The sequence below is a fragment of the Pseudomonas gingeri genome (genome assembly GCF_013386165.1).
Taxonomy (GTDB): Bacteria; Pseudomonadota; Gammaproteobacteria; order Pseudomonadales; family Pseudomonadaceae; genus Aquipseudomonas; species Aquipseudomonas gingeri_C.
Window position 1 is genome coordinate 230,687 of the sequence record NZ_JACAOS010000003.1, and the last position, 115,343, is coordinate 346,029.

The following is a 115,343-nucleotide window of genomic DNA, read 5'->3' on the forward strand; positions in this document are numbered from 1 at the left end:
ACCAAGTGAAGATCACCAGGATCGCCGACACGGTAGAAACAATGGTGAATGCCGTCATGACTTCCGGAACGATGAACAGCAATAGCACACCGATCAGCATCAACAGCGTGGTGAACGCTAAGCTCAGCAGCGGCACGCTGTTGCCCGACAAGTGCTTGAAAACCCCCGGTGCATTGTTCTGACCGGCCAGCCCGAACAGCATGCGGCTGGAGGAGAACACGCCGCTGTTGGCGGAGGAGGCCGCCGATGTCAGCACCACAAAGTTCACGATGCCGGCTGCGGCGGGAAAACCTGCGACCAGAAACAGTTCAACGAACGGGCTCTTGGTAGGCGACACCTGCTGCCAGGAAGTCACTGCGATGATGCACGCCAGGGCCAGCACATAAAACAGGATGATTCTCAGCGGAATCGAGTTGATGGCCTTGGGCAGAGTCTTCTCGGGAGAACGGGTTTCGGCAGCGGCGGTGCCGATCAGTTCGGTGCCTGCAAACGAGAAAATTGCCATTTGAAATCCGGCGAAAAATCCGAATAGACCATTGGGGAAGGCTGCCTGTTTATCCAGTAGGTGGTTAAGCGATGCAGTGACGCCGTTGGGCGACACAAATGAACTGGCAATAAGCACTATGCTGGCGCCAATCAAGGTGAGCACGGCAATGATCTTGATGATCGCGAACCAGAACTCCACTTCACCGAAAAGCTTGACTGTCAGCACGTTCAAAGCGAACAGCGTCAGCAGCATGCCGATGGCCGGAATCCAGGCCGGCACATGAGGGAACCAATACTGAAAGAATCCGCCAACGACCACGGCGTCGCCCACCACCGCGACGCACCAGCTCAGCCAATACGACCAGCCGAGAAAAAACGCCGCTCGCGGGCCGAGGTAGGCACCCGCAAAATCAGCGAAGCTTTTGAAGTTCAGGTTGGACAGTAACAACTCGCCCATGGCGCGCATGACGAAGTAGACGAACAGGCCGATGATCATGTAGACGAGGATGATCGACGTTCCGGAGAGGGCGATGATCTTCCCTGAACCCATGAATAGGCCTGTGCCAATGGCGCCACCCATGGCCATTAACTGGATATGACGATTACTGAGCATGCGCTGCAGCGCCGGCTGTTCAGACGGCGAGGAAGGAGTCGATTTCATTACAAAACCTCTTGATTTTATGTTTTTGAGTTTTGGCAGAAAGGCAGGTATCAAACGTTCTTGTTAGTGATGTAACGGCTACTGACGGCGGTAGTTCGCTGGTGACAGAGTGTCTTTTGCGCAAATTAAGGTGCGTGGTTCGTTAGCACCTTGCTCAGGGAGCCTCTGTCAGCTGACTGTGCGCAGGCGCGAGGGAACGACTGCTTGCTGATGATCAAGCAGTTCGTAGAGATTTTTGATATTGGCGGGAGTGGGCACCAGATGGATGCGCTCACCAATTCCGTGCTGGCGCGCCAAGTCATGCACATAGCGCAGTGAAGAAAAGTCTTCGAGGGCGAAGCCTACTGAGTCGAAGACGGTCACTTGTGCATCGTTTTCGCGACCTAGCTGTGCGCCCTGAGCAACCTGGAAAAATTCGACGACTGGCGAGTCCGCGTCCAGTTGTTGAATATCGCCTTCGATTCGGGTTTGGGGTTCAAACTCGACAACGACCCGAGCATTGCGCAGGATGTCGGCGTGCAGTTCGGTTTTCCCCGGGCAGTCTCCGCCTACGGCATTGATATGCATGCCGGGCTCGATCATCTCCGGCGTCAAAATCGTCGCGCACGACTTGTCAGCGGTCACCGTAGTGACGATGTGCGCACCCTTGACCGCTTCCTGAACCGAATTTGCTAGAAGCACTCGAATGCCCGGGAATGCGGCGAGGTTCTGCTTCAACTTCAGCGAAGCGTTCCGGTCGATGTCGAAAATGCGGATTTCGTTGATCCCAAGCATCTCGTGAAATGCCAGGACCTGGAATTCGCTCTGGGCCCCGTTGCCGATGATTGCCATCGAACTGGCACCCGGGCGAGCGAGGAACTGCGCCACCAGAGCGGAGGTGGACGCGGTGCGTACGGCCGTGGTCAAGGTCAGTTCGCTGAGCAAGCTCGGATAGCCGCTGTGGACATCGGCCAGGAGACCGAAAGCCATGACCGTCAGCAAGTTGCTCTGACCGTTGTCCGGGTGACCATTCACATACTTGAAGGAGTATTGTTGGCCATCATCGGTCGGCATCAACTCGATCACACCGTTGGGAGAGTGATTGGCAGTGCGGGGCGTCTTGTCGAACTCCGCCCAGCGTAAATAGTCAGCCTTGATATAAGTGGCCATTTCGCGGATTGCTTTGCGGATTCCCACCGTGGCGTACAGGCGTGCGGCATGATCGACATCTATAAAAAGAGTCATTTTTTGTTCTCCGATTCAATAGTTGAAACGCTGCGGGGCAGGGGTGACTCAGGCGCGCTTGCTTTCGTAGCCATGCAGCACATTGACTGCGTTGATCCCGATCTCATCGACCATGTAGCCACCTTCCATGACGAACAGGGTGGAGCAGCCGACGCTCGCGATCAGCTCACCGATGCCGATGAAGTCTTCACTTTCCAGCAGGAAGTGGCTGATGGGGTCGTCCTTGAACGTATCGACGCCCAGTGAAATAACCAGCACTTGAGGGGCGAACTGTTGGAGCTTCTTGCAGGCGTGCAGCAGGGCGTTGCGGTAACTTTCCCAGGTGGTGTTTTTCGGCATTGGGTAGTTCAGGTTGTACCCTTCGCCATGGCCGGCGCCGACCTCGTGGCTGAAGCCGGAGTAGTACGGATAGGACACCGAAGGTTCGCCGTGCAGCGAGACAAACATAACGTCACTGCGCTTGTAGAAAATGTTCTGCGTGCCGTTGCCGTGATGGAAGTCGACGTCCAGTACCGCTACACGTTTGGCTCCCTGGGTAATGGCCTGCTGTGCAGCGATAGCGGCATTGTTTAGGTAGCAATAACCGCCCATGTACTCGCGCGCCGCGTGATGTCCCGGCGGACGGCACAGGGCAAAGGCACTGTCGTGGCCTTCATCAATCAGCGCCAATCCGGTCAGCGCGATATCGGCGCTGGTTTTTACTGCTTCCCAAGTGGTGGCAGTAATGGGAGAGCCTGCGTCCATGGCATAGAAACCGATCTTGCCGTCGATAAAGCTCGGGACTTGTTGGTTGGCCAGGTCGCGTACAGGCCATACCAGTGGCAAGGCATCATGGGTGCGGCCGGTTGCGCACCACTCAGACCAGGCGTTTTCCAGAAAGGTTACGTAGCGATCGCTGTGTGCGTTGATATAGCACGACCTGTCGAACGCCCGCGGTTCGATGATCTGGCCTAGCCCTACCTGTTTAACCCGAGCATGAACGGTATCGGCCCGACTGGGTTGCTCGAAAGAAGGCTTGAGTACGCCGTCTTTCAATTCGGTGCCATGGTGCAAGCGGTGGGAATCACTGAAAACTGTAAACATCGTGCGCATCCGTTGGTGAACCAGTACAAATATTCTGTTCTGGTTCTGATGCGACTTCTTTGCTTTGTTTTCAGTTTTTGTTAGGTTTGCAGGACGAATTTACCCAAGAATGACACCATGCAGAAAAAAACATCCAAACGTGTCAGTCTTGACGACACCGACCTAGCCATTCTCGCCTTGCTGCAGGAGGATGCGAGTATTTCCAACGCCGAGCTCAGTGAGCGCCTGTCGTTAAGCCTCACCCCCTGTTGGCGGCGTCGTAAGAGAATGGAGGAGGCGGGCGTGATAAAAGGCTACCAGGCCAACCTTGATCGACGGATGCTGGGGCTGGATATCATGGCGTTCGTACATATCCGTTTCTCCACCCACGCCGATCACGCCCCCGACGCCTTCGAGGCGGTGATCATGCAGCTACCTGAAGTGCTGTCGTGCCACAAGATCACCGGGGATGCTGATTACGTGCTGCAAGTGTTGGCAGAGGATCTTGATAGCTACAGTGATTTTGTCGAGCATGTGCTGAGGCGCCAGATGGGTATTGCATCAATCCAGTCCAGTTTGTCGTTACGCGAGATCAAGACCAGTAGCCGTATAGCGATACCCACATCGTGCAGGGATTGAATGTGGCTATATTGTAAGTACTTAGGAAGCAGTTAAGCGCTGTGTTTTTTCAAAGCCACTGGCTCACTCTCTCAAATTACTGGCACGCCGATCACTTCGTTTCATGGGCGATTTGGCCTCCGATAGACGGTTCGCCTCGCAACTGCCGGGCTTAGGTTCCACCCACGCCGCGACAGTAGACCGGATACTTGTGCTTTCGAATGTCTGCTGATAGCCGTCGGTTGTGAGTTGACCGGTGAGTGGGGGAGGTTGAGGCGCCTTTTTGGCGGTGATTCATCTACTGCTGATCCTGCACAATTGACACTGCCAGCTTGATGATCGTTCGTCCGATTGGCAACGGGTAGAATCCAGTAGTTTGGCTTGGAGTCACTCCTTTTTTGCTCTTGATACACTCTGAAAACAAGTCCAGAGTTGAGTCTTTTCCTGTTTCGGCAAAAAAAGAAAACCCTTGGATTTCAATGGGTCGGACGCTAGATGCGAGTCTCGTTTCCCGCTCCAAATACACAAAAACGCCACCCTATAGGGGTGGCGTTTTTGTTTGTGTGCGTTTTTTAGCGCTGGTCATCCGGACGTCAGCAGGAGCTTATTTCGCTCGGCACCTATCCAGAGTCCACGGAGATGACCGATTTTAAAGGCAGCCTTGAAGAAGCATCGCTTCTCGCACGCATGACACGTGTAGTGCAATAGCCGCGCCTTCCCACCGCTCCACCCTGCCCAGTCGGACCCCATGACCCCTTCAGATATCGCAATAACCCTGGTGTTGATTTCCGCCTTCATGCACGCCACCTGGAACGCCGTGGTCCGGGCCGGCAGCAGCCGCTTCCTGACCCTGGCCATGGTGGACGCCGTGGCCTTGCTGATCAGCCTCGCGGCGCTGCCGCTGGTGAACGTACCGCCTCCGCAAGTCTGGGCCTACCTGGCGATTTCCGTGGTGCTGAACACCGCCTACCGGCTGTTCCTGATCAAGGCCTACGAGACCGGCGACTTCGGCCAGGTCTATCCGGTCATGCGTGGTGTGCCCCCGGTGATGGTCGCGGTGTTTTCCTGGTGCATGTTCCATGAAGAGCTTTCAACCGGCGCGCTGCTGGGAGTGATGCTGATCTCTGCCGGCATCATCAGCCTGACCTTCGTCCGCCATATGACCGCGGCGATGTTCAAGCCGATGCTGATGGCCATCTGTGCGGGGGTGTTCATTGCGCTGTATACGTTGGTCGACGCCCAGGGTGTCAGGGCCAGTGAGACCGCCTTGCAATACATCATCTACCTGGGCGTGTTCCAGAGCATACCTGTCCTGCTGCTGGCACTCATCAGCAACCGCACGCAGTTTGTCCGGGTGGTTCGCAGCAACTGGCGCCTGGGTACGCTGGGCGGTTTTTTCTATCTGACAGCCTATGGCCTGGTGCTCTTCGCCTTCTCCCTGGACGCCGTGGCCAAGATTTCGGCGCTGCGCGAGAGCAGTGTTATTATCGGCGCCATCATTGCCGCACTGTTCTTCCACGAACGGTTCGGCTGGCGGCGAATGCTCTCGGCATTTGTCATTTTCAGCGGGATTGTCCTGATCAAGACGAGTGCCTGATGGCCCAGCGCCCACCTCCCACGACCATGTTGCAAGCCTTTGTCCATGCGGGAAAAACGGGGAGTTTTGCACGGGCTGCTGCAGAGTTGAATTTCACCGCCAGTGCCGTCAGCCATCAGATCAGCGGGCTGGAAGAATGGTGGGGGGTGCAGCTGTTCGAACGCCACTCACGGGGCGTCAAGCTGACCGCCGCCGGCCAGGCGCTGCTGCCCATTGCGCAGAACTTCTTCACCGACCTCGAAACGACGCTCAATCGTCTCAATCCCGGCAAACCGGCCCCGTTGCAGTTGTACTGCACCTCGTCGCTGGGCGCCGCCTGGTTGAGCCCGCGTCTGTATGCCAGTCATGACGACCGGCGTCTCAATCTGGATGTGGTGCTGACCAACGCCGAGCTGTCGGACGCCAATCTCAACAGCAGTCCCTACGATGTGGCGATCGTGATCGGCCAGGGGCATTTTCCCGGTAATCATGTCCAGCGGCTGATGGGCGATGCTGTGTTTCCCGTCTGCTCGCCACGGTTCCTGCAGACCCATGGTCCGATTCAACGGGACGAAATCAGCAGCTATCCCTTGATCTATCGGGTGGACGATGCGTTTTGTCCGGGATGGGAGGACTGGTTTGCCTGGCAAGGCCTGACTCCGCCTCCCTATCACCCTGGGCCACGTTTTCCCGATTCGAACATGACCATCGGCCTGGCGGCCAAGGGCGTCGGCATTGCCCTGGCACGCACCTCGCTGGTCCAGGACAAATTGCGCGACGCCACCCTGGTACTGTTGGGTGGCCCGGCCATGCCCTCACCTTCGGCCTATTATGTGGTGTGCCGTAGTGGGCGGGAACAGGAGCCGGACATTGCCAGGTTGATCGACTGGCTGCAGAGCCAGGCCGCCGCATTCCAACTGGAGTTGTGCGCCGAATTTCCCGAACTACCTGCCGCTACTGTCGGCTAGACAGGCACGGCGCTGTCCAGGAAACCGGACGAATTGATCGCAAAGGAGCTGATGGCGATGCGCAACGCATGACGTCCCGACGTGATCATGCGCGATTCTTCCATTCTCGACTTCCTGGACCTCCATGACACCTGACAGGAGGGCGATTTGGGGCCGCGATCATCTGAGAAATCGAATCTTTTCTGCTGGAACTAAACATACCCGTTTGCCTATCCCTTATCTTAAGGGGGGAACGGTGTCCTGTCTTTCATGGGGCTCGTTCATCTCTGGTGAAAGGAATGCTCAGTGAGCGCGGATACTGCAGGGTTTCGACATCAGTTTTGCGCTCATAGAAAAGATCCTTCATTGGACATTTCCAGCCCCTCTACACTGGATGTGTCTGGCTGGAGGAGAACGGTATGGAAAGCCGTGCACGCGTTGTCCTGATCGTGTCCTTAACCTTGGCGTTGGCCGGTTGTTTTGAGCGCACTGTTTCCGGCAGCTATGTTGCCAAGGGACCGTCAGATGCCGAGTTACTGCAGTTGACTCAAACGTCGGACGGAAAAATCGTGGGTAGCCTGCAGCACGTCGGTCTCAAAGCCGGCGGCGTCATAGACGCTGCAACGGTCAATGTGATTGGCGCAGTGGCCGATAATAATCTGACCCTTACGATTTTTCCGGTCGGTCAGACCACAGGGCAAAATGTCAGCGGATCACTCATCGACTCAGGTCTAGAACTCAATGGGGTTACGAGTACTGGGATGACGACCCTTGATCGGTTTGAGCGTGGGAATGTCGCTGATTTCAACACCGAAGTAGAGCGGTTGCAGAAAGCCAGTCAGTCGATCAAATTTCAGAAGGTGAGGGCGGATCAGTTGACCACTACAGATGCCAACTGACACGGTAGAAATTGAAAAGTCACTCGTTGAGCTGGAAACCTTGATAGGACGTTGAGCGTCTGGATTTAAAAAGTAAATACACCTCGTTGTAAGGTATGGACGACCGCTGTACTGAAACCATCAACTGACTTATGCGGTTACGGCAAGCAGCGCTACGAGGTGCTGTAAATACGTCGTAGCGACCTATTCGATCTGTATGTTCAAGGTAGTCCCCATAAGAGGGCTCTACTTCAAGCGAGAGGGCTATAGGAACACCGACGTTGTCGGCGGCCCACCTTCTTCTGGTCTATCCCTGGAATTGCTGGGGTTACCGTAAGCGTTGTAGTGGGCGCACTGGGTGGTGTAGGTGGCGCCGTCACGGGCGACAACATGCTCCTGGATATCTGCGGCCCAGATTTTTTGATCGAAGACCTGGCCCAGTTCATAGAGTCGTTCCTCGCCCACTGCAAATTCGCGCGGCTGCCATTTAAAGGTCTCGTAGCTGTTATCTGGGCGCGTGATCTTGACAGGGCGTCCTGCAAGCCAGGCCTTGTTACAATAATGACCTAACCAGATCGTTACGCTGGTTTCTCCGGTCCGTCGCGCCGCACGCTCAGCCAGCCTTCGGCAATACCTTGGTGGCCATAATCGAGGTTGGCCCTGGCGCCGTTGATGTCGCTCGGTGCCAGGCTATTCCAGTCTTTCCCGGTGGTGCTGATCCAGTGCCATTCGCCACTGGCTACCCGCGGCAGGACCATCGAGGCGGGGGCTGCAGAGTCGCCGCCGGTCAGCACCGGCAGGCAATCGAAGGTCACATCGAGTGAGGCGAGTGTGCTTGCGTAGTGCTTGGGCGGAATGTCGATGGTCTTCGCCGGCAGGATGCCGCAACTGGCGTGCACGCTGCCGCGCGGATCGAGGAGCAGGATCAGGTCCTGCGTCCGGCCATCGGCGGTGACGCTCAGAGGATCGTCCGTTTCACGATCGTCGCCGGACACGGCGGGACGGTAGAGAGCCTTGAAATCCCGATAGCCCGCAGCCTGCAGCGGATTGATCCAGTAGCCCAGTAGCGTGTCGTCCAGCTTGTTCAGGGCACCCAGTCGGACCGGGAAGCGAACCTTGCTCAAGCCTCCCTCGTCGATCCCGTCCGGATTCGTCAGGGATTTCGTCAGGGTGCTCCAGTCCTGGTTTCCCACAGGTGGACCGAGCAGTTCCAGGGCCAGGCTGGCACGGGCCAGAACCAGCGGCTGTCCGCTCAGTACCACGTGCTCGGCGGTTTCAGCGAACTGGTCCGGCAGGCAGTAACGCAGGGCGAAGTCGACGGGCCCCAGGAAACGCTCAAGAACTCCCTTGTCGGTGTTGTTGTACAGGGCCTGGGCAAAGTGCAAGAAGTCCGCGGGCTGGCCGCCGAATACCTCCTCCAGGGGCGTGCCATAGGCAAACCCACCCAGCGGCGCGCAACTCCAGTGCACCTTGTCCTCCACCAAGGCCAGTTTGCCCAGTGGCCGGCCGTTGGCGGCGTGCAGCACCAGCGAGCGCTCAAGGTGATTGGGGATGACCCAGCCCAGCACCGGACCGCTGTCGAGGCTATCGGCACTTTCCCGAGTGAGGTCGCTGGCGGAGCGCCAGCGGAACTGTAGACGTGCAGGTTGGGCTAGGCGGGGAGGGAGCAGGGCGCTGTCGTCCTGGTGCAAGCCGGGTGGGGGCTGCAGCCCCTTGGCGACCTGCACGGCGGGCATCGAGTAATCCTTGAAGCGACCGAACACATCTACCAAACGCAAACGGTGGATACGCAGCAGTTCCGCGCGCAGCGGGGTGTAACTGGCGTCGGTCATGGGGGTGAAGCGGGTTTGCCCGCCGACAGCGCCGCGCACTGTGTCGATTAGTTGGGTCTGGGCGAGGTCTGCCAGTGGATCGTCCACCGTCAGTTGCAGGGCGGCGCGCTGCATGAGCAGAGCGTCGTTGAGGCCGGTGAGGTTTTGCGCGAGCAAGGGCAGGTTCTCGATGCTTTTCAGCAAGTCGCGCAGCGGCTGGTTATCGCCACCGCGCTGCTTTGCATAACGCTCGATTTCCCGAGTGAGACCCAAGGTGGCGTCGGCGGCCAGCAGGCTGCTGCCCTGGAGAACGCGTTTCGCTCCTAAGGTGCTGCCGGAACACTCCAGGTCGAAGGCATCGAAACCGAAGCGGAAATGCTTCTGGATGAAATCCACCGGATAGCCGGCGGGCGGCTTGTCACCGCCCAGGGCGCAGAGTTCGATTTCGTAGTGCAGCAGGAAGGGCAGCCAGGGTGTGCTCCAGGCCTGGCAGTAGCCTGTCCCTGGCTTCAGTCCCTGATACTCGATGGTTGCAGGCGTGGAGTGAGCGGGCAGCAGGGGGAGGACCTCCTTATCCAGCAGTGGCTGCAGGTTCTGGCTGAGAATGAGCGCCTCCGTCACCAGTGCTTTCAGCACGGGCGTCACCGGCAACTGCGCGGGCAGTTGCAGCAATGAAAGGTCGTCACTGTTCCGGCTGAAAGGGCCTTCTGAGCCAATGCCTGCGATGCTGAAACTGCGAATCTGTCGAGCCAGACGGCATTCGTTGGCATTGCCTTTGATGCGATCCGGTGCATGCCGGTCCGGTGGCACGACATCCTTGCCAGCGAGCAGCAATATGGGCTCGGTTGGCTGGTAGAAACGCGGTGCGCCGGTGGTTTCGCGCAGCGTGAAGGCATCGCCGAGCTTCTCCAGCAGTTGTTGCTCCCGTTGCTTGATGTCCGAGCGCTGCACGTCCAGCTTGGACATCAGCTGGCTGATGTCGGCACTGCGCGTGAGCAACCACTGGCGCATGTCCTCCAGGCCAAGCTGCTGGCCAGGCGTCACTTGTGTCGGGTCATGCAGCAGGATCTGGTACTTCTGCCAGTCCAGAAACAGTTGTGCCTGCAATGCCCGGCGCTTGCGATCATCCTCGTTCTGCGTGCCCTGCAGGTCGTTCAGTCGAGCCAGCTGCCGCGCCTGGTCGGCCGGCAGTTCCGGCGTGTCGCTACCCAGGCGCTGGTCTTTCCGTTCGACACTCCATGAGTTTCCGCCGGAAAAGGTGGCAAAGCCGGCGTCATGCACCAGTTGCTCGAATTCACGTCCGGAACCTGTGTCACTGTCCGCATCGGACAGCCAGCCGAACTGCAGGGCGTTGAACAGGGCCTCGGCCTTGTCGGCGTCCGGCCCCCTGGCCAGTAGTGCCGACAGCGCCTCGCGCGAGGTGCCGGCGATGGTCACGTTCAAGGCCTGTGGGGTCGTATCGAGGTAGCGAGCGCTGGCCTGCCAGGCGAGGTTCTCCAGCAGGCCGGCGCAAATCAGTCGTCCTGGCTGGCTGCCCACCGGGGCCTGCCAGTCGGCGAAGCGCTCGGCTGTTGCCTGGTGCAGCGGATCTTCGCTCGCCTGGGAATACCACCCACTGACCTGATAGCTGATCAGCACGGGGTCCACTTGCTTCTCAAGGTCGGCCAGGTCATCGTGGAAACCGAACACCGAAACGCAATTGGGGTAAAAGGCGGCAAAGGACGGCTCGCCATAGCCGAGCGCGGTGAACGGGCGTGGCGCGCGCTGGATTCCGTCAGTATCAAGGGCCTCCTGCCAGGTCTCTGCGGAGAACACCTGGCCGATCCAGGCCACCTGTGGCTGCTTCTGCTCGTTCTCGAAGAGGATGGTTGGGGCATCGGAGTTGCCGGTGTCGCTGAGGCGGTCGCTTTCCACTACCCAGCTCTTCAGGAGTACCGTGTCGCTGTCCTGGCGCAGCATCCGGGTCACCAGCCAGCGATCGGGCACCGGGGGAAACTCCAGGCCCTGGGCCTTGCTCCCGCCACGGGTCAGTTGTCGCGGCAGGCTCCAGTGCAGATGGATACCGGCCTTCAACGGCTGACCATCGGCAAAGGGTGAACTGCCGCCGAGCACGGTCTGGCTGATGTAGGGTGCTGGCTTGCCCTTGGGGGGCAAGCGCGAGAAGTCAGCCATGGCCGGCAGCGCCAGGGCACCGGCGTCGATATCCCCCTGGCCCACGGCCAGCGCGGCGATATCGAGGTTGGCGATCAGGATGTCATCGCTCATGGCAGACTCCAGGTGAAGTCCACGGCATCGGCGCCTTCCACCATCTGCAGGGCGAAGCCGGCTGCATCGAGGGGAGTGTGAAGCGTATCGCCCATGCTGGCGGCCAGACGCGCCAACGGTATGACCCGGCGTGCGTTGCTGCGCCTGGTGACCACGGTGTTCAGTTCGGTGGGTATGCCTGGATCGTTGCCGAGCGTGCGCAGGGCTTTGTCGAAGCCCCCGTTTGCGGCGTCGCGCACACCGAAATGACTGGCCTCGGCCGGCAGCGTGAAGCGCACTCGGGTCAGTCGATCATTGAACAGGCACAGCATCAGGCCTGGCGCCAGCAGCTCCATGCGTACGATGGACAGCGCCGCGGTGTCGGCGAAGCCCTGGACCTCCAGGCCCGGCCAGGCATTCAGCAGGTTCGTGCGCAACACAAAGCCACTCAGCGTGCCTGTGGTTGCCACGGGCCGGCATTGGGCGTCAGGCACCGCTTCAGCGTGCAGTGCCTGGCGCATTTCGCAGCTTTGCACCGCGCCCTCGGCAGCGGTGCGCAGCGCGAGGCAGGCTTGCTGCGCGGCGAGCGAATCGACGGTAGTACTACCGATGCTGAACGCCCCGTCAAGCAGGGCGGCGAGCCAGCCCTTGTCGACCTGGAAAAAGCGCAGGGATTCGTCCGGCAGCATGGCCATGTCCGGTACCAGGTAGTTGAACGGTACGCCCTTGAGCATCTGCAACTCGCTTAACCAGTCGCGGATCAGTCTGGCGTCGGTATCATTGCTGTCCCAGGTGGCAACCGGTGGTGCGACGGGGGTCGCCTTCAGTCCCTTCAGTGCCCGCATCGGGCGCAGGGTGAACTCATTGTCGGCCGCCTCGCTCAGCAATGACGATGGGCGGGGGGGGATCGGCGCCTCCTGCAGGCGTTGCTCCATCACCGTCAGGGTAACCCGTGTGCCGAATTGTCGTGCCATGCTCAGTTTTTCCCCGTGTTGATGGATTCACCCAGGTCATCGACGGCCTGCTTGAGCAGGTCGAGCAAGACCCGTTCGACACGGCTTGCGGTGGCTTGCCCTGGCGCGGCGTTCGAGGGCAGGTCTGCCAGTGCCGCATCCAGATCATTGTTTTCCCAGGACTGCAGTTGTTGCTGAGTGTGGCCAAGCTTCCAGCGGTACAGGGTGCTGGCGAAACTGCTGTTCTGCAGGGCCAGCAACCGTCCGAGCTGCCAGGCGGAGCTGTAGCTGACATCGAACATGCCGCTGGCCGGGTCGTAGCGCAGCAGTTCGTCGGCATGGCTTGCCCAGACTTTCGGCAGGCCCGTGGTGCTGACAGGCAACAGCGGGCCGCGGTACCAGGACACGCTGTGTTCGCCGTTGCGCAGTGCGTGGTTCATCGCACTGTAGCCAAGCCCGAAGGCATTCTCGACCCGCTTGTCGCCGTCACTATCCTCTGCGTTGTCCTTGTCCCAGGGCATGCGCAGCGCGGCCGGCTCAAGGGCGCCGAACAGCTGGGCAAAGCCCTGCTGGCCGTCGCGGCAATTAAAGGTCCAACTGGTCAGGCTCACCAGGCGGACGGTGCGCGTGCCGGCCGGCAACGCCTTGGACGGCTCGCCCTCGTCCCCTGGCAAGTAGGGGGCGAAATTCTCCAGCGACACCAGGTGTGCTACCGAGGAGTGCCCGGGGGCAGGCAGGCGATTGCCCACCACCACCGCGTAATCGAGTGGCGGCAGGCTGCCGTCGAGGCTGGCCTTGGCCTGCGGGTCGACGCGACGCACATGGGCGTTCCAGCGCAAATCATTGAGCGATGGGGCGATGGCGTTGAACAGGTCGATGTCCACATCGATCACCGTGACCGGGTCTGTGTCCTGTTCTCCGGGTTCCGTGTTGCGTGCGGGAAAGAAGAGCGTATCGCTGCCGAGCAGATTGGCCAGGGTCAGTGACTGTGCGGGCGGTGGTGGATCGCTTTCATCGAACAGCATTACGGCCAGCCAGCTTGGCGGTGCCTCGCCCGTCGCGGCCGGTTCGACGAAGGGCGAGCGCTGCCAGGGCAAGGTGGCGGCGTTCAGCACAACGTGGGGCAACTGCCGGGAAAAATCGCCGCGGGCGCCATTGCGTGGTGATTGGCTGTTGAGCAATGCCGGGTCAAGACGATAGCGTTCTCCCAGGACCACGAAGTCCTGGACTGACTTGAAGGTGTCCTGATTCGCGCCGCCGATTTCCACGGTCTGGCTGGCACTGATGCGGTATTCGCCGCTGGCCAGCGGTGGCAACAGGTAGGGGATGAGGGTCAGGGACGGGTTGTCCGGATCTTGGGTATTCAGCTCCATGCTGGCGGATTCCTTGGAAGACCGCCGGCGGCGGTGCAGTCGAAGCGGGGGATACTTTGTTTCATACAGCCCCCAGCGAGCACAGGTGCGGCGCCGCGCGGAAAAGGGCGGGCGCGTTGCTGGTAGTCTTGCTCAGGTCGAGGGTGGCGGCAGTGGCCTGCTGCTGTCGCTTCAGGGCGGCAAGGATGTCGTTGCGCGTGGTGCTCGACGGCTGGCTGCCTAGGGACTCGCTTAGCTGTTCCAGGGTGTTGTCTGGCTTGTAGGGCGCGTTGGCGGGTTTGCTGTTCGAGCACTCGACTGCGAACGTTATCGGCGTTGGCGCCTGGAGGTGGCCGAGCGGGACGCTCAGGCTACCTGGCGCGGCACGCGGCGCGGGGCACAGATCGAGGCCGATCAGGACGTCGGCCAGCATCGCCGAACCCTGCAGGGTGGCGCCGCCATTGCCCCACAGACCGGCCGGTACACTGCTCCGCAGCGCCTGGCTGTTCCAGCTGCCGCCATCCTTTTTATCGATGCGCTGGATGCTCAGGTACAACGTACTGGTCAGTGACCCCTGTGGTTTTTCCATGGGGGCTACGCCCAGTTGGCGATTCCAGTCGCCTGGTGCCGGCAACAGTGAACTGTTCACATGGGTCACCGGCACCGGGTTGCTCAGCACCAGTCGCAGATTGGCGGGGTCGACTTTCCACAGCGGCTGGCCTTTTCGCTCGATGGTACCCAGCAGCCCACTCGGGGCACTGATACCGATCAGCGGACTCTGCGTGGGGGGCGGCTGGTCGGGTTTGAGAGCGGTCGGGGCCGGAAGGAACGACTCACGAAACTCCTGCCAATCGATGGGTCTATCGCTGGGTCGCTTCTGGTCGCCGAAGTCGATGGTGAAGGACACCACTGACAGGTCGACCAGCGCCAGGCCGCCGAACTCCGGGCCCCACAGGTCGAGATTGGCGTTGACCCGAGCATTGAGGGTATAGGAGCTCAGCCACAGATCGACTTTGACCGAGACCCCGATGCTGACCGTGGCGCTGATTCGGTAGGCGAATGGCTTGAAGCGGATCAGGAAGTGGGTCTGTACTTGAAACCAGGCCTGTACGCCACTGCTCTGCCAGGTGGCATCGAGCAGGCCGCCGGCCATGATCACCGAGGGCGTCAAGGCGAAGTACAACTCGCCCTTGATCGTCAGCTTGTCCGAGACCCGCCAGTTCAGGCCCAGGCGCGGGACTTGCGGGTAGTGCGTCGGCACCTTGAACTGTGGGTGGTAGCCGCCCAGGGTGACGACGAAGTCACCGGCAAAGGGGCTATTGCCGAACCACAGGTAGAAGGCGAAGCCACCGGTCAGCCGTGCATCGCGACTGAATACCCAGGAAGTCGACGACAGCTGCGCATGCACCGCCAGCAAACCTTCCTCCAGTTGCAGACAGGCCTTTAACAGCAGCTCGGCGTGCACCACCGTCACCGCCGGTTTCGTCGACGTGGAGGGAGGCAGGCTCAGGGTGCTCTGACCGAGCAGTGCGACTTCGCTGCGGGTCCCGAAGGACAGGGTCAGCAAGGCAAAGCTTTCGATCATCTTGAACGAGCTGAAGCGTACGCCGGCGGCGAACCAGTCCTGATCGGCCGCTGGTTCAATGTACGTGCTGAGGCTGTCCTTTGCCTGCTGCTCGGTGTACGTGCCCATCGCTGCCTGGATCAGCGGGAACTGTCCAATTTTGTCCACCTCGGGCAGGCGCAGCGCGCGGTTGAAACCGACCCCGGCGGCCAGGCCGGTAACGAAGAAGCACGGTGGGCCGCCCAGCGGCACGTTGATGAAGGTGAACGCGGTGAAGGACGGTCGCCCGTCGACCTCGGTATAACTGCCCAGTGCCATGGCGCCAAAGCGTCCGGAGCTGACCGTCAGTTGGCCATCGTAGGTCGGCTGCTCTTGGGAACCGAGGCGAGCCAGGGCGCCGCCGATTGTCAGCGCCGCGCTGCGGTACTGCACGGCCAGCCCGGCCAGATCGAATGTCGGCGTCCTGACGTCACCCAGCAGTGGGATATCCGCTTGCAGTCCGCTGAGCATGATGCTCAGCCCACGGGTGTCGAGGCCGGCATCGAGCAACACGGCAACGCTACCCTGGTCGGTCATGCTGAAGCCGATGCGCTGCAAACGCAGCGGCCCAAGGGCGCGCTGGACCTTGATCCAGGCGACCTTGTCGGCGCTCGGTTGTTCTTCATCTTCCGGCAGTGGCGATGCGGCCTCTTCTGGCGCAACTGGCTTGACTGGCGCCGCTGGCACGGCTGGCGCAACGGGCTTGGCCGGCTCTGCCGCTTGTGGCACTCTCGTTTGGCCGCCGAAGCGTACCATCAGGGTCTTGCTCGGCTCGCTGCCTATCTTCAGGTCCACCGCCAGGGACAGGCCACCGTCGAACGATTGCCCGGCCAACTCGGTCAGCGGGCTGTCTGTGGGGATAGGCGGCAGGACCTTGCTCGCCGCGATCAGGCGCACGCGCTCGATACCGAAGTGGTCGCTGTCCTCGGGTACCAGCCTGCCCGCCAGGGGAATCCTGTCCAGGCCCAGGTCCAGCTTGAGGGCCAGGTCCATGGCATACAGGTATCCCCATGGATCGTTCTTCGATCGGCGCCCGGCTATCAGCAATGCCTTGCTGATGTGGTTGCCGTTCGGCTCCTGCTCAGTGCCCAACTGCGCCGAGAACTCAAGGGCGAAAGACAGCGCATCGGATTGCCTCTGGAGCGTGAAGCGGGCGCCGCACAGGCGCAGTTGCAGGCCGCCTGGCAACTCGCCGATCTGTGGCAGGTGCAAGGCGCGCAACAGGTCATTCAGCGCGGGCGGACTGTCGGAGTTGGACCAGCCGCCGGTGATGCTCTTGGTGTCACTGGCCAGGTCGAGGCCGATATCGAATTCGTTGTGCTCATCGATGCGAAAGCCGCCCGCCAGCGCACCGGTTAACCCCTGCAGGTCACGCTGCATGCGCATTTCCAAGCGATGGAAAGCGAGGAAACGTTCATGGCCGATGTTGAACAGCCAGTCACCTGCGATGCTCAGTTCGGCGCCGTACAAGGACTCCGTGGTCTTGGCCCAGAACTCCAGGCGCTCGATGGTCATCTCTCCCGAAATCTCGTGCTGGAAGACCTCACTCACGAAGGTCGTCAGCGAGGGTGCCGGTCTGGCCGGATCAAGGCCTCCACTGAGGATCTTGCCCGGCAGGTGCCCCTTGATCAGCAAGGGCAGCCCGCCCAGGGTGAACACGCCCTGCAGAGCGAAGGACAGGATGCTGTCCCGGTCCGGTGGCCGCAGGGTACTGAAGCGCAGTTGCACATCGCTGAGGTTGATCAACCCAGGGCAAATATCCCATCCCTTGTCGCCAAGGGCATGCAGCGACAGGTAGGCATGGCTCACGCTGCGGCTTTCTCGGTTGAAACCACACCAGGTTTCGTTGCGCCGCAGCAGGGCGGAGCCGTTTCGGTACGGCGCCGGCAGGTTGTTTGCAACCAGCGGAGCATTTTCACCCAGGGGGTTCGCCAGTGCAGGGCCTCCCAGCCCCATGGAGATGGCGACTTTCAGGGTGGGTTGTCGCAGCAGCGTCAAAAGGGTGTCTACACCGATCAGGTCGCTGGCGTCGCTGTCCCAGCCGAACAGGCTGGCGCCCGGGCCGGCGACGAGGCGCTTGCCATCCACCGCAGGCACCTCGTCAGCGGGACACACCTCGCTGACCTGTTGCAACCAACTGAGCGGAGCGCTGATGTTGCCGCTGGCAACCAGCAGGCTGCGGCAGGCGAGGGTGGCGAGAATCGGATAGGAAGCGTCCGGAAAGGCATCGATGAACTGCCAGTTCACCGGCAGGTTGATGCCCAGCAGTACCTGGCACCCCGGGCCATCTGGCTGCACACGCAGAAACACCGAGGGCTTTTTCACGCCCAGCAGCGTCTGCTCGGCGTATCCGCGCAGGACGCAGGCCTGAGCACTTTCGACCCAGCCCTGCTTGCTGTGCAGCGTGAACTGCACAGGCAGGCCGAGCGCCTTGAAGACCGCGTCGCAGGGCGTACCCGGAAGCTTTGCGGTGTCCAAAACGCCCGATCGTTGCGCTTCAGGAAATCCTTGTCGCAGATGTGCGAGCAGCTCTTTTGCGTCCATTGCGTATGCCGCCAGTGTTCCGAAGGCTGGTTGTTGCGAGCAGAGGGGTCGCCAACATCAGGTCAAGGGTTCTACGGGGTGTTTTTGGGCTTGAACTTGTGGCCCTTAGGATCGTATTCACCTTCGGCAACCAGTACCTCGAGGTTCTTGACCACCTCGTCGACTCCGGCGGCATGGATCAGCGACTTGGGTGGCTTGACCGCCACGTAGAGCTGACCACTATCCCCGATGGCAACCTGCAGCAGTTTGTCGATGCTTGTCTCGTCGACAGTGTCCTCGCCTGTCTTGAGCTTGAACTGGTCGACCCCGAACAAGAAAGGGCTCTCGGCTGACGGGGCGCTGCCGGGGAGATCCAAGTTGACGTTGTAATTGTCCGAACCGAGGGTCAAGCGGAGGTTGATCGATACCTTCATTACGCACTCCTTGTGAGGTTGATGTCGGATGGCCAGTATGCTTAATTTCCTGTTCTGGTGAAAGGGCGATATCGGATACCTACCCAGAGGGCCCAGTAAGAGCGGGCAACCGTAGCCGTATCAGTAGACGGCAGCCCAGCAGTGTAGAACTCCGTAAGGAGAGCGATATGATCCGGTTAGCCGAGGCAAGTGATGAGTCCAACATCAGGAGTTGCGCTGAACAGGCCTACAGTCGTTATGTGCCGGTGATTGGGCGCAAGCCAGCCCCGACGCCGATTTCAGCACGCAGATAGCGGCAGGAGTGGTCTATGTGGCGACGGACGATCAAGCCAGCTTTCAGGGCTTTATTGTGTTCTATGCCAAAGAGGGGTATTTCCTGTTGGAGAACGTGGCCGTCCTGCCTAATGCAGCAGGACGTGGTGTTGGGAAGGCACTGATCAGCTTTTGTGAAGATGCTGCCCGACAGTACGGCGTGAACGCTGTCCATCTCTACACTAATAAAAAGATGACAGATAACCTCTCGATCTATCCCCGGCTCGGTTATCAGATCAATCAGCCCTTGCTCGTTGAGCCTGAGGTGCAATCGCTTGAGCATCTGGCTGAACGTGCCTCGATTTCGCCAATCTCTGAACCGCTGGTAAACGGTTGACCAAGGCCCAAAGCGCTCGGGCATATCACGCCATGCAGCTCCTGAGCACATCACCCACAATTTGCCATCGGAGGCTCCTGCCTTTTGATGGTCGCGGACTTTACTGGATCCTGGCTTTCGTGCGGCTTGAATGGGTTTCGAAGGTTTTCGTACGAAGCCTAGCGTTCTGAAAGCCTGCCGTGATCGCGGTGCCAGGCTAGCGTATCGCGAAGGGTCTGCTCGACAGGGCGAAACCGCAAGCCAAGCGCCTGTTCGCTCTTGTGCGGGTTGAAATGAGTGCGTCCGGCTTCGCGCACCATCAAGCGCACCGTCGCCATGCTCAACAGAACGGGGCGGCCGGTCAGGCGCGCATAGAGCTCCTGGACATAGGCCAATGCGTATAGCAGTGGCAACGGCAATGTGCGTTTTGGCGTCTCGACGCCCGCTATCTGGCCCAACAACGCAACCAACTCACCCATTGCCATGTGTCGACCTGCCGCCAGGTAGCGCTCGCCACTGCGTCCGTGCTGGGCGGCGGCGATCTGTGCCAGGGCCACATCGCGGGCATCGACAACGGAGAAACTGCCGGGAACCAGGCCGGGCAGTTTGTTGTGCAGGACATCAATGAGCAGTTGGCCCGAGGAAGTCGGACCAAGATCGCCAGGGCCCCACATCCAGCCCGGTAGCACCATGCAGGCCTGCATGTCGGGATGTGCTTCGAGGAACGACAACACGACACGGTCGGCGCGGATTTTACTGCGATAGTAATCATCCGCGTCGGCTTCGGCCCGCAGGCAAGTCTCGTCGATGGGTGAGCCAGGTGCTCCGTTGAGCACGGCTATCGAGGACGTCTGGATAAAGCGCCGGATACCGGCTTTGTACGCCAGATCGAGCAAGTGCCGCGTACCTTCCACGTTGATCCGTTCGAGCGCCTCCCAGTGGCTGCCGCCCTTGTAGTTATCCCGAAAGAACGCTGCGGTGTGAAATACCGTATCGCAGCCTAGCAGCGCCGGGGCGAATGCGTCGACATCGCCCATGTCACCGACGATCAATTCCACGCCTTGAAGATTCTTGAACTGCTGTTCACCTTTGCGTCTTGAGCGGACCAGGGCTTTGACCGCGCAGCCATGGGCGAGCAGTTCACGCACGAGGTTATTGCCCAACAGGCCGGTGGCGCCCGTAACGAATGTCGTGTGCATGGGGTCATGCCTCGCGCGCGTCAATTTTAAACGTGAATTCGGTGGAGTCATGCAGGGGGAAGCCTTCGCAAACCATGCGGCGGTTGAAGGCTTTGGTGGCGGGCTTTGCAGAGTCATGAGGGGCGGTGGCCATACACTTCATTCCATTGGTTTTCGAGGACTGCCAATATGGCTTTTTCATTCATCACGAAAAACGGCGATTGCCGCATAATGGCTTTGCAAATTTGCAAAGTGGTGGGCAGAAGATATGGCGTCGCAAGCAAACTGGGATGATCTTCGCCTGTTACTGGCGATCTCGCGGCGCGGCAGTTTCCTGCAGGCCGGCCAATTGCTGGGCATTGCGGCGTCGACGGTTTCCCGACGGATCAGCCAGCTTGAAGGCGCACTCGGCGAGCCACTCGTTGAGCGCGGTGTTGAAGGCTGTTGGCTGACCGCACGCGGCCATTCCCTGGTTGAAGTGGCCCTGGCCGCAGAAGAGGGCTTGCGGCGTCAGGCCGCTGCCGCTGGGGCAACCCTGGAAACAGAGCTTTCGGGCAGTGTCCTGGTCAGTGCGGGGGAGGGGTTCTCGTCTTGCGTGCTGGAGGCTGCCCATCGCTTTACCTCCCTTCATCCACGTTGCTCGGTGGAGTTGCTGGTGACTGCCGACTTTCACAAGATCGCCCGCGGAGTGGCGGATATCGCGATCCGTACCGTTCACTTGGGCGAGCCATCGCTGGTTTATCGACCCATGGGCAAGCTGACCTATGGTGTCTTCGCCGACGCGGCTTATCTGCGGCGCTTCCCAAACGTGGTACCGGCGACGGTGTCCACTATCGCGTTGCTTGCGCCGCAGGACATGTTGCCGCAAATGCGCGCCGCCAAGGCTGCGGGCCTCAAGCGTGCGCCGATCAGCGTGAACTCGTTCGTGGCACAGCTAGAGGCCGTGAGGCGAGGGATGGGCGCTGCCGTGCTGCCTCGGCTACTGGCGAAGGACCTGATAGCGCTGTTTCCGGAGATCCCCCTGCCGGAGATGGAGGTCTATCTGGTGACCCGGCCGCAAGCATTGAAACAGGCCCATATACGAGGTTTTTTCGACCTCCTGGAGCAGGTGCTACGCGACGCTCTTTCTGTGGAGAGTCCGACGCCGCCGGCCTGTGCGCGGGTTGATGCAGAACGGCGAACCTCTAGATCGTCATTGCTGCGCTGATTGTCTACAAGAGGACGGATACCTAGGTGTCGGTCAGTTTTCAATCAGCGCTAGGTGTTCAGTCTCGGAGAGTCATGGTCTAGTCGCGTTGAAGGTATTCGTGAACTGGTGATTGCTCTTACGCCATTCATGGTGTGCCAGACGCGTTGAACTGTTTCGCCTCCAACATGAGGCGACAGGGCTGAGGAGAGCTCCTTGTCAGATCGTTTCTACCCAGTATCACGGGGCAGTTGCAAGTATGGGTTGTTGAGTGGCAGCTCTGGTAGCACATCGTTAGGCTCCGTACGAAAACGGCCAGCCGCCACCGGCAACGCTTGCGAGGATGGACATGAGCGTCTTCAAGCAACGGCTGGGCATAGGCAATGTCGCTGGCCTGTCCGCCCGATAGCTTGAAGCACAGCGGTACTCCATTGGCATCGCAGAGCATGTGAATTTTCGTCGTAAGACCACCGCGACTTGGACCTGGCGCGTGTTCTTCTGGCTCTTCAAGCCCCCTTTTTTTCCGGCGCCTGAAGAGGCTCGGGTTGCCTTTACGGCTGAGGAATCGATCATCCAGGTGTCCAGATCAATCAGCCCTTGTTCGTTGAGCCTGAGGTGCAATCGCTTGAGCATCTGGCTGAACGTGCCTCGATTTCGCCAATCTCTGAATCGCTGGTAAACCGGGGCGTACGTTCCGCTGCGCTGCGCCAGCGCCGGCAGCCAGGGCGTGGTGCTCAAGGCCGCCGACGAGCCGGCGGTAAATCTGGCGATCAAGCAATTAGCTGCCGCCGGTATTCCGGTAGTCACGCTGGTCACTGACCTTCCGCACAGCGAGCGTATCGGCTATGACGGCATGGACAACCGCACGGCCGGGCAGACCGCCAAGTACCTGCTATCGCGGTGGCTGGCGCCACAGCCGCAGGACGTTGCCGTAGGCATCGGTAGCGAGCTGTTTCGCGGTGAAGAAGAGCGGGAGATGGGCTTTCGCATTTGGCTGCGCAGCCGTGCCGCGCATTTTCGAGTGCTGGACATCAGCGGTGGCTACGGGGTTTACGAGCGCACTTTCGAGCGTGTGGTCGAGGCGCTGAAACAGCACCCCGACCTCAGGGCGGTCTACAGCGTGGGCGGGGGCACCGGGCGATTGTTGATGCGTTCGCCGCACTGGATCGACCGCTTGAGGTGTTTATCGGCCACGACCTGGACGAGGAAAACCGGCAACTACTGGCCGAGGAGAAAATCGCCGCGATCATCGACCACAACTTGCAGATCGATGCTCGCCACGTGTTCCTGTATATCCTGCAATCTCATCGCCAGTGGAAGGACGGGCCGATAGCGTCGTCACAGCTGCAGATCGTCACGCCGTTCAATCTGCCTTACTGACTCATCCGTTTTAGGCTGGACGAACGCCTTCGTACGCATCTTGCAGCAACTGCCGGATAGCCTTTGCTTCTATCGGCCGTGGGTTCCAGTAGGGGTTGGACAAGGCGATATCTGTCGCGCGATCGAGGTCGGCCTCGGTCAAGCCCAGGTCCTTCAGCCGGGTCGGTGCACCCAGTGAACTGGACAGGTCGAACAGAGCTGCCGCCGGGCTGCAATCCTCAACGCTCAACGCCCGACAAATACGCGACAAGGCCGGTGCGGCAGACTGATTGTAGGCAATAGCGTGCGGCAGTACGATGGTATGGGTTTGTGCATGGGGTAGGTTGAAACTGCCGCCCAGGGTGTGGCAAAGCTTGTGATGCAACGCCATGCCGACGTTGCCGAGCACGGTACCGCAGAGCCAGGCGCCATACAGGCAGTCATCGCGGGCGTCGAGATCGCTTGGGTTTTGACGGATGGTTTTCATGCCGGCGGCGAGTGCTCGAATGCCTTCCTCGGCCATCAGCGACATCACCGGATTGCCGTCCTGGGCATACAAGCCTTCGGCGGCGTGGGCAATGGCGTTCATGCCGCTGGTGATGGACATATCGACTGGCAGGCTGACGGTAAGCTCCGAGTCGTAGATCACGGTTTTGGGCTGTACGCGCGGATCTTTACCGGTGCGCTTGAGGCCGTTTTCGGTCAGGCCGAATACTGGCGTCATCTCAGAACCGGCATAGGTGGTCGGGATTGCCAGGATAGGCAACCCGGAATCCATCGCAATGGCCTTGCCGAGACCTGTGGTTGAGCCGCCGCCAATCGCCACGGCGCAATCGGCACCCAGCTTGCGCGCGAGTTCGCGGGCTTCACGGGCGGTTTCGATGGGCACGTGCATGACGGCTTTGTCGAAAATATCCGCTGCACGGTTGCCGAGCAGTTGGGCAATATTTTCGGCTTGGGCGCGTTGTTCTGGCGTGCAGAGGACGAGTGCACGCTTGGCGCCCAGTCGATCGATTTCCGCTTCCAACTGTTGCAGCGAACCTTGGCCGAAGATGACACGCGACGGTTGGCCATTGTAAATAAAAGGGGATGTGGACATATGTCTATTCTCCGCAAACAGGCAGGGATGATGAACGAGTGGCGATAGGGGTCGGTTGATAGGCAAACAATTGCCAATTCGTTCCTGTCCGCAGCCAGACATTTAACGTTCGGTTTTCGATTGTTTTAGCCACGCCATGAGAAGTGATATCGGCGACCATTTCGCCGAAAACCATGGCGGTGTCTCCTGATTGATAAACCTTATGAACAATGTGTTGAATGCGGTGATAGATAGAAAGTCTATCACGCAAGTTTTTCATGAAGCTGTCGCGGTTATCCACTTTGCCGCTGGAGTGGACGTAACTGAGTTCGGGATGAAGCAGACGCTGAATGTTCTCCAGGTCATTACTTTGCATCGCTTGATAACGTTGTTCTTCCAGCGCTGAAATCAACGCCGTGATGGACGGCTCGTTGCTCATGGGGGCCTCGAGATTGGAATTGGCCAGGTAATCGACAACTACGCCTTCGCCAGGAGGAAATCGAAGTCCAGGGTATAGAACGGATCGCGGCTGACAGTCCCGTCCGGCGTCTCGCCGGGAGGTTGTTGAGCCCAGTGGGTGATCAGTGACGAGCGCACGCCGAACACAGCGTCGGAATCCAGGTAGGGATCACCTTCGCGGAAAACCTGAGTGACTAACCGTTTGTATCCGGGGGCACTGATCACGAACTCCAGATGCGCCGGGCGCCAGGCGTGGCGATTGAGTGCGGTGAGCATCATGCCGACAGGACCGTCATGGGGTACGCGGTGGTTTTGCGGCACGACGGTGGAAAAAAAGTATCGGCCGAGTTGGTCGGCTTGTAGCAAGGCACGCTCGGTGTTCAAGTCGCCACCTGCCTGGCTGACCTGAAGGTTAGCGGACGGCACCGGATTGCCTTTGGCGTCGCGAATGGTGCCATGCATGTACCCTTTGGCGCCGAGGAGCCCGGCACTGATGTCGGCACCCAGGTCATACACCGTGGCGTTGTGAATCTGTGGCACGTCGAAGGCTGTTGCCTCAGTGCAACCCGACGGCTTCCTGTCATTCTGAGCCAGCACCAGGGTCGACAGCCCCAACGTATGTGACAGGAGCACAAACTCCTGGCGATCGGACGAGCAGGCTTTGCCCACTTGTTCGAGAAAATAAATGCCGCTTCGCCACTCTTCTTCCGTCAGTTTGATATCGCGAGCGAAGGCATGAAGATGTTGTACGAGGCTGGTCATTACCTCGCACAAGCGCGCATCAGCGGTGCTGCTATTACGCGCCAATACGGCTTGTGTAATGGTCGCTTCGTCCAGATTTCGCATCTTGACTCCTTGGTTTTCTAAAGCCCGAAGCACGCTTGCGATTGGCGAGATACGTCTTGGGCCGCTCTTTTCAGGTCATAGCGCTGCACGTTATAGTTCCGCACAGCGTTGAAAAAGGCCGCCTGCGAAATTCTTTATTTCATATATGAAAAAATAAAAACGGAGCAATGAATGGATCGGCTGACCGAACTGGAGCTTTTCGTAACGACGGCTGAAGTCGGCACCCTGACCAAGGCGGCGGAAATACTCGGGCTGTCGAATGCCGCTGCAAGCCGGCACTTGGTTGCGTTGGAGCAGCGACTGAATGTCAGATTGATTGACCGCAACACGCGGCGTTTGGCCCTGACCAACTCCGGTCATCAATTTTATGCGAGTTGCAAGAGCCTGCTCGGTGAGTTGAAGGAAGCCGAGGCCTCGCTCAGCGAATCGTTGGTGCAGCCGGTCGGCACCTTGACGATTACCTCTTCAATTTCGTTTTGCATGCTGCATATCGCACCGCTGATCCCGGCGTTTCGCAAGAAGTACCCGCATATCACGGTCAAAGTGCTGGGTGAAAACCGTTATTACGACATTATCGACAGCGAAATCGATCTGGCGATCAGGACCAAGGAATACGAACCCGATTCCAACATCACCATTCGCCGTCTCGCCGAAACACGTCGGGTGCTGGCCGCTTCACCCGGTTACCTGCAGCGCAAGGGCACGCCGAAGACCATCGACGATCTGGCCAATCACGATCTGTTGATTTACAGCCACGCCAACCAGCCCCGGGTCATGCGCTTTACCAAAGGTGACGAAGAACGCGTGCTCAAGGTCGACCCTATCCTGGAAACCAACGACGGCCAGATTGTCCGCGCAGCGGCCTTGGCCCATGGTGGCATCCTGGTGCAGCCGAAGTACATCATCAATGCCGACCTGGTGGCGGGACGTCTGATCCCAGTGCTGGATGATTGGGACTTGCCGCGCCTGACCATCAACATGGCCTTTCAAAGCCGTCGCTACATGCCGACCAAACTGCGCGTATTCATCGACTTTCTGCTCGCGGACTTTGCCGAGCACGAGTACGAACGCTACTGGACGCGCTAACGCAGTTTCTCGCTGGACAGAATACACATTTATTTTTTGTCAGCTTTTGCCTGGTGGTTCCCAATTTTTCAAATGCCGCCAATGAACCCTTCGCCGGGGATTCACGCTGGATGACCGGGGACTGGGATGGCGTACGCAGTGACTGGCTGGATCAGGTGTTGATATCGAACTGGGTTACACCGGGGAAATGGCCGTCAATCTGCGCGGCGGTTATGACAAGGGTCATACGGCTCGCTGGACCGAGCAATTTGCACTGGGCTTCAAGGCCGACCGGCAAAAAATCCTCGGTTGGGAAAATTCTCAATTCCAGTTCACCGTCACAGAGCGTGACGGGCGCAACCTGACCAACGATCAGCACCTCAACCCCTCACTGGTGATCAGTTCAAACAGCACTCGAGTCGTCACGGTTACCGGTTTGTCGCCCAGCAGCAATTGACCGCTCGAGACGGCGACAGCCAGCGCGGACTTTCGGTGTTCGCCAACTTCACTGCACACGACAAGGCCACCAGCCGGGTCGATCATTTCATACAGGCAGGCATCGTTTACGAGGGGCCAGTTCTGGCCCGGAAATGCCCCGCCACGATCAATGGACATGAACCGGGGCGGGGCTGATTGCAGTTTTCCACTAGCCGGAAAACACATTTGCCATAGAGGCATTTTTTTTCCGTTTCAATGGCAGTAGTCTCAATTCCACTGAGCGTACAAATAATTTCAATAAGGTTGACCTCATGCCCAGCAATCAAAATGCCTCCAGTGCTTCGTCAAAGATTCTTTGGCGTATCGCAGCCATCACCACCATGGGATCGCTGGGATTTGGTTACGACACCGGAGTCATCTCCGGGGCGCTGCCGTTCATGACGCTTGATGTTAGTCAGGGTGGCCTTGGCTTGACGCCCATGACGGAAGGGCTGGTGGCTTCCTCGCTGATATTTGGTGGTGCTTTCGGAGCACTGTTCGCCGGTCAATTATCCGACCGCTATGGCCGGCTCGGTGTACTCAAGGCCCTGGCCATTTTGTTTGCACTGGGTGCGCTGGGTACCGCCGTAGCGCCGGATATCTGGACCATGGTCATCACCCGTTTCATTCTGGGGATTGCCGTTGGCGGTGCGTCATCCACTGTTCCGGTGCTGATCGCCGAGTTGGCAGCGCCCAAACACCGCGGTCGGTTGGTGTGTCAGAGCGAGTTGATGATCGTCTCTGGACAGTGCCTGGCCTATATCACCAGCGCCGGCCTGGCGCACCTGTTCGACAGTCCGTTCATCTGGCGCTACATGCTCGCGATTGCGCTGGTCCCTGCGGTGTTGCTGTACGTTGGAATGCATTTTGTGCCGACCTCGCCCCGTTGGCTGGTCAGCAAAGGTCGTATCGCCGAAGCCAAGACCACCTTGGCCGGCATCCGTGATACCCAGCGCGAGGCGGACCGCGAACTGAAGGAAATCATTGCCCAGTGCAACGTCGAACGGCACCACAGCGGCGTGCTCGGCAAGCTCAACGAACCCTGGTTGCTCAAGCTGTTGGCCATTGGTATCGGCCTGGGTTTTGTTATTCAGTTCACCGGCGTGAATGCGTTCATGTACTACACGCCGATGATTCTCAAAGAGACTGGCATGGGCACTAATGCCGCGCTGATCGCCACCATCGGCAATGGCGTGGTTTCGGTGATCGCCACCTTGATCGGCATGTGGGTGATCAACCGCATGGATCGTCGCTCGATGCTACTGCTGGGGCTGACCGTCGTGGTACTGGCGCAAATCTTCCTTGGTGTCGTGCTCAACTTCATGCCGCATTCGCTCGTGCAAAGTTACCTGGCACTGTCCGGCGTGCTGGTGTTTCTGTTCTTCATGCAAATGTGCATCGGCCCGGTGTATTGGCTGTTGATGTCGGAGCTGTTTCCGACCCACGCCCGGGGCTTGATGAATGGTATTTCAGTGAGCGTATTCTGGATCTTCAATGCCATCGTCGCCTTCGTCTTCCCGGTCCTGCTGAGTGTGATGGGCGGCATGACCTTCTTCCTGTTCGCCGTGGTGAACATCGGCTCGATCATCTTCTGCACCCTGTGGTTGCCAGAGACCAAGGGCCTGACTCTGGAAGAGATCGAACAGCAGATGAAACAGCGCTTCAGCGGGCGCAGAAAATGGCCTGTTGCCGACGTCAAAGCGTATTGAGAACTGCCATTGCGCAGGCCGGCGTCCCCCCTTAAAAGCCGGCCGACCTTCAAGAATAACGATCAAGGATTTCCAATCATGACCGCTCACCTGGACACCAACATCGCCATTGGCGGCCTTTTCGAAGAGGAACACTCCGCCGAAATCGTCAATGCCCGAATCTCTGCCGATGCCAACCCGCGCCTGGCCGAAGTGATGGCGGTACTGACTCGGCATTTGCATGCAGCCATCAAGGAAATCGAGCCGACTCACGATGAGTGGTTCAAGGCCATCGAGTTCCTGACTCGGACCGGGCAGATGTGCACCGACTGGCGTCAGGAATACATCCTGCTGTCGGACGTGCTGGGTGCGACCATGTTGGTCGACGCGATCAACCATCGCCGGCCAAAGGGCGCCACGCCCAATACCATTCTTGGCCCGTTCTATGTGGCCAATGCGCCGCACTACGAAAACGGCGCGAACATCTGCCTGGACGGCAAGGGTGAACCGACCCTCGTCAGCGGTCGGGTGCTGGATACGGCCGGTCGGCCTATTGCCGGTGCGACCCTGGATATCTGGCAGACCAACGACGATGGCTTCTACGACGTGCAGCAGAAAGGTGTGCAACCTGACTACAACCTGCGCGGGCTGTTCACCACCGATGCCGATGGCTACTACGCGTTCCGCACCGTCAAGCCGCGCCATTACCCGATCCCGGCCGACGGTCCCGTAGGCAAGCTGTTGGGTGATCTGGGCCGGCACCCGAACCGCGCAGCGCACCTGCATTTCATCGTCACCGCCAACGGTTACGACCAGGTGATCACGCACATCTTCACGCCTGACTGCCAGTACTTGCACGAAGACACCGTGTTTGGCGTGAAGAAAGAATTGATTGCCGAGTTCACCACTCAAAGCGATCCGGCAGTCGCCGAACGTTACGACTTGCCCGTGCCGTTCCTGGCGGTCAATTGGGATTTTGTTCTGACCCCGCTCTGACTAACCGACAACTGTCTTCGACCGTTCTCAAACCACTCATAAGTGATCGTCATGCCCACTAAAAATATCGAACTCCTTGCTGCCTATTGGACCCTCGCTGGCGATACCTACCCAGGCGCTCCCAGCGAAATCAGCCCGTTCTCCCTGCAGGATCGAGCGCAAGTTGCCTCGAAAGCCGGTTGGCGCGGGATGGGCTTCGTCCATGCCGACCTGATGCATAACGTCGATAAGCTGGGCATTGCGACAGTGCGCGACATTCTCCAGGGCAACGGCATCAAACACGTGGAAGTCGAGTTCCTGACCGACTGGCACCTGGACGGAGAGCGCCGCGTAGCGTCGGACAAAATGCGCGACGAGCTGCTGGAAATTGCCGGCGAACTGGGCGCACGCAGCCTCAAGGTCGCCGGCGGCCTGTTCGAAGACGGGCCACCGGATGTGCCGCGCATGCGCGAAAACTTTGCCCTGTTATGCGATCGGGCTCAACCCTTCGGTGTCAACGTGGTGATCGAGTTCCTGCCGTTTTCCAGCGTCTGCACCATCGACCGCGCCATTGCGGTGACCGAGAACGTGCGCCCTAACGGCGGCCTTTTGGTGGACACCTGGCACGTTGCACGTGGCGGCATGAGCTTCGATGAAATCGCCAAGATCCCGCTTGAATTGATCAAGTCCATCGAGCTGGACGACGCCAACCAGGCCATCGTCGAAACGCTGTTCAACGACTCGACGCACCACCGCAAACTCTGCGGCGAAGGTGCGTTGGATGTGCCGGCGTTTATCCAGCAGGTGGTCAATGTCGGCTATCGCGGGCCTTGGGGTGTCGAACTGATTTCCGCCGAGTTGCGCAAGCTGCCCCTGGAAGTGGCGGCGAAGAGAGCCTTTGACACCACCCTCGCGCAATTCGAAGGCATCCAGTTCCCGAACTGATGCGCCAAAGCACGCTGACGTTTCACTCGTCTACAACATCGAACAATAGCGTTTCAAGGAGATAACAAATGGTAGGTATCGCAGTTCTCGGCGCCGGTCGTATCGGCAAGATCCACGCAGCCAACGTGGCAGCAAGCAAGTTTGCCAAGCTGGTCGTCGTGGCTGATCCGTTCGGCGATGCCGCTCAGAGTCTGGCCGACGCCTTCGGTGCCGACGCCATGCTCGACTGCGAAGCGGCGATCGATCGTGACGATGTACAGGCCATCGTCATCGGCACCCCGACCCACACCCATATCAGCCTGATGCTGCGTGCCGTGCGCCAGGGCAAAGCGGTGCTGTGCGAAAAACCGATCGACCTTGACATGGCCAAGAGCCTGGCTGCGGTAGAGGAAGTGGAGCGCCTGAATGGACGGGTCATGCTGGCATTCAACCGCCGCTTTGAGTCCACGTTCGCTGAAATGCGTGCGGCCATCGATGCCGGCGATATCGGCGAAGTGCGCCAGGTGATCATCAGTAGCCGCGATCCTGGCCTGGCGCCTGAAGACTACATCCAGCATTCGGGCGGTATCTTCCGCGACATGACCATCCACGACCTGGACATCGGTCGCTGGTTGCTGGGCGAGGAGCCGGTTGAGCTGAGCGCCATCGGCAGCCGCCTGATCGATCCGCAGATGATGGAAAAGTACGATGACTACGACACCGCCATGGTGCAAATGCAGACGGCGTCGGGCAAACAGTGCCATATCAACAACTGCCGCCAGGCGGTCTATGGCTACGACCAGCGCATCGAAGTGTTCGGCTCCAAAGGCATGCTGCAGATGGATAACCTTCGTCCGACGACAATCCGTCGCTGGAACCAGGACGTCACCGACGCGCGTGAGCCGCTGCTGAACTTCTTCCTTGAGCGTTATCAGCAAGCCTACAAAGCCGAACTCGATGCCTACATCGAAGCGCTGGTGAAGGGCACGCCGATGCCAACCACCGTGCAGGATGGCCTCAAGGCGCTGCAACTCGCCGATGCCGCAGTCGAATCGGTCAAGACCGGGCGTGCGGTCAGGCTCTGAGCTTGAATGTTCATTGGTTATCTCGGACAAGAACACCTGGAGAACATCATGTCTTACAAGCTTGAGAGTGGCGCCACTATTGGTGTGGCCTGCCTGGGGATTACCCATCCACACACGTCGGGCCGCGTCAAAGCCTTCAAGCGCATACCCGGGATGCAGTTCCTTGGCGCCTACGACGATAGTCCTTTGCTAGAGCCGTTCTGCGATGCGCTGGACTTGCAGGCACGCAGCAAGGAAGAAATCCTCGCCGACCCAAATGTGCATGTGGTGCTGGTGCACCCCAAGAGCTACCTGATGGCCGACTGGGCCATTGAAGCGCTGGAGGCCGGGAAGGCTGTGCTCTGCGAAAAACCGGCGGGTCGCGGCACCATCGACACCACCCGCATCGTTGACGCGGTCGAGCGCACCGGCGGGTTGTTCCAGGTTGGCTACTGCTGGCGTTACGCGCCGTCGGTGGAGAAAATGCAGCAGGTTCTGCAGAGCGGTGAAATCGGCAAAGTGCTGCAGGTTCGCGCGCATGCTGGCTGCTCTCACGACGAGGCCGACACCAATCACATGAAACAGCCGGGCGACCGTGGCGGCGCCTTTTATGTGATCGGCTGCCACACCATCGACCGTTTGCTGTTGCATTTCGGCATGCCCAAATCGGTCAATGCGCGGATTACCAAGTTCGCCGGGCAGATGAGCGATTCGGCGCGCGAGGACGCAGTGGGCGCGGTGCTCAACTACGATGATAAGTTGATCACCATCGATTTCATGTCCTGGGACCCGATGCCCTGGACCGAGAGTTGGGACATTACCGCCTACGGTACTCACGGGGTGATGCATTCCACGCCGATGCCGGCGTCGTACAAGCTTTACCACGATGGCAAGAACGGCCATCAGCAAGGCTGGACGCACTGGAACGAGAACAGCTTTCCGGAGATCTGGGCGGTGCGCAAAACCGTTTACTCCCCGGAAATCGCCGAGATCGGTAACCCGGTGTATTTCGATCGCGAAGCCGCTGCCTTCGTCCAGTCGTTGCGCACTGGTAGGCCTTCGACGGTGCCGGCCAGCCAGGCGCATAACATCAACGTGATACTCGAAGCGCTGTTCGAATCCGCTGAGTTGAATGGCCAGGAAGTCATCCTGGCTCAATAGCGGCATGTAGTCCCGTAGGCGAAATGACCCCGCCGGCTCTGTAAAAAGAGCCGGAAGGGAAGTTGCATCCCCGAGAAATGCCAACAACAAAAAGAAGAGGACACCATGCACAAGATCATCAAGGTTGCCGCGGCAGTATTGTTAGGCCTGGCCGTCAGTGCCTGCTCGAAGAATGAAACCAGCGCCAAGGGCACGATTGGCATTGCCATGCCCTCGAAAACCGAAGCGCGATGGGTTTCAGACGGTAGCAATATCGTGGATTCGTTGAAGAAACTCGGTTACGACACCGACTTGCAATACGCCCAGTACGAAGCGCCGACCCAGCTGTCGCAAATCGAAAACATGATGGTCAAGGGCATCAAGGGCCTGATTGTTGCACCGATCGACGGCACGACCATGGTCGATGTGCTCAAGCAGGCCAAGGAGAAAGGCATCAAGGTCATTTCCTATGATCGCTTGATCCGCAACACCAAAGACTTCGACTACTACGTCACCTTCGACAACTATCGCACCGGCGTGCTGCAGGGGCAGTCCATCGTTGACAAGTTGCAGCTCAAGCAGGGCAAAGGCCCGTTCAACTTGGAAATCTTCGCCGGTTCCACGGACGACAACAACGCCCATGTGGTGTACGCGGGAGTGATGTCGCAGCTCAAGCCTTTCATCGACAGTGGCAAGTTGGTGATTCGTAGCGGCCAGCAAGATCTGGACAAAGTGGCCACGCCCAACTGGGACGGCGCCCAGGCCCAGGCGCGCATGGACAACCTGCTTAGCGCTTTCTATGGCACCGCCCACCTGGACGCGGTACTGGCCATGAACGATCAGATCGCCAATGGCGTGGTGTCCTCATTGAGGGGGGTGGGCTATGGCACGGGTAAGCAAGCGATGCCGATCGTGACCGGCCAGGATGCCGAGATTTCCAGCATCAAGTCGATCATTCGCGGCGACCAGTCCTCGACCATCTTCAAGGACACCCGCGCCCTCGCCGAAGCCGCCGCGAAGATGATGGACGCGACCTTGAGTGGCAAGACCGTCGTGGTCAATGACTCTACGTCCTACGATAACGGCTCGATGATCGTGCCGACCCAGTTGCTGACGCCACAACTGGTCGATGGCAATAACTGGCAGAAAGTCCTCGTCGATGACACCAAGTTCTACACGCTTGAGCAGTTGCGCTAAGGCAGTCCGCGATTGGTGCGTGCTGGCAGGAGAGAGAAAATGACAAAAACGATTCTCGACATGCGTGATATCCAGAAATGCTTCGGCCCGGTGAAGGCACTTAGCCGGGTCAACCTCAAGGTCGGCGATGGCGAAATCCATGCGATCTGCGGTGAAAATGGCGCTGGTAAATCAACCCTGATGAAGATTCTCAGTGGTGTCTATCCACATGGCAGCTTTACCGGCGAAATTATCTTCGATGGTGCGCCACGAACGTTCCAGGGGTTGCGCGACAGTGAGGCGCTGGGCATCTGCATCATTCACCAGGAATTGGCTTTGGTGCCGATGTTGTCGATCACCGAGAATCTGTTCCTCGGTAACGAGATCGCGCGTCATGGCGTGATCGACTGGGATGAAGCGCACCTGCGGGCCCGTGAGTTACTCGCGCGGGTCGGTCTCGATGCGCGGCCGCAGACCTTAGTGGGCAACCTCGGCATCGGTCAGCAGCAGATGGTGGAAATCGCCAAGGCGCTGGCCAAGGACGTGCGCCTACTCATTCTTGACGAGCCGACCGCGAGCCTCAACGAAAAAGACAGCGACACCTTGCTCAAGCTGATGCTCGAGCTCAAAAGCCGTGGCATCACCTCGATCATCATCTCGCACAAGCTCAATGAAATTGGGCGGGTGGCGGACGAGATCACGGTGATCCGTGATGGCAGTACCGTCGATGTCATTGACTGTCGTGCCGAGTCTATCGATGAAGGCCGGGTGATCCGCTCGATGGTCGGCCGCGAACTCTCGGACCGTTATCCGAAGCGTGTTCCCGCCATTGGCGAAACCCTGTTCGAGATTGAAAGTTGGTCGGTCGGTGATCCGGAGCACCCCGGACGCGATCGTATCCGTAACATCAATTTCCACGTACGTCGGGGTGAGGTGGTGGGCATTGCCGGGTTGATGGGCGCTGGCCGTACCGAGTTCGCCATGAGTGTGTTTGGCCGCTCTTATGGCTCGAACATCCGTGGCAAGGCGCGTCTGGAGGGGCGAGACGTGGACCTTGGCACCGTGCGCAAGGCCATCGATCACGGTTTGGCCTACGCCACCGAAGATCGCAAGGGCGCCGGCCTGGTACTGGGTGAGAGCATCACTCGCAACACCAGCATGGCCAACCTGACCTCCGTGTCCAAACGCTGGGTGATGAACGAGCTGGCCGAGACGGCGGTGGCAGTTGATTTCAAGACGCGTCTGCGCATTCGCAGCCCGGACGTTTTGCAGACGGTGGACAAGCTCTCGGGGGGGAACCAGCAGAAGGTCGTGTTGGGTAAGTGGCTGTTTTCCGATCCCAAGATCTTAATCCTGGACGAGCCCACTCGTGGCATCGATGTCGGGGCCAAGTACGAGATTTATGCAGTGGTCAATCAGGTGGTCAGTGAGGGCAGGGGCGTCGTGATGATTTCCTCGGAAATGCCTGAGTTGCTGGGTACCTGTGACCGAATCTATGTGATGAACGAAGGGCGCTTTGTCGGCGAGTTTCTGATCGCAGAGGCATCGCAGGAAAAAATCATGCACGCAATCATGAAAAATGAGGTGATCCAGTGAGCGAAGTCAGCGTACCTCTCACATCCAAACCAACGGCGCTCACGTCATTCAAGCGCGGCGCGCGCGAATACGGATTGCTGGCATCGTTGATCGTCATCATGGTGTTCTTCCAGGTGGCCACCGGCGGGGCGCTGATGCAGCCGCTCAACCTGACCAACCTGTTGTTGCAGAACAGCTACATCGTCGTCATGGCGTTGGGCATGCTGATGGTGATCGTCTGCGGCCACATCGACCTCTCGGTCGGTTCGGTGGTCGGCGTGATCGGCGCGCTGGCCGCGGTGCTGATGGTCCAGTATCGATTGGATTTTTTCACCGTCACGGTGATCTGCCTGGCAGCGGGTGCGCTGATTGGTGCCGCGCAAGGGTACTGGGTGGCGGTCTGGGGCATGCCGTCGTTCATTGTCACCCTGGCCGGCATGCTGGTTTTTCGCGGAGCAACTATCGCGATTTCACAAGGACAGTCGATCGGTCCGTTTCCGCCGGCTTTCACGGCGATCAGTTCTGGCTTCATTCCCGATTTTTTTGCCAATGAAAACCTGCGAATCACCTCCTTGTTGCTGGGTATCGCCGTCGCGGCGACGTTCTGGGTAGTCGAGTATCGCAGTCGCAAACGCACACTCAAGAGCGGCGGCAGCGTCGCGCCAATCGCGCTGTTCGCGCTGAAGAATGGCCTGATCACGGCGCTCATTGTGTACTTTTGCTACCTGCTCTCAACTTACCGCGGCATACCTACTGTGCTCGTCATCATGAGCGTGTTGATTGGTGTGTATACCTTCATCATGAATCGCACCGTGATTGGCCGTTGGATCTATGCGGTGGGCGGCAACCTCAAGGCTGCCAGTCTGTCCGGAATAAACACCTCACGGGTGACCTTCTTTGCGTTCGTCAACATGGGCGTACTGGCCGCCGTTGCCGGTCTGATTTTTGTTGCCCGTCTGAACAGCGCGACGCCACGCGGAGGCACCGGCTTCGAGCTGGACGTCATCGCAGCCGTATTTATCGGCGGAGCCTCGGCCTCCGGAGGGGTAGGCAAAGTGGTGGGCGTGGTAATCGGCGCTTTCATCATGGGTGTGTTGAACAACGGCATGTCGATCATGGGCATCGGTATCGACTACCAACAGATGATCAAGGGCGCTGTGTTGCTGGCAGCGGTATTCGTGGATGTATATCAGAAAAGCAAAGGTTGATATGGCAGGCATAACTGACACCGCAGGGAGACAGCGATGATCAAGCACATTGTTATGTGGAACCTGGAAGGTGAGACGCCTGAAGAAAACAGGCAAGCCTGTCTGTTTCTCAAGGAGCGTTTCGAAGGGCTTGCCGGGTTGATACCCGGACTTTTGAAGATCGAGGTCGGTGTCGATATAAGTCGTATCGATTATGCCTGCGATGTAGTGCTTTACACCGAATTTGCTTCAGCTGAAGCCTTGGAGGCATATACCACACATCCCGAGCATTTGAGGGTGAGGAGTGAGCTGGGGGACTCCCGGATTGCCCGTTATCAGGTAGATTATTTCATGTAAATATCAAGCTGGCACCGCATCAGTTCGATGGAGTCATGGCTAGATCATCTATATCTATCTTGCGCTCCCCCAGCGACTCATGTGTATTCACAGTGTCTTGAGACGCTGGTGGGCGTTTGGCGGATCTACCAGGGAATCCTGCATTTGGCTGTGGATTCAACCCGTCTTGCTGGCCTGCAGCGCATGGTCCAGGCCGACGATGATCAACTTGAGGCCAAAGTCGAATTCGTCATTGATTGAAATATTCGACAAGTGCGGGGCGATCTTCACGGTCGCTGGGTACTTGCTCGACTCTAGCTGTTGAAAGAACCCCCTCAGCTCGGCACTTGCGTTGTGCGAATGTTGCCCTGCGGGGTTCAGTTGGCCGGCGAATCCAATCACATAATGAGCCATGGTCGTGTAGGCAGACGCGGCCAATGGCGGTGTAAATCCTGCCTTCAAGAACATCGCCAACACACGCTCGCGAAGCTCTAGTCCATTCGGGCCCAGCGGAATCTGCGTGGCCAGCAGCGGGACGATGTTCGGATGCGCATTCAACTTCTGGTAAAACCGACTCATGCTCAGTACGCAGGCGTCTTGCCAGCCCAAGTCGGCGGCGTCCTGTTCATCGTTCAGCAGCCCGCCCAGAAACCTGTCCGCCGCGTAAGCAAATATCTCGTCCTTGCTCTGGAAATGCCGATAAAGCGTCGCTGTGCCTGACCCCAGGCTGTCCGCAAGCATTCGCATGTTGAAAGCCTGAAAACCAACCGACTCTACGATTTCCAATGCCGTGGCGATGATCCTGTCAAACGAGATGGACGGGCGTCCGCGCGCGCCAGTTTTTTGCTCGCGCACAGGTTGATTGAGCCACCACTGAGGGCTGCCAGGTGGTAGTGGATTCTGATCGTATGTATTCATCTGCTGATCATGCTGTTTGGTTGACCGGACTTATAAACCGTTTAGCCGTTAGGTGTCGAATCGCTCGCCGGTCGGAAGAGGGGAGTTGACAGGCTTATCTTTATTATGGATACACTGTATCCGTAAATTAAAAGCGCTGCAGCCGTTGCAGGTTCCGCCCTTCCTTTGCCAGTCCGTGTCGAGGTCCGTAATGCCAGATGAACATTCTTTGCAGGATGCCCAGTCCCGATTCATCGTCGTCGGCGGTACTCAGGTCCACTACAAGCGCGAGGGCAAAGGCCCCGTGATTGTCCTCTTGCACGGAAGTGGCTCTTCATTGCAGAGCTTCGACAAATTGGTGCTGGCATTACGGCAAAATTTTGAAGTGGTACGGCTGGACCTACCGGGTTGCGGATTAAGTGGTGCGATGCCCGGCAATGATTACCGGATTGATGCCTACGTGCGTTTCCTCAATAATTTTGTACAGCGCCTTGTCCTAAGCAGATTCCAACTCGGTGGGAATTCGTTGGGTGGAAATATTGCCTGGAACTTTGCGCTGGACCATCGCGATAAAGTCCAGCGGCTGATCTTGATGAACGCGACCGGTTACCCGGAAAAGTCATTACCTGCTGCATTTCATCTGGCACGTAATCCCATCGGTCGATTTTTGTTACGCCGCTTTTTATCCCGGCGTTCCACTGCGATGAACCTACGCAAGTTGGTGGGGACGCGCACTGTATTGGATGAGGCGGTGATTGATCGGACTTATCAGATGATGAGTATTCCCGCCAATCGCGAAGCGTTCATTCACTTTGCCAATACCGATCAGCGCGATCGTTCCGGCGAAATTCGCAACATAAGAGCACCAACGTTGGTGCTGCGTGGTGAACAGGTTGATGGTCAATATTTCGCCCGTGATATTACGGGAAGCCAGGAAATTGTTCTGGCGGGGGTTGGACGTCTGCTACCTGAAGAAGCGCCTGATGAGATCGCAGCTTCAATAAAAAACATACTGGGTGCTATATGAAACTCAAGCCTCTGTCCTACTTTATTGCCAAGGGTGAAACCGGAAAGCTGGTCGCTCAGGCCCGTAATCGTTTGCAGGGAGACTTCGTTCAGTTATCACGCGGTGTTACGCACTACCAGCTGGCCGGTCCCGCGAATGGTGAAGTGGTGCTTTTGGTGCCGGGCCTTACGATCCCTCTTTTTTATTGGGACAGGTTCGTAACCCGCCTGCACGAGCAAGGCTTTCGAACGCTGGCGTACAGTGCTTACGGACGCGGCTATTCAGACCGTGTACAGGATGCCTATGGCGTTGGGTTATTCGTGCAGCAGTCACAGGAACTGGTCAGCGCACTTGGCCTGGCCGCCGTTGACCATGTCATCGCAACGTCGATGGGCGCTCTCATTGCCATGGCGCTGTTGGCTGAACATGGGCTCAAACCGAAAACGCTGACGTTGGTCGGGCCCGCTGGGCTCACGCGCAAAAAAGCCCTCGCAGCCCGGGTGGCAAATATTCCGGTAATAGCTGAACGATTCGGCAAACACCTGGCTCGCCAATCGATACTTTCCCATATACACCATAACGTAAACACCGAAGCGGATGCTCAATATCTCAAGGCTATGGTCAGTGACGCGCTGGGCTATGAAGGAACGATGTATTCATTGCTTTCGACCTTGCGCAACTTTACGTTGATCGGGCAGCAAGCACTCTTTCGTGATATGGGTGAGCTTGCAATTCCTACGCTCTTGGTGTGGGGCGCGGACGACAACATAACGCCGGTTGTTCACATGCAGGAAGCCAAGGTCTTGCTCAAGCCTATGAATGCTGCTGTTGTCCGTGAATGCGGGCATATGGCGCCGCTTGAACGTCCCGATGAGCTGTCTCAACTGTTTATACAATTTTTGGCGCAAGTCAGATTGTCCAGTCATGTTTTATAAAATTCAAGCGCAACTGCCTGGATGTTGTGTGTCTTTTGGGGTTGTTAATTATTGGACGTTATTATCATGAGCGTAATTCAGCACGTTAACAGCGCCGTGACCGATGTGCTTATTGTCGGTGCGGGTCCCACCGGTCTTACATTGGCCTGCGAACTGGCGCGTCGCGGGATAAGCAGCAGAATCATCGAAAAATCACCCACGCCATTTAATGGCTCTCGTGGTAAGGGTATCCAGCCCCGCTCGCTGGAAGTGTTCAATGACCTGGGCGTGGCGGACGCGGTTCTGCAAGCGGGAGCAAAATACCCGCTGATGAAGCTGCACTTGCCCCTCATCGGTATTGAGTGGGCAATGATCAAGTACCGCAAGCAAACCCCCGATGTGCCATTTCCCAACACCTGCCTGATCCCACAATGGCGCACCGAAGAGATCCTGCGTAACCGGCTGTTGGAGCTTGGCGGGGAGGTTGAATGGGCGACAGAAGCCCTTGGCATTACTCAGGACGCTGGTGGCGTTGCAGTGCCCGTGCTTTGCAACGGGATAAACAGCACGATTCGCGCGCGCTATGTGGTGGGAGCGGATGGTGGCCGCAGCTTTGTGCGCAAACAACTGGGCGTGCAGTTTATCGGCACCACGTCCCAGGAAGGCCGGATGATTGTGGGCGATGTGCAGGTCGAAGGGCTGGGTAGAAACAACTGGCATGTATGGCCGTCGTTGCGTAATGGCATCGTAGGTTTGTGCCCGTTGCCCCATACCCATCTGTTCCAGATCATGCTCAGGGTCAACCCGTCGGAGCTGGAACCCGAATTGTCCGAGCGCTCGATTCAGGAACGCTGGCTAGCCATCACCGGCAACAAGGACATTCGCATCCACAGCCCGGTGTGGCTGTCGCTGTTCCGACCGAATGTGCGCCTGGTCGAAAAGTACCGCGTGGGACGCGCCTTGCTGGCGGGCGATGCAGCACATGTGCATACCCCGGCTGGCGCACAAGGCCTGAACACCGGCGTGCAGGATGCTTATAACCTGGGATGGAAGTTGGCCTTGGTTCTGCAGGGGGCGACCGATTCGCTGCTCGATACTTATCAGGAAGAACGCATGCCCGTGGCGGCAGCGGTGCTGGAAATCTCCAGCGAGCTGTTTGGCTCCGTGAGCAAAGTGCGCATCCCCAAGCTCACCCGTGGCGACGTGGAGCGGCAACTGCAAATCAACTACCGCGAAAGCTCCTTGAGTCAGGGCTGTGGGGCAGAGCGAACGCCCCTGCTTGCTGCGGGCGATCGAGCGCCCGATGCACCTTGCTCCAACCGCCGGTTGGGCACGCGCACGTTATTCGATGCGTTCAAAGGCACTCACTTCACGGTGCTGGCATTTGGTGAGAAGGCTATTGAGGCTGCCCGAAAAATTACCGCTATCGAGGGCTTGGTGAAGGTGGTCGCCATCCGCCCGTGGCATGTTGCCAATGATGAGGCTGATGACCTGGCCGACGACCAACTGCATGCACGCATGGCGTACGGCATCAACACCACGGAAAACGTCGCCGTGCTGGTGCGTCCTGATGGTTACATCGCGAGGATTTGCACCTACGACTGGAAGTCCGGTATCGAGCGCTACTTTTCCGATATTGGCTGTTCGACGCTAACACAGTTGTCGCAGAGCGATTCCGGGCGGCCACTTGCTGACCGTGCGACTACCGACGCTTAAGGAATTGACCGTGAACAAACCAGCGGCGGTTGTTCAGTCTCGGAGAGTCATGGTGCATCCTTAACCCTCGAACAAGAGGATGCTTTATGGAAGGACGTCTTCATGGCTCAGCCCGAACAACGCCGCGAATTCGAGCCGAGCTCCAAGCGTCCCAAAGGTGACCATCCAGATACGCGGCTGGTCGACATCTGGAACACTTCCGCGATACAGCAAGGCCGAACAGCGTTTGCACCGTGCGACTTACCTGATGCCACCGAGAGGTTCTGATACACGGTGTCGCATTGCTTGCAGGCAATCAGGTTCGCGAACGCCTTCATGGTCTGTCCGAGGCACGTGTTATTTGAACTGTGCGACGAGTGCCTCTGCGCCTTTATCAATTCCCGTTTGTGCGGCACTCAGTGATCCTCGCGTGGCACCGATGTTCAACGAGTTCGGGTATTGCTTGGTCACGTAAGCGTTAAGCAGACGGTTGGTGGCCGCGTCGTAAATTTCGACAGAAAAGAACACCGAGCCGGTAAACGTGCCTTCTTTTCCACGAATTGACTGCACGATGTTGTAGGGGCCTCCCGCCAGATCGAATCGAGTGAACGTACCGAGAAAGGGCGTTGTGGTTTGTGCTCCGGTCAACGTCAGTTTTACCCGCAAGGTATTGGGAGTCGAGATTCGCGTCAGCTTGAAGCGCTCTTTCAAGCGCTCGCTGAATTGACTGTGCATGTAGCGGGCAAGGGTTTGTCGGTCGGCTTGGGTCAGGTCGCCGAATTGATTATCTGGCGCTTGGTAGACCGTTACCGGCTCGAGAATAACCGCCGAGTAGTGGTTCCAGTCGACGTTGGCCTTATAGCTATAGGGCACTCGGCCAGAGTCATCCTCGGTGTTGGGTGCCAGGCGCGCCGAAGAGTCGATGCCTGAATACAAGGACGGCGGTGTTCCGGCACATCCGGCCATGGTTAGGGTGACAGTCAGCATTACCAGTCGAGGTGCCTTGAATATTTTGTACATGTGAGAGCCCTGCTTAAAGAAGCGTGATCAAGGGGGATGGCGCTGTTTTGGCGTTAATGGGTACCTGGTGCGGCCGAGCCTTTCCTTGTCTTTAAAGGGGCAGGGCAGTACATTGGCTCTTTGGTTAAACTGAACCGGTCGGTACGGTTTACAGTCTTGCGCAGCGAGCAAATGGCTGTCAAGCAAAACTGTACATGCTGGTTCGCTTATGGGTGGGGTTGGAATGAAAGTAAGGACGGAAGCGCGCCGCGAAGCGATCATTGAGGCTGCGGCGCATCTGTTTCAAGAGGTGGGCTACGAACGGGCGTCGATGAATGAACTGACCCGGCGATTGGGCGGTTCCAAAGCAACGCTGTATGGCTATTTCCCTTCCAAGGAAGCGTTGTTTGTCGAGGTCGTTCGTTCCGTTGCCACTGTGCATTTATCTGAGGCTGTGGGGCTGTTGTCTGCGCATGGCGAAGAAGAACTCACCTTTGAGCAGAAGCTCACGTGTTTCGGCGAACGCATGCTATTTGTGTTGACCAATGAGAGCAGTGCATTGGCGGTGTACCGGATGGTCATGGCCGAGGCTGGACGTTCGAATATAGGCATGCTGTTCTACGAGGCAGGGCCAAGCGACTGTATTGAAGTCTTGTCGACCTGGATGGGTGAAGCCATGAGTCGTGGTGAGCTGGGCCAGGCTGCCCCTCAGGTCAGGGCAGCACAGTTCCTCGCATTGTTGACGGCGGAGGTACAAGTTCGACTGTATCAACCGGCCTCGGAACCACTTGAGGTTGAGCAGATACGGGCGTTGGTCCTCCGAGCGGTAGGGATGTTCATGGGAGGGGCGGCTTCCCACTGACCGATTGGTCGTTATGGCATTCACTTGGCCCCTTTGCCTCGCCTGGCGTGGCGGTATTCGTTTGCGTCAATGCCACTGAGCGAGCAAGCGTAGGTGCTGCTCTTGCGCAACCTCCTGGATGACGGGTGATAAACGCAACTCGGTACCTGGCAGGTACTGGGCCAGGCGTGCCCGGTCACCCGGTTGCAGCAGGCTATAGCCTTCGAGCGAATGGTCGAACAGCTTTGCGGTGGTGCGGCCGATCAGGTTCCAGCCGCCGGGGGAGGTTTGGGGGTACGCGGCGGTCTGGCGTTCGGCGATGCCGACGCTGCCGGCCGCCACGCGTTTGCGCGGGGTGTTCAGGCGCGGGCTGGCGAGGATTTCTTCCACCAGGCCCATGAACGCGAAACCCGGGACGAATACCTGGTATTCATGACCGCTGTGGCGTTCGATGACGTCGTTGATGGACAGCCCGCTGCGTTGGGCCAACTGCCGCAGTTCCGGTCCGACGCTGGGGTCGTACCAGGTGGGCAGGCTGTAGCTGCGACCACTGCCGCTGCCGTCACTGGCAGTCAGGTTTTCGCCGCGGGCCAGGGTCACGGTCTTGCGCATGGTGCTGGGTGTGGGAGGCGTGGAAGCCGCAGGCGATGTTGGCACAATCGATAAAGGACATGATGTCGGCATCGCAGCCGTTGGTCCAGGCCCCGACGCTTTCCCCGATATCGCAGTTCAGTAATGGCATGTTCATGGTCGGCGACTCCTGCTTTGGCTGTGCAGCCAGGTTGCGAAACACCCGGGACGGACAGGAGTCCCGGGTGTCAATGTGGCCTTCCTTTACTTTTCCCACTCGGCCTTGGGAATCAAGAGTCCGTGATTGCCGTTGTAGGCGGCGCGCTGAGGTTGTTTCCAGCCCTCAAGCAGTGCGTCGTCCAGGCGGTAGACTTCAACGCCCAGCGGACGGCAGACCTTGAGCGGGTCTTCGGCATCCGGCCCCCACATCGGCAGCGACAGGTCGCCGCCCGGGCAGGTGGAGAGGGCGCACAGCAGATCGATTTCGGCAAAGAACTCCAGGTAGTCGCCCTGTTTGGCCGGGCAGGCTTTCATGAAGTACATGTCGTCGTGATTGAGGCCGGTACATTGGAAGATGTTCAGCACGTCGTGCACATCGAACTCGGTCAGGCCGTGGGGCAGCACCGCGCGGGTCAGGTTGGAGTGGCAGTGGTGGTGAAAGTCTTCGCCGGTGAGCATCTTGTTCACGTAAGGGTCGCAGCGTGTGCCCAGCAAGTCGTGCAGACGGCCGCCGTGTTCGTCGATGCCGTAGCCGGCCAGGCTGTCGTCGGTGATCGTGACCATCGGCCGCAGAAAGGGCAGGTTCGACCACAGGCGGTCGTACGTGGTGACGTGGGCGCCTTGCAACTGGCGAGTGCGCGCCGCCCACATGCGTTCGCGGGGATCGTCGGCGCTCCAGACATTGAAATCGCCGACTTGTGGGCCGACCGGTGTGGTTACGCGGAACACATGGCCCGCCGGCACTTTCCAGGCATGGCCGGTGCGGATCGGGATTTCAAATTTCTCGATCAGGGTGCGGCCATCCCGGGACTCGCGCACGCGATCATAGAAGGCTTTGTCGACCTGCAATGCGGCACCTTTGCTGACTTGATAGGCCGCTGGATAGTCCTTGTACATGGTGGGTCCTCTTTTCAGGGTTTTGAGATGCTGCTCAGAATGTCCAGCAGCACCGACTCGGAGTCGTTGAGGTAGCTGCTCAGGGCTTCCTCGGCTTCTTTCTTGCGGCCGTCACCGAGCAGGTCGTGGATATGCCGGTCGCGTTCGAGCCAGGGTTTCTGGAAGGTTTCCTCGCTGGGAGCGTTGGAAAACACCAGGCGCATCTGGGCTGCGATGTGGGTGAAAAACTCGTCCAGCAGCGGGCTGCGCAACAGGCCGACGATATGTTGGTGGAACCTCAGGCTGTGGGTGCCGAAGGCTTGCCAGTTCTCGCGGTCCTGAGCCAGTTGCGCGGCCTCTATGGCTTCGAGCATCAGGTCGGACTGGTATTCACGCAGGGGCTTGCTGGCCGCGATGGCTTGCAACTCCAGGGTGCGCCGCACCTTGAATATGTCGCGCACTTCATCAACACCCAGGCGGCGCACGATCACGCCTTTATTGCGCACATAGCTGGTCAGTCCCTCGCGGCCCAGATGGTGCAAGGCTTCACGCACGGTATTGCGCGAGGCGTTGTAGGCGTTGACCAGTTCGCTCTCCACCAGCGGCATGCCCGGCAGCAGCCGGCCGCCAATGATGTCTTCGCGCAGTTCGATGGCAACCTGGTCGGCCAGCGACAGGCTGGGCTCCTTGGCTTGATTCACTTCGGGGCTCCTTTGGCTCACGCCAGTTGTACGTCTTTGAGGAATTTGGTCATGCGTTCGCTGCGTTGCTCGAGCATTTCGCGGGGTGCGGCGTTCTGGATGATCTCGCCGCCTTCCATGAAGACCACGCGATCAGAAAGCTTGAACGCGAAGCTCATTTCATGGGTAACGATCACCATGGTCATACCTTCGCGGGCCAGTTCCTCGATCACCGCCAGCACGTCGCCGACCAGTTCCGGATCGAGGGCTGAGGTGGGCTCGTCGAACAGCATCACCGAGGGGCGCATGGCCAGGGCGCGGGCAATTGCCACTCGCTGCTGTTGGCCGCCGGACAGTTGATGCGGATATTTTCCGGCGTGCTCGAGCATACCGACCTTGCGCAACAGGGCCAGGCTCAAGAGGCGCAGTTCTTCGCCGCCACCCTGGGCATGGTAGACCGGCGCCAGCATCACGTTTTCAAGGGCGGTTTTGTGGGGGAACAGGTTGAAACCCTGGAACACCATGCCGACGTGGACGATGCCCTGCATATGAACCTTGTGACCCAGCGAGCCTTCCGGCTCTCGAGTGCCACGCAGGAACGGCTGGCCTTGTAGGGTGATCTCGCCATGGTCCAGGCTTTCGAGGCCGTTCATGGTGCGAATCAGTGTGGTCTTGCCCGAGCCCGACGGGCCGATGATCGATACCACCTCGCCCCAGCGCACATTCAGTTCGACGCCTTTGAGTACCTCCAACTCGCCATAAGACTTGCGAACGGCTCTGGCCTGCAAGGCGAACTCGCCGGGTTCGGCCCGGTCAGCCGTACGGCCAGTGGCGACTTGGCCCAATTCGGCGGGCGCGATTTTCTTGGGCTGGCGACGGGTTACGTCCAGGTGGTTTTCCAGTACGCGCAACAGGCGGCTGAACACCGTCACAATGAGTACGTAATAGAACGCCACGGCAAGCATGGTCTCCATCACCAGGAAATTCTGGGTGTAGAGCTGCTGGCCGACCAGCAGGATTTCCGAGAGCGAGATCACCGACACCAACGAGGTCAGCTTGACGATGGTGATGTATTCGTTGGCCAGCGTCGGGAGGGCGACCCGCAGGGCCTGGGGCACCACGATCAAGCGCTGCACGCCGCGATAGCCGATGCCAAGGGCCTTGCCCGCTTCCAGCTGACCCTTGACGACCGCCAGCAGACCGCCGCGATGGATCTCGGCAATATAGGCGGCTTCACTCAGTACCAGTGCGATCAAGCCTGCGGAGTAGGGATTGGACAGCACCATGCTGGTGGAAGGAAACACTTGGGGCAGGTTGTAGACGAAGATCAGCAATACCAGCAATGGCAGGCTGCGGAAGAACCAGATATAGAGGCCGGCGGTATCCCGTAGCCAGCGGCGTTCCGACTGCCGGGCCAGGGCCAGGAAAAAGCCGAAGACTATGCCCAGAATCCAGGTTTCCAGGCTCAGTTCGACCACGGTGGCCACGGCTCGCCAGAAGTCGCCGTTCCATAACAGGCCCAGGGTGTAGTGCCAATCGAATTGCATAAACTTGCTCCGCGTTACTGTGATTTCTGCCGCATGCGACAGAAATCGATGGATCCGCTACGGGGTGCGTTCGGCCCAGGGCCTGCGCGGTGTCTCAGTTGCCAAGGGCCGCACTGATCTCATCGGCACTCGGTTCTGCCAGGTTGTAGCGAGCGAGCAGTTTGCCGTAGCTGCCGTTCTGTTTGATCTGACTCAGGGCGCCGGTCAGTTCCTTGAGCAGCGCCGGGTTGTCTTTGCGCACGGCCAGGCCGACCACCACCGGATAGATCAGCTCGTTGGAGCTGATCACGGTTTTGCCTTGCAGTTTTTCTACGGTGATCTTGGCGACCGCGGCGTCTTCCATCTGCACGTCGACCGCCTGGGCCAGCAGGGCTTGGGCTGCTTCCGGGGAAGTCGGGAACTCACGGGACTGGATCGCCGGTTTGCCCGAGGCGATGCAGTATTCAGCAGAGACCTTGTTGAGCTTTGGCACCCAGGACGCGCCTTTGATCGAGCCGACGCGCTTGCCGCACAGATCTTCCGGGCGTTGGGGTTTGAAGTCGCCACCGCTGAGTACCATCAGCGAGGAACCGGTCTTCAGGTAGCTGAGGAAATCCACCTGCTTGGCGCGCTCGGGGGTGACATATAGCGCCGAGGCCACGACGTCGAAGCGCTGGGCGTTGACGCCCAATATCAGGTTGGCGAAACGCGTGTCGAGAAAGCGTGGCTCCAGCCCCAGTTGTTTGCCCATCAACTGCATGAACTCGGGGTCGAAGCCTGCGGGCTGTTTTTGTTCCAGGTAGGTGTAAGGCGGGTACGTCAGGTCGGAGCCTATCGATAACTCTCCCTGTTTGAGGGTGCCCTTGATCTCGGCAGCGGACACTAGCGGCGCCACACAAGCCAGGGTGATCACTAATCCAAGGTTGCGCACGGTTTTCTTGCCCGTCAGACCTTTTTGCATGTTCGTATCCTCGGTTGCTCAATACAGGGAGGGTGATGATTGTTCAACAATCATGTATTTGTAGTTAATCATTTATCATGCCATTTTCGTTGTTTTTGGCTTTTTGATGATTTTTTAGATGGGCGAGTGTGTTTTATTGTTCGGGCGCACACCAAGTCGGTGCGATTCGTTACCGAGCGCTACGTTTTGGAGCAAGGAGGATGGTTTTTTGCGGACAGAGGGCTGGAGTTGTTACCGAGGGGGATCTACTGGTCCCTTTGAATCGACCGAGCTGCCGGACACAGGTATAACCCGTGTCCAGTCAGCGCATCAGTACCAGCCTTGCTATGGCGGTTTTCTCAGAGTTGTACCCGACGGAGCCTGCCGCTCAACGGTACGACGTTGTTGTCTGCCGTGGGCAGCGGCCGGCCCGATAATCCCATGCCTTCGCTCACCAGTACCGCCTCCTGCAACAGGCACAGGTTGGAAGGGGTATCCAGGCCGCGAGCGAGTACGGTGACTTCCGCTGTTTGCAGGTTGCAGCTCAGCAGTCGACCCGTGAATCGGGTAAAGCCGCCATGCAGGGGTTCGCCATTCCAGTCTGGCGGTAAAGGTTGCTGCAAGCGGTCGCAGAGCTCCAGGACCAGCACGTTCCCCTTCGGACACAGCGCCAGCCCGGTGGGCAGTTGCAGGCCGCGGATCAGGATCTCGATTTGCCCGTTGGCCGGCCAGACCCGAATCACCAGGCCAGCCTTGTCGGCAAAGTCGATGCCTTTGCGGGCCGGGTCGCGATGTAGCTCTCCAGAGAACAGGCTGATCAGCACGGCGTCTGTCGCCGGCTCGTACACCAGGGTCACGGGAACGGCTTCCTGGCCCTGATCCAGTTCCGGTAATTGGGCCAGCACGCGTTCGTCCTGGCCGGTGCTGAACTCCACCAATTGATTCGTATCGGGCTTGACCGCCAGCCAACTGCGGCGGGTCGGGTGATAACACAGCGCATTGAGATTGCCACGGCTGTGAAACACCGGCTCGGGCGGGTTGAATTGCAGGTCCAGCAGTTTGGAGCCCTCGACATAATCGGTCTGGCTGACCAGGCAGCGCCCGCCACCGCAGGCGATGTCCGACAGCCCCATGATTTCATCACGCAGCATGCGGGCCTGCATATTCATGGCGCGAAATCCTTGCGCCAATGTTTCACGGGGCAGGTAGGCTCCCGGGTTGTGCGGGTCCGCTCGCAGTCGACTGATACGGCCGCTGAAGGGCTGGTCCGGCAGGCCCGAACCGGCTTCGGCCAGCAGGACGCTGCCATCGGCTTGCACACAAAGCCCGCGAGGGTTCAACAGGCCTTCGGCGATGATGGTGCTCGGGCGCAGGGTTTCGCTAGGGCGTGCCGGGATATGCATGGGAATGGGCATAGGGTCTCTCTCCATGGACAAAAGGGGGGACGGCTACTGCGGCGGTTGCCACGGTTCACCCGTGAGATAGGCCCTGAGCAGCGCCCGCTGGCAGGGAGACATTGAACGCACGACGGGCATGAACAACGTGGTGCCTTTGTAGGCATCCGAGGTTCGGGCGAGGATGGGATTCTTCGCGGCCATGATTGCGTCAGGCTGATTCAATGGGATGTAACGAGACATGGCGGGGAAGGCCAGATAGTGAAAGCGCAGGACGTTCGGATACATCAGCGGCCAGGTGATGGTGGTCCCTGCGGGGATGCCGAAGTCGGTCTGTGCGTATTTGCGAAAACTGGTGAAATAGCTGCCGCTTGCAAGGCCGTTGACGGTGTAGGCCAGGGCGACAAAACCCGCCTGGGTGGCACTGCCGGGTTTGAGGGTGACCGGGAAGCTGATGGCGAGCTGGCCGGTGCTGACGGTCAACGCGGCTGGGAACTCGAGGAAGTCCCAGTTTTGCGGTTGGTCGTATACCCCGGGAGCGCTTGCCTGCAGGTCGATTTCGGTGGCACTGGGGACCGGGCCGCCCAGGTACCTGACCTGCAGGGTGATCGACAGGCCATCAGGGTAGTCCTCCAGATAAACGTTGCGCTGATCGGCATAGACCCGATAGGTCGATTCGGTTGCCAGCAGCTTGGTGCCGGCGACCCTGTTGGGCGCGCTAATGGCCAGGGGGGCGGTCTGCACCGCTTGCTGCTGGCTGGCATTGAGTGACAGGTCGACGATGCCGCCATACACGTAGTAGTTGAACAATGGGCTGCTGGTCGGGTCGAGGGTGGTCAGGGTGGTCGTGCCCGCAGCAATGGTGACGGGGCCGTAATTCGCGTTGGGCCCGATGGGACTGGTGATGTCGTCCCTGACGGCCCGGAAGGTTTGTTTCGGGATGACGTTCACCATGTCGATGCTCAGGATGCCGCTGTCGCCCAGGTTGGCATAACCGGTGCTGTTCGTGCTTTGGTTGACCAACTGCCGGCCCGGCAGGCAGTTCAACGGTTCATCCGCGAAGGCCGGTGCCAGTGTGCCGATGACCCGGCCGATGCTCGGATTGGGGGTGTCTCTGCCTGCGGCATAATCGGCGTTCAGTTGGTCGGTGGTCATCGTGGGACACATTTCGAACATGACAAAGCGCAGGACGATCCCCGTTGCCCCCGGCGCCTGGATGATCGACTGCAGGCCATGGCTGTTCCGATTCCAGCTGACGATGCTGCTCAGGGGAAAGGTCAGTTGAAAGGTGCCACTTAAACGGAATGAGCCCGGTGCATCCATCTCTGGTGGCTCGAGCACGCGCTTTTTGACATCCAGGCTGCTACAGACCGTGTCGGCACGGATCAGCAGTTGGATGTTGTCGTTGCCGCCAATTTGCAGACCACCGACGAATATCTGGGTGGTGTTGATGGCGCTGGGGTCCAGGTCCACCATCATCGGGCCGGAAAAGGGCCCCTGTCCGGTGACCGGGTCCACGGAACCCAGCAGGTAGACCGGCTGGCCCACTTGATCGCCGGTGGTACTGATGCTGCCCGGATTGCCCTGGGAGCTGATCAAGGCGCTCTGCATGTCGACGACATGCTGCCCGTAGTGATTCCAGCCGCCGGCGGTGTATTTTTCACCGGTTGGGGCGTTGATCATGTTGTTCAACTGATTGTCGCTGTAAGACTGGGCGCCCGGCGCCAGGGTCGAGGTGGTCAGGTCGAAGATTGGCCAGTCTGGATTGCCGTCGTAAGGGATGGTGGGTGAGTTGTTCGGCAAGCTGACGTCCGTGCGGATGCCACCCCAGAAGTTCAGTCGTGGTCCATTGAGAATGCTCATGATCTATTTCTCGTCCTTGGTGGTCTTGCCGACAGGTGCATTGGCGAATTTGAACAGGTAGGAGAAGTCAGACTTGTAGGGGCTCTTGACCGGTGTCGCCATCGAGTGGCAATTCATGCAACTGCTGTTGGGCTGGATATAGCTTTCCATGGTCACGTTGGCCGAGAGCGCCGGTGTTGGCTGGCCCAGTGGATTGCCGGGGTTGTCGGGTATCAGCGGGCGTTGTGTGGTGATGAGCTGGTAGTACTTCAACACGCTTGCTTGCAGGCCCGGATCGCTACGGTATTGGCTGTTGACGCCGTTGGTGATCTCGGCAATCGGGGTGACCCGGCTCAGCGGGTTGGGGGTCTGGAACGTGGTGCCGGGTTTGGGGACGCAAACAAGATGTGCATCCTGGGTCTGCCAGTCGCAGGGCGACTGGTTGAGGGCGGCGGCAGGGGCGCTGGGGTTGAAGTAGGAATAGGCTGTGTCGGATGTCGGCTGACCGTTCACCGGCACCTTTGGCGGAACGTTGTCGACCTGTTCGAACGTTGACCAGATCCACTGCGGATAACCCTTCGCCTTGGTGATGATGTGCAGGCCCACCAGGCCCAGGTACGCCTCGCTGACACCGATGCGCTGGCCCTGGTCGTCGAACTTGGCCACGCGCGCGAGCAGGGTCAGGTAGTGGCTGGCGTTGTCAGTGGCCGTGAGGATGCGCCAGCTCGATTTGACCTCGATGACCCCATAAGGGAAGTTGATGTTGTTGGCTTTGGACACGACATCAGCGTTATAGAAACGGTTGGCGACGATGTAGTTGTAGGAGATCTCGTTGGCCGAAATGTCGTAGTAGGTCGGGTTACCGGCCTGGTCGATCAGCCAGCCGCCGACGGCTTGGTCGACGGCATTCACCTGGGTGCTGTTCTTCAACGCGGCGATGTTGATGATACCCAGGCTTTTGGCAGCCTGCGGCGTATTCCAGGGGCCTGGGTCGGCCCCTTTCGGCAGAAAGATTTCCTCTACGGTCTTATAGGTCTGCCAGACGGTATAGCCGGGATCCCCAGGCTGTTTGCCGCAGTCCGGATTACCTCGTTGCCCGTCCTGTGCGGGCCAGTTCAAGGCAATGAACATCTGCCAGCTGTATTGATCGAATAGGTCCTGGCTGGCCGTGGCGGCCGGCGCGCTGCCGGGAGGCTGACAATTCAGGTGGGTAGCCTGCGTCGACGGCATGGCCTGTTCCCGGGCCAGTACCGGCAGACTGGCCAGGCCCAGTAACATCACGGAGAGACAGAGCGTGGTTTTCATGGCGATCCTTCGTCATTGTTCAGGGTTTGCGCTGCATGAGTTTGTTCCACTGCGCCTTTTGGCCGTTGCTCTGTGACGTCGGTGGTTCGAACAATTGGCAGGGCGGCGGATTCGTTGGGCACATGGCGGCTACCTGTGCCCAGGTTTGGGCCGGGTTCGGTTTTTCGATACGGAAGTCGGTGTAGTTCTGGCTGACGATGGGCGCATTGGCAACGCTGGTGTCACCGGAGAAAAAGAACGATTGGGGGTGTCGGTAGGGCGGTTGTCCCGACGGCTTTTTGTAAAAGGCATAGCCGAACAGGATCGGACCTTGCGGTGACTCGAGGTCCAGTGCATAGGCCTGCACACTGGCATCGAGGTTTTTACTGCGTTCGGGGCTGTAGGGCAGATGCTCGATGAAATCTTGCCGTGGTGGATGATTCATCGGTGAAAACATGCAGCAGGCCGGCATGTCCTTTGGACGGTCTTGCGGATACGTCAGGAAGTACGCCTTGTTGCCAAGGGACACGAAGGAGCAGCTGTAGTTGTTGTTCTTGATCGGGAAGATCGGCAGGCAGTACTTCTCGTAGTGCTCCATCATGGCGCCGAAGCCGTCACCATCCGGTGGAATATAGGTGGTGTCGTAGTAGCTGGTCCCTCGGGAGACGGTGTAGTCCGCCGGCGTGAGGGTCGCGGGTGGATTGCTGTAGGGCGGCGGGTTTTTTTCGTAGTTGTGCATCACCCGGTACATGGTCCAGTTGCTGATCCAGAACGCCGGAAAGAACGGATCGGAAGGCTCGCCCGGTGTGCGTTTGGCAATGCAGTTGCCGTTCTGCTCATTGCAGCCCTGGGTGTTGTGCACGCCCATGGTGAAGTAGACGGCGCCGCTGTCCTCCTCGGCGAAAAGGGCTGGGCTGAGCAGCAGGATCAGCAGTAGCAGTCGGCTCAAGATGCTGGCTTTCATAGGGCACTCCTGTGAAGTGCCGGGTGACAGGCTCGTCACCCGGTGGTCCTGCTTGAAGCGGTGTTGTTTTAGTCCTGCTGGTAGTCGCTCATGCTGAGCGGGATGGGGGGGTAATTGCGTTTCACCAGGGCCTGCGCCCAGAGCTCCAGTACCGCGCGCCGGCTTTGTGGCATATCCCGGGTAATGGGCATCGCCAGGGTGCTTTCTTCCTGATACTCCTTGCTGATCAGCACGATGAGTTGGTCGACGGCGCCCTCTATGCGCGTCAGCGAATTGAGTGGCATGTATTTGCTCATGATCGGGTACAGGTAATAAAACGGCTGCAGGATCCGTGGGTAGATAAAGGTCTCCCAGATCAGCACGCTGGCCTCTGGGCTCTCATAAATGCGGTTCCACTCATCGACAAAATCCTGCTGCATATGCGGCTCCAGCGGCAGGACGCGCAGCGGCGCGAGGAAGTCGGTATAGGCTGTCGCGAGCTTGAAACTGAAGGGGACGACGGGTAGCTGCTCATCTTCCTGCACGAAGAATCGCAAGGTCGGGAAGCCCGGAGCCTGTGCCTTGACGGTCAGTCGAGCGATGCCATTGGCGTCGGTCTGAATCTGTGTCAGGCAGTACTGTACGGTGCTGCGCTGGGGATTCTGCAGATTGCCTTCCATCAGGACAGGGTTGTCGAACGCCAGGCAGGGGCTCAGGGCAACCGAGCCGGGTGTGGGCAGGTATTGCAGATAGCTCACGGGTACCTCGTCATCAGAGGGCTCTGCATCCCGAGTCGCTGTGAGCCGACGCCCGGTGCCCTCGGTCACTTGGTGGGGGATCGCAGGCGCATCGCTGAATTGCGGCAGCTCGGCGGTGTTTTGGCTGCGATTGAGCGGATGGTCTTTGAACAACGTAAAGTCGGCCGGGTTGCTGAACGCCAGGTAGTAATCGGTCGTGCACATCATGTAGGCGTTGCCATACTCCGCGACCCAGAGCACGGTGTCGGCCGGTGCGGGCAGACCGTCGTATTGCACCATGATCTGCAGCGTCTTGCTCTCGCCGACGTCGATGAAGCTTGCGCTCTCGACCACTTCGGCGGTCCACATCTGCTGGGTCGCGGCTGGCACGGCGGGTGTTCCCACCCATTGCAGCTCCAAGGATCCGCTTTGCAGTTTTTTCTGCGCGTCGGCGCTGAGTGGCAGGTCAAGGATGCCGGAGCGCTTGTCGAAAGCCGCCTGTTGATAGTCTTCAAAACCAAAACTGGCCAGCGGACTGAACTGCCCGTCCTGGCGTATCCCCAGCTGGTAGTTGCCTGCGTCATATTTTTCTGCGACCGGGATGGGGGCGTCCTTGTCGAGCGGATAGCACGGAAAGGTGTTGGTGAGGTCCAGCGATAAGGTCTCGCCATGGGCCTGTGCCGAGAGGACACCCAATGTCATGCTGGTGTCTGGGGCACCCGGTTTTTGTAGTGTCACCTTCTCGCTGGGGACCAGACGCCTGCCTGCCGGTGCGGTGGGGAACTCGTCTTCAAACCATAGGCCCAGGGTGCCTACGGTACGACTGTAAGCGGGGTTGAAGAAGATGCTGGCGACGTTGTCCAGGCCTTTCTGATACATCTCTTGCACAGTGGCCAGGGCCGACGGGGTGGTGGAGCGGGTGTTGACGTAGGGGTAGTCGTTGAACACACCGTTTCTGTCGTAGCAGGTCAGGTAAGTGGAGAAGCGGAACATCAGACCCTTGGCTTTTTGTTCCTCCATCTGTTCCTGGAGGTTGTTCAGCAGGGCCGAATTGCTGATCGCCCATGTCAGGTTTTCTTTCGGGAAGCAGGTTTGCCAAGTGGTCGTCACATAGATCAGGCCACCGAGGTTGGCCCAGTTGAAGTTCAGGAAACGATCGAGCATCCGGTGTTGACGCTTGAGCGTCAGGCCGCATTGATCGTTGCCCAGCACCAGTTTGTCGAAGTACAACGCGGTGAACGTGTTCTGCCAGGGGCTGACATCGACAAAGCGCGCCGGGGTGGGGCTGTTGCTGCCAAAGGGATTGCCGAGCAGGTTGAAGCTCTGGTTGATCAGCGCATCCTGATCAACGTACCCACCGTTCGGAAGTTCGCCGCCGATGATGACCGACTTGGTCTGGTTGTAGTTGACGGTGCCACAGGCGTTGTCACCGAACAGGTTCCATTCCCCGGGGATCATTATCGGCGGATTCTGTGCGACGTTGCCTGGCACCTGCGTCACATAGTCAGGCGCCTCGTGTAACACCCGAGGGGCGATAGCCCAGGGCATCAGCGTGCTGGCGGCGTTCTCTGGCGTGATGTTGTAATACTTGAGAAACCGCCAGTTCATCTGCATTTTTACCGCATCGTAGAGCGGGTACATATCGTTGTTGTTGCCCGTGGGCGGGTTCCAGAACATATGGCCGTTGAGGTAGATGCGAGGGAAATTCAATACGCTCATGTCATGCTCCTTAGCGTTGCCACTGGGCGCGCTTCAGCGACCAGACAAAGTCCAGTTTGTTGTAACCGGTAAAATCGGATGCCGGCAGCGGGGCAGTGGGGTAAACAATGCCGCCCTGTTCTTTCAGTGCGAAATTGAAATAGCCGTTCTTTTTTGAATACGCGGCCGTACCGTGGCAGGCGAAACAGGAGGACTGGCTCTGAAAGGCTGACTCCAGCTGGGAGTTGGCGAGCAGGGTCGGCGTTGTCTTGGATTGGGTGCCGATGAGTTCGTACTGCGCCAGCGCCGGGTATTTGGCCTGGAAGTCGGTATTGACCGGTTGCGCAGCGGGTGTCGGTCCGGTGCTGTTGGTCATCGGGGTGGGCGGGATCGCATTGGTCACGGTGTACTTGTGGTTGTTACGATTTTCGAAGGTGGTCCAGACCCAGTCGGGGTTCAGCTTGTTGATGACGTGCAAACCGCTCAGCGCGGCATAGCCGACCTGGTATTGAGTGCCCTGCTGGTAGTAGGCCTGGGCGATGTAGTAGCCATCACTTGCCAATTGCTGCTGGTATTTCGGGTTGTCGCCGATCCACAGCCAGGCGGCTTTCAACTCCCAGGCGCTGGAGGGAAATGCCAGGTCGCTGGTCAGGGCGGCCTGGCCGTTCATGTTGTAGACCTTCTTCTGCACGATGTAATTGAACGTGTCTTGGCCCATCAACAATTGGAACCGCACCGGCTGGCCTTTTTGTGCATCCGGCACTGCACCACCCATCTCCAGGATCAGACCGTCCACCTGTTGCGTGGCGTTCAGGTTGTGGAACGTGCGAGTGACGTCCATGCCCTGGGCTTTGGCTGCTTTGAGCACGTCGGCTGGAAGCGGGGCGCTCTGGCCGTAGGGCAGGGGGGCGCCGCCGTTGCTCAGGTAAACCTGGTCCGAGGGTTTCAGGGTTTCCCAAACCCGATCGGGGCTTGTCGCGGCGGCAGGCTGGTTCAGGCAGGCGAACCAGTTCCAGCTCAGGGTTTCGGGACTCTGGGTAAATTCGGTCCGGGTCTTGTCGATGTTTCCGCCAAACTGCAGGAAATTGTTGCAGTCGAAGGTGTTGGTGTTATCAGCCTGAGCCAATCCGGCCAGTGCACTGAGAACGGTTATAGAGATGGCTCGCCGCATGGAAGCTCCTTGGCATTGGCCTGGTCGCTGTGTGGGTGCCCGAGGAAATGCTCCAGGAGCAGTTGTTTCACCGCCGTGGCCGCAAGAAGCTGTGGCAACGGCAGATCACAATTGGTGATGAGTAGCGGGCCGCTCTGCTGACTCGCAGGCAGGCGGCCATGACTGCCACGGACCAGTCCGGTGTCCAGCGGGATCAGGTCCATGTAGTAGCGAAAGCCGAGCTTTTTCTGCAGCAGGCGGCGCGCCACTTTCAATTTGGGGAAACGAATGGCCGGATCGATGAACAGCTCCAGCGGGTCGTAGCCGGGCTTGCGATGGATGTCCACGGTGCGGGCAAAGTCGGGGGCTTTGCGATCGTCAAACCAGTAGTAGTAATCGAACCAGTGACCCGCTGCTGCCACGGTCACCAGCTCGCCGCTGCGCGAATGATCCAGCTGCCAGGCCCGCTGTTCGGCTTTATCCAGCACCTGCTCGATGCCGGGTTGACGCTGCAGCAACGCCTTGACGCGGGGTATGTCTTGCGCCTGCTTCACGTAGATGTGCGCGATCTGATGATCGGCAACGGCAAAGGCCGCGCTGGCACCGCAGTCGAGCAGTTCCCAGGACAGTGACTGGCGCACCTGCAGCAGCCCTTCGGAGCGCAACAGGCGATTGAGGGAGATCGATTGCTGCACCGGCTCGATACCGTATTCGGACAGCAGCATCACCGCCGCGCCTTGTTCCTCGGCAAAGGCCAGCAGACGCCCCACCTCACTGTCGATAGCCCGCACCTCGTCGGCAATCGACGGATGATCGGGGCCCAGGCGTTGCAGGCTGTAGTCGAGATGGGGCAGGTAGATCAACTGCAGGTCGGGTCGATCGAGCTGGAACTCGGCGATGGCGCAATCGACGATCCAGCGGCTCGACGCGATACCCGCTGCCGGCCCCCAGAAACTAGGAAAAGGAAAGGTGCCAATCTGCTGTTCGATACGCTCGTGCAACGATGCCGGTGCTGAATACAGGCCGAACATTTTGCGGCCATCGGCTGGATAGTGAGGGCGAGGAGTGATGGCGGCATCCACGTCCGCATACATGTTGTACCACCAGAACAACTGGCTGCAGCGAAAGCCGGGGAGCTGGCGCTTGAGCGTCTGCCAGACTTTTTCACCCTGGATCAGTGCGTTGGGTTGCAGCCAGAAACGCACTTCGGCCTGATCGCGAAAATACCAGCCATTGCCCACGATACCGTGCTCCGACGGCGGCAGGCCGGTGAGGATCGAGGCCTGCACCGTAGAGGTGACGGCCGGGAACACCGGTTGCAGGCTGGCCATTTTTGCCGTTTTCAACAGGGCATTGATGTGGGGCGTCGCCGCACCCAGCAGCGTCGGCGTGAGCCCTACCACGTTGATCAGAAACAGCGGTTGGCGTGAGTGATCAGAGGGCATCGGCGTACGTCTCCCGTGCTTGGGGGTGTAGCAATTGCCGCTGCCGCAGTTGCTCTTCGACCCAACGCAGTTCCGCAGCGATTCCCTGGAGTTGGGCGTGCTCGGAAGTGGGCCGCAGTTGGGCGGGCAAGACGCCCCAACTGTAGGTCTCCACTTCCAGCACGGGACGAAAATCCCCATGCTCCGCCAGAAAGTCGAAGGTCTGCGCCAGGGCGATCTGACTGCCGCTGAGTTCGGGCAGCAGCAAATGTTCGCTGAACAGCGGAATGTGGAAGTGAATCCTCAGCTCGAGGTACTGCCCTTGGCTCCTTGCGCACTCGGCGAGGGCGGCGGGAAGGTCTGCCCAGGCCCGCAGCCGGTCCTGCGCATCGCGGGCTTTTACTTGATGCAGGTAGGTGGTTTCGGCAAAGTTGCTCAAGGTCTTGAGGACGTGTCCGCGTCGGTTGTCGTCTTGAGGGGGGAGGCGACAAATCAAGGCGTTGGACAATTGGATCTTGCCGACGGGTACCCGCGCCTGGCGCAGTCTGTCCAGCGACTGATAGCAGTCTTCGAACATCACGGCCTGGTGGCAGACATCGAAGCACAGCGCCAGATGTTCATGGTGCGGGTCGGTGGCTTGCCAGTGCTGGAAAAAGGCGATGGCCTGGTCGGTATTTTCCAGCACGCAGTCCGGCTCCATTTCCAGGCAGAGCACGATCTTCTTGCCGGTTTCCTCGTGCAGCCTGGCCAGGGACCGGGTCAGTTGACGCAACTGTCGCTCAGCGCCGTGCTGCAGCGCCGTACTCCAATGCGCGGCGTAGCCCAGCGGTACGCTGGAAATCACCGCCTGGGCACAGTCCGGCGGCAGTGCGTCCGCCAGCAGTTGCGCCAGTTGCAGGCTGTATTCAAGACGCTGCGGATCGGCCCAGTGAGGGCGATAGACCTCGGCTTTGACGGCGCCCCCATGGAACTGGCCGTAGGGGAAACCGTTGAGCGAGGTCAGGCGCAAGCCACTGCGTTGCAAGCACTCGAGAAACGCCTGGCGTGCCGTTGGCTGCTGTAATTGCGCTGCCGCCTTGGCGCTGATCCACAATCCGCTGTCCTGTTCGCTGAGCCCACGCAACTGGCGCACACCCTGGAAATGCGCCTCGATCGAGGCGCACAAACCGGCCAACTCCGGGGTAGGGTGCACGTTGCTGCAATAGCCGATCTGGCTGGGCGTCCATTCCCTGACCTGGCTCATTTGACCACCGGTTCCTGGCCGCGCAGGGCGGAGTTCTCCTGCCATTGTCGACGTTGATCGATGGGCAGCGGAGTGCTGACCTGCGTCTTGTCCAATTGCCCGCTCTGGGCAAAGAAATCCACGGGGTTGTGGAAGAGCACTTGTTCGACCTGCACTTCACTGAAGCCGGCTGCCAGCATCGCCTGGCCGGTTTTCGGCACCTTGAGCGGGTCGCTGATGCCCCAGTCGGCGGCGCTGTTGACCACCATCTTTTCGGTGCCGTACTGCTGGAGCAGAGCCACCATGCGCTGTTCCGACATTTTGGTATTGGGGTAGATGGAGTGGCCACGCCAGCAGTCGCTGTCCAACACCAACGGTAGCGTCAGTTCGTTGAGGTGGTCGATGATCACCAGATGTTCGGCAACCCCCACTTCACGAATCACCGCCAGAGTGCGTTTGGTGCCGCCGATTTTGTCGCGGTGCGGAGTGTGTACCAGCACCGGCAAATTGAATTGCCTGGCCAGCTCCAGCTGAGCGGCGAGAAAGCGATCCTCCTCGGGCGTGATGTCGTCATAGCCGATTTCGCCGATCGCCACGACGCCGTCTTTCACCAGATAGCGCGGCAGAATTTCCAGCACCTCATTGGCCACTGACAAATCATTGGCCTCCTTGGGGTTGAGGCCGATGGTGCAGAAGTGATGGATGCCGAACATGCTGGCGCGAAAGCGTTCCCAGCCCAGCAGGGTGTCGAAGTAGTCGACGAAGCTGCCGACACTGGTCCTGGCCTGGCCCTGCCAGAAGGCTGGTTCGATCACTCCGGTAATGCCGGCGGCGGCCATGTTCTGGTAGTCATCGGTGGTGCGGCTGACCATATGAATATGCGGGTCGAAGTATTTGAGCATGGTGAATCCTCGTCAAAGGAAGGGAGCCGTTGAGCATCAGGTCGGTGAGGGGCTGGTGTGTATGGGCAGGTGCGCACGCCATTCCGGCGGCAGGCGTTGCTGCTGATCCAGGCTGACCAGGCGCTGCTGTTGCGCCGGGCTGAGCAGATTGAAGGCGATCACCAGGGGTAACCCGGCGGACACCGTTCGTTCGGCCGCGAGCTGTTCGCCCAGCAGGTCGAGGGCCAGTTGGTTGAGCGTGACGCTGAGCCGTGGTGTCAGGCCGATCAGGCGTCGTATATCGAGGCCCATGCCCAGTGTCTTCAGCACCAGTTGGTGGAAAGCCTGTTCTGGATAGTGTTGAGACGGGTAAGGAGTGTCGAGGGCGAGGGCGGCAAACACTTGGCTGTTACTGGTACGCCCGGCTTGCAACGCCAGCGCAACGCAGAGGCCGTGGCTATCGAGCCAGTCCAGGGCTTTCAAGGTGGCGATCTTTTCCTGATCGTCGCCCCAGAGAAACAGCTGGCGTAGCAACGGCAGCTGCCCGGCGCTGGGCTGTTTCTCCACTACCTGAGCCAGCAGCAGCGCCCGCGCCAGCTGGATCTTGCTCCAGCCGGCGCAGCTGAACGGTGCATGCTCTTTGAGGCTGCGCTTGCATTGGCTGCTCAAGAGCGCCGCGGTATTGGCGTCCGGGTGCTGGGCAAGCCGCTCCTGTGCCTGTCGCCACCACTGCAGCTCGGCATTATCGAGTTGTTGGGTCATGGCCTGGCGTTGTTCGGCAAGGCAATCGTGGCGCATTTCGAGGGCCGTCGATGGCGGCGCAGTGACGTCCATTTTCATGTGGGTTTGATCCAGCGCTGAAAGTGTGGGAGCAGGAAAAACACCAGAACACACAACAGGCTGCCCAAGGGCTGATTGGCCACGGCCATCACCAGGGCATCGAATAAGGGCAGGGCTGCCAGGCCGGCACCGATGAAGGCCCGGACCTGCCGTTGCCGCGGGTTGGCCAGGTTGTGCCAGTAGTGCCAGCCCAGCCAACCCAGCCAGAGCAGCAGCACCGGCCAAAACCAGAGGCTGTTGGAATAGATCGCCAGGGCCAGCGGGCTCAGCATCAGGATCAAGGGGAGGCGGTTGAGCAATTGGTTACGGTGTTCCTGGCGGGCCAGGTAGGTCAGGCCGCTGATGTAGACGCCCAGTAAAATGGCGCAGAGCCAGATCGGCTCCGCAGGTACCGCCAGGCTGGCCGCCGCCGTCAGGTAGAGCGCCGAGCGGCAGGCGCCCATCAACCAGACGCTGTGAGCGTATTTCTTGTGCAGCAGGTTGTAGCCGAGGATGCAGCCCACCAGCAGGATGACGCTGCCCAGCAGCCAATGCGGCTGATCGATCAACCTGCTCAGGCCCAGCGCCGAGGCCGCGGCCAGTATCAGTAGCAGCACAGTGGCGAGGCGCACTTGTTGTCGGCTGACCAAGCCCAGGGTGATAGGCCGCGGGTTATCGTGTTGTTGGTCCCAATCGGCATCCAGCAGATCGTTCAACAACATGCCGGCCAGGTACAGCAACGACAGTGTGGCCAACAGCAGGATCCACACCAGCGACGACGGCGGCGCCAGGGCCCCGGCGCTGCTGGCCAGCAGGGCGGCGGCCAGGGTGTTGGTCCACACCGTGGGCAGGTTGGAGACTCGGCCCAGGGTCATCCAGGTTTTCAGGCTCTGAGGGGTCTGGCTCATTGCGCGAAGCCCTCGTTCAGGGTGAGTGCCGGAACGCTGCGGGTGGACAGCCGCTGCAGCGCCTGCTCCATCCGCGTGTCATCGATTTCATGCAGGTCTACCGACTCGCCGATCCGGCTGAGCATGGGGATGGAGAGTTGCCCGCCCAAGTGCTGGCGGAACTCCTCCAGCCCGAGCAACACCTGCGAGCGCCCTTGTGCATCTTTCAAGGTCAGTTCCGCCGGGCACAGGTTGAAGCCGAGTTTCAGCAGCAGGCACAGAACTCGCTCAGTGTCCGTATCACTCAACAGCCCCAGGGCATTGGCATAGAGGCCATCCAGGGCCATACCCACCGCTACGGCTTCACCATGGCGCAGTCGGTGATGACTGAGATTTTCCAGTTTGTGCGCGGCCCAGTGCCCGTAATCCAGTGGCCGTCCGTTACCGCGTTCGAAAGGGTCGCCGGCACCGGTGATGTGCGCCAGATGCAATTCGGCGCAGCGGCGAATGGCATAGCGGCTGGCCGGGTGATCGAAACGGGCGAGGGCGTCGGCCTGTTGCTCCATCCATTGAAAGAATGCCCGGTCCTTGATCAACGCCACCTTGACCGCCTCGGCCAACCCGGCGATTTGGTCTCTACGGGTCAGGCTGGTCAGCAGTTGGAAGTCATTGATCACCGCAGTGGCGGGGTAGAAGGCCCCCAGCAGGTTCTTTTGGCCGAACGCATTGATGCCGTTTTTTACACCGATACCCGCGTCGTTCTGGGCCAGTACCGTGCTCGGAACGCGGATCAGGCGAATGCCGCGGTGGAAGGTGGCGCAGGCGTAGCCCACCGAATCCAGCAAAGCCCCGCCTCCCAGGGCCAGGACATAGCAATGCCGGTCCAGTTGATGGTGCAGCATGTCGGTGTACAACTGCTGCAACACCTGTGAGTCTTTGCTCAGTTCACCGGCCGGAACCGCAATGGGCGCAGCCTGCAAATGCAGATCCGTAGCATGGGCGGCAAAGTAGGTAGTGATCTGTTCCAACAAGTGTGGGGCACATTGCAACAGTTGTTCATCGGCGAACACCAGCACAGTCACCGGACCTCTTTGTTGGGTGGTGAGCTGACGGTGCAGGCAAGGATTCAGCGGATCGAACAGGTGATCGGTAAACACCACCGGGTAGTCGTAGCTGACCTCGAAACGCCCGTGTAGCGGTTGCTCCGTGCCGTGCCTGCGCAAGGTCTTGAACAGGATGTTGCCGGCGATAAACAACCCGGGCAGCACCATGCTGGCGAGGATGGTCACCAGCAGCGCATTCTCCTCGACGAGGAAGGTGCCGATGGCGCTATAGGCCAGTGCCAGGCCGGCATTGGCCAGAGTCGTGACCAGTACGAAGGCGCGCAGCGGATAACGTTGCATGCCGGCGGCCACCACCGAGGTTTCTGCCAATACCGGCACGCCGCGCAGGCAGATCAACGACAGCGTGCTCAGCCGATACGCCAGCAGCCCCGGCTGACGCTGATGCAGGCCGAGGCGGCCCGACAGCAGGCGCAAATAACCGGCCCCCAGCGCATAACCCAATCCGGCCCCCAGGCACAGGCCGATGAAAATCACCAGGTAACCGCCGAGACTGCCAAGCATGGCCACGGCCAGCAGCGCTACCAGGCTTGAAGGCACCGGCAGCACCACGTCCAGCGTCAGCAGGGCGATCAGTAGCAATGCGAGATTGAGTGTCTGGGTAGGCGTCGAAGGCAGGTACAGGTTGAGATGAATCAGGACGTCCTGGATCTGTTGTTCGAACAACAGAAAACTGGCGACCACCAGGCCTGAGAAGCAAAATAATGACAGCCAAAAATGTTCGGCTGGCCCTCTTGGCGAGAACGCACGATACCACCGGCTGCGTTTCATCAAGCATCCCTCTTGATTGTGATGACAGAGTTCCGTTTCAGTAATTAAAGGCAGCGTTTTATGTGTTTTAGAGGAATGACTCTCCCGCCAGCAGGGCTGGTTTTATACGCGGCTGATGAGGTTTGCAGAGATAGTCATGAACTTAGACGGTTGTGGTTTTTTTGCAAGCCGTGCGGGCTGGCAGCGTTTGAATAAGCGGCTGTGACGCAGCGTTACAGTCGTTGGGGTGGGTGTTTTTATTGACGTCATGTTTAATGATTACAGTGGGTTGGATGGTTTTTGTGAGACGTCGGCTTCACCCTGGAGTGAGTGATATTCAATGATTTGGCGGCAATTATAAGTAGCAGGTTAATGGTGAGGTGGCTATGTGATATCGGTATTTGTTATTTGGGTTATTGCTGTTGGCTATAAGCAGTTTGATAGTTGACTAAAATACTCGGCAATCTTGTGTCTGAGTTGAATAAAGATTGAATGAGCAATTAAGTAAAAGGGCGCAGCTGTTCGATCTGGCAATGGCCCGGAGGGCGGTCGCAGGTAAACCCTGTGGGCGCAAGCGTCTGGATTACCGTGCCACCGACCGATCCAAACGTTAGGAATTATCCGATGCATGATGGGAATAAGGCCTACATCGGTAGCGATACGGTTCAGTACAATGGCCCGGTCCGGCGAGCGACCTGGTACCGCAGCGGTATATCGCCGGATCAAACCGATGCCCCACACGAACAGCGTTCATGCAGAGACAGCGCTCATCCGGAGACTGTGCTTTTACAGAGATTTTGCTCAAACAGATATTGCACTCAGGGCCCGACTCACTCGTCCCCCTAATTCACCAAAGCCCACTTATCCAACTCCCAACATTCGATTTGTCGGGGCGGCCCGGCCTTGTCCAGAACATCGTCAGACAACAATAATTACCGAGGTTTATTCATATGGTTCAACTCGATTTCTACGGCACACTGGTAGCCGCTTCCCTGGTACTTTTGCTGGGGCGCGCACTTTGCACCCGGGTGGGTTTCCTGCGCACCTACAACATTCCCGAGCCTGTTGCCGGTGGCCTGGTGGTCGCCCTGGTCCTGCTGGCCCTGCGGGTATTCGCCGATTTCAAGGTGGGCTTCGACACCTCCCTGCAAACCCCGCTGATGCTGGCTTTCTTCGCAACCATTGGTCTGAACGCCGACTTCGCCAGCCTGAAGAAAGGCGGGCGAGTGCTGTGCATTTTCCTGCTGGTGGTCCTCGGGCTGCTGGTGGTGCAGAACGGCCTGGGTGTGTCCCTGGCCGCCGCGCTGGGTCTTGACCCGCTGATGGGGCTGCTGGCCGGTTCCATCACCCTGTCGGGCGGTCACGGTACTGGCGCGGCCTGGAGCTCGGTATTCAGCGATCAGTATGGCGTGGCCTCGGCTTCCGAACTGGCCATGGCCTCGGCGACCTTCGGCCTGGTGCTCGGTGGCCTGATCGGCGGGCCTGTGGCCAAACTGCTGCTCAAGCGCGTCAATACCCCAGGGTTGAGCGGCGACGTACCGAACATCCCAAAGGGCTTCGAGCAGCCGAACCAGGAGCGCATGATCACCCCGGGTTCGTTTATCGAGACCCTGGCGCTGATCGCCATCAGCCTGCTGGGCGGCACCTTCCTGGGTGACCTGATCAAAGGCACCGCGTTCGAATTGCCGACCTTTGTCTGCGTGCTGTTTGTTGGTGTGTTGTTGCGTAACGGCCTGTCGGCCCTGGGCTGGCACAAGGTGTTCGAGCATGAGGTGTCGGTGCTGGGTAATGTCAGCCTGTCACTGTTCCTGGCGATTGCCCTGATGTCGCTCAAGTTGTGGGACCTGGCGGCCCTGGCGCTGCCGATCTTTATTCTGCTGACGGCCCAGGCGGTGCTGATGGCGCTGTTCGCGATCTTCGTCACCTTCCGGGTGATGGGGCGTAACTATGACGCCGTGGTGCTGGCCACCGGACATTGTGGTTTCGGCTTGGGGGCGACACCGACGGCGATTGCCAATATGCAGGCGGTGACCCAGCGTTTCGGCCCGTCGCAGATCGCCTTCCTGGTGGTGCCGATGGTGGGCGCGTTCTTTATCGATATCGCCAATGCCATCGTCATCAAGCTGTACCTGGCGCTGCCGTTCCTCGGCGGTGTGGCCGGATGACCGGGACAGGGTGGGCGTCCTCGCGAAAAAGGCGAGAACCCGATGCTTGTATGAGGGAAGGGTCATAAATGACCGGGTTTGAGTGTTACTGATCGTTATCGTGGGACCCAAGCCCCCCGGACTCTATTCCTCGTTGGACGAGGCAAACACTTCGACAATCTCCTCGATGACCGCCCGTACCCGCGCGGTATGCCGCAGGTCGGCATGGGTCACCAGCCAGATATCGTAGGGCTGCGGTCGCGTGCGTTCCGGCCACAGCCTGACCAGCCCATCCCGCTTGCCCTGGTGCACGGGAATCTCGCCGACGCCGATCCCCGCGGCAATGGAGCGACGCACCAGCAGGCTGGAACTCAGGGCCGCGACTATCCGTCCCCGCGTCAGGGGCTCGCAGACCAGCGTCAGTTCCTTGTGGCTCTGCAGATACGGCTGATAGACCACCAGGTCATGCCCTTCGAACGCGCTGCCTGGCTCCGGGATGCCGTGGCGATCCACATACGCCTGGGAGGCGAACAGGCCCAGCGGCCAGCGGGCGATGCGCCGGGCAATCAGGTCGGGGTTGTCCGGCCGGGTGTTGCGCACGGCGATATCGGCTTCGCGTTTGGCCAGGCTGATGATCTGCGTCGACGCGTCCAGTTGCACCCGCACGTCGGGGTGCTTTTCATGCAGGCGCGCCATGGCCGGGATGAGGAAGTCGATGGCCAGGGAGTCCGTGGTGCTGACCCGCACGGTACCGGTCAGGCGATCGTCCAGGCCCTGGATCCGCCGCTCCAGCTCCAGCGCCGACAGCTCCATCTTCTCCACGGCCTGCAACGCCGCTTCGCCGACCGCCGTCAGTGCGTAACCTTCGGACGTACGCAGGAACAGCGTCGCGCTCAGGGATTTTTCCAGCGCCGTGATCCGTCGGCCGACCGTGGCCTGGTCAACCCCCAGCACCCGGGCCGCCCCGCGTAGCGTCGATTCGCGACAGACCGCCAGAAAGACCCGCGCATCATCCCAGTTCATAGCTTCTCCGGCTGATGCATATTCGCATCACAGTAACGTAAATTCGCTGCATTATTGCATCAACAATCCTGGTTATGCTGGGCACCAGCGAAACTCTCCGGACATTTCCCATGCACAGCACAACGCCTTCCCTCGATACCCGACACAGCGCGGTCTGGCTGCCGATCTTCGCCGGTCTCTGCGCCAGCCTGGTCAGTATCGGCCTGGCGCGCTTTGCCTACACGCCACTGATTCCGGCGCTGATCCAGGCCCACTGGTTTGCCGCCAGCGAGGTGGTCTATATCAGCTCGGCCAACCTGGTGGGCTACCTGCTCGGTGCACTGTTGGGCCGACCGCTGGCACGCCGCCTGTCCAACACGGGTGTCCTGCGCCTGATGATGCTGGTGGTCACCCTGTCGTTCTTTGCCTGTGGTCTGCCCTTGTCGCTGGCCTGGTTTTTCGGCTGGCGCCTGCTGTCGGGGATTGCCGGCGGCGCGATCATGGTACTGGTGGCCGCCACCGTGCTGCCCCATGTCCCGGCAGCGCGCCGGGGCCTGGCCAGCGGCGCGATCTTCCTCGGCCTGGGCCTGGGCATCGCCGGCTCGGGCAGCGTAGTGCCGCCGCTGCTGAGCCTGGGCCTGCAACAAACCTGGTTCGGCCTGGGCATCCTGGCCCTGGTGCTGACTGCCGCCAGCTGGTTCGCCTGGCCGGCCGCCGTGGTCCATGACCGCGCCGCGCCCCAGGAGCAAGGCCCGTCGCCGTCGCTGGGCGCAGACGTCTACCTGCTGTTTGCCCAATACGCCTTGATGGCCGCCGGCTTGGTCCCGGCCATGGTGTTCCTGGTGGACTACGTGGCACGTGGGCTCGGTGCCGGGTCGCAGGCCGGGGCGCTGATCTGGGTCCTGTATGGCCTCGGGGCGATTGCCGGACCTGTGACTTATGGCTTCCTGGCCGACCGGTTCGGGGCACGGATGGGCTTTCGCCTGGTGCTGGTGGTGCAGGCGATTGCCCTCGGGTTGTTGTCGATCAGCCACTCGTTCCTGGCCCTGGCCGTGCTGGCGGTGATCATCGGTTCGTTCCCGCCGGGCATCGTGCCCCTGGCCCTGGCGCGGGTTCATGAGCTGGTGCCCGACCATCACCTGCAACAAGTGACCTGGAGCCGCGCCACGGTATCGTTTGCTACCTTTCAAGCGATCACCGGCTTTGCCTACTCAGCTCTGTTCAACGCCAGCGGTGGTCATTACGCGCTGCTGTTCGTGATTGCCAGCGGCGCCCTCGTCACTGCACTGCTGCTTGAGCAAGGCCTGCGACTGCTCAAGCCTCGCGGCGCATCGCGCAGCGTACTGAATTGAATTCGATCATTTATCCACCTTTACACGAGGTACCTGAAATGCAACTGCCCCACGAGATGACCCAGATTGAAATCACCCAGCCCGGCGCTCCCGAAGTGCTGCAACCGCGCCAGGTCCCGATGCCGGTGGCCGGCGCCGGTGAAATTCTGATCCGCGTGCACGCCGCCGGGATCAATCGCCCCGACGCGCTCCAGCGCGCCGGCCTCTACCCGATGAAACCGGGCATGAACCCGATCCCCGGTCTGGAAGTGGCCGGTGAAGTGGTGGCCGTCGGTGCCGGCGTCGGGCGTTTTGATGTCGGCGACAAGGTCTGTGCCCTGACCAATGGTGGTGGCTACGCCCAGTACTGCGTGGTCCCCGCCAGCCAGGCCCTGCCGATTCCCGAAGGCATGGATTGGGTCGAGGCCGCAGCGATCCCGGAAACCTTCTTCACCGTCTGGGCCAACCTGTTCGGCCTCGGCGGCGCCGCCAAGGGCCAGCGGGTGCTGATCCATGGCGGGACCAGCGGTATCGGCACCACCGCCCTGATGCTTTGCCGCGAGTTGGGCATCGAGGCTTTCGCCACCGCTGGCAGCGAGGACAAGTGCGCGGTGATCCGCCAACTGGGTGCCGAAGCGATCAATTACCGCGAGCAGGATTTTGTCCAGGTCATCCAGGAGAAAACCGCCGGCCAGGGCGTGAACGTCATCCTCGACATCATGGGCGGCTCGTACCTCGATGCCAATATCAAGGCCCTGGCGATGGAGGGGCGGCTGGTGATGCTCGGTTTCCTCGGCGGTACCCACGGCAAGGACATCGACCTGATGGCGATCATGGCCAAACGCGCCATCATCACCGGTTCGCTGCTGCGCTCGCGCACCCGTGAAGAAAAAGCCGCGATTGCCCAGGAGCTGCATGAACATGTCTGGCCATTGCTCTCGGCCGGCCGCTGCACGCCGATGATCGACCAGGTCTTTCCCTTCACCGAAGCGGCGCAGGCGCATGCCCGAATGGAGGCTGGGGAGCATGTTGGCAAGATTGTGTTGAAGGTGGAGTGACTCATCAGGACGCACACGCTTTGTATAGGTGTCCGTCCCTATCGTCGAACGCCAACTTTGCATACAAACCGATGGGCAGGATCGCAGTGCCGAATTATCGGCGCTCCGTACGTCGGTAATCACCGACCGGGATCACAAGGCTCAATGGTGGGGGCGCAAAGGCGCTCATTCCGGGTGGCGGCGATGGCAAGGGGGGCGGAGAGGGCAGCGACGGTGGGGAGGGTAGCTGTGGCAAGGACGGCGGGGATGGCAGTGACGCTGGGGATGGAAGCGAAGGCAAGGACGGCAGCGACGGCAGCGACGGCAAGGACCGGTGGGTTGGCGCTGGCGGCAGGGACTTTGGCAGCCCACCTGCGAAGGGCTTGAGCTTGTTGACGAGAGACTCGACCTTCTCGGTAATCGTCGCTGTAACTGCCTTTTTCGCTTCACCCGCGAGTGCTTCGCTGACGGCGCGGATGATCTCGGGCGGCGTGGCTCCGTTTGTGGTCGCGCCGATATCAGTCAGATGCAATGCAGGCAAGGGCACCGAAAACGGGCCGCCGGGCAGGGGAATATCCAGTGAGACCGAGCCGCCCATGACGATGAGGTCACGGATGATTATTTTGCGCAGGCTGCTACTGGCCTGCACGGCGGCCGGGGTGGTGGAATAGGCCTTGGCGGTGTCCTTGATGGTCTGCAGGTTGCTCGTGGCGGTGGGGCTTTTCGCCTGGTAAGTGATCTGCGGTGCAATGACCGTGGCGTTGTCGACAATAATCGGACCGCTACCCAGAAGTGAGCTGCTTTCCACCTGCAGGGCGATACGCGCCACCGCCACGGCGTAGGGCGAAGAGAACCCTCTGGGGTTGCCCACAGTAAGCCCGTCAATCGTGGCTACGCCGCTGAAGAGTGAAAAGTCGACGCTACCCACGAGCACCTGGGTTTGGGTGGCAAGGGTCCCTTCGGTCTGAATGGCGGATTTGATGGTGGGGCCGAACTGGGTGAGCAGGCACCCATAGGCAATAGCGGCGATGGCCAGCAGGGTGGCCAGAACCAACCCAAGTGTTTTTGGCACGGTGTGTGTTACTCCAAAAATGGCGCGTCAGGCGCCGGCAGCTGGCGCGGCTTGAAATACGCGGTATGTAGCGTCGGAGTGAAAGCCTATGCGGGTCCTGGGGGCGAGTCGTCAGCGAAAGGTCGGTCTTCGGTCGGGACGCTATTGTGCTGGGGGTGGGTGCGATCGTGAGGCGCGGCGGAGTGAGTCACTCGGGCTGGAGGGGCCTTGCCTCATGGGCTCGATTCGTCGTCATAGGCAGGGATTTGAGAAAGGTGGACAGGGTGAGTCCGAAGTTATTGCGCTGTCCAGGCTCGGATCTATGCACGGGGCCTGAGACGTCCGTCGTCCCCAGCTGTCCGGTGTTCCAGCCAATCAGGGTAGAGCTGCGCAAAACGCGGCTGGAGCCAATCGAGAAACGCCGCCACCTGCGGCGCCAAGTGCGCGCGGCTGGGGTAGAGCACCGTGACAGGGCGAGGTGCTGGGCGAAACGGTTGTAGAATTTCCACCAGGGCACCGCTGGCCAGGTAGCGGGCCACTGCAATCCCCGGTGCTTGAAGGATGCCGAAACCCGCGACACCGCATTGGACATAGGCGTTGGATTCGCTGACGGCGACTGCGCTTTGGCTGATGTAGGGGCTGTCCTGGCCATCCACCGAGAAGTGCCACGGCAGTGTCCGGTGAGTGTGGCCAGAGAGAAAGTTGACGCCCCGGTGAGCCTCCAGATCCTCCAGCGTGTCGGGCTCGCCATGCTGGTTGAGGTACTTCGGCGCCGCGCAGGTCACCATTTTCGCCATCCCGACCGGACGGGCGACCAGGGTCGAGTCCGGTAGATCACCGATGCGCAGCGCGCAATCTATCCCTTCGCCCACCAGGTCAACCGTTCGGTCGGTCACCCCCAATATGAGGTCGATTGCAGGGAAGTGCGTGGTGAAGGCTTTCAGGCTTTCCATGAATTCAACCTGGGCAAACGCTGTCGGAATGTCGATGCGCAGCCGCCCTCCCAACGTAACGCCTGAGCGTTCGAACATGGCGGTCGCGGTGGAAATGCTCCCGAGGATGTCCACGACCCGCGCGTAAAAACGCTCACCTTCGGCGGTCAAGGTCACTTTTCGCGTGGTGCGTTGAAACAGGCGCACACCCAGCGAAGCCTCCAGTTCCTGGATGGCGCGGGTGACCTGTGGGCGACCGATCTGCAAGGACTCAGCGGCCTTGGTAAAACTCCCCAGTTCGGCGAGCCTGGCGAATACGCGCATCGATTGCAGCAACTCCATGGCAAAACCCCTCAGTCTGTATGAGCCCGGTTCTACCTTATACGGGCGGAGCAATTGTTGCTTTTAAAAAGAACAATCTTGTCATTTGTTACGTATTTATCCGACTTTCCCAAAGCCCAACAATGACCTCAGAACACAACCGTCACCGGTCGTGCTATCTCTGACTACGTTTTGGAGCATCACAATGAAGGCTTGGCTACTGAAAGATTTTGGACTCGATAACCTGGAACAGGGCGAAGTGCCCACCCCTGATCCCAAGGCGGGTGAGCTGCTGGTGAAGGTCGGTGCGGTCTCCCTCAACTTTCGTGACAAGGCCATTGTCGATGGCATTTACGAGCCTCACCAGGTGCCCCGACCGCTTATTCCCGTCAGTGACGCGGCCGGCACCGTTGTTGCGGTAGGCGACGGCGTAACCCGTTTCAAGGTGGGCGATCGGGTCAACTCGCACCTGTATTCGCGTTGGCTGGACGGTGAGCCAGGGCCGCACGAGCCCGATTACTGCTTCGGTTCACCACTGCCCGGTGGGTTGGCCGAATACATGATCATCCACGAGGACAGTGCGGTGCGGGCACCCGACAACCTGTCCGATGAAGAGGCGGCCACCTTACCGATTGCCGCGCTCACGGCCTGGTATTCGTTGGTCGACTTCGGACAGCTCCAGCCAGGGCAAACAGTGCTGGTACAAGGCACTGGCGGGGTGTCGATCTTCGCTGTGCAGATCGCGACGGCCCTCGGTGCGAAGGTGATCGCCACTTCCAGCAGCGACCGGAATCTGCGAGCCGTGAAAAGCCTGGGGGCCGTGGCGGGGATCAACTACCGAAGCGTACCGGCCTGGGAGAATGAGGTGCTCAAGCTCACCGATGGCAAAGGTGTCGATCTGTTGCTCGACGTGGCAGGCGGCAGTGGTATCAACCAGTCGATTGCGGCGACCAAGGCCGCCGGGCGTATTGCGCAGATCGGCTTTTTGACCGGTCAGACCGTTCAACTCGACCTGATGCCGCTTATTTTCCGTCAGACGACCCTTCGCGGTATCGCGGTCGCCCCACGTTCTTCGTTTGACCGCATGAACGTCTTCCTCAACGAGCATCGGATTCGACCGGTGATCGATCATGTCTATCCGTTCGAGCAGGCGCGCGAGGCTTACCAACACCTTGCCAGGGGGGCGTTTGGCAAGGTGGTGATCAGGATTGCCTGAGGGTTGCTAGGGGGTTCAGTAACGATAGGTCGCCTGGACCGCCAATTCCTGGGCACTGTTGTTGTACTCGGCATCGTAGCCAGGCTGCAGGCTGGAAGTGCTCGACTGCTGGACCGCCACTTTGGAGTCCCACAGGTAACCGTAGGCAAGGTCTATCGTCAGGTCGGCACTGGGGGAGTAAGCCGCTCCCAGGGTGAGGGCTTTACGATTGCCGGCCGGAATGCGAACGCTGCGGTCGGCATTGCTGATCGGCGTGGGGTCATAGGCGTAGCCCGTGCGCAGGAGCCACTGGGGGCTGAGTTGATAAGACAGCCCCACCGCGCCGGACCAGGTGTCATGCCAGTTCAGTTGCTCGCCGGTCTGTTCCAGGCCGGCGCTCTGGCCGGCGGCGGACACATTGCTGTTGATGGCCTCGAATTTCTCGAGTCGACTCCATCGGGTCCAGACCGTGCCCAGGTAACCGGTCCAGCGGCTATTGAAATGGTGGGTGAATGAGGTGTCCAGCGACTCCGGTGTGTCGAGCTGAATCCTCGCGTCATATTTCCCGTCGAGGGCGAGTTGCGTCGGCGAGTCGGACACTTCGGTATGCCCTTTGAGTTGATAGCTGACCTTGGAGTGATAGGTTGCCCCCCAACGGGTCGTATCGCTCAAATCAACCAGGACACCGATGTTATAACCCAGGGCTGTATCGGCTCCGTTAATGGTGACGAGTGTGTCCTTGCCATTGTTCAGCGCGCCGGTGGCCAGGTAGTTCTGAAGTTTGGCATCGAAGCGATTTATTGTAGGACCGCCACCTATGGATAAATAATCATTGACCTTGTAGGCAACGGTGGGCTGCAGGGTAATTGCCTGAGTCTTGCTATAGGAACCACGGTAACGGCCCTGGAAAGTGCTCTCGTAATCATTGACCAGTCCGAACGGAACATACAGGCCCAGGCCCACCGAAAGACGTTCGTCCAAGGGCGTGGACATATAGGCGAACGGGACGGCGGTGAGGGGGATCGAGTTGCCCTTGTCGGTTCCGTCCGCGCTGCTCTGGGCATCGCTGATATCGTCTTTGGGGGAAATGACGGCAATCCCTCCGGACACTTCGCTGCGTTTCAACTGGGTGAGTCCCGCAGGGTTTCCATAGATCGTGCTCGCATCCAGTGCCGAGGATGACCGTCCTGCATAGGCGGTTCCCGAACTGCTGACACTTTGTTCATTGAGTGCGATGCCATTGGCACCCGCGGTCGTCGAGACGCCGAGCAGGGCGACAGAGCATGTCAGGTAGATCCAGGATGGTTTTTTTTGTTGCAGCAAAACACAGGGCATCGCTTGGCTGTTCAGCTTCATTGTCCACCTCATTATTATTGTTGTTGTCGCTTGCGCGCAGGCAGCCGTCGGCCTGACTGCGCACTGCTTAGTGCCAGTTGGAAGTTATTGCCGTTATTGGATTGGCCGTTGTGTCGCAGTGTCAGGGAACATTTGCCATGGCCAGTGGCACCGGGGACTTACTCGACCCAATCGATTTGAAAGCTGTAATGCCCCAGGGCCGGTGCCAGTGTTTCCCGATGAGCACCGGCCTCGATACGGGCGACAAGCCCTCGGCGAGGGTCTTGCACAACGTCTAGCGCAATGTCCGTGAGTTCCAGGTATTCGATTTCCCGTTGTACAACCCGGGCGATTTCTCTTTGCTGCAAGGCCGGTTTGAATATCTTGCCTACGGCAGTCAGTGGGAGTGCTTCGAGTATTTCGATGCGCTTGGGAACGGCGGCACGCTCGCTGATGTGGAGGTCGGCGTACTCCTGTAGCGCTTCGGTGTCGCAGATGCACCCTGGTTTCAGTTGAACGTAGGCGACTGGCACCTCACCCGAGTAGGCGTCGGGGCAGCCGATTGCGGCGGCCAAGGCCACGGCGGGGTGGGCTTGCAGCGCCTCTTCGATCTGCTTGGGATCGATGTTGTGGCCGCCGCGTATGATCAGTTCCTTCTTGCGTCCGGTCAGCCAGAAGTATCCCTGCTCATCCTGGCGCCCCAGGTCACCGGTATTCAGCCAGGGCTGGCCGTCAATATCGATCCACAGCCCCTGGTTATGGCTTTCATCCAGGTAACCATCGAACAGATTCGGTCCTCTGATCACGATCAGGCCGACTTCATCTGTATCGGCATCGCGTTGGTAATGCCCGGCATCGTCGAGCAGGATGGCGCGCATTTCCTGGTAGGCGATTCGTATCCCGATGGAACCGATACGGCGCTCGCCGAGAGGAGGATTGACCGAGGAAACGCAGGCGCCTTCGGTCAGGCCGTAGCCTTCGAGGATCTTGACGCCGGTCCGGCGTTCGAAGTCTTGAAAGAGCTCAACCGGCAGGGGGGCGGCGCCACACAACGCGTAGCTGAGGCTGGACAGATTGCGGCCCAGCAACTCGGTTTGCAGAAGCGCTGCATAGACGGTGGGCACGCCGGAAAAGAAGTTGATACCGAAGTGCTCGACCATCTCCCAGAAGCGGGCGATCACCCCTTCGCCACGATACCCTTGCGGTGTTCCCAGGATCACATGATCGCCTTGGGTCCAAGGCATCAACCCGGTGACCAGTTGTCCATTGACATGGAACAGTGGCAGGCCGCAAAAGATCACCTGGCCACTGCTGGATTGCTGCAAGTGAGCGGTCATGGCCCAGGCATTGAAGACCTCCGAACCATGGGTGCGTACCGCGATTTTCGGCAGTCCGGTGGTACCGCCGGTGCAGAAGTAGGAGGAGTGCTCCTCGGCGCGGATCTGTCGGAAGCTCTTCAGGTCTCTGCCTGGCTGGGCATTCATGAGCGCTCTCAACTCATGGATCGGGACGCCGTTGTGCTGTGCCCGTGCCTGTTGTGCCAGGGCCCCGAGGGCGCTACACAGTGGTTCGCTGACATAGGGCTCCATACTGGCCCAGACCACATGCTTGACCAGGGGAAGCTGATCCAGTTGCGAGGCCAGCTTGGGCCAGAGGTCACTGCCCGGTGTGGGGGCGAGGGTCACCACCACCGACGCCTTGGCGGTGTGCAGCAAGCTGGCCATCTGCTTGGCTTCCAACTGCGGATTAATCGCCATGACGATGCCCGCCGCCTCACCGCCCCAAATGGTGAAGTGGGTCTCCGGCAGGTTGGGCAGGATAAAGGCAATCACCTCTCCTGGCACGATGCCCAGATCGTGGAAGGCATTCGCCGCACGGGTGATGCTCGCGAAGAGCTGGGAATAGTTCCATTCAAAGGGGCAGGTGAAGTCGCGGGCTTCGGGGAAGAAGCTCAGCGCGGGTCTCCAGGCATGCTGTTTGGCTGCTCGCCGCAAGGCCTCATAGGTGCTCGGTGCCAGGTAGCGCTCTGACAGTGGGGTACGCTCCAGGTTTTGGATATCGCTCAGGGTCTGTACGGTCATCAGGCTTCTCCCACTACCCGGTTGCGTTGCACGCCCAGGTCGACAACACCATCGGCACTGCGAATGCGCGCCTCGACCACGTCGCCTGGCTTGAGGTACTGCGAACGGTTCTCCTGGGCCTTGAGGAACAGCTTCCACTTGACAGCTTCCGGCATCAGCGCGGCGATGCGCTGCTTGGCCGGGGAGGGGACCGTCAGGGCGCAGCCGGCCGGTGTGCCGGTGGCGATCAGGTCGCCGATGTCGAGGTCCTGCACGCCGGAAAGTTCGCTCAGGGTTTCGGCCGGACCGTAGACCAGGTTGGCGGTGCTGTCGTTCTGGCGCACCTGGTCGTTGACCGTCAGGCGCAATTGCAGGGCCTTCAGGTAGTGCATGTCCTGGGGGCCCAGCAGGCAGAGGTAGGGGCCGACCGGGCCGAAGGTGCGAAAGCTCTTGCCCTTGTAGAACTGCATCTGGGGAATCTGGATATCACGAGCCGAGTAGTCGTTGACGATAACGACACCGGCAATGAACTCGTGCAGGTTGTCGTCGGTCACCGTGACCGCTGCGCTGATCGGGCGTTTCATCACCAGGCCCAATTCGATCTCGTAGTCCAGGAAGCGCACGTTACGTGGCTTGATCAGGTCGCTGTCCGCCGCCACCAGGCAACTGGTCGCCTTGGTGAAGATCATGTTGAATTTCTTCGCGTCCGGGTCCATGCCCGACTCGATCATGTGCTGGCGATAGTTGGCGCCCTGGCAGACGAACTGCTGGTTGCGGGTCAGCGGAGACAGCAGCTTGACTTCGTCCTCGGTCAACTCGGTGCCTTTCAGTTGTGCGAGATCTTCAATGTTGTTCTGACGGATAAAGTCGCCGGTGCTGGTAAAGGTTCCAGGAATCACCGTGATGGACCCCGGGCGTCTGACACCCCAGTGGACGGCGTTTTGATATTCGAAGCGGGCAATATGAACAACGGACATTGAAGGTACTCCTGGAGCGTCGTTCGCCCCGTTTTTGTTGGTCTTGGGGGCGGGCTTATCCAAACAGGCGCATAAGCGTCATCAGCTTGCGAACTGTCAGGTCCGGACTGCGCCGTAGATTGCGAATCAGTGCGCGCAGGTTGCTCAGACTCATCCTGGGCTGGGTGAAACTCTTGGGCATGCGCTGGCCCCATTGCGCCATGGCATCCGGGCCGACCGGGTGAACGCCGATGGCTTGGGAGGCGGTGAAGAGGTCACCGTCGCAGTAGTGCTCATGCTTGTCACCCCAGGGGTCTTGCCAGTAATCGAAGATCTGGCTACCCAGAATGTGCCGGCCGATTCCCCACGCATGTTTCCAGCCTCGCTCCTGCAGGACGCGTTGCCCCATGCCCACCGCATCGGCATCGACAACCTCGTAGGCGCTGTGGCTGTAGGTCGCCATAAAGCCCTGGGCAATGGCGAGGCTGTGGTGGTCTGTGGGCGTTTCGCCACGATCCAGGCGCATGAAGGTGACGATGGGCGAGCCGTCTTCAAGAACCTGTACATCGCTGGGAATGAAGCCGAAGTGCTGGGTGTACCAGGCGCAGGTCGCCTGGTAGTCGGCGACCTCGACGACCACGTGGCCAAGCTTCAGCACTTCCGGTGGCGCTACGGGCGGGCGTTGGGGGTGGTTGATCCGCGGCTGCTGCTCCGCCAGATTGAGTGCCAGGGCGGTGCGGTGCGGCAGAGGTATGCTTGGGGCCTGTCCGTAGATGGCTTCGACCAGGAATCCTGAGGGATCGATCAGCCTGACCTGCTTTCCGCCACCCGGATGCCCGATTTCCTCGATGCAGGAGGCGCCCTCGACTCGGGTCAGTCGCTCAAGGTCATCCAGGCTGCAGACTTCCAGACCGAAACCGAGAAAGCGCGCCTTGGTTCCGCGATGGGCACGGTAGCAGTAGGGCGTGGCTTCGGCTGCGCGGAGATAGAGCGTACTGGCATTGATATGGCTGATGAGCAGGCCGAAGTCGGCCAGGAAATGGGCCGTCGCATCGAGGTCAGGCCGCTCGAAGATCAGGTGGGTGAGGCGTCGAGCCTTGACCGTCGGGTTGGGATGCCGAGCAGGTTGCGGCGTCTTCAGTTGAGGTAGCGCAGTGATGCTATTCATTATTTTTATTCTCCGAACTTTCTTCGGGCAAAACCTGCCCCAACCCCTGGGTAACAGGGGAGAAAACCAGATAGCAGTGTTAGGGATCAGTCGATCGTGGAGAGCTCGGGCAGTTCCTGGGCTGCCAGTTCCCTTGCCTCCTGTGCAGGTACCCCGAGCGCCCGAAGTATGAATTCCGCGGCGTCGGTACCGGCCTCGCGCCAGGTCCGATGTCCTTCGAGCACCAGGAACATCGATCCCAGAGCCGCACCTGAAATCAGTGTGATCAAAGAGATCAACTGGTCTTGCCGGAAGGCGTAGCGTCCGATGGCAAGGCCATCGAGCAGATCCTTCGTCGCCTGGCTGGCAAACATCTCGCGCAGTGCGGCGTTGTTTATGGCGAATCGGTGGATGAAGGTGCCCCATTGCGGCTCTTCATGGGCTCGTCGAATGAAGAAACGGACACCATTGGAGAGGCGATGGGCAGGGTCGGTGATGGATTCGAAACTCTTCTTGACCCGTTCGTGCATTTCAGCGCTGAGACGGGCGGCCACTGTTTCGAACAACTGGTCCATGTCTTGAACGTTGTTGTTGTAGATCGTTCCGCGTGCCACACCGGCCTCATTGGCAAGGTCTCTGATGCTGACATCAATGGCGCCGTGCTTGGCAAAAAGGCGAAGTGCAGCTTGGTGGATGCGGCGCTGCACCGGATTCATGAGTTCCACGCGTTAGCTCCAGGGTTAACATTAGGAGAGATTAGACACCTGTGTTCATTTTTGGTCAATGATGTTTTGAACAGTCGTGTTCATTTTTGGCTTTTTCGAGAGTGATCCTGTGCCGACAACGCGCCGGTCAGGTTTCATCAGGAAAGTGCTGGAGGCGGGGCAAGGGGTCGGGTTCAGGCTTGGGAAGGGGTAGGCAGCGCCAGGCCAGCGATTCTCCTGGCTTTGGCAGGAGTTACACCCAGAGCCCTGAGGATCATCTCGGCGACATGCACGTCGTGCTCCTCTGCTGCGCGCCCTTCGACCACCGCGCGCATTGCTCCGGTGGTGCAGGACACCACGATGTCCAGCGCGATCCCTTCGTCCTGAAACGCGAAAGAGCCCTCACCGAGCCCCGCACGCAAGTCGTCCAGTACATGGGCGGTCAAGCGCGAGCGGATGGCATGGTCGAAGTGGATGATGCGCAGCAGTGCACTGGCCCACGGATGATCCTGGGCGGCTCGGAGTATGAACATGCGCACGCCGATCGACAGTCGCTGGGCGCCACTTTTCACCTCCATGCTCAGGACGGAAATGACATCGGAAAAATCCGCTGCCATGGTGATTCCCGCCGCCTCGAACACTTCGTCGCGTGTACGGAAGTAGTTGTAGATGGTACCGGTGGACACTTCGGCCTCCGAGGCGACGTCAAGCAGGGTTATCTCCCCCGGCTCCTTGCGCGCGAGAAGCCGCAAGGCGGCGTCCACGAGCCCGCGTCGGGTACGTTCACGCTTCTTGTGACCTCGTGTGAGAGGTTGGGGCGTGGCGGCTTCAGCAGGAAAGTCGGGGGAGGGCATGCTCAGGCTCGTAGTCGAAGAGGTTCGTCGATGTTAATGGAAGTGTGAGCTGCCGTGGAGCCGTCCTTTATCAATCCTGTGCAGGTCTGGAGCAGCTTGCCCGCCTGGTTGGCGGGTTCGTGGTGCATGACGATGCGGTCGGGACGAACCACGGCGAGTGTGCCCTTGGCGGCCAGCGACAGGAGGCCATGGTTCAGGTCCTCTACAAAGGCACAACCGATGCGCGCGCGCTGGCCATGGGGCGTGATTTGCAGGAAGCTGCCGCCCACGGCTTTCCAAGCATCGATTTGAGTGGCGTCCAGCAGCGACAGCGGGTCAACACCGAATCCGACCAGCGTGAGATGGTCTCCAAGAGCATCGTCGCTCCGTTGGATCTGCTGCTGGGCGTTACGAACCCAGACCTGAGGGAATAATCCCCCGCGAATCAGCTTGTCGCGACGGCAATGAGGCACGAACAGGCCTTGCTTGAAAATATTCTTCGGTTTCATGTCCAGTTCCTCGAAGTATTTCCTGGTCATCGAGGTCAATGAAAGCGTACGCATCAGGCCATGTACGAAAAAGGCCGCCAGCATATTCTTGGGCATCACCAGGCGTCCCATGAGCTTGGCCATGTCGATCATCGCCTTGGCGTGGGGGCGACGTTCCCGGTCATAGGAGTCCAGTACCGAAGCCGACGCATGGCCGCGCAGGACCCAGGCGAGTTTCCAGGCCAGGTTGGCCGCATCGCGAAGCCCGGCGACCAGGCCCTGCCCGGCGAAAGGTGGGGTTATATGGGCGGCATCTCCCGCCAGGAAGATACGGCCCTTGCTGAAGCGTTCGCAGCAGCGTGCATGGAATCGATAGACCGCCTTGCGTTCGACATTCAGCTCCTTCGGGTCGACCCAGGGCGCGATCAAACGGGCGATGTTTTGCGCGCTTTCCATTTCCTCCCGGGCCTCACCCGGCTTGAGCATGAACTCCCAGCGCTCCCTTCCACCGGGGGCCGGCATATGCGGCGTGGGGCGCTTGGGGTCGCAGAGGAACTCGACGTGATCGATGGCTACCCCTTGGCGATTATTGGTATCCACGATCAACCAATCCTCGGCAAAGGTGCGTCCTTTGAAATCCTGGCCGATCAGGGTCCTGACCTTTGAGCTGGCACCATCCGCACCCACCAGGTACCGAGCCAGGATGCTGTGGGTCCGACCCTCCTGGTCCCTTACCGTCGCCACGACGCAATCGGGCTGCTCGGTCACGTGTTCGAGCTCCAGGCCACCGATGCTGGTCACCGACTCGAACCGGGATACCTGGGCGCGCATGGCATATTCGAGATCGGGTTGATAGAAGGTCACCAGTTTGGGATGGCCATCGATGCACCCGGTGGTATTGGCCCGGCCGAATTGGCCGAGGATCGGGGAGCGCATCCGCACTTCGGGGATCACGATCTTCTCGAAGGCGTCTTCGGCCAATCCGGCCAGTTGCAGGATGCGCAGCGCCTCGTTGTCCAGGGCAATGGCACGCGGCATCAACAGGACCTCATGGCTCTTGTCCAGAGCCAATGTCCTGATGCCATAACGGCCCAGCAGCGCTGCGAGCGTAGCGCCTACCGGACCGTAGCCGATGATCAGCACATCAACGCTGGCCGGTAGCGGTTCGGGTGCATTCTTGTTGTTCATATCGAGCCCTTGTTGTGATTGGAGTTGTGGGCGGCAAAGTCCCATCGTCAGGCAGGGTCAGGCTATGGGAAAATGAGAGATCTTTCAATATTGATTGATTCGTTATTTATTTTTCTGAAATCATTCTCATGCCAAGATAGGTGTGTACGAGCGCCGGGGGACCTCAGGATGGGGGCGGCACCCAGCGCATGGCGCCTGGCATGCCTCCTGGCGCAGTACTATTCTTTTTACTCAGGTCATTCAGGAATCAAGCGTGGCGCGTGCGCAGTCCCATCCGAATCCAGTCCAGATCCGCTTCGCCGAATTCGAACTTGACGAGGCCAACGCGCGCTTGTTGCGCAACGCCGAAGCAGTGGCGCTGGCACCGACACCTTTCACGCTGCTGTGCGTACTCGCGCGGCAGCCGGGTACGTTGCTGAGCAAGGATGTCTTGCTTGACGCGGTGTGGGGCCATCGGTTCGTCAGCGACTCAGTGCTGAAGACCGCGATCAGCGACCTGCGCACCGTGTTGGGCGACGATCCGCGCGCGCCGCGTTTCATCGAGACCGTATCGCGCCGTGGTTATCGCTTCATCGCCACGCCAGCCCCCGCGCCAGCGACGCCACCGGCATCGACCATGGCGCCGACGAGTGGTGTGCGCCCTTTACTCACCTTCATTGGTCGTGGCGATGCCCTTTCAAGTCTGCAGCGGTCCTGGGGGCGTGCTTGTGACGGCCAGCGCGCGCTGGTCTGGCTCGCCGGCGAACCGGGGATCGGCAAGACCACATTGATTGAACATTTCGTCGCCGGTCTCGACGGTGTTATCTGTGCCCGTGGACATTGCATGGAGCACTACGGCACCGGCGAGCCTTACCTGCCGGTGCTGGAGGCGTTGGCCGAACTGTGCCGCAGCGATCCGGCGCTGCCGGAGTTGCTACGGGCCGTGGCGCCGACCTGGCTGCTGCAGTTGCCGTGGCTGAGCAGCGCGCAGGAGCGTGACGCGCTGCGCCGCGAGCTGGCCGGCGTCGGCCCGGAGCGCATGCTGCGCGAGATGGGCGAGCTGCTGGACCGCTACACCGAGCAGCGACCGTTATTACTGGTGACCGAAGACCTGCACTGGAGCGACCGGGCGACCGTCCAGCTCATCGATTATGTTGCCCGGCGGCGTGGCCGCGCGCGACTGATGTGGCTGGCGAGCTTCCGTCTCGCCGAGGTCGTGGCCCTCGATCACCCGCTCAACTCGTTGCGCCACGAGCTGCGTCGGCAGCGATTGTGCGAGGAACTGGTGCTCGATGCGTTCTCGGAGACCGAGGTCGCCGACTATGTCGCGCTGTGTTCGCCCTCGCTCGCGAGCGACGATGCCTTTGTGCGCGCCCTGCACGAGCGTACCGACGGCGTCCCATTGTTCGTGTCGTCGATCATCAGCGAAGTAATGGATCGAACGGACGACGAGGCCACCATCGAAGCGCGCCTGGCGGAGATGGCGGTTCCCGAGAATCTGGCGGCCATCATCGACCACTACATCGTCAAGCTTGAGCCGCAGCAACGCTCTCTGCTCGCGGCGGCGGCGGTGTGCGGTGCGGAGTTCAGGGTGGAGACGCTTTCGCTGGCCCTCGGGCACGACCTTGTTCGCGTCAGCGAGGTGTGCGAGGCACTGGTACGCGAGCAGGTCTGGCTCAGGCCGGCGCGGGTTGCCGGTGATGACGAGATGGAGGATCTGCCCTATGCCTTCCGACATGCGTTGTTCCGCCAGGTGCTTTACAGCCGCACGCCGCGTTCGCTGCGTATCCAGTTGCATGGCCAGGTAGGTGTCGCCCTCGAAGGTGAACGTCTGGCCGGTACACCTGTTGCGGCGGCGGAGCTGGCGATGCATTTCGAACGGGCCCGGCAGCCGATGATCGCGCTGCACTATTTCGCCGAGGCGGCGCAAGCTGCGCTGCTGCACTTCAGTCCGGCTTTGTGCATCGGCCTCGCTGAACGGGCGTTGGCCCTGCTGCCTCAGGCCGGGCAAGGTACGGAGCGGGATGCGCTGGAGATCACCTTGTGCACTTTGCAAGGGGTCTCGGCGCTCCAGACACTGGGTGTCGGCGATGCCACCAAGACGGCATTCGAACGCGCCTATGCGCTGCTGGTGCAGACGCCCGGGCATCCCCTGCGCGGACGTCTTCTGCACGGGTTTGGTTTCGTGCTGGGGCTGCGCGGCGACTATGCGCAGGCACTGGCGGTGGCGCAAAGCGCCGAAGCTCTCTCCTGTGAGGTCAATGATCCGCAGCTCATGCTGGCGGCGTGCAACGTGCAGGCCGAGGTGCACCACCTCCAGGGCCACACGCAGGTGACTCGTGCTTGGCTCGAACGTGGCCTTGGGATCGCCGAGGCGCTGGACATCGGGACGAACGAGATCTTCGCCGCCGACCCCCAGGTCACGTTGCGCGGGATGTTGGCCATCGAGCTGGTACGTTCCGGCCTGGTCGAGCAGGGCAGGGCTCACTTGCAACGGGCGCGGGTCCGTGCGCAGCAGCTTCGCCAGCCGATGACCCTGCTGGTTGCCACCTGGCAGGAGGCATTGCTTGAAGTGCGCATGGGCAACCCTGGCGGCCTGGTCGCGCTGGCCGACGAGATGCAGGCGCTGGTCGATGAGCACTCGCTCGCATTGGGCCGCACGGCCTGCCGCTGGTGGCATGGCTGGGCTGATGCGCACAAGGGCGCGCCGCGCGACGGTTATCGGCGCATTCGCGAAGCCTACGACGAACACATCGGACTGGGCATGCGCTCCGGTGCCAGCGAGGTGCTTGGCTATGCGGCCGAAGCCTTGCTGTTGGCGGGTGATTACGCGGGTGCACAGGTCCAGTTGCAGGAGGCACTTGGGGTCGCGCGTGAACTGGGCGAACGCGTCTACCTGTCGCAGTTGTTCCTGCTGGAGGCGGCTATTGCGCGGGAGATGGACAAGCCCGAGGCCAGCACCGCCGCCGTGCGACGTGCGGTGCAGGAGGCGCGTTCCCAGGAAGCCCCTTGGCTGGAGCTCCTGGCGCTCGTCGAGCTGTGTGAAGGGCATGATGCCCTGCCCGAGGAGCGCCAGGCCTTGGCAAGTCTGGTGACCGGGCTGCCCGAAATGGAGGGCTCCGAGCCGGTGAAACGGGCGCTGCTACTTTGTCCTTGACGCAGCCACCAGGTCGACGTCGACCGTTGTTGCCTGGGTAACGTCGGTCGGCTGGCGGCGCAGCTTGAACCACGCGGCATACAGCGCCGGGACAAAGAAGATCGTCAGCAGCGTCGCCACGGTAAGGCCGCCCATGATCGCGATGGCCATCGGTCCCCAGAACACACTGCGGGTAAGCGGGATCATCGCCAGCACCGTGGCCAGCGCCGTCAGCATCACCGGCCGGCTCCGATTGATGGCCGCTTCCAGTACCGCACTCCAGGGATCGCGTCCTTCGGCGATTTCGACCTGTATCTGGTCGATCAGGATCACCGAGTTGCGCATGATCATGCCGCCGAGGGCGATGATGCCCAGGATCGCCACGAAGCCCAGCGGTGCCTGGAACACCAGCAGCGCCGGCACCACGCCGATCAGGCCCAGCGGCGCGGTCAGCACCACCATCCACATGCGCGAGAAGTTCTGCAGTTGCAGCATCAACAGCAGCAGGATGGCGATCAGCATCAACGGGGCCACCGCCAGCAACGCGTGGTTGGCCTTGTCGCTTTCCTCCACCGCGCCGCCGATGTCGATGCGGTAGCCCGACGGCAGCTTCGCCTCGATACCCTTGAGCAACGGCACGATCTCCTGGGTGACCGAGACCCCTTGTTCGCCGTCCTTCACGTCGGCGCGCACGGTAATCGCCATGTCGCGGTTGCGGCGCCACAACACCGGCTCTTCCAGTTCATCGCTGACCTGCGCCACCTGCGACAGCGGCACCACCGTGCCCTGGCGGGTGTAGAGGTTGAGGTTTTTCAGGGTATCGATGTTCAGGCGCTCTTCGGGTACGGCCCGGGCGACGATATCGATCAGGTCCTCATGCTCGCGCAGTTGCGACAGGGTCGCACCGTTCATCACGGTCTGGGTCGCCAGCGACACGTCGGATGGCGTGAGGCCCAGGGCATTGGCCTTGTCCTGATCGAGCTTCACCTTCAAGGTGCGCACCGGATCGTTCCAGTCGAGCTGGACGTCGCGGACTTTCGGGTTGGACGCAACCTGTGCCTCCACATCGCGGGCGATCTGGCGGACCTTCTGGGTGTCGGGGCCGACAATACGGAACTGCACCGGGTAGCCGACGGGTGGCCCCAACTCCAACCGGGTCACGCGCACCCAGGCCTGTGGGAACTGTTGGTCGACCTCGGCCATCAGCCTTGTAAGCACACGTTCGCGGGCCTCCAGGTCCTTGGTCATCACGACCAGCTGGGCATAGCCCGGGTTCGGCAACTCGGGGTTGAGCGAGAGATAGAAGCGTGGTGCGCCGGCGCCGGTGTAGGCGGTGTAGAAACGCACGTCCTCATCCTTCGCCAGGAGCTGTTCCATGCGCTTGACCTGCTCGGTCGTCGCGGCGAACGATGCCCCTTCCTTGACGCGCATCTCGACGATCAGTTCGGGGCGCGAGCTGTTGGGGAAGAACTGCTGTGGTACCAGCTTCATGCCGACCAGCGCCAGGGCCAGGGCGCCAAAGGTGGTGCCGATGACCACCCAGCGGCGCGCGACGGCCGTGTCAATCAGGCGGCGCAGCCCACGGTAGAACCTGGTGTCATGGGGATTGGCGGCATGGGCGTGGTGAGCGAGGTCCTTGGGCAGCAACTTGGTCGCGAGGAATGGCGTGAAAATCCCCGAGCAAAGCCACGAGAACAGCACCGCCGCGCCGACAATCCAGAAGATGCCGCCAGCGTACTCGCCGGTGGTGGACTTCGAGAAGCCAATCGGCATGAAGCCTGCGGCGGTGATCAGCGCGCCGGTCAGGCGCGGCATGGCAGTGGCCGAGTAGGAGAAGGCCGCAGCCTGGGCCCGGTCCCAGCCGGCTTCCATTTTAGACACCATCATCTCGATGGCGATGATCGCGTCATCCACCAGCAGGCCCAGGGCGATGATCAGCGAGCCGAGCGAGATACGCTCGAGATTCCAGCCCATGGCCAGCATCACCAGCACCACGCCGCCCAGCACCAGCGGCACCGAGGTCGCGACCACCAGGCCAGCGCGCCAGCCCAGGCTGACAAAACTGACCACGATCACAATGATCAGGGCTTCGGCCAGGGCGTGGACGAAGTCGTGGATCGCATCCTTCACGGTGGTGGGCTGGTCGGCCACGCGCTCCAGCTCCACACCGTACGGCAGTTCGGATTGGATCTTGGCCACCGCCTGATCCATCGCCTCACCGAGTTGCACGATGTTGCCGTCGCTGGTCATCGTGATGCCGAGCATCAGTACCGGCTGGCCGTTGTGGCGTACGGTGTAGCTCGGCGGCTCCTCGAATCCGCGCGTGACCGTGGCGATGTCGCCGAGTTTGATCTGGCGATTACCGGCGGTGATGGGCATGTTGCGGATGTCATCGATATTGGCGAACTGACCGCTCACACGCACCATGACACGGTCGCCGTGAGTGTCGACCTGACCGGCCGGCAGCATGGCGTTCTGGCTCTTGAGGCTCTCGGCGATGGCCAATGGAGTGATGCCCAGCGCGGCCAGGCGCTCGTTCGAGAACTCGACGTAGACGCGCTTGGCCTGTTTGCCGATGACATCGACTTTCTTGACCATCGGCACCTTGAGCATCTGGCGCTTGATGTCCTCGGCCGCATCGGACAGGTCGGCGTGACCGACGCCGTCACCCTTGATCGCGTACATCAGGCCGTAGACATCGCCGTATTCGTCGTTGACGATCGGGCCGGTCACCCCGTCGGGCATTTCCAGGCGCAGGTCGTTGAGTTTCTTGCGCGCCTGGTACCAGGCTTCGCTCTGGTCGGCCTTGGAAGTCCCCCCGCGCAGGGTGAGGGTCATGCCGCCATAGCCCTGCCGGGCAAAGGTGACCACTTTCTCGAAGTGGTCGATCTGCTCGAACTTCTTCTCCATGCGATTGAGGACCTGGTCCTGCATTTGCTGGGCGGTGGCGCCCGGCCAGACGACCATGGCGGTCATCGACGGCACGGAGAAACTCGGGTCCTCAAGCTGGCCGAGCTTGGGCACACTGATGAGGCTGCTGACCGCGACGATGAGCAGGATGAACAGGACCAGGGAGGTGTGACGCAATGCCCAGTCGGTGAGGTTGAAGTTTTTCATCGGGCGGCCTGCTGCGGGGTATTGATTTCACTGACCGCTGCGTCAAGCAGCACGACCTTGAGCCCGGGCGCCATCTTCTGTACGCCGGCGGTGACGATCAGAGCACCAGCTTGGGGGCCTGCGACCAGGACATCGTCGTTGCGGTAGCCCATCACGGTGACCTGTTTCAACGCGACGGTACCCGCCGACTCCTTGCCAAGGGGCGTGACCACCCACATCGCCGGCTGGCCGGAAAATTGCGTCAGCGCCGTGGCCGGCACGGCTGCCACCGAGATATCGGTTATCGCCCGTTCGGCCACCAACCTGGCCGTGGCGCCCAGCGGCAGCCGTCGTGCGTCGGTCAGGCTCAGTCGCGCACGGTAGGTGCGGGTTTGCGTCGCGGCCTGGGGCGACAGCTCGCGCAGTACGACACTGAACAGCTCGTTTGGCGCGCTGGCCAATGAGGCCTTGAAGCTGGCCTGCTTGAAGAGCGCCACCTGATCCTCGGGCACGTCGACGACGATCTCGGGTTTGCCCGGGTCGGCGATCGAGACGACCGACTGGCCTTCCGCCAGGACTTGGCCGGTCTCGAAGTGCACGGCGGTGACCACACCGCTGCGCGAGGCGCGCAGCACCGTGTACTTGAGTCGGTTGCGGGCCAGTTCCAGCTTGCGTGCTTCGGTCTCGGCGCTCGCCTGTGCCGTCTGCGCATTGGTGCCGGCGCGCTCGTCCTCGGCGACACTGACCGAGCCATCGGTCTTCAGCGCGGACAGGCGACGGCGTTCCGAACCGGCCAGGCGGGCCTGCTCGACGGCCGCCGACCATTGCTGGCGAGCCGCTTCTTCGGCCAGGCGGTAGTCGTTGTCATCCAGCACCGCCAGGACGTCACCTTCGCGCACGGATTGGCCGACTTCGACCTTGCGTTGGGCGACCTTGCCGCCCACACGGAAGGCCTGGTCGACTTCATAGCGCGATTGCACGGTGCCCACGTAGCGGTTGGTCGCGCGGATCTGGTCATAGTTGACCGTGGCGGTGTGGACCGGGCGTGGGGGCTGTGCGGTCGGTTGCTCCGGGTTGCAGGCGCAGAGCATGGCGGCAGCGACCAGGACGCCGGCCGCGGTTAGAGAGTTTTTCAAGGGGATTCCTCTTTAAAAACGACGAATGCTTAAGTCCGCGGCGGACGTTGTGTGTCGGCGGTTGCGGTGGGCTGGGCGGGTTGTTCGAAGACTTGCCAGCCGCCGCCCAGCGCTTTGTAGAGCTGTACGCTGTCGAGCAGCAGGCGAGTGTTGCTCTCGGTGGCGTTCAGTCGGGCCGTGAGACGCGCCCGTTGCGTGTCCAGCAGTGGCAACAGGTCGACCTGCCCACGGTCATAAAGTGATTGGGCGCGGCTTTGTGCGGCCTCCGCCGACGCGGCGGCCAGTTGTAGCGTGCTGGCGCGGCGACGCTCCTGGGTCAGGGTGACCAAGGCATTCTCCACATCCTCCAGCGCCCTCGCGATGCCGTCCTCGGCGCGCAGTAATGCCTCGTTCTGAGCGCTTTCGGCGGCGTCGTTGATGGCTTGTGTGCGTCCGGCGTTGAAGATCGGCATGGCGAGCAGGCCCGCGACGTTGGTGTAGCGCGCGGCGCCGAGATCGACGCCGTTCAGGTCCAGGCCTTGGCGGCCGAAGGAGGCGCCGAGGAAGAGCCGCGGAAACCACTCTGCCGCGGCCTGCTGGCGGCGAGCATTGGCCGCATCGACCTGCGCCATCAGTGCCAGCACGTCGGGCCGGCGCTTCAGCAGCTCGGCGGGCTGGCCCGGCTTGGCCACCGGCACGACCACATCGCCACTTGAGGGCTGGATGTTCACCGTATTGAACGCCTGGTCGCCGATCAGCACCGCAATGCGATGACGTGACACCGCCGCCTGGGTTTCCAGCGGCGGTATTTGCGCACGTGCCGACAAGGCATCGGTCTGTGCGCGCTCGACATCGAAAGGCGATGCCAGTCCGACCTGTTGACGCGCGATGACCAGGCGCAGCGTCTCATCCTGCATGGCCGAGATGGCGCGCAGCGTTGCAATCTGACGCAGCGTGCCGGCCAGTGTGAAGTAGTTGCTGACAACATCGCTCATCACCAGCAGGCGTACGCCGCGCATCGTGTGCTCCGAGGCCAGCGTATCGGCCTTGGAGGCCGCTGCGCCGGCGCGCAGGCGGCCGCTCAGGTCGAGTTCCCACGAGACGTCCAGGCCCACGCTGCTGGTCTTGGTATCCGGATAACCCTGCTTCGTGGCCGAGTTGTAACCGTTGTTGAGATCGACGCCGGAGGCGGACGCGCCGACACTCGGGAACAGCCAGGAGTGGCTGATCGTCTCGCCGGCACGGGCGGCGCGCAGGCGCTCGGCGGCAATCTTGACGTCGCGGTTCTCGCGCGCCGCACGGCGAACCAGATCCGTCAGTACCGGGTCATGGTAAACCTCCCACCACGCCGCCTCGGGTTCCATATCGGAGACCGTGCTCGCGGAGAAGTTGGCTGGCAGCTCGACCGACGGCTTGACGACCGGCGTTGAGCACCCGGCCAGGGTGAAGGCGATCGATGTGGCAAGAACCGTCGCCATGGCCAGGCCCGCGAGGGGGCCGTCAGGTTTGCGGATCGTCCACCTGATGTGGCGCGTCAGGGTAAAAGAGCTTTGAAGTTGCAGCATGGTGTCGGGCTCGTGTGGATTCGAGATGGCGCCAGGGTAGGGGCCGGTGCCTGTGGAGTCGTCATCGAAACGTCGTGATTCGGTCGCCCTGTCAGGTGCTCGATGGGGGGAGGGGAGGGAATTCTTCGGCAGGGTCCGTCGCCTGCTGTCCGGCCACTGAATCGAGATCGACGAGCATCGACTTCAGCAATTCTTCGGCGGACGAAAAGTCGTGCTGGTCACCGGTGACCAGGTTTTCCAGGCGGCCGGCAAAGGCCTGCGCGGTGGCATCGCTACGCAGTTTCACCACGTACATGCGACGGTTGGGATATTTGGATTCGGGATTCAGGATCATCGTTGACCACGGGACCAGGAAAGTTCGGTCCAGCTTAGGTGGGGCCCGTGGTCGAGTCGTAAGCGAAAGGTCAGGCTTCGGTCGGAACGCTGGCTGGCGGTGAGGCGACCAGCAGTGCCATTGAGGCGCTTGTCCAACACTTTGCAGCTATCCTCGGAGAGCGGTCTCCGCGTCAACGCCATTGCTTCGAGGGGCGGCGGCACCTTTCCCCCATGAGTCAAGAGGACTGAATATCATGAAAATCCCCGGCCCTGATCATCCCATCACTCTTACCCCATTCCAGGGGCGCGTCACCGTTCTCTTCAATGATGTCGTCGTCGCGCAGACCGACAAGGCCGTGAAGCTTGAGGAGGCCAGCTATCCGGCGGTTTTTTACATCCCGAGATCCGCCATTCGGGCTGAGCATTACGCGCGAACCGAGCATCAAACCTATTGCCCCTATAAGGGCGATGCCCATTATTTCGACCTGAGCGCTGACGGGAAAACGGCTGAAAATGCGGTCTGGACTTACGAAAATGCCTACCCGGCCGTGGCAGGAATCAAGGAATACGTCGCTTTTTACGCTGACAAGGTGACCTTCGACATCGAAGGCGCGCAAGGCTGATTACAGGGTTTGGTGTGGAACCGCAGACGGATATCGCCTGACTCACATCGACACGGCATTAAAGAAAAATCGGTTCATAACGCCCCTGAACCTTATACTCCGCCCGCCGTCTAGGTAGGTCAGGTCCAGGAGTTGAAACCATGGCAGGTAGCAGTTTTTTCGCGTTGTTCGATGACATCGCAACGTTGTTGGACGACATATCGGCGATGAGCAAAGTCGCCGTCAAGAAAACCGCCAGTGTGCTCACGGATGACCTAGCGGTGAACGCCGAGAAGGTGGTTGAGCTCAGGGCCGATCGTGAGCTGCCGGTGGTCTGGGCCGTTTGCAAGGGCTCGCTGGTCAACAAGGCCATTCTGATCCCGCTGGCGCTGGGGCTCAATTACCTTACCCCGGCGCTGGTCCATTGGCTGCTGGTGATCGGGGGCATCTACCTCTGCTATGAAGGCATCGAGTCGCTGATCGAGAAGCTGACACCCCATGGCGGCCAGGATGAAGCGCGCAAGCTGAAGAAGCTCAGTGAAGCCGAGGCGAAGGTCTACGAGGCGAAGAAGGTCAAAGGCGCTATCGTGACCGACTTTGTCTTGAGCGCCGAGATTGTGGTGATCACGCTCAATGTTGTCGCCGAGGCGCCCTTCGTACAGCAGCTGATTACACTGGTGCTGATCTCGTTGCTGGTCACGTTTGGCGTGTACGGCTTGGTGGCTGGTATCGTCCGGCTGGATGATGTCGGACTGCGGATGCGCAAAATAACCCACCCTGGCCCTTTCGCGGCAGTGCTTCGCCGGATCGGCGGATGGCTGATATCGGCAGCGCCCAAGCTGATGAAGCTCTTGTCGTGGGTGGGGACCCTCGCGATGTTTTTTGTTGGCGGAGCCTTTATCGCGGAGGCGATCCACGGCGGCCCCGAATGGCTCGTCAAGCCGGCCATCAAGCACTGGCTCGAGAGCTATTGGATACAAGCCGTTGTGGGCGTGGTCGTCGGGGCCATTGCCGTCGCAGTGGCCTGGACAGCCAGGCGGCTGACCCATCGCGTCGGCGGCTAGGTTCTGCACCGCTAAACATGATCTAATCAGCCGACATATTTGGGGGCACCACCCCTCGCAACCCTCTGGTTCTGAATAGGGCTGTCATGGATACGGGTTCACGACTCAAGCTTGTGCGAGAAAGTTACAAGATATCCCAGCGAGAGTTGGCAAGGCGCAGCGGCCTCGCCAATGGGACGATTTCGTTGATCGAATTAAATCGCGTCAGCCCCTCTGTCAGTTCATTGAAAAAGCTCCTTGAGGGCTTTCCAATGACCTTGGCGGATTTCTTCTCTTTCGATCAGCCGGTGGAGGAGCAGCGCTATATCTTCCGCGCCCATGAACAACCGGATCTGGGCCGTGACGGCCTGAGGTTGCTGCTGGTGGGTGCCCCGGTGGCCGGTCGGCAAATGCGCATGTTGCGCGAGCAGTACGCTCCCGGCGCGGGTTCTGGTGCCGATCCGATCGTGCATGCCGAAGGCGAGGAGTGCGGCTTGGTCACGCGCGGCACTATCGAGTTGACGGTGGACGGGCAGATCAGCGTGCTGACGGCGGGGGACGGCTACTACTTCCCGACGACGCTGCCCCATAGCTTTCGCAATATCGGCCAGGATGAAGCCGAGATCATCAGTGCTAATACGCCGGCTAACTTTTGATTGTCGGCTGAGCGCTCGGGTGCGTTGTTTCCAAAAAGCTGATACGTGCAGAGGTCGCGGGGTCGTAGGTCACATCCTGTGTGTGTTCTACACCCTGAACGCCGAAGCAACCTCCCAGAAAAAGTGCAAAAAAACAAAGCATCAAGCGAATTTTCAATGGTCACTCCATGCTTGAAGAGGGGCGGATCTACTTGAATCTGAAGCAATAAATTTGCCTGCTTCACCAGAGAAGGTGAAGCAGACAAACGTTTGACCTGGTATTGCGACTGTCGACGTCTGACCGCCCGGCGCAGTCCTACGAGAAACGCTAACCCCGATTACTTGGCGGCGGTTTCCTTCTGCGCACCCTTGTCGCGATACAGCGCCAGATGATTGGTAATGCACATATCGAACGCCTCGACCAGGAACAGGTGCGGCTTGGACGCGATAGGTGGAATCAGGCAACGGGTAGCCACGCGTTGTCCCAGCATTTCCGTATCGATGTAGATGAGGTTCACTGGCGACTTCTTCGGGTTCTCCTCGGCGCTGAAGTACGCACGGGTGTATTCCTCGTCACCCGCAGTCTGTTCAAACTGCTTGCTGTCGATTTGCGTGGTCAGGACGTCCCCGGCAGGAAACTCCTTGTCCGCAAGCAGCGCGACGCCGATCGGTCCGGTGAGCCCGGCCAGCAGCGAGTTCTTGCGCAGTTGTGATTGCAGGTTGGCGTAGGTCACGAAGTGCAGCACTTTGATCGTCGGTTGTTTGCTCAGCTCCGGCAACGTCTCGTAGGCGCGGTGGGCCAGCAGGCGTGGGCCTGTCGGTTTGGTCGCGTCGTCCGCTACACGGTAAATGGCATAGGCACTGCTGGTGATCAGCAGGCTGAAGATCTCCTTCTCGCTTTCGGTGCGTGGGCGCAAGTCCTGGATGGTGACTTTGTCGGACTTCTCGAGTCCCGGAAATTCCGGCGGAGGTACGGGTGGCTGGCTGGCGCAGCCGGTAATGACGAGGGCGGTGGTGAGGAGCAGGGTTTTCAACGCGTGCATGAGACGTCCTGTTGTCATTAAAAATGGCAGAGCCTTGGAGAGGCTTCGATTTATCGTGTGGGGCGTGAACCACCCTGGGTAGACGGGTGATGGCTAGTAGCCACTCGTTATGATACGCGGCCATTGGTAGGAAAGGGTATCGATTGGAGTGTTCATGACACTGATGGCTACGCAGTCAACTTCCGCCGTATGTTCGGTAACGAGCGGATGGACGTCGTGATTGGCTCGATTGACGGCAGCGTGCGTTTCTACGGCCTGATGCTGGAAGAGTTTGATTGCCACCAGTGGCTGATCCTGTTTACCAGAAACGGGAAGCCTGGCTTCCCGTCCTGTCTTGAGGGCTATCAACGTCCTGCGGTGGCGGGCTGCTTGTCCAGCATCGAGTTGAGCCACAGTTGCGCCATGTCGATCAGGTGCACGACACCCATCGCGACCTTGCGGTTTTCACCGGTCTGGTTATCGGCGTTTTCATAGGCGGTGGCCGAGGCGGATTGGAGAAGCGAGTAGATATTTACCAGAACTTCTTCGTGGCTTGCCGGTTCGGTCAGGTGGCCGGACATTGGTGTGACACGAATAGGTTTCGACTGGGCATCTGGCCCGAGGTTGTAGTGGGCGAGGGCGCGGTCGGCGATGTGAGTGTCGATGGTGCCGAGGCCTGGGGTTACAGGCGGGTTGGGGGTTGGCTTGAACATAGTTCTTACTCCAAGTGCATGACATGGAGCCGTCACCATCGCTGCTAAACGAGAGGGTGGCAGCCGTACGCAGGTTAGCAGACCGGTGCACTTGGAAACCGGCGCGCCCGTAGGCGCCCTGCGCACGGCCACCATGAAGGGTGAGGCTCAAGAAGAGAGCTCCGCATCAGAGGTGGCGCTTTGCGCGTCAAGTGCATCGCAGGCTGCTAAACCTGATCACTGATGAGCAGTGACGGACTGAAGCCTAGCGGTGACGTTCGGCGCAAACAAGCGGCTGGGATTTTCTAGGAAATTTCACTCAATAGAAAGAGAGTTGTCTTGCGAAAATCCTGAAATAGGGGAAGGTCACTACCAAGGACGAATACTTACTGTGCGGGCAGTTGGCATCTAGCAATTCCCGAGGTATAAAGTCTGCCGAAGTGGCAATTTGCTACTTATTTCAGGGATAAGGACATCAGATGAAAAAGCTTATTGGCGTGATCTCGATCATCGGCGCACTCCATGGTTGCGCCTCTGTACCGATGGGGGACCCCGCAGTCGACTCGGAAATGAAGCGCTTCGGCACAGTGCCGGACATGTCCAGGATCTACATTTACCGCAACGAGAATATGGGTGCGGCCATCAAGATGACCGTGACGGTCGACGGGCGAGTGATCGGCGCCACGGCGGCCAATACCTACCTCGTCGCAGACGTTCCAGCAGGCGCACACACAATCGGCTCTGACGCCGAAAATCTGACAATGCTCAAGATTACAGCCCAGCCAGGAAATAACCTCTACGTATGGCAAGAGGTGAAGATGGGCTTCGGCTACGCGCGCAGCCAACTCCACCAAGTGTCGGAGTTGGAAGGCAAGAAAGGTGTGCTTGAGACCAAGTTGGCTGGTTCGCTTTAAAGTGAGCGCAGATATTTCTGCTTTTACCTCACCTTTGGAAGGTCGTTTTTCATAAAAAATTCGATCACCTTGCGATTCAAGGCCGTGCTTGGAATGTCATTTCCAGTCATCGATGGCAGTTATGTTGCCCTCCGAGTCAGTGCTCAGCCTTAGCCGCTATTCAAAGTTGGCCGCGACGTCTGGCGCCGTCACTGCTCTTCCAGGTGTAATTCCCGGAATCGGCACCGCGTTGAGTGCTGTTGGGGGGGGAGTGGCGGATATCTCAGTGTGCATGAAGCTGCAGATCGACATGACCATGTGCCCCGCATCGCCAGCAAGGCTGGCGTGCGTATGGTGCACCAGTATTTGAAGGGACCGACGCTTCAGATCATCAAAGAGTTATTTGCGAAGATCGGCATTTCGTTCACTCAGAAAGCTGCCGCGAAAGTGATCCCATTCGGGATTGGGGTCATCGTCGGTGGAACGGCGAATTACGCTCTTACCACCTATGTAGGAAAGGCCGCTCGAGATACTTTTCGCCTGAGTATGAAAGAAGATGTGACTACAGAGTAACTAACCATTGCGATGCACAATGTCTTCGGAAACCGCACATTGGCAAGAACGGGAAGTCTGGCTTCCCGTCCTGTCTTGAGGCTATCAGCGCCCTGCGGCGGGCTGCTTGTCCAGCGATTAAAGGTGGCGGCCGTACGCAGGTTGGTAGACCGGTGCACTAGGAACCCGGCGCGTCCGCGGGCGCCCTGCGCACGGCCACCATAAAGCTGAGGCCGAAAAAAAGCGCCTTGCTGAAGGTGGCGCTTTGCGCCTAGTTACACCGAGGGCTACCAAACCCTGTCACTGATGTGCAGTGACAACTCGAAGATAGCCAGCAGAGCGGGCAGGCGCAAGCGGTCGGGGTTTTCTAGGAAATTTCACTCAAAAGAAAGGGAGTTGTCTTGCTTGGTCACGAAATTGTGAGGCCGGGTGTTGTAATGCAGATTGGCATTGCTGAGGTGGGCTCGTACGCTCTCAATCAACGGTTTTACAAAGGTGGCCACTCGCGAGCGTCCAAACCGGCTTGATACGGTATCTACAAGTTCAAGATGACCCACCGTGAACAGGTTTGTCGATACTTTTCATATGGTAGCCTAATGCCTTCTTTTTCCGATGGATCGAGTGAGTTCAACCATGGATTACCTTTCGAGAATCTGTTTCAACAAAAGCGGATGGGCTCGCCCGGACGGCAGTGCCGTAGGAATGGAGGGTGATACCTTCTACGGTCAGTACGGTCACGGTCATGAAGAGTGGTTGTTTCGCAGTGAGTGGCAGATCGACGGTTGGCAGTATGGCTTTCTACAGGGTGTCAATAACAGCCGCGCCCGCTTTCAGGGTAGCGATGAGCTGAACGACGTGACCTTGTTTACCCTAACACCGGAAGGCCGCCGCTATGTTGCAGTGATTCGCGACCTAGAATGCTTGAGCTTTGAGCAATCAGATGCAGTGTTCGCGGAGTTCGAGGAGAGGGGATGGATCGCGCAGATGCAACAGGAGGTTGAGGACGCAGGTGGCGAAAATGCTGGAATCGCGTCCGATGAGTGGATAAATGTCCGCTTCCGCCTTGCTCAAGTGGAATGGTTTCCGCCGCAGACCTTCGCAAGCTCTGGCGACTATATCCACAATCTCAAACGTTACCAGATGAACACGACCCCGGCAGATATTGTGGTCCCAAAGCCTGGAAGCCGATCCACCAAGCCAAAGGTGAAAGCCGGCGAGCTAAACACCCAGAACTATTACCAACGCGGCTCAGCGGGAAGGGAGTGCACACCAGAGCACAAGATGATGCAAAATCTATTGGCCAGACAGCTTAGGGAGGAGTTTCCGCAGGGCGAAATTTTTGTTGAGTATAATTTCGTGGATGTCATGTTAGAAACCAGCGATGAGAGAGTCCTGTATGAGATCAAGTCAGACCTTTCGACGCGGACAGTCATGCGCTTGGCAATGGGGCAGTTGCTTGAGTACGCCTTCCGAGTTCCAAATGATGACAAACGGACTTTGCGGTTGGTCATGGTAGGTAGGGCTGCACTGGATGAAGTGGATCTGGCATATCTTGATTACCTGCGTGCTCGCTTCGAGTTGCCGTTGGAATACCGTGAGGTGGAACTTTCCTAATACCGGCATCCCTTACCCTACAGTCTCCCGACACACTGCTCCCGAATAGACCAGAGGAATCGGGGACAAACCACGTTTACGTTCAATCATGAAAATCGTGGCCTGTCCTCGATTTCCCGGTGGCCATCGCACGGTTGGTGTTTTTACGCACTCTGACTCTGGGCCAGAAGCAGACATTTAGGAGTACCCGATGCAACATCTAGTCCTTCACTTCACACATGCCATCGGGGACATTATTCCTTGGTGTACGTTTATTGAAGAATTGCGGCCACAGCTTGCTCGGAGCGGGGTAGGAGAATTCGATAGCGATGACATGGCAATCGATGGGGGGCTGTGATGCTGTTTTTCGAGGTTCAGATGCCAAGGCGCTATTTGCACTGCTCCTGCCGCATTTCCAAAACCTGCTTTTTTTACAAAAACCGACAACAAAAGTGGAACTCGTGTTCGGAGAGCTTGGCGGCTCGTCTGAACAGCAGATTTTCGGCTTAGAAAATAGAAAGTAGGTGAAGGTCTCCTTTGGGACGTTTCTGCCCGTCGCGACATGCAGTAATCGGCCATGACTTACCCATCCAACTCCGAACCATCCCCCTTGCCCACCGGCAGCAATCCAACCTCTCGGAACGCATATTTCGGGAGATACGCATTCGGTCCATTTTCCAAAAGGCTTGCCTTGATCAAGGTGGCATCCACACCAATTTCGTGTAATAACACAGCGTGATAAAGATACGAGAGAGCCTCGGATTTCTTCACGAGGTCGAACATGAATTCCCGGTAATCGCTACCCTCCCGCTGACCGCCGAAATGCGACATGTCGTTCCGACGGTCGGCGCAAGATTTGCAAAAGACCTCCATCTGCTTGCGCTCGAAGCCGAGTGGTAGTGCGGAAAGGACGTCCATCAGTCGTTCTTTCAGCGACGGTTCGCCCGCGTGTTTCAGTTGGCCTTTGAGCCATCGCTTATCATCGCTGCCGCTGATTTGATCCAGTATCCGCTGGATCTTGGCATCGAGATTGGTTTCCTTCGCCTTGTCTTTGTTCTTCCGGCGGTGCAATGACTCAAGCCCCCAGATCAGGTTCACAAATCGGTGCTCGACATACATTTTCATTCCGCGTCGGATGCCCAGATAGAGATAGAACCCCGGCCCGAATTCCTCCCGCTTACGGCGCAGCGCCGTCACAATCGAACCGAAGTTGCTCTTCACCTGAATGTAATTGACCCAGCATTCGTCCCACGTCGGAGCTTTGGTTGATCGCTCGAACCCTTCATAATAATAATGGTAGGCCATCTTCCCGATGATCAACCGCGGCCATTCCAACGAAAATGTCGTTCCCGTTAGCAGGATAAATAGCTCCTGCAACCGCGCATATTCCTCTCGCATTTCGAGCAGCGTGCGCGCCCGCTTCGGCTTGATCCGAAGGTTCACGCTTTCCACGAGATTGAGCTTGTCCGTGCGATGCACGAACTTTCCAGGCCACGGACCAGTGATGTCGTAACGCATCGTCAAAGTGCCGTCGTCCAACTCATGGATATCGGCCTTGGGCACCCTATGTTTGGTCGAGATATTTTGTCGGGTTCGTTTGACCTCGATATTTCCCAGCCGCAACCACTCTTCCAGGCCAGTTAGCTCGACGTCAAGCGCGCTAAATTGGAGCGGGCGTGTGGCCGGAGGAAACGATCTATCCGTCACAAGGCAATGCGAGGCGGCGAACCCCTCGTGCGAAATGCCGTTGGATCTAAACTGCCCCCCATGTCGTCGCAGACCTAGCAACAAAACGTTTCGGCCACTAGCCTTGAGCGTTCCTTGGATGGCTTTCTCCAACGGGAATTGCTGTTCCTGCTCCCCAATGCCCGCCATAGGACCGCCTTCGCTGCTTGCGAAATAGCCATCCAGTTCAAGATATGCCGCACCGTTCTCTTCAATGGTCAGAGTGCCAACAACGCAACTGTCCGGGGCAAATTGATTCGCCGGCAGAGGATCATCGTGCCACCAGAACAACCCCCGCTCTTCGAGTATTTTTTTTGTCATACGTATTCCCGAATGATGCCCAGAAAACGGGCAGGTATTTATTGCGAGCTTACGACGAGTTCTCTTCTTCCTTCATTTTTTCAGAAGTTACGAACGTTTGCTTCGCATCACGGTGACTGGCTCTTCTGGGTTTTGGAAGTGACCGAAAGCGAGGGGCAGTCTTGCCCTGCCGGTTCAGCGCAAGGCCCGCTTTTGGCCGATTGATGTTCCTTAACCCTCGGCATCAACTTGTGCCCCATTCACTAAACGTTGTAACCACTCTGTATCCTGATCATTGATCACGCCATATCGATCTGGAGGAAAAAATGTCCAGTGGTGCGCAACCTCGACAAGGCGCTTGAGCTCATCGGCAGACAACCAATATGAAGAATCCACCAATGCTACCGGTGCCCCACTGAAACGCCGGCCCAGGGGGAGATTCGTGCCAGGCGCAAAGGCAATCGCCAGTTCCTGGCAGGGCTTCATCTGCTTCTCCAACGCCGGCTTTTTTCCAATCCGCTCGTAGCTGAAGCTTCCCGGATACTGCTCCTTGAGCACCAGCCAGTGGCCTATCGTGGTCTTGGCCAGCACCCATTGCGATACGCCACTGTCCTGTACGCATTCCAGCTTGCCGTTTGTCCATTGCATAAGGGTGTTGCAGTCCGGATCGTAATCGGAGGACCACAGGCTGATGCCAGACACCAAGGTATGACGCTCAAGCTCGACCAGCCCTTGGTCCGGCATGGGCTGCCAGTAGCGTCTGGTTGGGTCGCGTGTATCACGCCAGTAGTTGCGCAGCCCCCAAGCCGCCGTGAACAGCAACGTCGCGAGTACAAGCCAGCCAAAGGAGTCCCCGGCAATCCGGTCGATATCCTGGTCAGCAGCGAATAACGCTCGGTAGAGCAGCAAGCCAAGGAAAAACACCATCCCCGTCAGCACGGGGCCAAAGCACAACGGCGGCAACAGCACTTCGATCCAGCTGAAGCGATGCATGGACGCGCGCTCGCGCGCCCAGGCTTGCTCCTGGGCAAGCATTGGCACCTGTTCCCGTGGGCCAATGCCAGGGGCGGGTGTCTGGAAGCGCATGAACAGCGTGTAGGCGTCATCTTTCATGGGTCACATCATGCCCTTGAAACCACCGTCGATCGGATCCTTGAGTCATTCCTGCAAGGAGAAGGGAGTGATAACCAGCCTTGGCTCAATGCTAAAGCTCGAATTGCTGAAAGCCCACACGCTTGACGCTGACCCAAAAGTTATCCTCTGGCTCAAACTGAGCCACGCAAACGTCACGCTCCAGGCCTTGCTCATCCTCATCGACCAGTACGCGGCCCCAATCGAAATCATGATTCCGGGCAATGTAGTAGCTGGGATAAGGGCTGCCCATATTGAAGTGAATCGAATACACCAGCAGGGGAGACTTGCCGGGCATATGGGTTTCGTACAACCGCATCAGTTCGGGCATCTGTGTTTTGCAGTGTTTCTCGGCAAACGCGATGGCATGGGGCAGGTCATCCCACGCGGCCTGGACTTCGCGCTGTGCGGCGGCGAGCCTGGTGGCAGGTGGTTCGTTGTGCGGGTGCTGGACGTAGATCAACAGGCGACCAAACTGGAATTCACATTGCTGGACACCAGCAGATATGGACCAGTGGCCAAGCATGGATTCGCTCAGAAGATTGATGTCCATATCGGTACTACACAGTTGGTAACCTACCGAGGTTACCGGCTCGGGCGCGAAGCTGGAAGTGCCATAGTCAGGCCCTCACCCTCTGACGCCCGAAGCCGCCTCGTGGCGTTGACGGAGGAGGGCAAGCGCCTGTTCAAAAAAAACGTTCAGAGGTCGTAACGCACCGACAACAACAGCGTTCGAGGGTCGTTGATCGAGTAGTAGCGCGCGCCACTGGACGGCACGTAGCCCACCGCTTGCGGATAGGCCCGGTCGAGCAGGTTTTTCACCGACAGCGTGGTGGTCCAGTGACCGTCGCCGGTGACGTAGCTGGTGTGGGCGTTCCAGAAGGTTTGTGTCGGGATTTCCTGGATGTCGTCGTTCAGCGCGTTGGCGTAGGACCTGGTCTGGAACTGCGCGTCGGTACCGGCCTGCAAGGTGCCGGGCAGGCCGATCGGGATGGTGTAGTTGAGGCCGACACTGGCGTTCCAGCGGGGCGAGTACACCAGCTGTTTACCGTCGGCATCGACCCCGGCACCACCGGCATTTTGGAAATCGTCGTACTTGCTTTGCAGGTAGCCGAGGTTGGCGCTCAGTTGCAGGTCGCTCGTCAGCGCGGTCAGGGTTTCCAGCTCGACGCCGTAGGTGTGCGCCCGACCGACGTTGGTCCGCAGGCTCACGCCCAGCGCCGGGTCGTAGGCGTTGGTCTGCAGGTCCTTGTAGTCGTTGTAGAACAAGGCGACGTTGGCCCGCAGGCGTTGGTCAAAGAAGTCACCTTTGAAGCCGGTTTCCCAGGTGGTGACGTCTTCCGGTGAGAAGGCCTGTTCGGCAGCGGCGAGGGTCGGCGCGCGGTTGTCGTAGCCGCCGGCCTTGAAGCCTTTGGCGACGTAGGCGTACTGATTCAGATGCGCTGTCCAGGCGTATTCGAAGCCGATTTTCGGGCTGGTGGACTGCCAGGACTTGCTCGCCTCGGCATTGAAGTTGATACCGGTGATCTGCCGGTTGGTGTTGATGGCGTAGTTGGTGTAGTCGAAGCCCTTGTGCTCACGGGTAAAGCGCAGCCCGGCGATCAGCGACAGTTTGGGGGTGATCTTGTAACTGCCCTGGCCATACAAGGCGTAGCTCTCGGTGTTGGTGGTGCTGTATTGGCCTTGGCCGATCACCAGGTTGCGCGCAATCGAGTAGGTCAGGCTGTCGCGGTCGGCTTCGAATTTTTCGCGGTACAGGTACAGGCCGGTGCTGAAGCTGAAGTCGTCGTAGTTGCCGTTGAGCTGGAATTCCTGGGTGGCGTAGTTCTGGTTATAGGTGATCAGGTTCTGCTGAATCAGCGCGGCCTGTCCCGAGTTGTCATAGTCCACGGGTTGGTTGAACGCGGAATAGGCGGTCACCGATTTGAAGTTCAAGTGGTCATCGATCGTATAGAGGGCGCGCAGCACCGAACTGCCCTGATCGAGGCGGTTCTTCGGATCGAGGCTGCTGTAACTGGTGAATTTGTCGAAGTGGCCGTTGGCATCAAAGGGTGTGTAGCTGGTGGTGTCGCCACGGTCGAAGGTGCCAGCCAGGGTCAGTTGCACATCCCACGGTGAATCGATGGGATTGAAGCGCAGCTTGCCGCGGTAGGACTGTATGTCGATGTTGTTCACGTCCTTGCCGCGGGTCGGGTCGGAGACGGTGCCATCGCGGCTCAGGCGAATCGCCGAAAAACTGCCGAACAAGGCGTTGTCCACCAGCGGGCCGCTGATCAGCAGGCGGGCGTTCTGCGCGTCGTAGTTGCCGGCGCCGAGTTCGAAGAAACCGCGGGTTTCCTGGGTCGGATCGCGGGTGATCACGCGGATCGCCCCGGCGCTGCTGTTACGCCCATAGAGGGTGCCCTGGGGGCCGCGCAACACTTCCACGCGTTCGACGTCGTTGAAATCAAGCATCGAGGAAATCGCCCGGGGGATGTACAGGTCATCGGCGTAGACCGCGACGGCAGACTCCTGGATCGGATCGGTCTCACCGATGCCGCGAATACCGTAGGTCTGTGCGCTGTAGGAGATCGACTGGCGACTCAGCGACAGGTTCGGCACTTGCCCGGAGAGGTCGCGGACGCTTTTGATCTGCTTGTCTTCAAGGGCTTTTTCGTCGAACGCGGAGATCGCCAGCGGGGTCTTTTGCAAGTCCTCGGCGTGGTGTTCGGCCGTGACCGTGACCACGGGGAGGGCACCCTCCTGGGTGTCTTCGTCGGCGTGGGCCGACAACCCGAACAGCGCCAACGATACGGCCAGCGTCAAGCGGTTTGAACTGAACATGTTGTGCATGGTGATCCCCTGGTGTGTGACAGCAGTGCTGATGTCGTTATGTTTTTTTGGGCAAAGCGTTGCCGGGGCCATGCTCGCAAAGCCATGGCGGCGGTGGTTTGAGTCGATCAGGAGTGGCTAATACCCGCGTTGTACGTTCGCCAGGTTCTCCGGGGCCAAACCGTTGAGGAAACGTTCGAGATTGGCCAGGAAGCTGTCGGCAATTTCGTGACCACTGTTGCTGGAAATCGCCGAGGTATGCGGTGACAGGCGAACCCGTGGATGGGAGTAGAGTGGGTGCCCATCCGGGAGTGGTTCGGGCTCGGTGACATCCAGCGAGGCGAGGCCGATGGTTCCGCGCTCCAGTGCTTCGAGCAACGCGTCATGGTCGAGCAGGCCACCACGGGCGATGTTGAGCAGATGCAGGCCGGGCTTGGCGCTGGCGAGCACGTCACGGTTGACGATATGCCGGGTTGCGCTGGTCAGGGGGGCGGCCAGCACGAGGTGATCGGCGCGGGCAAACAGCTCATGGATATCCCGCGCGGCCTCGACGCCGTCAACCTCGAACGGTGTCGGGCTCTGCCGCAACGCCAGCACCTTGATGCCCAGGGCATGGGCCTTGGCCGCCAGGCTGCGACCGATGGCGCCAAAGCCGAGAATCCCCAGGGTGCTGCCCTTGAGCGGCGTCAGTGCGGTGAAATTCCATTGCGAGTCATGCACCCAGATGTCCGGCAGGCGCTTGGCAGCGGCGAAAATGGCCGCCAGGGCGAACTCGGCGATGTTCTCGGCGGCGCTACCCCGTGAAGTGCTCAGCGGTGGGCCGTTGAACAGCCATTTGGGGTAGAAGTCGATGCCGGAGGACACCACCTGAATCCATTTCAAAGCATAGGGCCAACCCGGCGGTGGGGTGTCCGGTGCCAGGTAGCCACGCACATTGATCGGCCGTGCCAGCAGAATACTGACCTCGGGCGCCAGGTCGCTGGGCACCCCGGTCGGTACGCCGATGACGCGGGTGCCGGGGTGCGATTGTGCGAGGCGCTGGCGGATCACCTCGTTGAACGCTTCATCCAATTGGCTGGCAATCACAAGCTGGCTCATGGGCGTTCCTTTTGCTGGCGTTGGGCGAAGACCGCTTTGCCGACACCTTGCAGCACGGCATCGTTCTGCGGTGTGTGAACGCGACTGCAGAGCACGTCGCGGTAGTGTCGTTGCAGTGGGTTGTGGCGTGACAGGCCGGGGTTGCCGGACGCCTCGATGGCCAGCTCGACGGCGCGGATGGCGTTGCCGGTCACCAGGTATTTCAGTTGGGCGGCGTGACTGCTCGACGTGTGCCCCTCGGCGGCGGCCTCCAGCAGGCTGCGGTTGGCGAACAGCAAGGTGTCGATGTGGCCGACGGTTTCCTGGAAACGCGGCAGGGTCGAGAGGGGCGCGCCGAGGTTGGACGGCTTGCGTTGCTCCAGCCAGTCCACCAGCCAGTCGCGGGCGGCCTGGGCGATGCCGTCGTAAACCGACGACAACAGCACCGCCATCCAGAGGAACCCGTCGCCATCAAGCTCGGCCTGCGGCGCGCTCCAGGGGCTGACGCTGACGGCGTGATCCAGCGGCACCAGAACGTTGTCGAACAGCACTTCGTGGCTGCAGGTGGCGCGCATGCCCAGATGGTCCCAGGCGTCGATGATGCTGATACCGGGTGTGTCCTTGTGTACCAGCCAGGCACCGACCAGCGGGTCTTCGTCGGTGCTGCGGGCCCAGACGCTGAACCACGTCAGGCCATGGCTGCCGGTGGAGTAGATTTTGCGGCCACTGATCCGCCAGCCGGCGGCGGTGCGTCTGGCAACGGTGGCCGGCAGACCGCCACGGGCCGGGGTGCCGAGGTCGGGTTCAACCCGCAGCGCATTGATCAAGGCGCCGTGTTGGACGGCGTCGCCAGCCACTTGCAGGCGCAGCGCTTCGGGCCAGTTTTTGCTGTCCTGCAAGCGCGTGTGCTGGAGGTACTGCATCACCAGAATCAACGCCGTCGAGGGCTCGCCCTTGGCAATGGCGCTGATGGCCTTGCGCGCCTGGGCCAGGTTCGCGCCGCCACCGCCGAGGGCTTTGGGCACGGTCAGCGCCACCAGGCCGTGCTCATGCAGCAGCCTGAAATTGTCATGGGGAAAGGCCCCACTCTCGTCATACAGGTGCGCCGTGGCGGCCAGTTGTTCGCCGAGGTTTTCCAGCAACCCATCGAAATGGGCTGCCTCGACCGAGCGCAGCAAGGGCAGGTGTTGGGAAGATAGGCTCATGGTGGACTCACTCGATCAAAAAGGCCGGGAATCGGCTCATAGCGGCAGCAGCCGGAAGTTCTTGTCCCACAAGGGGCTGACATCGAGCCGTTCGCTCAACACGCCGGCGCCGAAGAACAGGTCGGCGACTTCCTGCTGCGAAGCGATGGCCTGCTCGTTGACTTCGATGACTTTCCACGGCTGGCTGCGGTTGGTGTACATGTCGAGAAACACGGCTTTGTCGACCCCCAGCAGTTGCGCCGATTTGACGGCCCAGGGTTCGGGGTTGTTGTTGATCCACTCCAGCGTGCGCGCCATGCGCTGCAAGTAGTCCTGAACCGCCTGCTTGCGCAGCGGGTCTTCCAGGGCGGCGGGGCGCGCCGCCATCAGATAGTTGCCGGACAGATAACCCAGGGCGGTTTTCAGCACCCGGGCGCCACTGCGGAATTTGGCCAGCTGGATAAACACGCCATAGATCACCCAGGCATCGAGCTGGCCGCTCTGGAAGGCACTGAAACCGTCTTGCGGCGTGAGCGCCACCGCGGTGATGTCGTTCATGCTCAGGCCCTGTTCCTTCAAGGCCTTGATCAGAAAGTAGTGCGAGGTGGTGGAGCGCACGTAACCGACCCGTTTACCGCGCAACTGTCCGATCGACTCGAGTTTCGAATCCTTGGGAATCAGGAACACCTGGTTGTTCACATCGCCCTGTATCACCGCGATCAGCCGTGGCTGGCGATGGCTCTGGATCGAAAAGATCGGCGGGATCTCGCTCATGGAGCCGATATCCAGGCTGCCCGAGGCCAGTGCTTCGACGATCAGGTTGCCGCCGGCAAATTCCGCATAGTCGACTTTGTAGGGTGGATGGGCGGTGCCGGCCTCCTCGATGAAATACGACTCCTGGCCACGGTAGGTGGCGACCCCCAGGGTCAGGTCCGAGAGCGGTGTGTTTTGCGCGAATACACGCGAGGCCAAGCCCAGGGCGGACAGCCCCAGCGCTCCGGCGGCGATCGAACTGGCGGTCAGAAAGCCGCGCCGGTTGAAGTGCCCCTGCGGGCGATTGATAGGTGGGTTCATGCCAGGTTTGCTCATGGTTCTACTCCTGAATTAGCGCGATGCCTGGCTGAGTGGGGCACGTTTGGCGTTGAAGCTCTTGTCGAAGCCTTGGGAGACGTCGATGTGTCGGTTCAGGATGCCTTCTTCCTGATAGATGTCTGCCGTGGTTTGCAGGCCGCTGATCACCGCGTCGTCAATCGCCACCGGTTGCATGTGGGTGGCCTTGGCCACAGCGATGTGCACGGCCAACGGCAGGCCGGTGACCTTGGCCTGGGCGGCGGCATATTCCTCGGGGTGGGCGTTGGCCCAGCGGTAGGCGCGGTCGACCCGGGCGACGAAGTCGTCCAGTTGCGAGCGTTTGTCGGTGATCGCCTGGCGGGTGGCGGCGAAGTACAGATGGTTGGTCAGCAAGGTGTCACCGCTGACCAGGACCTTGGCCTGGCTCTGGGTGGTGGCAATGGTGGTGTAAGGGTCCCAGGTCGACCAGGCATCGGCACTGCCGTTATCCAGCAGGATGCGTGACTCACTGGGCAGCAGGTAGATGAACTGCACGTCGGCGGTGCTCAGGCCGACGCTGCGCAGGGCTTTGATCGCCAGGAAGTGGCCGATGGAGCCACGGGTGGTGACGATCCGTTTGCCCTTGAGGTCGCTGGCGTTGTTCAGCGGCGAATCCTTGGGCGCGAGGATGGCCGTGGTGTAGCGACCCTCGGCATGCACGATGCTGACCACTTTGAGCGGCGCACCGGCGCCGAGGGCGAACACGTAAGGCGCATCGCCCAGGGCGCCGATGTCCACCGCACCGGCGTTCAACGCCTCGCCTAAGGGTGCGGCGGCGGGAAACTCGGAGAACTGGATGTCGTAGGGCACATCCTTCAGTTCACCGGAGACCTCCAGGAGTACCTTGATCGTCGATTTCTGATTGGCCACCAACAGCGGTTTCAGGTCGGCGGCGTGACTGGCCGCGCCGAAGGTGAGGGCGGTGGCGATCAACAGATGTTTGAACGGTTGGGTAAAGCGCATAGCGGTGTGCTCCAGGCGGGGCTTGATGCTTCGTGTTACCTCCGCCTGGAGAAAGGGGTCGGACTGAGTTCAACGTCAGGGGTATGAAACGGCGCTGCCCGGCATTCGGTGCAGAAGCTTGCGGGGCTCAGATCACGAAAAAGCCATGGGTGGCGTCTCGGGCCAGTTGGGCCACCAATCCAAACTCCCAGTCCAGATAGGCTTGCATCGCTTCACGGGGGTTATCAGTGCCTTCATAAGGGCGGCGATAGCGGTCGATGCGCGGTGACGCCAGGTGTGTTTCACCTTCTTCCAGGGGCTGTTGCGCGGCGATCCAGCTGGCCGTGCCGCCTTTGAGCAGGAACACCGGTTTGCCGGTCAGGGCCTCGACATCGGCCACCGCCAGCCGCGCCAGCTGGCTGCTGCCACAGGTCAGCACGTAGCGTTGGGTGGTCGGCAGGTTGGCCAGGGCTTCGCGCAATTGTCCGCGCAGTACCCACCAGGCGCCGGGGATATGGCGTTTGACGTAATTGGCGCTGGTGGTGAAATCCAGCACCAGGCTGTCACCCAGGGCCAGCCATTCGGCCAGGGTCTCAGGGCTGATTTCCTCGGCCTGCCGGGGCGCCGGGACGGGTGCCTGCCAGGCGCCTTTTTCACTGAAGTGCGCAGGCTGCAGGTCATCCAGTACATGCACCTCCCAACCCAGCTGCGATAGCCAGGAAGCCGACATGTTGGCGCGCACGCCCTCGTCATCCACCAGCACCAGGCGCGCACCGCGCACGCTGGCGAAGTGGTCGGTTTCCTGGACCAGTTGGCCGCCGGGTGTGGCGCGGGAGGCGGGCAGGTGGCCCGCTTCGAATTCTTCCGGGGTGCGCACGTCGAACAGGTAGGTGCTGCGGGTCGGTTCCTGTTGCCAGCGTTGCAGGTCGGCCAGGGTCGCGCGTCCTACCCGGGCCTTGTCGGCGACGCGACGGGCATCTCCGGCGGCGATTTGTCGATGGGCCTCGCTGGTCGGTGCGAACCGGCGCGACTGGCCGTGTTGCAGGGCCTGGCCGGCCAGGGTCCAGCCGATGGTGCCGTTGCGCAGGGCTGAAACCGGGTTGGCAATCCCGGCGTTGATCAACGACTGGGTGCCGATGATGCTGCGGGTGCGCCCGGCACAGTTGACGATGATCCGCGTCGCCGGGTCCGGTGCCAGCTCCCGGGCGCGCAAGACCAACTCCGCCCCCGGTACGCTGATGCTGGTGGGAATGCTCATGGTCTGGTATTCATCGAAACGCCGGGCGTCGAGCACGACGACGTCGGCCTCGCTGTCGAGCAGCGCCTGAACTTCCTCGGCCGCCAGCGACGGTGTATGACGCTGGCTTTCCACCAATTCACCAAAAGCTTTGCTCGGCACGTTGACGTCGATAAACAGCTCGCCACCGGCACGCCGCCAACCGTCCAGGCCACCTTCCAGCAAGCTGACATTCAGGTAGCCCAAGTCTTGCAAGCGCTGGGCGGCGAGCTGTGCGAGGCCTTCACCGTTGTCGTAGACCGTCACTGCGGTATCGAGCCGTGGAATCCGTGAGTACACCTCAAGTTCGAGCTTGGACAAGGGGATGTTGGCCGCGAACAAGGGATGCGCCTCAGCGAAGGGCGCTTCTTCACGTACATCCACGAGTGCCAGTTCTTCGTGGTCCAGCAGCGCCTCCCGGATTTCGGCGAAGGCGCGGGTCGGTACGGGTTTGACAGGGCTCGGGCTCATAGGGCTTGGCTCTCTTTGGACAGATCCCAGATGTTGGGGAGAAAGGCGTTGGAATAACCGGAGATAAATAGTTTCTCGCTGCCATCGGGCTGGTACACCGCGCGGCGCACCGCACCGATATTGGCGCCATAGACATGGATGCTGATGGAGACCAGGTCATCGAAGGCGTTACTGACCTGGTGAATGTCGCCGATCTTGGGCGACACCGCCTCGACCTGACCCGGTTGCAGCTGTATCCGCTTGCCTTCGGCCAGCAAGGTGCCGTCGGCCTGGCGTGCAAAGCCTTGGGAATATTCCGCGCCGCGTAACATGCCGATCAGGCCCCAGACCCGATGATCGTGGATGGGCGTGCGTTGCCCCGGCCCCCAGACAAAACTGACGACACTGAAGCGCTGCCGTGAATCGGCATGCAGCAGGTATTGCTGATAACGCTCGGGGTCGGGGCGGGCAAAGTCCTCAGGCAACCAGTCGTCATGGCTGACCAGTTGGCCGAGCAGCTTGCCGCCGCGATGCAACAGGTCACCCTCGCGAGGATGGCTGTCGATCAGTTCCGCCAGGGCGCCTATGAATGCTCTGAGTCTCTCCGGGTGTCGGGCCTGGGTCATGGCGATTCCCTCATTCGTTTCGAAGGTTGTTTTAAATATATAAGCATAATGATCGTGCTTAATATGCTATTTTTTAATGATTAGGTTATAGCTGAAAGGAATTTAGAAGCCGATTGAATAGCGTTAGACGTTATCGATAGGGGCGCCGGGCCGCTTCGGGCTATCCAGGTTCCAACAATATCACTATGCTTTTCAGACATCTTATTGACTGTTCTCTATGTGCGGGCCAAATGAAAATTGATGATATCGATGCCTTCGTCGAGGTGATTCGTTGCCAGTCCATCAGCCATGCGGCCGAGTCCCTGCAATTGACCCAGCCGGCCATTACCCGGCGCGTGCAGAACTTCGAGCAGGCGTTGGGCGTCGAGTTGTTCGACCGCAACACCAAGCCGCTCAAGCCTACTTTGATCGGTACCCGGGTGTATGAACAGTGCCGTTTGATCCTGCGGGAAATGGACGCCTTGCGCGAATTGGTGGCGACCGATGCACCGCCTACCGGGTTGCTGCGCCTGGGCGTTCCGCAAACCATTGGCGATGTGGTGCTGCTCGATGCCCTCAAGCATCTGCGCCTCGAGTATCCCGAATTGCGCGCCCAGGTGGCGACGGGGTGGGGCAGTCAACTGGTCGGCAAGATCGAGCGCGGTGAACTGGACGCGGCGGCGGCGTTGTTCCCGGCGGGCAAGATATTCCCGGACAACATCGTCGGCGAATCCATCGGCAAGATGGAATTGGTGGTGGTCTGCGCCAAGGCGCAATTGCCCAAGCGTCCGTGCAAGCTCGCCGACGTTTACCAGAGTGGCTGGATTCTCAACCCCGACGGCTGCGGTTTCCGCGCCGGTTTGCAGCGCACGCTGTCGGACCAGGGCCTGGCCTTGCGGGTCAATCTGGAAACCTTTGGTACCGAGTTGCAACTGGGTCTGGTCGCCGATGGCTTGGGCCTGGGGCTGGTGCCGCGTCCATTGCTCGAGCGCAGTGCTCATTTCGACCAGTTGGCGGCCATGCCGCTGAAGGATTTCAAACCGGTGATGGACCTGTGGCTGATCTATCCGCGCTTTCTCGGCAACCTGCAGGGGCCGGTCGACGCCTTTGGCAAACGGGTCGCCGGATCGTTGCAGAAGATCAGGAACGCGGCATGATCGGGCGGGCAAGACATAAAAAATAATAATAATTAGCTTAGATTAAAATGTGCTTTTTATTATTTTTTGACTTCCCATAGGCTGGCTGGAGATTCTTCAGGCCATCCAGGAAGTGTTGCCATGAGCAGTGTCAGTCCGTTATCCAGTGTCTCGAAAAATATTCGCCAGCGTGTCACGCCTGAAGAGTGGGAGGTGCGGGTCAAACTGGCGGCAGCCTACCGGCTGGCGGCCTTGTTCAAGTGGACCGATCACATTTACACGCACTTTTCCGCACGGGTGCCGGGGCCGGAGGAGCATTTCCTGATCAATGCCTTCGGGCTGTTGTTCGATGAAATCAGCGCTTCCAACCTGGTCAAGGTCGACATCGACGGTACGATTGTCGACGACCCCACCGGCCTGGGCATCAACTACGCCGGTTACGTGATCCACAGCGCCATTCACGGCGCGCGTCCCGATCTGCAAGCGGTCCTGCATACCCATACCCGCGACGGCATCGCAGTTTCGGCGCAACGCGACGGGCTGTTGCCCATCTCCCAGCACTCCATCGGTTTTTCCGGTCGGGTGGCCTATCACGGTTACGAGGGCATCGCCCTGGACCTGGACGAGCGTGAACGGCTGGTGGCGGATCTGGGCGATAAAAGTGTGTTGATCCTGCGCAACCACGGACTGCTGACGGCCGGTGTCAGCGTTGAGCATGCGTTCCAGCAACTGCTGAGCCTGGAGCGTGCCTGCAACATTCAGATTGCGGCACAGGCCGGCGGCAACGCCGAGTTGATCTTCCCGCCGGCCGAAGTAGTGGCCAAGGTCGAGAAGCAGGCCGAGGTGTTCAAAAGTGGTGACGGGCCAGGTGTTGCACGGCACTGGAATGCCCTGATCCGCCAGTTGGAGCGCAGTGACACGGCTTATAAAGATTGATCGTCAGTCGGGATGAGAAAGAGGGGCTGACCGCAAGGTAAGCCCCTCTTTCACTATCGATTGTCATCGGGACAAAGTGCTGAACTTCACGCCACTTTTTCCGCCGCCTGGCGTTCACGCTCGGCCACCAGCTGACGGGTCAGCGGAATCAGGCGTTTGCCATAGTCGATGGCGTCATCGAGCGGGTCGAAGCCGCGGATCAGGAAGGTGGTAATGCCCAGGTCGTAGTAGTCGAGCAGGGCTTCGGCCACTTGTTCCGGGGTGCCGACCAGCGAGGTCGAGTTGCCCTGTGCGCCGAGCAGGCCGGCGATGCCCGTCCAGAGGCGCTTGTCCAGCCGCGAACCTTGGGCAGCGGCGGCCAGTAAACGCCGAGAACCCTCGTTCGGTGGCTCGCGACGGACAAAACCATTCTGTTCGGCCAGGGCCGTGGCCTGTTGCAGGATGCGCTCGGCACGCTCCCAGGCCTGGGCTTCGGTGTCCGCCAGAATCGGTCGCAACGACAGGCTGAAACGAATGCTACGCCCATGCTTGGCCGCCTCAGCGCGTACCTGGTTCACCACTTCGCGCACTTGTTCGTAGGTTTCGCCCCACAGCGCATAGACGTCCGCATGTTTGCCCGCCACCGCGATGGCCGCCGCCGATGAGCCGCCAAAATACAGCGGGATGTGCGGCTGTTGCGGCGACTTCACCGACGAGTGCGCGCCCTCGACCTGGTAGTACTTGCCCTGATAGTCGAAGGGCTTGTCGCGGGTCCATTCCTGGCGCAGCACATCGAGGTATTCATCGGTGCGGGCATAACGCTCGTCCTTGCCGATGTAGCTGCCATCAGCCCGCAGCTCACGGTCATCGCCGCCGGTAATGATGTGCACGGCGGTGCGTCCGCCATTGAAGACATCGAGGGTGGTGAATTGCCGCGCGGCCAGGGTCGGTGCGGCAAAACCCGGCCGATGGGCGATGAGGAACTTCAGGTTCTTGGTCACGCTGGCGGCATGGGAGGCGATCAGCGTGCTGTCCGGACTGTTGGAGTGGAACGCCACCAGGGCACGGTCGAAACCGGCCTCGTCGTGGGCGCGGGCGACGGTCTCCACATACTCGGGCTGCAACACCGGACCGCTACGAGGGTGGATTTCCGAGGAATGATGGCCGCCGATGTAACCGATAAATTCAATGCTCATGGTCAGTTCCTTGTCTTGTGGGATGGGCGTGGTGCAAGCCTCCACCTGGCAGGGGGTCGGTCCGTGGTACCGAAAGTAGGCGTAGCGGGCAGGGCTGTGAAATGCCGTTTTGTTCTAAGTTAATTATTAATTTAACGAATTATAATAAAATTATTATATCAGAAATACGCATTTTAACCCGGGATCGAGGTGCAGGCGGCGAAGGGCGCGGGCTGGAGGCTTTTATTATGCAAATAATTTATCTGGTCTGTTCTCTATCTAAATTCCAATCATATTAGGTTATTCCCAAAAAGAATTTCACTGAGGTTTTTTATGCGAATAGCATGAATCCGAAGCCATGTTCTTGATGAGGAAGGAAGCCTGATGACCGAAAAGACGTTCGATGCGCAGGGTGCCAGTAACTCGTTTTCTGTCGACAAGGCGGCTGATGGCCGAGGTGTTTCGCGGTTGATCCCCGACGGGCTGAGAAATTGGCGAACACCTGAAGTCCTTCTGCGTTTGCTCAGCCCGATTGCCTTGCTGTTGTTGTGGGAGTTGGCGTCGCGCTTCGGCTTGATTCCGCAACGGGTTATCGCCGCACCGTCGCAGATTGGTGGCACGCTCTGGGCGATGATTGTGTCCGGCGAGCTGGGTAAGCATCTCTGGGTATCACTTCAGCGTGCGCTGCTGGGGTTGAGTATCGGCGTCAGCATTGGCGTGGTCGCGGCGCTGATCACCGGCCTTTCGAAGCGTGGTGAAGTGATCCTCGATTCGCCGATGCAGATGCTGCGCACTATTCCTTCCCTGGCGTTGGTGCCGTTGTTCATCCTCTGGTTCGGCATTGGCGAGTTCACCAAAATCGCGCTGATCGTCACCGGCACGATCTTCCCGGTGTATTTGAACCTGTTCGCCGGTATTCGCAATATCGACCCCAAACTGATCGAGGCCGCCAACACCCTCGGCCTGAATCGTCGCGAGTTGATCTGGCACGTGATCCTGCCGGGCTCCTTGCCTTCATTTTTTGTCGGCCTGCGTTATTCGCTGGGGATTTCCTGGCTGGCCCTGGTGTTTGTCGAGCAGATCAACACCACCGCCGGCATCGGCTTTTTGGCCAGCGATGCGCGGGACTTCATGCGCACCGACGTCATCGTCATCTGCCTGCTGATTTACAGCGTCCTCGGTTTACTGATCGACGGCGTGATCCGCACGCTCGAGCGTTTTTCCTTGGCCTGGCGCCCATCTTTTGTGAGGAACTGACATGTCGACTATCGAACTTTCGGACGCGTCGAAAACGGCGCCGGTACAACTGCGCAACGTGGTACGCCAGTTTGGTCAGCAACGGGTCATCGATGGTCTGGACCTGGACATCGCACCGGGCGAGTTCGTCGCTTTGCTCGGGGCCAGTGGTTCCGGCAAAACCACCTTGCTGCGCAGCCTGGCCGGTCTCGATAGCATCGACAGCGGCCAGTTGCGGGTGCCCAAGGCGCGCGCGGCGGTGTTCCAGGAGCCTCGGTTG

At 59.8% G+C, this 115,343-nt stretch carries 93 protein-coding genes and 8 pseudogenes (2 of these 101 running past the window's edge); 40 read left to right on the forward strand and 61 right to left on the reverse strand.

Going from position 1 to position 115,343, the window contains the following annotated elements:
• The 3 genes from HX866_RS05605 to HX866_RS05615 all read right to left on the reverse strand — a co-directional run.
• Nucleotides 1–1,147, reverse strand: partial view of an amino acid permease gene (locus HX866_RS05605; RefSeq protein ID WP_177138428.1) — the 5' portion only. Its footprint begins 269 nt before the window's first position; the window shows 1,147 of its 1,416 coding nt (coding positions 1–1,147); its start codon is at nt 1,145–1,147; its stop codon lies off the left edge, out of view.
• A gap of 168 nt (nt 1,148–1,315) precedes the next feature.
• Entirely contained in the window at nt 1,316–2,371 is a 1,056-nt protein-coding gene (locus HX866_RS05610) for an ornithine cyclodeaminase (RefSeq protein ID WP_177138429.1), read from the reverse strand.
• A 48-nt stretch (nt 2,372–2,419) separates the two neighbouring features.
• Nucleotides 2,420–3,454 carry a histone deacetylase family protein gene (locus HX866_RS05615; protein WP_177139252.1) on the reverse strand — a complete coding sequence of 345 codons (1,035 nt, stop codon included), beginning with the start codon at nt 3,452–3,454 and terminating at the stop codon, nt 2,420–2,422.
• A gap of 117 nt (nt 3,455–3,571) precedes the next feature.
• Here HX866_RS05615 and HX866_RS05620 point away from each other — a divergent pair, with 117 nt between their 5' ends.
• The 4 genes from HX866_RS05620 to HX866_RS05635 all read left to right on the forward strand — a co-directional run bounded on the left by HX866_RS05620 (nt 3,572) and on the right by HX866_RS05635 (nt 7,473).
• The gene (locus tag HX866_RS05620) at nt 3,572–4,072 is read left to right on the forward strand and encodes an Lrp/AsnC family transcriptional regulator (protein ID WP_177138430.1); all 501 of its coding nucleotides are present in this window, start codon (nt 3,572–3,574) and stop codon (nt 4,070–4,072) included.
• 727 nt (nt 4,073–4,799) lie between these two features.
• The gene (locus HX866_RS05625) at nt 4,800–5,648 is read left to right on the forward strand and encodes an EamA family transporter (protein WP_177124227.1); all 849 of its coding nucleotides are present in this window, start codon (nt 4,800–4,802) and stop codon (nt 5,646–5,648) included.
• Nucleotides 5,648–6,595 carry a LysR substrate-binding domain-containing protein gene (locus tag HX866_RS05630; RefSeq protein WP_177091805.1) on the forward strand — a complete coding sequence of 316 codons (948 nt, stop codon included), beginning with the start codon at nt 5,648–5,650 and terminating at the stop codon, nt 6,593–6,595. The genes HX866_RS05625 and HX866_RS05630 overlap by 1 nt, the downstream gene beginning before the upstream one ends.
• Before the next feature lie 398 nt (nt 6,596–6,993).
• Nucleotides 6,994–7,473: a hypothetical protein gene (locus HX866_RS05635; RefSeq protein ID WP_177138431.1), complete on the forward strand. Its 480-nt coding sequence runs from the start codon at nt 6,994–6,996 to the stop codon at nt 7,471–7,473.
• 557 nt (nt 7,474–8,030) lie between these two features.
• On the opposite strand, the gene HX866_RS05640 is transcribed toward HX866_RS05635, so the two are convergent.
• The 5 genes from HX866_RS05640 to HX866_RS05660 form a co-directional block, all read right to left on the reverse strand.
• The gene (locus HX866_RS05640; protein ID WP_177138432.1) at nt 8,031–11,528 is read right to left on the reverse strand and encodes a hypothetical protein; all 3,498 of its coding nucleotides are present in this window, start codon (nt 11,526–11,528) and stop codon (nt 8,031–8,033) included.
• Nucleotides 11,525–12,481: a hypothetical protein gene (locus tag HX866_RS05645; protein ID WP_177091808.1), complete on the reverse strand. Its 957-nt coding sequence runs from the start codon at nt 12,479–12,481 to the stop codon at nt 11,525–11,527. Before HX866_RS05645 ends, HX866_RS05640 begins: the two co-directional genes overlap by 4 nt.
• Nucleotides 12,482–12,483: 2 nt before the next feature.
• Nucleotides 12,484–13,833 carry a hypothetical protein gene (locus tag HX866_RS05650; protein WP_177138433.1) on the reverse strand — a complete coding sequence of 450 codons (1,350 nt, stop codon included), beginning with the start codon at nt 13,831–13,833 and terminating at the stop codon, nt 12,484–12,486.
• Between the two features lie 61 nt (nt 13,834–13,894).
• Nucleotides 13,895–17,893: a DUF6603 domain-containing protein gene (locus HX866_RS05655; RefSeq protein ID WP_256344824.1), complete on the reverse strand. Its 3,999-nt coding sequence runs from the start codon at nt 17,891–17,893 to the stop codon at nt 13,895–13,897.
• A gap of 137 nt (nt 17,894–18,030) precedes the next feature.
• Nucleotides 18,031–18,372: a hypothetical protein gene (locus HX866_RS05660; RefSeq protein ID WP_177091811.1), complete on the reverse strand. Its 342-nt coding sequence runs from the start codon at nt 18,370–18,372 to the stop codon at nt 18,031–18,033.
• A gap of 349 nt (nt 18,373–18,721) precedes the next feature.
• Between HX866_RS05660 and HX866_RS34200 the strand changes: the two are divergent.
• Nucleotides 18,722–18,859 (forward strand): annotated as a pseudogene (locus HX866_RS34200) (GNAT family N-acetyltransferase); the annotation flags it as partial.
• Nucleotides 18,860–18,910: 51 nt separating this feature from the next.
• On the opposite strand, the pseudogene HX866_RS34205 reads toward HX866_RS34200, so the two are convergent.
• The 3 genes and pseudogenes from HX866_RS34205 to HX866_RS34210 all read right to left on the reverse strand — a co-directional run.
• Nucleotides 18,911–19,087, reverse strand: a pseudogene (locus HX866_RS34205) (transposase); the annotation flags it as partial.
• A 92-nt stretch (nt 19,088–19,179) separates the two neighbouring features.
• Complete coding sequence (locus HX866_RS05670) at nt 19,180–20,199, reverse strand: SDR family oxidoreductase (protein WP_177138437.1); 1,020 nt, start codon at nt 20,197–20,199, stop codon at nt 19,180–19,182.
• Nucleotides 20,200–20,203: 4 nt separating this feature from the next.
• Nucleotides 20,204–20,332 (reverse strand): hypothetical protein, encoded by a 129-nt coding sequence (locus HX866_RS34210; RefSeq protein WP_256344825.1) that lies wholly within the window; start codon nt 20,330–20,332, stop codon nt 20,204–20,206.
• Between the two features lie 114 nt (nt 20,333–20,446).
• Between HX866_RS34210 and HX866_RS05675 the strand changes: the two genes are divergently transcribed.
• On the forward strand, nt 20,447–21,385 hold the full coding sequence (locus tag HX866_RS05675) for a LysR family transcriptional regulator (protein WP_177138440.1): 939 nt from the start codon (nt 20,447–20,449) through the stop codon (nt 21,383–21,385).
• A gap of 292 nt (nt 21,386–21,677) precedes the next feature.
• Here HX866_RS05675 and HX866_RS05680 read toward each other — a convergent pair.
• Nucleotides 21,678–22,075 (reverse strand): annotated as a pseudogene (locus tag HX866_RS05680) (transposase); the annotation flags it as partial.
• On the opposite strand from HX866_RS05680, the pseudogene HX866_RS05685 reads away from it, so the two are divergent.
• Nucleotides 22,062–22,744, forward strand: a pseudogene (locus HX866_RS05685) (substrate-binding domain-containing protein); the annotation flags it as partial. The pseudogenes HX866_RS05680 and HX866_RS05685 overlap by 14 nt on opposite strands.
• 10 nt (nt 22,745–22,754) lie before the next feature.
• On the opposite strand, the gene HX866_RS05690 reads toward HX866_RS05685, so the two are convergent.
• From HX866_RS05690 to HX866_RS05700, 3 genes are read right to left on the reverse strand one after another with little or no spacing between them, the layout of a single operon-like run.
• Nucleotides 22,755–23,822: a maleylacetate reductase gene (locus tag HX866_RS05690; protein WP_177138442.1), complete on the reverse strand. Its 1,068-nt coding sequence runs from the start codon at nt 23,820–23,822 to the stop codon at nt 22,755–22,757.
• 4 nt (nt 23,823–23,826) lie between these two features.
• A complete protein-coding gene (locus HX866_RS05695) occupies nt 23,827–24,240 on the reverse strand; it encodes a nuclear transport factor 2 family protein (RefSeq protein WP_177138444.1) in 414 nt (137 codons plus the stop codon).
• Between the two features lie 38 nt (nt 24,241–24,278).
• Nucleotides 24,279–25,106, reverse strand: a complete 828-nt coding sequence (locus tag HX866_RS05700; protein WP_177138446.1) for a dioxygenase — start codon at nt 25,104–25,106, stop codon at nt 24,279–24,281.
• Between the two features lie 171 nt (nt 25,107–25,277).
• Here HX866_RS05700 and HX866_RS05705 point away from each other — a divergent pair, with 171 nt between their 5' ends.
• From HX866_RS05705 to HX866_RS05755, 12 genes and pseudogenes are all read left to right on the forward strand, one after another.
• Nucleotides 25,278–26,192 (forward strand): LysR family transcriptional regulator, encoded by a 915-nt coding sequence (locus HX866_RS05705; protein WP_177091817.1) that lies wholly within the window; start codon nt 25,278–25,280, stop codon nt 26,190–26,192.
• Between the two features lie 187 nt (nt 26,193–26,379).
• Complete coding sequence (locus tag HX866_RS34215; RefSeq protein ID WP_256344826.1) at nt 26,380–26,628, forward strand: carbohydrate porin; 249 nt, start codon at nt 26,380–26,382, stop codon at nt 26,626–26,628.
• A pseudogene (locus tag HX866_RS34220) lies at nt 26,601–26,804 on the forward strand (carbohydrate porin); the annotation flags it as partial. The gene HX866_RS34215 and the pseudogene HX866_RS34220, both read left to right, overlap by 28 nt.
• A 116-nt stretch (nt 26,805–26,920) precedes the next feature.
• Nucleotides 26,921–28,357: a sugar porter family MFS transporter gene (locus HX866_RS05715; protein WP_177138448.1), complete on the forward strand. Its 1,437-nt coding sequence runs from the start codon at nt 26,921–26,923 to the stop codon at nt 28,355–28,357.
• Nucleotides 28,358–28,435: 78 nt separating this feature from the next.
• Nucleotides 28,436–29,332: an intradiol ring-cleavage dioxygenase gene (locus HX866_RS05720; RefSeq protein ID WP_177091819.1), complete on the forward strand. Its 897-nt coding sequence runs from the start codon at nt 28,436–28,438 to the stop codon at nt 29,330–29,332.
• Nucleotides 29,333–29,383: 51 nt separating this feature from the next.
• The gene (locus HX866_RS05725; RefSeq protein WP_177138450.1) at nt 29,384–30,256 is read left to right on the forward strand and encodes a sugar phosphate isomerase/epimerase family protein; all 873 of its coding nucleotides are present in this window, start codon (nt 29,384–29,386) and stop codon (nt 30,254–30,256) included.
• Nucleotides 30,257–30,324: 68 nt separating this feature from the next.
• Complete coding sequence (iolG, locus tag HX866_RS05730; RefSeq protein WP_177091821.1) at nt 30,325–31,320, forward strand: inositol 2-dehydrogenase; 996 nt, start codon at nt 30,325–30,327, stop codon at nt 31,318–31,320.
• Between the two features lie 48 nt (nt 31,321–31,368).
• Complete coding sequence (locus tag HX866_RS05735) at nt 31,369–32,460, forward strand: Gfo/Idh/MocA family protein (protein ID WP_177102482.1); 1,092 nt, start codon at nt 31,369–31,371, stop codon at nt 32,458–32,460.
• Between the two features lie 105 nt (nt 32,461–32,565).
• A complete protein-coding gene (gene chvE / locus HX866_RS05740; RefSeq protein ID WP_177091823.1) occupies nt 32,566–33,636 on the forward strand; it encodes a multiple monosaccharide ABC transporter substrate-binding protein in 1,071 nt (356 codons plus the stop codon).
• 39 nt (nt 33,637–33,675) lie between these two features.
• A complete protein-coding gene (mmsA, locus tag HX866_RS05745; RefSeq protein ID WP_177138457.1) occupies nt 33,676–35,211 on the forward strand; it encodes a multiple monosaccharide ABC transporter ATP-binding protein in 1,536 nt (511 codons plus the stop codon).
• Nucleotides 35,208–36,398, forward strand: a complete 1,191-nt coding sequence (gene mmsB, locus HX866_RS05750) for a multiple monosaccharide ABC transporter permease (RefSeq protein ID WP_177138459.1) — start codon at nt 35,208–35,210, stop codon at nt 36,396–36,398. The genes mmsA and mmsB overlap by 4 nt, the downstream gene beginning before the upstream one ends.
• 36 nt (nt 36,399–36,434) lie before the next feature.
• Nucleotides 36,435–36,734 carry a Dabb family protein gene (locus HX866_RS05755; protein ID WP_177091826.1) on the forward strand — a complete coding sequence of 100 codons (300 nt, stop codon included), beginning with the start codon at nt 36,435–36,437 and terminating at the stop codon, nt 36,732–36,734.
• Nucleotides 36,735–36,890: 156 nt separating this feature from the next.
• On the opposite strand, the gene HX866_RS05760 is transcribed toward HX866_RS05755, so the two are convergent.
• Nucleotides 36,891–37,631, reverse strand: a complete 741-nt coding sequence (locus tag HX866_RS05760; RefSeq protein WP_177138462.1) for a TetR/AcrR family transcriptional regulator — start codon at nt 37,629–37,631, stop codon at nt 36,891–36,893.
• 190 nt (nt 37,632–37,821) lie between these two features.
• Here HX866_RS05760 and HX866_RS05765 point away from each other — a divergent pair, with 190 nt between their 5' ends.
• From HX866_RS05765 to HX866_RS05775, 3 genes are all read left to right on the forward strand, one after another.
• On the forward strand, nt 37,822–38,637 hold the full coding sequence (locus HX866_RS05765) for an alpha/beta fold hydrolase (protein ID WP_177138464.1): 816 nt from the start codon (nt 37,822–37,824) through the stop codon (nt 38,635–38,637).
• Nucleotides 38,634–39,551, forward strand: a complete 918-nt coding sequence (locus HX866_RS05770; RefSeq protein WP_177091829.1) for an alpha/beta fold hydrolase — start codon at nt 38,634–38,636, stop codon at nt 39,549–39,551. Before HX866_RS05765 ends, HX866_RS05770 begins: the two co-directional genes overlap by 4 nt.
• A gap of 66 nt (nt 39,552–39,617) precedes the next feature.
• The gene (locus tag HX866_RS05775) at nt 39,618–41,246 is read left to right on the forward strand and encodes an FAD-dependent oxidoreductase (protein WP_177138466.1); all 1,629 of its coding nucleotides are present in this window, start codon (nt 39,618–39,620) and stop codon (nt 41,244–41,246) included.
• 336 nt (nt 41,247–41,582) lie between these two features.
• Here HX866_RS05775 and HX866_RS05780 read toward each other — a convergent pair whose 3' ends face one another.
• Nucleotides 41,583–42,245, reverse strand: coding sequence for a DUF3313 domain-containing protein (locus HX866_RS05780; RefSeq protein WP_177102468.1), 663 nt, complete (start codon nt 42,243–42,245; stop codon nt 41,583–41,585).
• Between the two features lie 223 nt (nt 42,246–42,468).
• On the opposite strand from HX866_RS05780, the gene HX866_RS05785 reads away from it, so the two are divergent.
• On the forward strand, nt 42,469–43,086 hold the full coding sequence (locus HX866_RS05785; RefSeq protein ID WP_177091833.1) for a TetR/AcrR family transcriptional regulator: 618 nt from the start codon (nt 42,469–42,471) through the stop codon (nt 43,084–43,086).
• Nucleotides 43,087–43,251: 165 nt separating this feature from the next.
• On the opposite strand, the pseudogene HX866_RS05790 reads toward HX866_RS05785, so the two are convergent.
• The 17 genes and pseudogenes from HX866_RS05790 to HX866_RS05870 form a co-directional block, all read right to left on the reverse strand.
• Nucleotides 43,252–43,813 (reverse strand): annotated as a pseudogene (locus HX866_RS05790) (carboxyltransferase domain-containing protein); the annotation flags it as partial.
• 86 nt (nt 43,814–43,899) lie between these two features.
• Complete coding sequence (locus tag HX866_RS05795) at nt 43,900–44,751, reverse strand: urea carboxylase-associated family protein (RefSeq protein ID WP_177091834.1); 852 nt, start codon at nt 44,749–44,751, stop codon at nt 43,900–43,902.
• A gap of 14 nt (nt 44,752–44,765) precedes the next feature.
• Nucleotides 44,766–45,431 carry a GntR family transcriptional regulator gene (locus HX866_RS05800; RefSeq protein WP_177091835.1) on the reverse strand — a complete coding sequence of 222 codons (666 nt, stop codon included), beginning with the start codon at nt 45,429–45,431 and terminating at the stop codon, nt 44,766–44,768.
• A gap of 17 nt (nt 45,432–45,448) precedes the next feature.
• Complete coding sequence (locus HX866_RS34595; protein WP_177138468.1) at nt 45,449–46,957, reverse strand: amino acid ABC transporter permease/ATP-binding protein; 1,509 nt, start codon at nt 46,955–46,957, stop codon at nt 45,449–45,451.
• 94 nt (nt 46,958–47,051) lie between these two features.
• Nucleotides 47,052–47,897: an ABC transporter substrate-binding protein gene (locus HX866_RS05810; RefSeq protein WP_177102466.1), complete on the reverse strand. Its 846-nt coding sequence runs from the start codon at nt 47,895–47,897 to the stop codon at nt 47,052–47,054.
• Nucleotides 47,898–48,235: 338 nt separating this feature from the next.
• Nucleotides 48,236–49,291, reverse strand: coding sequence for a hypothetical protein (locus HX866_RS05815; protein ID WP_177138470.1), 1,056 nt, complete (start codon nt 49,289–49,291; stop codon nt 48,236–48,238).
• Between the two features lie 33 nt (nt 49,292–49,324).
• Nucleotides 49,325–51,133: a hypothetical protein gene (locus HX866_RS05820; protein WP_177138472.1), complete on the reverse strand. Its 1,809-nt coding sequence runs from the start codon at nt 51,131–51,133 to the stop codon at nt 49,325–49,327.
• 3 nt (nt 51,134–51,136) lie between these two features.
• Complete coding sequence (locus HX866_RS05825; protein ID WP_177138474.1) at nt 51,137–52,417, reverse strand: hypothetical protein; 1,281 nt, start codon at nt 52,415–52,417, stop codon at nt 51,137–51,139.
• Between the two features lie 19 nt (nt 52,418–52,436).
• Complete coding sequence (locus tag HX866_RS05830) at nt 52,437–53,360, reverse strand: hypothetical protein (protein WP_177091841.1); 924 nt, start codon at nt 53,358–53,360, stop codon at nt 52,437–52,439.
• A 68-nt stretch (nt 53,361–53,428) separates the two neighbouring features.
• Nucleotides 53,429–55,795 (reverse strand): hypothetical protein, encoded by a 2,367-nt coding sequence (locus HX866_RS05835; RefSeq protein WP_177138477.1) that lies wholly within the window; start codon nt 55,793–55,795, stop codon nt 53,429–53,431.
• A gap of 10 nt (nt 55,796–55,805) precedes the next feature.
• Entirely contained in the window at nt 55,806–56,945 is a 1,140-nt protein-coding gene (locus tag HX866_RS05840) for a hypothetical protein (RefSeq protein WP_177091843.1), read from the reverse strand.
• Nucleotides 56,924–58,369 (reverse strand): alkaline phosphatase family protein, encoded by a 1,446-nt coding sequence (locus HX866_RS05845; protein WP_177138479.1) that lies wholly within the window; start codon nt 58,367–58,369, stop codon nt 56,924–56,926. Before HX866_RS05845 ends, HX866_RS05840 begins: the two co-directional genes overlap by 22 nt.
• Nucleotides 58,359–59,591, reverse strand: coding sequence for a metabolite traffic protein EboE (gene eboE / locus HX866_RS05850; protein WP_177102458.1), 1,233 nt, complete (start codon nt 59,589–59,591; stop codon nt 58,359–58,361). Before eboE ends, HX866_RS05845 begins: the two co-directional genes overlap by 11 nt.
• The gene (locus HX866_RS05855) at nt 59,588–60,472 is read right to left on the reverse strand and encodes a TatD family hydrolase (RefSeq protein ID WP_177091846.1); all 885 of its coding nucleotides are present in this window, start codon (nt 60,470–60,472) and stop codon (nt 59,588–59,590) included. Before HX866_RS05855 ends, eboE begins: the two co-directional genes overlap by 4 nt.
• A 36-nt stretch (nt 60,473–60,508) precedes the next feature.
• Nucleotides 60,509–61,291, reverse strand: coding sequence for an EboA domain-containing protein (locus HX866_RS05860; protein WP_177138481.1), 783 nt, complete (start codon nt 61,289–61,291; stop codon nt 60,509–60,511).
• Entirely contained in the window at nt 61,288–62,178 is an 891-nt protein-coding gene (locus HX866_RS05865) for a UbiA family prenyltransferase (protein ID WP_177102456.1), read from the reverse strand. Before HX866_RS05865 ends, HX866_RS05860 begins: the two co-directional genes overlap by 4 nt.
• Complete coding sequence (locus HX866_RS05870; protein ID WP_177138483.1) at nt 62,175–64,049, reverse strand: 3-dehydroquinate synthase; 1,875 nt, start codon at nt 64,047–64,049, stop codon at nt 62,175–62,177. The genes HX866_RS05865 and HX866_RS05870 overlap by 4 nt, the downstream gene beginning before the upstream one ends.
• A 929-nt stretch (nt 64,050–64,978) precedes the next feature.
• On the opposite strand from HX866_RS05870, the gene gltS reads away from it, so the two are divergent.
• A complete protein-coding gene (gene gltS / locus HX866_RS05875; protein ID WP_177138484.1) occupies nt 64,979–66,193 on the forward strand; it encodes a sodium/glutamate symporter in 1,215 nt (404 codons plus the stop codon).
• A 123-nt stretch (nt 66,194–66,316) separates the two neighbouring features.
• Here the strand turns inward: gltS and HX866_RS05880 are convergent, their stop codons facing one another.
• Nucleotides 66,317–67,195 (reverse strand): LysR family transcriptional regulator, encoded by an 879-nt coding sequence (locus HX866_RS05880; protein WP_177138486.1) that lies wholly within the window; start codon nt 67,193–67,195, stop codon nt 66,317–66,319.
• Nucleotides 67,196–67,305: 110 nt separating this feature from the next.
• Between HX866_RS05880 and HX866_RS05885 the strand changes: the two genes are divergently transcribed.
• Both HX866_RS05885 and HX866_RS05890 read left to right on the forward strand, forming a co-directional pair.
• On the forward strand, nt 67,306–68,526 hold the full coding sequence (locus tag HX866_RS05885; RefSeq protein WP_177138488.1) for a YbfB/YjiJ family MFS transporter: 1,221 nt from the start codon (nt 67,306–67,308) through the stop codon (nt 68,524–68,526).
• Between the two features lie 38 nt (nt 68,527–68,564).
• A complete protein-coding gene (locus HX866_RS05890) occupies nt 68,565–69,563 on the forward strand; it encodes an NAD(P)H-quinone oxidoreductase (RefSeq protein WP_177091853.1) in 999 nt (332 codons plus the stop codon).
• 94 nt (nt 69,564–69,657) lie between these two features.
• Here HX866_RS05890 and HX866_RS05895 read toward each other — a convergent pair whose 3' ends face one another.
• Both HX866_RS05895 and HX866_RS05900 read right to left on the reverse strand, forming a co-directional pair.
• Entirely contained in the window at nt 69,658–70,614 is a 957-nt protein-coding gene (locus HX866_RS05895) for a hypothetical protein (protein ID WP_177138489.1), read from the reverse strand.
• Between the two features lie 299 nt (nt 70,615–70,913).
• On the reverse strand, nt 70,914–71,867 hold the full coding sequence (locus HX866_RS05900; protein ID WP_177126638.1) for a LysR family transcriptional regulator: 954 nt from the start codon (nt 71,865–71,867) through the stop codon (nt 70,914–70,916).
• A gap of 184 nt (nt 71,868–72,051) precedes the next feature.
• Here HX866_RS05900 and HX866_RS05905 point away from each other — a divergent pair, with 184 nt between their 5' ends.
• Nucleotides 72,052–73,062 (forward strand): zinc-dependent alcohol dehydrogenase family protein, encoded by a 1,011-nt coding sequence (locus tag HX866_RS05905; protein ID WP_177138490.1) that lies wholly within the window; start codon nt 72,052–72,054, stop codon nt 73,060–73,062.
• Nucleotides 73,063–73,077: 15 nt separating this feature from the next.
• On the opposite strand, the gene HX866_RS05910 is transcribed toward HX866_RS05905, so the two are convergent.
• The 7 genes from HX866_RS05910 to mhpA form a co-directional block, all read right to left on the reverse strand.
• Entirely contained in the window at nt 73,078–74,397 is a 1,320-nt protein-coding gene (locus HX866_RS05910; RefSeq protein ID WP_177138491.1) for an OmpP1/FadL family transporter, read from the reverse strand.
• 158 nt (nt 74,398–74,555) lie between these two features.
• Nucleotides 74,556–76,457: an acyl-CoA synthetase gene (locus HX866_RS05915; RefSeq protein WP_177138492.1), complete on the reverse strand. Its 1,902-nt coding sequence runs from the start codon at nt 76,455–76,457 to the stop codon at nt 74,556–74,558.
• Nucleotides 76,457–77,413 (reverse strand): fumarylacetoacetate hydrolase family protein, encoded by a 957-nt coding sequence (locus tag HX866_RS05920; RefSeq protein ID WP_177138497.1) that lies wholly within the window; start codon nt 77,411–77,413, stop codon nt 76,457–76,459. Before HX866_RS05920 ends, HX866_RS05915 begins: the two co-directional genes overlap by 1 nt.
• 55 nt (nt 77,414–77,468) lie before the next feature.
• Nucleotides 77,469–78,560 (reverse strand): VOC family protein, encoded by a 1,092-nt coding sequence (locus HX866_RS05925; protein ID WP_177138499.1) that lies wholly within the window; start codon nt 78,558–78,560, stop codon nt 77,469–77,471.
• Nucleotides 78,561–78,646: 86 nt separating this feature from the next.
• Nucleotides 78,647–79,264: a TetR/AcrR family transcriptional regulator gene (locus tag HX866_RS05930; RefSeq protein WP_177138501.1), complete on the reverse strand. Its 618-nt coding sequence runs from the start codon at nt 79,262–79,264 to the stop codon at nt 78,647–78,649.
• Between the two features lie 173 nt (nt 79,265–79,437).
• The gene (locus tag HX866_RS05935; protein WP_177126746.1) at nt 79,438–80,097 is read right to left on the reverse strand and encodes a TetR/AcrR family transcriptional regulator; all 660 of its coding nucleotides are present in this window, start codon (nt 80,095–80,097) and stop codon (nt 79,438–79,440) included.
• A 2-nt stretch (nt 80,098–80,099) separates the two neighbouring features.
• Complete coding sequence (mhpA, locus tag HX866_RS05940; protein WP_177138502.1) at nt 80,100–81,752, reverse strand: bifunctional 3-(3-hydroxy-phenyl)propionate/3-hydroxycinnamic acid hydroxylase MhpA; 1,653 nt, start codon at nt 81,750–81,752, stop codon at nt 80,100–80,102.
• Between the two features lie 253 nt (nt 81,753–82,005).
• Here mhpA and HX866_RS05945 point away from each other — a divergent pair, with 253 nt between their 5' ends.
• Nucleotides 82,006–84,888 (forward strand): ATP-binding protein, encoded by a 2,883-nt coding sequence (locus HX866_RS05945; RefSeq protein ID WP_177138503.1) that lies wholly within the window; start codon nt 82,006–82,008, stop codon nt 84,886–84,888.
• Here the strand turns inward: HX866_RS05945 and HX866_RS05950 are convergent.
• The 4 genes from HX866_RS05950 to HX866_RS05965 form a co-directional block, all read right to left on the reverse strand.
• Nucleotides 84,874–87,984 carry an efflux RND transporter permease subunit gene (locus HX866_RS05950; RefSeq protein ID WP_177138504.1) on the reverse strand — a complete coding sequence of 1,037 codons (3,111 nt, stop codon included), beginning with the start codon at nt 87,982–87,984 and terminating at the stop codon, nt 84,874–84,876. The two genes, HX866_RS05945 and HX866_RS05950, sit on opposite strands and share 15 nt — an antisense overlap.
• Complete coding sequence (locus tag HX866_RS05955) at nt 87,981–89,099, reverse strand: efflux RND transporter periplasmic adaptor subunit (protein ID WP_177138505.1); 1,119 nt, start codon at nt 89,097–89,099, stop codon at nt 87,981–87,983. Before HX866_RS05955 ends, HX866_RS05950 begins: the two co-directional genes overlap by 4 nt.
• A gap of 29 nt (nt 89,100–89,128) precedes the next feature.
• Entirely contained in the window at nt 89,129–90,643 is a 1,515-nt protein-coding gene (locus tag HX866_RS05960; protein ID WP_177138506.1) for an efflux transporter outer membrane subunit, read from the reverse strand.
• A 91-nt stretch (nt 90,644–90,734) separates the two neighbouring features.
• Nucleotides 90,735–90,977, reverse strand: coding sequence for a hypothetical protein (locus tag HX866_RS05965; protein ID WP_177091868.1), 243 nt, complete (start codon nt 90,975–90,977; stop codon nt 90,735–90,737).
• Nucleotides 90,978–91,212: 235 nt separating this feature from the next.
• Between HX866_RS05965 and HX866_RS05970 the strand changes: the two genes are divergently transcribed.
• The 3 genes from HX866_RS05970 to HX866_RS05980 all read left to right on the forward strand — a co-directional run bounded on the left by HX866_RS05970 (nt 91,213) and on the right by HX866_RS05980 (nt 93,259).
• Nucleotides 91,213–91,581: a DUF427 domain-containing protein gene (locus HX866_RS05970; protein ID WP_177102422.1), complete on the forward strand. Its 369-nt coding sequence runs from the start codon at nt 91,213–91,215 to the stop codon at nt 91,579–91,581.
• Between the two features lie 140 nt (nt 91,582–91,721).
• Nucleotides 91,722–92,624 (forward strand): DUF808 domain-containing protein, encoded by a 903-nt coding sequence (locus tag HX866_RS05975; RefSeq protein ID WP_177138507.1) that lies wholly within the window; start codon nt 91,722–91,724, stop codon nt 92,622–92,624.
• Nucleotides 92,625–92,710: 86 nt separating this feature from the next.
• Complete coding sequence (locus tag HX866_RS05980) at nt 92,711–93,259, forward strand: cupin domain-containing protein (RefSeq protein ID WP_177091871.1); 549 nt, start codon at nt 92,711–92,713, stop codon at nt 93,257–93,259.
• 317 nt (nt 93,260–93,576) lie between these two features.
• Here the strand turns inward: HX866_RS05980 and HX866_RS05985 are convergent, their stop codons facing one another.
• Complete coding sequence (locus HX866_RS05985; protein WP_177138508.1) at nt 93,577–94,281, reverse strand: hypothetical protein; 705 nt, start codon at nt 94,279–94,281, stop codon at nt 93,577–93,579.
• Nucleotides 94,282–94,449: 168 nt separating this feature from the next.
• On the opposite strand from HX866_RS05985, the pseudogene HX866_RS05990 reads away from it, so the two are divergent.
• A pseudogene (locus tag HX866_RS05990) lies at nt 94,450–94,575 on the forward strand (hypothetical protein); the annotation flags it as partial.
• 50 nt (nt 94,576–94,625) lie between these two features.
• Here the strand turns inward: HX866_RS05990 and HX866_RS05995 are convergent.
• Nucleotides 94,626–94,973 (reverse strand): DUF6124 family protein, encoded by a 348-nt coding sequence (locus tag HX866_RS05995; RefSeq protein WP_177138510.1) that lies wholly within the window; start codon nt 94,971–94,973, stop codon nt 94,626–94,628.
• A 458-nt stretch (nt 94,974–95,431) separates the two neighbouring features.
• Between HX866_RS05995 and HX866_RS06000 the strand changes: the two genes are divergently transcribed.
• The 4 genes and pseudogenes from HX866_RS06000 (at nt 95,432) to HX866_RS06015 (ending at nt 98,514) form a co-directional block, all read left to right on the forward strand.
• Nucleotides 95,432–95,866 (forward strand): DUF2846 domain-containing protein, encoded by a 435-nt coding sequence (locus HX866_RS06000; RefSeq protein ID WP_177091873.1) that lies wholly within the window; start codon nt 95,432–95,434, stop codon nt 95,864–95,866.
• A gap of 148 nt (nt 95,867–96,014) precedes the next feature.
• Nucleotides 96,015–96,418: pseudogene (locus HX866_RS34665) on the forward strand (hypothetical protein); the annotation flags it as partial.
• A 612-nt stretch (nt 96,419–97,030) separates the two neighbouring features.
• Nucleotides 97,031–98,011 carry a hypothetical protein gene (locus tag HX866_RS06010; protein WP_177138512.1) on the forward strand — a complete coding sequence of 327 codons (981 nt, stop codon included), beginning with the start codon at nt 97,031–97,033 and terminating at the stop codon, nt 98,009–98,011.
• A 308-nt stretch (nt 98,012–98,319) separates the two neighbouring features.
• Nucleotides 98,320–98,514: a hypothetical protein gene (locus HX866_RS06015; RefSeq protein ID WP_177138514.1), complete on the forward strand. Its 195-nt coding sequence runs from the start codon at nt 98,320–98,322 to the stop codon at nt 98,512–98,514.
• A 58-nt stretch (nt 98,515–98,572) separates the two neighbouring features.
• On the opposite strand, the gene HX866_RS06020 is transcribed toward HX866_RS06015, so the two are convergent.
• From HX866_RS06020 to HX866_RS06065, 10 genes are all read right to left on the reverse strand, one after another.
• Entirely contained in the window at nt 98,573–100,036 is a 1,464-nt protein-coding gene (locus HX866_RS06020) for a HEPN domain-containing protein (protein WP_177138516.1), read from the reverse strand.
• A gap of 210 nt (nt 100,037–100,246) precedes the next feature.
• Nucleotides 100,247–101,128, reverse strand: coding sequence for a hypothetical protein (locus tag HX866_RS06025; protein ID WP_177138518.1), 882 nt, complete (start codon nt 101,126–101,128; stop codon nt 100,247–100,249).
• A gap of 91 nt (nt 101,129–101,219) precedes the next feature.
• Nucleotides 101,220–101,699: a hypothetical protein gene (locus tag HX866_RS06030; protein ID WP_177138520.1), complete on the reverse strand. Its 480-nt coding sequence runs from the start codon at nt 101,697–101,699 to the stop codon at nt 101,220–101,222.
• 146 nt (nt 101,700–101,845) lie between these two features.
• Nucleotides 101,846–103,978: a TonB-dependent receptor gene (locus tag HX866_RS06035; RefSeq protein ID WP_177102416.1), complete on the reverse strand. Its 2,133-nt coding sequence runs from the start codon at nt 103,976–103,978 to the stop codon at nt 101,846–101,848.
• 117 nt (nt 103,979–104,095) lie between these two features.
• Nucleotides 104,096–105,055, reverse strand: coding sequence for a D-isomer specific 2-hydroxyacid dehydrogenase family protein (locus HX866_RS06040; RefSeq protein ID WP_177138522.1), 960 nt, complete (start codon nt 105,053–105,055; stop codon nt 104,096–104,098).
• The gene (locus HX866_RS06045; RefSeq protein WP_177138525.1) at nt 105,052–106,239 is read right to left on the reverse strand and encodes an acyl-CoA dehydrogenase family protein; all 1,188 of its coding nucleotides are present in this window, start codon (nt 106,237–106,239) and stop codon (nt 105,052–105,054) included. The genes HX866_RS06040 and HX866_RS06045 overlap by 4 nt, the downstream gene beginning before the upstream one ends.
• A gap of 36 nt (nt 106,240–106,275) precedes the next feature.
• Nucleotides 106,276–107,307 carry an ABC transporter substrate-binding protein gene (locus HX866_RS06050; protein ID WP_256344828.1) on the reverse strand — a complete coding sequence of 344 codons (1,032 nt, stop codon included), beginning with the start codon at nt 107,305–107,307 and terminating at the stop codon, nt 106,276–106,278.
• A 15-nt stretch (nt 107,308–107,322) separates the two neighbouring features.
• Complete coding sequence (locus HX866_RS06055) at nt 107,323–108,291, reverse strand: ABC transporter substrate-binding protein (RefSeq protein WP_177138526.1); 969 nt, start codon at nt 108,289–108,291, stop codon at nt 107,323–107,325.
• Nucleotides 108,292–108,418: 127 nt separating this feature from the next.
• Nucleotides 108,419–110,017: a rhodanese homology domain-containing protein gene (locus HX866_RS06060; protein ID WP_177138528.1), complete on the reverse strand. Its 1,599-nt coding sequence runs from the start codon at nt 110,015–110,017 to the stop codon at nt 108,419–108,421.
• Nucleotides 110,014–110,622: a cysteine dioxygenase gene (locus HX866_RS06065; protein ID WP_177138531.1), complete on the reverse strand. Its 609-nt coding sequence runs from the start codon at nt 110,620–110,622 to the stop codon at nt 110,014–110,016. The genes HX866_RS06060 and HX866_RS06065 overlap by 4 nt, the downstream gene beginning before the upstream one ends.
• 230 nt (nt 110,623–110,852) lie before the next feature.
• Between HX866_RS06065 and HX866_RS06070 the strand changes: the two genes are divergently transcribed.
• Together HX866_RS06070 and HX866_RS06075 are read left to right on the forward strand one after the other, a co-directional pair.
• Nucleotides 110,853–111,758: a LysR family transcriptional regulator gene (locus HX866_RS06070; RefSeq protein WP_177138532.1), complete on the forward strand. Its 906-nt coding sequence runs from the start codon at nt 110,853–110,855 to the stop codon at nt 111,756–111,758.
• Nucleotides 111,759–111,878: 120 nt separating this feature from the next.
• A complete protein-coding gene (locus tag HX866_RS06075) occupies nt 111,879–112,673 on the forward strand; it encodes a class II aldolase/adducin family protein (RefSeq protein ID WP_177138533.1) in 795 nt (264 codons plus the stop codon).
• 86 nt (nt 112,674–112,759) lie between these two features.
• Here HX866_RS06075 and HX866_RS06080 read toward each other — a convergent pair whose 3' ends face one another.
• On the reverse strand, nt 112,760–113,848 hold the full coding sequence (locus HX866_RS06080) for an LLM class flavin-dependent oxidoreductase (protein WP_177138534.1): 1,089 nt from the start codon (nt 113,846–113,848) through the stop codon (nt 112,760–112,762).
• Nucleotides 113,849–114,211: 363 nt separating this feature from the next.
• On the opposite strand from HX866_RS06080, the gene HX866_RS06085 reads away from it, so the two are divergent.
• Together HX866_RS06085 and HX866_RS06090 are read left to right on the forward strand one after the other, a co-directional pair.
• Nucleotides 114,212–115,084: an ABC transporter permease gene (locus tag HX866_RS06085; protein WP_177138535.1), complete on the forward strand. Its 873-nt coding sequence runs from the start codon at nt 114,212–114,214 to the stop codon at nt 115,082–115,084.
• A 1-nt stretch (nt 115,085) separates the two neighbouring features.
• Nucleotides 115,086–115,343, forward strand: the start of a protein-coding gene (locus HX866_RS06090; protein ID WP_177138536.1) for an ABC transporter ATP-binding protein. 531 nt of this gene lie beyond the right edge of the window; only the first 258 of its 789 coding nucleotides appear in the window; the start codon lies at nt 115,086–115,088; its stop codon lies off the right edge, out of view.

What these genes read in the sequence shown, in the direction of transcription:
- HX866_RS05610 (WP_177138429.1), bottom strand. Translation starts at nt 2,371, where the DNA reads ATGACTCTTTTTATAGATGTCGATCATGCCGCACGCCTGTACGCCACG.
- HX866_RS05615 (WP_177139252.1), bottom strand. Translation starts at nt 3,454, where the DNA reads ATGTTTACAGTTTTCAGTGATTCCCACCGCTTGCACCATGGCACCGAA.
- HX866_RS05620 (WP_177138430.1), top strand. Translation starts at nt 3,572, where the DNA reads ATGCAGAAAAAAACATCCAAACGTGTCAGTCTTGACGACACCGACCTA.
- HX866_RS05625 (WP_177124227.1), top strand. Translation starts at nt 4,800, where the DNA reads ATGACCCCTTCAGATATCGCAATAACCCTGGTGTTGATTTCCGCCTTC.
- HX866_RS05630 (WP_177091805.1), top strand. Translation starts at nt 5,648, where the DNA reads ATGGCCCAGCGCCCACCTCCCACGACCATGTTGCAAGCCTTTGTCCAT.
- HX866_RS05635 (WP_177138431.1), top strand. Translation starts at nt 6,994, where the DNA reads ATGGAAAGCCGTGCACGCGTTGTCCTGATCGTGTCCTTAACCTTGGCG.
- HX866_RS05640 (WP_177138432.1), bottom strand. Translation starts at nt 11,528, where the DNA reads ATGAGCGATGACATCCTGATCGCCAACCTCGATATCGCCGCGCTGGCC.
- HX866_RS05645 (WP_177091808.1), bottom strand. Translation starts at nt 12,481, where the DNA reads ATGGCACGACAATTCGGCACACGGGTTACCCTGACGGTGATGGAGCAA.
- HX866_RS05650 (WP_177138433.1), bottom strand. Translation starts at nt 13,833, where the DNA reads ATGGAGCTGAATACCCAAGATCCGGACAACCCGTCCCTGACCCTCATC.
- HX866_RS05660 (WP_177091811.1), bottom strand. Translation starts at nt 18,372, where the DNA reads ATGAAGGTATCGATCAACCTCCGCTTGACCCTCGGTTCGGACAATTAC.
- HX866_RS05670 (WP_177138437.1), bottom strand. Translation starts at nt 20,199, where the DNA reads ATGCACACGACATTCGTTACGGGCGCCACCGGCCTGTTGGGCAATAAC.
- HX866_RS34210 (WP_256344825.1), bottom strand. Translation starts at nt 20,332, where the DNA reads ATGGCCACCGCCCCTCATGACTCTGCAAAGCCCGCCACCAAAGCCTTC.
- HX866_RS05675 (WP_177138440.1), top strand. Translation starts at nt 20,447, where the DNA reads ATGGCGTCGCAAGCAAACTGGGATGATCTTCGCCTGTTACTGGCGATC.
- HX866_RS05690 (WP_177138442.1), bottom strand. Translation starts at nt 23,822, where the DNA reads ATGTCCACATCCCCTTTTATTTACAATGGCCAACCGTCGCGTGTCATC.
- HX866_RS05695 (WP_177138444.1), bottom strand. Translation starts at nt 24,240, where the DNA reads ATGAGCAACGAGCCGTCCATCACGGCGTTGATTTCAGCGCTGGAAGAA.
- HX866_RS05700 (WP_177138446.1), bottom strand. Translation starts at nt 25,106, where the DNA reads ATGCGAAATCTGGACGAAGCGACCATTACACAAGCCGTATTGGCGCGT.
- HX866_RS05705 (WP_177091817.1), top strand. Translation starts at nt 25,278, where the DNA reads ATGGATCGGCTGACCGAACTGGAGCTTTTCGTAACGACGGCTGAAGTC.
- HX866_RS34215 (WP_256344826.1), top strand. Translation starts at nt 26,380, where the DNA reads ATGGCCGTCAATCTGCGCGGCGGTTATGACAAGGGTCATACGGCTCGC.
- HX866_RS05715 (WP_177138448.1), top strand. Translation starts at nt 26,921, where the DNA reads ATGCCCAGCAATCAAAATGCCTCCAGTGCTTCGTCAAAGATTCTTTGG.
- HX866_RS05720 (WP_177091819.1), top strand. Translation starts at nt 28,436, where the DNA reads ATGACCGCTCACCTGGACACCAACATCGCCATTGGCGGCCTTTTCGAA.
- HX866_RS05725 (WP_177138450.1), top strand. Translation starts at nt 29,384, where the DNA reads ATGCCCACTAAAAATATCGAACTCCTTGCTGCCTATTGGACCCTCGCT.
- iolG (WP_177091821.1), top strand. Translation starts at nt 30,325, where the DNA reads ATGGTAGGTATCGCAGTTCTCGGCGCCGGTCGTATCGGCAAGATCCAC.
- HX866_RS05735 (WP_177102482.1), top strand. Translation starts at nt 31,369, where the DNA reads ATGTCTTACAAGCTTGAGAGTGGCGCCACTATTGGTGTGGCCTGCCTG.
- chvE (WP_177091823.1), top strand. Translation starts at nt 32,566, where the DNA reads ATGCACAAGATCATCAAGGTTGCCGCGGCAGTATTGTTAGGCCTGGCC.
- mmsA (WP_177138457.1), top strand. Translation starts at nt 33,676, where the DNA reads ATGACAAAAACGATTCTCGACATGCGTGATATCCAGAAATGCTTCGGC.
- HX866_RS05755 (WP_177091826.1), top strand. Translation starts at nt 36,435, where the DNA reads ATGATCAAGCACATTGTTATGTGGAACCTGGAAGGTGAGACGCCTGAA.
- HX866_RS05760 (WP_177138462.1), bottom strand. Translation starts at nt 37,631, where the DNA reads ATGAATACATACGATCAGAATCCACTACCACCTGGCAGCCCTCAGTGG.
- HX866_RS05765 (WP_177138464.1), top strand. Translation starts at nt 37,822, where the DNA reads ATGCCAGATGAACATTCTTTGCAGGATGCCCAGTCCCGATTCATCGTC.
- HX866_RS05770 (WP_177091829.1), top strand. Translation starts at nt 38,634, where the DNA reads ATGAAACTCAAGCCTCTGTCCTACTTTATTGCCAAGGGTGAAACCGGA.
- HX866_RS05775 (WP_177138466.1), top strand. Translation starts at nt 39,618, where the DNA reads ATGAGCGTAATTCAGCACGTTAACAGCGCCGTGACCGATGTGCTTATT.
- HX866_RS05780 (WP_177102468.1), bottom strand. Translation starts at nt 42,245, where the DNA reads ATGTACAAAATATTCAAGGCACCTCGACTGGTAATGCTGACTGTCACC.
- HX866_RS05785 (WP_177091833.1), top strand. Translation starts at nt 42,469, where the DNA reads ATGAAAGTAAGGACGGAAGCGCGCCGCGAAGCGATCATTGAGGCTGCG.
- HX866_RS05795 (WP_177091834.1), bottom strand. Translation starts at nt 44,751, where the DNA reads ATGTACAAGGACTATCCAGCGGCCTATCAAGTCAGCAAAGGTGCCGCA.
- HX866_RS34595 (WP_177138468.1), bottom strand. Translation starts at nt 46,957, where the DNA reads ATGCAATTCGATTGGCACTACACCCTGGGCCTGTTATGGAACGGCGAC.
- HX866_RS05810 (WP_177102466.1), bottom strand. Translation starts at nt 47,897, where the DNA reads ATGCAAAAAGGTCTGACGGGCAAGAAAACCGTGCGCAACCTTGGATTA.
- HX866_RS05815 (WP_177138470.1), bottom strand. Translation starts at nt 49,291, where the DNA reads ATGCCCATTCCCATGCATATCCCGGCACGCCCTAGCGAAACCCTGCGC.
- HX866_RS05820 (WP_177138472.1), bottom strand. Translation starts at nt 51,133, where the DNA reads ATGAGCATTCTCAATGGACCACGACTGAACTTCTGGGGTGGCATCCGC.
- HX866_RS05825 (WP_177138474.1), bottom strand. Translation starts at nt 52,417, where the DNA reads ATGAAAACCACGCTCTGTCTCTCCGTGATGTTACTGGGCCTGGCCAGT.
- HX866_RS05830 (WP_177091841.1), bottom strand. Translation starts at nt 53,360, where the DNA reads ATGAAAGCCAGCATCTTGAGCCGACTGCTACTGCTGATCCTGCTGCTC.
- HX866_RS05835 (WP_177138477.1), bottom strand. Translation starts at nt 55,795, where the DNA reads ATGAGCGTATTGAATTTCCCTCGCATCTACCTCAACGGCCATATGTTC.
- HX866_RS05840 (WP_177091843.1), bottom strand. Translation starts at nt 56,945, where the DNA reads ATGCGGCGAGCCATCTCTATAACCGTTCTCAGTGCACTGGCCGGATTG.
- HX866_RS05845 (WP_177138479.1), bottom strand. Translation starts at nt 58,369, where the DNA reads ATGCCCTCTGATCACTCACGCCAACCGCTGTTTCTGATCAACGTGGTA.
- eboE (WP_177102458.1), bottom strand. Translation starts at nt 59,591, where the DNA reads ATGAGCCAGGTCAGGGAATGGACGCCCAGCCAGATCGGCTATTGCAGC.
- HX866_RS05855 (WP_177091846.1), bottom strand. Translation starts at nt 60,472, where the DNA reads ATGCTCAAATACTTCGACCCGCATATTCATATGGTCAGCCGCACCACC.
- HX866_RS05860 (WP_177138481.1), bottom strand. Translation starts at nt 61,291, where the DNA reads ATGAAAATGGACGTCACTGCGCCGCCATCGACGGCCCTCGAAATGCGC.
- HX866_RS05865 (WP_177102456.1), bottom strand. Translation starts at nt 62,178, where the DNA reads ATGAGCCAGACCCCTCAGAGCCTGAAAACCTGGATGACCCTGGGCCGA.
- HX866_RS05870 (WP_177138483.1), bottom strand. Translation starts at nt 64,049, where the DNA reads ATGAAACGCAGCCGGTGGTATCGTGCGTTCTCGCCAAGAGGGCCAGCC.
- gltS (WP_177138484.1), top strand. Translation starts at nt 64,979, where the DNA reads ATGGTTCAACTCGATTTCTACGGCACACTGGTAGCCGCTTCCCTGGTA.
- HX866_RS05880 (WP_177138486.1), bottom strand. Translation starts at nt 67,195, where the DNA reads ATGAACTGGGATGATGCGCGGGTCTTTCTGGCGGTCTGTCGCGAATCG.
- HX866_RS05885 (WP_177138488.1), top strand. Translation starts at nt 67,306, where the DNA reads ATGCACAGCACAACGCCTTCCCTCGATACCCGACACAGCGCGGTCTGG.
- HX866_RS05890 (WP_177091853.1), top strand. Translation starts at nt 68,565, where the DNA reads ATGCAACTGCCCCACGAGATGACCCAGATTGAAATCACCCAGCCCGGC.
- HX866_RS05900 (WP_177126638.1), bottom strand. Translation starts at nt 71,867, where the DNA reads ATGGAGTTGCTGCAATCGATGCGCGTATTCGCCAGGCTCGCCGAACTG.
- HX866_RS05905 (WP_177138490.1), top strand. Translation starts at nt 72,052, where the DNA reads ATGAAGGCTTGGCTACTGAAAGATTTTGGACTCGATAACCTGGAACAG.
- HX866_RS05910 (WP_177138491.1), bottom strand. Translation starts at nt 74,397, where the DNA reads ATGAAGCTGAACAGCCAAGCGATGCCCTGTGTTTTGCTGCAACAAAAA.
- HX866_RS05915 (WP_177138492.1), bottom strand. Translation starts at nt 76,457, where the DNA reads ATGACCGTACAGACCCTGAGCGATATCCAAAACCTGGAGCGTACCCCA.
- HX866_RS05920 (WP_177138497.1), bottom strand. Translation starts at nt 77,413, where the DNA reads ATGTCCGTTGTTCATATTGCCCGCTTCGAATATCAAAACGCCGTCCAC.
- HX866_RS05925 (WP_177138499.1), bottom strand. Translation starts at nt 78,560, where the DNA reads ATGAATAGCATCACTGCGCTACCTCAACTGAAGACGCCGCAACCTGCT.
- HX866_RS05935 (WP_177126746.1), bottom strand. Translation starts at nt 80,097, where the DNA reads ATGCCCTCCCCCGACTTTCCTGCTGAAGCCGCCACGCCCCAACCTCTC.
- mhpA (WP_177138502.1), bottom strand. Translation starts at nt 81,752, where the DNA reads ATGAACAACAAGAATGCACCCGAACCGCTACCGGCCAGCGTTGATGTG.
- HX866_RS05950 (WP_177138504.1), bottom strand. Translation starts at nt 87,984, where the DNA reads ATGAAAAACTTCAACCTCACCGACTGGGCATTGCGTCACACCTCCCTG.
- HX866_RS05960 (WP_177138506.1), bottom strand. Translation starts at nt 90,643, where the DNA reads ATGCTGCAACTTCAAAGCTCTTTTACCCTGACGCGCCACATCAGGTGG.
- HX866_RS05965 (WP_177091868.1), bottom strand. Translation starts at nt 90,977, where the DNA reads ATGATCCTGAATCCCGAATCCAAATATCCCAACCGTCGCATGTACGTG.
- HX866_RS05970 (WP_177102422.1), top strand. Translation starts at nt 91,213, where the DNA reads ATGAAAATCCCCGGCCCTGATCATCCCATCACTCTTACCCCATTCCAG.
- HX866_RS05975 (WP_177138507.1), top strand. Translation starts at nt 91,722, where the DNA reads ATGGCAGGTAGCAGTTTTTTCGCGTTGTTCGATGACATCGCAACGTTG.
- HX866_RS05980 (WP_177091871.1), top strand. Translation starts at nt 92,711, where the DNA reads ATGGATACGGGTTCACGACTCAAGCTTGTGCGAGAAAGTTACAAGATA.
- HX866_RS05985 (WP_177138508.1), bottom strand. Translation starts at nt 94,281, where the DNA reads ATGCACGCGTTGAAAACCCTGCTCCTCACCACCGCCCTCGTCATTACC.
- HX866_RS05995 (WP_177138510.1), bottom strand. Translation starts at nt 94,973, where the DNA reads ATGTTCAAGCCAACCCCCAACCCGCCTGTAACCCCAGGCCTCGGCACC.
- HX866_RS06000 (WP_177091873.1), top strand. Translation starts at nt 95,432, where the DNA reads ATGAAAAAGCTTATTGGCGTGATCTCGATCATCGGCGCACTCCATGGT.
- HX866_RS06010 (WP_177138512.1), top strand. Translation starts at nt 97,031, where the DNA reads ATGGATTACCTTTCGAGAATCTGTTTCAACAAAAGCGGATGGGCTCGC.
- HX866_RS06015 (WP_177138514.1), top strand. Translation starts at nt 98,320, where the DNA reads ATGACATGGCAATCGATGGGGGGCTGTGATGCTGTTTTTCGAGGTTCA.
- HX866_RS06020 (WP_177138516.1), bottom strand. Translation starts at nt 100,036, where the DNA reads ATGACAAAAAAAATACTCGAAGAGCGGGGGTTGTTCTGGTGGCACGAT.
- HX866_RS06025 (WP_177138518.1), bottom strand. Translation starts at nt 101,128, where the DNA reads ATGAAAGATGACGCCTACACGCTGTTCATGCGCTTCCAGACACCCGCC.
- HX866_RS06030 (WP_177138520.1), bottom strand. Translation starts at nt 101,699, where the DNA reads ATGGACATCAATCTTCTGAGCGAATCCATGCTTGGCCACTGGTCCATA.
- HX866_RS06035 (WP_177102416.1), bottom strand. Translation starts at nt 103,978, where the DNA reads ATGCACAACATGTTCAGTTCAAACCGCTTGACGCTGGCCGTATCGTTG.
- HX866_RS06040 (WP_177138522.1), bottom strand. Translation starts at nt 105,055, where the DNA reads ATGAGCCAGCTTGTGATTGCCAGCCAATTGGATGAAGCGTTCAACGAG.
- HX866_RS06045 (WP_177138525.1), bottom strand. Translation starts at nt 106,239, where the DNA reads ATGAGCCTATCTTCCCAACACCTGCCCTTGCTGCGCTCGGTCGAGGCA.
- HX866_RS06050 (WP_256344828.1), bottom strand. Translation starts at nt 107,307, where the DNA reads ATGAGCAAACCTGGCATGAACCCACCTATCAATCGCCCGCAGGGGCAC.
- HX866_RS06055 (WP_177138526.1), bottom strand. Translation starts at nt 108,291, where the DNA reads ATGCGCTTTACCCAACCGTTCAAACATCTGTTGATCGCCACCGCCCTC.
- HX866_RS06060 (WP_177138528.1), bottom strand. Translation starts at nt 110,017, where the DNA reads ATGAGCCCGAGCCCTGTCAAACCCGTACCGACCCGCGCCTTCGCCGAA.
- HX866_RS06065 (WP_177138531.1), bottom strand. Translation starts at nt 110,622, where the DNA reads ATGACCCAGGCCCGACACCCGGAGAGACTCAGAGCATTCATAGGCGCC.
- HX866_RS06070 (WP_177138532.1), top strand. Translation starts at nt 110,853, where the DNA reads ATGAAAATTGATGATATCGATGCCTTCGTCGAGGTGATTCGTTGCCAG.
- HX866_RS06075 (WP_177138533.1), top strand. Translation starts at nt 111,879, where the DNA reads ATGAGCAGTGTCAGTCCGTTATCCAGTGTCTCGAAAAATATTCGCCAG.
- HX866_RS06080 (WP_177138534.1), bottom strand. Translation starts at nt 113,848, where the DNA reads ATGAGCATTGAATTTATCGGTTACATCGGCGGCCATCATTCCTCGGAA.
- HX866_RS06085 (WP_177138535.1), top strand. Translation starts at nt 114,212, where the DNA reads ATGACCGAAAAGACGTTCGATGCGCAGGGTGCCAGTAACTCGTTTTCT.